Annotated in this window: 99 protein-coding genes and 1 pseudogene (1 of these 100 cut by a window edge); 40 read left to right on the top strand and 60 right to left on the bottom strand. The window is 36.2% G+C overall.

All coding sequences use genetic code 11. The features are described from left to right. Positions 1 to 525 precede the first annotated feature (525 nt). From J3U36_RS06290 to murA, 6 genes and pseudogenes are all read right to left on the bottom strand, one after another. Entirely contained in the window at positions 526 to 1599 is a 1074-nt protein-coding gene (locus J3U36_RS06290; RefSeq protein WP_267379854.1) for an acyltransferase family protein, read from the bottom strand. A gap of 118 nt (positions 1600 to 1717) precedes the next feature. Continuing rightward, positions 1718 to 1981, bottom strand: a pseudogene (locus tag J3U36_RS06285) (GNAT family N-acetyltransferase); the annotation flags it as partial. A 359-nt stretch (positions 1982 to 2340) separates the two neighbouring features. Then, the gene (gene pfkA / locus J3U36_RS06280) at positions 2341 to 3303 is read right to left on the bottom strand and encodes a 6-phosphofructokinase (RefSeq protein WP_220216427.1); all 963 of its coding nucleotides are present in this window, start codon (positions 3301 to 3303) and stop codon (positions 2341 to 2343) included. Positions 3304 to 3390: 87 nt separating this feature from the next. After that, a complete protein-coding gene (locus J3U36_RS06275; RefSeq protein ID WP_267379850.1) occupies positions 3391 to 4296 on the bottom strand; it encodes a cation diffusion facilitator family transporter in 906 nt (301 codons plus the stop codon). An 11-nt stretch (positions 4297 to 4307) separates the two neighbouring features. Then, positions 4308 to 4883, bottom strand: a complete 576-nt coding sequence (locus J3U36_RS06270) for a DJ-1 family glyoxalase III (protein WP_267379847.1) — start codon at positions 4881 to 4883, stop codon at positions 4308 to 4310. Positions 4884 to 4933: 50 nt separating this feature from the next. Beyond that, a complete protein-coding gene (gene murA / locus J3U36_RS06265; RefSeq protein ID WP_267379844.1) occupies positions 4934 to 6193 on the bottom strand; it encodes a UDP-N-acetylglucosamine 1-carboxyvinyltransferase in 1260 nt (419 codons plus the stop codon). A 297-nt stretch (positions 6194 to 6490) separates the two neighbouring features. Here murA and J3U36_RS06260 point away from each other — a divergent pair, with 297 nt between their 5' ends. From J3U36_RS06260 to can, 4 genes are all read left to right on the top strand, one after another. Next, positions 6491 to 6688 (top strand): YbdD/YjiX family protein, encoded by a 198-nt coding sequence (locus J3U36_RS06260; RefSeq protein ID WP_065558673.1) that lies wholly within the window; start codon positions 6491 to 6493, stop codon positions 6686 to 6688. Between the two features lie 16 nt (positions 6689 to 6704). Then, positions 6705 to 7745: a CobW family GTP-binding protein gene (locus tag J3U36_RS06255; protein ID WP_267379841.1), complete on the top strand. Its 1041-nt coding sequence runs from the start codon at positions 6705 to 6707 to the stop codon at positions 7743 to 7745. 378 nt (positions 7746 to 8123) lie between these two features. After that, entirely contained in the window at positions 8124 to 9182 is a 1059-nt protein-coding gene (locus tag J3U36_RS06250; RefSeq protein ID WP_267379838.1) for an FAD-binding protein, read from the top strand. 80 nt (positions 9183 to 9262) lie between these two features. After that, positions 9263 to 9922 (top strand): carbonate dehydratase, encoded by a 660-nt coding sequence (gene can, locus J3U36_RS06245; RefSeq protein WP_065558670.1) that lies wholly within the window; start codon positions 9263 to 9265, stop codon positions 9920 to 9922. Between the two features lie 14 nt (positions 9923 to 9936). Here the strand turns inward: can and nrdG are convergent, their stop codons facing one another. From nrdG to trxA, 5 genes are all read right to left on the bottom strand, one after another. After that, positions 9937 to 10401, bottom strand: a complete 465-nt coding sequence (nrdG, locus tag J3U36_RS06240; RefSeq protein WP_267350452.1) for an anaerobic ribonucleoside-triphosphate reductase-activating protein — start codon at positions 10399 to 10401, stop codon at positions 9937 to 9939. A 17-nt stretch (positions 10402 to 10418) separates the two neighbouring features. Next, positions 10419 to 12554, bottom strand: a complete 2136-nt coding sequence (nrdD, locus tag J3U36_RS06235) for an anaerobic ribonucleoside-triphosphate reductase (RefSeq protein ID WP_267350450.1) — start codon at positions 12552 to 12554, stop codon at positions 10419 to 10421. 378 nt (positions 12555 to 12932) lie between these two features. Continuing rightward, complete coding sequence (gndA, locus tag J3U36_RS06230) at positions 12933 to 14348, bottom strand: NADP-dependent phosphogluconate dehydrogenase (protein ID WP_267379834.1); 1416 nt, start codon at positions 14346 to 14348, stop codon at positions 12933 to 12935. 179 nt (positions 14349 to 14527) lie between these two features. Further along, positions 14528 to 15790, bottom strand: a complete 1263-nt coding sequence (gene rho, locus J3U36_RS06225; protein WP_025314498.1) for a transcription termination factor Rho — start codon at positions 15788 to 15790, stop codon at positions 14528 to 14530. A 389-nt stretch (positions 15791 to 16179) separates the two neighbouring features. Then, positions 16180 to 16506 (bottom strand): thioredoxin TrxA, encoded by a 327-nt coding sequence (gene trxA, locus J3U36_RS06220; RefSeq protein WP_267350445.1) that lies wholly within the window; start codon positions 16504 to 16506, stop codon positions 16180 to 16182. A 154-nt stretch (positions 16507 to 16660) separates the two neighbouring features. On the opposite strand from trxA, the gene rhlB reads away from it, so the two are divergent. Beyond that, entirely contained in the window at positions 16661 to 17890 is a 1230-nt protein-coding gene (rhlB, locus tag J3U36_RS06215) for an ATP-dependent RNA helicase RhlB (RefSeq protein WP_267350474.1), read from the top strand. A 122-nt stretch (positions 17891 to 18012) separates the two neighbouring features. Here rhlB and J3U36_RS06210 read toward each other — a convergent pair whose 3' ends face one another. Beyond that, positions 18013 to 18627 carry a TfoX/Sxy family protein gene (locus J3U36_RS06210; protein ID WP_267350444.1) on the bottom strand — a complete coding sequence of 205 codons (615 nt, stop codon included), beginning with the start codon at positions 18625 to 18627 and terminating at the stop codon, positions 18013 to 18015. Positions 18628 to 18969: 342 nt separating this feature from the next. On the opposite strand from J3U36_RS06210, the gene J3U36_RS06205 reads away from it, so the two are divergent. Beyond that, positions 18970 to 19593 carry a hypothetical protein gene (locus tag J3U36_RS06205; protein WP_267350443.1) on the top strand — a complete coding sequence of 208 codons (624 nt, stop codon included), beginning with the start codon at positions 18970 to 18972 and terminating at the stop codon, positions 19591 to 19593. 11 nt (positions 19594 to 19604) lie between these two features. Here the strand turns inward: J3U36_RS06205 and glnB are convergent, their stop codons facing one another. Together glnB and J3U36_RS06195 are read right to left on the bottom strand one after the other, a co-directional pair. Next, the gene (gene glnB, locus J3U36_RS06200; protein WP_065558663.1) at positions 19605 to 19943 is read right to left on the bottom strand and encodes a nitrogen regulatory protein P-II; all 339 of its coding nucleotides are present in this window, start codon (positions 19941 to 19943) and stop codon (positions 19605 to 19607) included. Between the two features lie 23 nt (positions 19944 to 19966). After that, positions 19967 to 21568 carry an NAD+ synthase gene (locus tag J3U36_RS06195; RefSeq protein WP_267379829.1) on the bottom strand — a complete coding sequence of 534 codons (1602 nt, stop codon included), beginning with the start codon at positions 21566 to 21568 and terminating at the stop codon, positions 19967 to 19969. Positions 21569 to 21688: 120 nt separating this feature from the next. On the opposite strand from J3U36_RS06195, the gene aroB reads away from it, so the two are divergent. Together aroB and J3U36_RS06185 are read left to right on the top strand one after the other, a co-directional pair. Continuing rightward, positions 21689 to 22768 carry a 3-dehydroquinate synthase gene (gene aroB, locus J3U36_RS06190; protein ID WP_267379826.1) on the top strand — a complete coding sequence of 360 codons (1080 nt, stop codon included), beginning with the start codon at positions 21689 to 21691 and terminating at the stop codon, positions 22766 to 22768. Positions 22769 to 23238: 470 nt separating this feature from the next. Next, the gene (locus tag J3U36_RS06185; RefSeq protein WP_267379824.1) at positions 23239 to 24324 is read left to right on the top strand and encodes a 3-deoxy-7-phosphoheptulonate synthase; all 1086 of its coding nucleotides are present in this window, start codon (positions 23239 to 23241) and stop codon (positions 24322 to 24324) included. 51 nt (positions 24325 to 24375) lie between these two features. Here the strand turns inward: J3U36_RS06185 and purL are convergent, their stop codons facing one another. Then, positions 24376 to 28278 (bottom strand): phosphoribosylformylglycinamidine synthase, encoded by a 3903-nt coding sequence (gene purL / locus J3U36_RS06180; RefSeq protein WP_267379821.1) that lies wholly within the window; start codon positions 28276 to 28278, stop codon positions 24376 to 24378. 228 nt (positions 28279 to 28506) lie between these two features. Here purL and J3U36_RS06175 point away from each other — a divergent pair, with 228 nt between their 5' ends. Together J3U36_RS06175 and J3U36_RS06170 are read left to right on the top strand one after the other, a co-directional pair. Continuing rightward, positions 28507 to 31209: a DUF2339 domain-containing protein gene (locus tag J3U36_RS06175; RefSeq protein ID WP_267379818.1), complete on the top strand. Its 2703-nt coding sequence runs from the start codon at positions 28507 to 28509 to the stop codon at positions 31207 to 31209. A 240-nt stretch (positions 31210 to 31449) separates the two neighbouring features. Beyond that, positions 31450 to 31968, top strand: coding sequence for an endonuclease V (locus J3U36_RS06170; RefSeq protein WP_267379815.1), 519 nt, complete (start codon positions 31450 to 31452; stop codon positions 31966 to 31968). A 50-nt stretch (positions 31969 to 32018) separates the two neighbouring features. Here the strand turns inward: J3U36_RS06170 and glnS are convergent, their stop codons facing one another. From glnS to J3U36_RS06155, 3 genes are all read right to left on the bottom strand, one after another. Then, positions 32019 to 33695, bottom strand: coding sequence for a glutamine--tRNA ligase (gene glnS / locus J3U36_RS06165; protein WP_267379812.1), 1677 nt, complete (start codon positions 33693 to 33695; stop codon positions 32019 to 32021). 168 nt (positions 33696 to 33863) lie between these two features. Next, on the bottom strand, positions 33864 to 35207 hold the full coding sequence (locus tag J3U36_RS06160; RefSeq protein ID WP_267379809.1) for an ATP-binding protein: 1344 nt from the start codon (positions 35205 to 35207) through the stop codon (positions 33864 to 33866). Beyond that, the gene (locus J3U36_RS06155; protein WP_267350428.1) at positions 35204 to 35932 is read right to left on the bottom strand and encodes a winged helix-turn-helix domain-containing protein; all 729 of its coding nucleotides are present in this window, start codon (positions 35930 to 35932) and stop codon (positions 35204 to 35206) included. Before J3U36_RS06155 ends, J3U36_RS06160 begins: the two co-directional genes overlap by 4 nt. Positions 35933 to 36091: 159 nt before the next feature. Between J3U36_RS06155 and J3U36_RS06150 the strand changes: the two genes are divergently transcribed. From J3U36_RS06150 to J3U36_RS06135, 4 genes are read left to right on the top strand one after another with little or no spacing between them, the layout of a single operon-like run. Further along, complete coding sequence (locus J3U36_RS06150) at positions 36092 to 36820, top strand: MtnX-like HAD-IB family phosphatase (protein WP_081299083.1); 729 nt, start codon at positions 36092 to 36094, stop codon at positions 36818 to 36820. 12 nt (positions 36821 to 36832) lie between these two features. After that, on the top strand, positions 36833 to 37666 hold the full coding sequence (locus tag J3U36_RS06145; RefSeq protein ID WP_267379805.1) for an alpha/beta hydrolase: 834 nt from the start codon (positions 36833 to 36835) through the stop codon (positions 37664 to 37666). Beyond that, positions 37666 to 38022, top strand: a complete 357-nt coding sequence (locus J3U36_RS06140; protein ID WP_065558652.1) for an EamA family transporter — start codon at positions 37666 to 37668, stop codon at positions 38020 to 38022. The genes J3U36_RS06145 and J3U36_RS06140 overlap by 1 nt, the downstream gene beginning before the upstream one ends. Before the next feature lies 1 nt (position 38023). Then, entirely contained in the window at positions 38024 to 38422 is a 399-nt protein-coding gene (locus J3U36_RS06135; RefSeq protein WP_065558651.1) for a DMT family transporter, read from the top strand. 60 nt (positions 38423 to 38482) lie between these two features. Here the strand turns inward: J3U36_RS06135 and J3U36_RS06130 are convergent, their stop codons facing one another. The 3 genes from J3U36_RS06130 to J3U36_RS06120 are packed head-to-tail and all read right to left on the bottom strand — an operon-like array spanning position 38483 to position 41885. Then, on the bottom strand, positions 38483 to 39355 hold the full coding sequence (locus J3U36_RS06130; protein WP_267379801.1) for an arginase family protein: 873 nt from the start codon (positions 39353 to 39355) through the stop codon (positions 38483 to 38485). Continuing rightward, a complete protein-coding gene (locus tag J3U36_RS06125) occupies positions 39352 to 40428 on the bottom strand; it encodes a GNAT family N-acetyltransferase (RefSeq protein WP_267379798.1) in 1077 nt (358 codons plus the stop codon). Before J3U36_RS06125 ends, J3U36_RS06130 begins: the two co-directional genes overlap by 4 nt. 47 nt (positions 40429 to 40475) lie before the next feature. After that, complete coding sequence (locus tag J3U36_RS06120; RefSeq protein WP_143425959.1) at positions 40476 to 41885, bottom strand: aspartate aminotransferase family protein; 1410 nt, start codon at positions 41883 to 41885, stop codon at positions 40476 to 40478. 171 nt (positions 41886 to 42056) lie between these two features. On the opposite strand from J3U36_RS06120, the gene J3U36_RS06115 reads away from it, so the two are divergent. The 7 genes from J3U36_RS06115 to gyrB all read left to right on the top strand — a co-directional run bounded on the left by J3U36_RS06115 (position 42057) and on the right by gyrB (position 51313). Beyond that, positions 42057 to 42806 carry a MipA/OmpV family protein gene (locus tag J3U36_RS06115; protein WP_267379795.1) on the top strand — a complete coding sequence of 250 codons (750 nt, stop codon included), beginning with the start codon at positions 42057 to 42059 and terminating at the stop codon, positions 42804 to 42806. Between the two features lie 105 nt (positions 42807 to 42911). After that, the gene (locus J3U36_RS06110; protein ID WP_267350418.1) at positions 42912 to 43820 is read left to right on the top strand and encodes a recombination-associated protein RdgC; all 909 of its coding nucleotides are present in this window, start codon (positions 42912 to 42914) and stop codon (positions 43818 to 43820) included. Between the two features lie 191 nt (positions 43821 to 44011). Continuing rightward, complete coding sequence (gene ompA / locus J3U36_RS06105; protein WP_267350416.1) at positions 44012 to 45109, top strand: porin OmpA; 1098 nt, start codon at positions 44012 to 44014, stop codon at positions 45107 to 45109. A 152-nt stretch (positions 45110 to 45261) separates the two neighbouring features. After that, a complete protein-coding gene (gene dnaA / locus J3U36_RS06100) occupies positions 45262 to 46620 on the top strand; it encodes a chromosomal replication initiator protein DnaA (protein WP_267350415.1) in 1359 nt (452 codons plus the stop codon). Positions 46621 to 46636: 16 nt separating this feature from the next. Further along, complete coding sequence (dnaN, locus tag J3U36_RS06095) at positions 46637 to 47740, top strand: DNA polymerase III subunit beta (RefSeq protein WP_267350413.1); 1104 nt, start codon at positions 46637 to 46639, stop codon at positions 47738 to 47740. Between the two features lie 44 nt (positions 47741 to 47784). Beyond that, positions 47785 to 48858 carry a DNA replication/repair protein RecF gene (gene recF / locus J3U36_RS06090; RefSeq protein WP_220216397.1) on the top strand — a complete coding sequence of 358 codons (1074 nt, stop codon included), beginning with the start codon at positions 47785 to 47787 and terminating at the stop codon, positions 48856 to 48858. A gap of 43 nt (positions 48859 to 48901) precedes the next feature. Beyond that, a complete protein-coding gene (gyrB, locus tag J3U36_RS06085; RefSeq protein WP_267350409.1) occupies positions 48902 to 51313 on the top strand; it encodes a DNA topoisomerase (ATP-hydrolyzing) subunit B in 2412 nt (803 codons plus the stop codon). Positions 51314 to 51416: 103 nt separating this feature from the next. On the opposite strand, the gene J3U36_RS06080 is transcribed toward gyrB, so the two are convergent. The 13 genes from J3U36_RS06080 to gss all read right to left on the bottom strand — a co-directional run bounded on the left by J3U36_RS06080 (position 51417) and on the right by gss (position 71341). After that, positions 51417 to 52889 (bottom strand): VWA domain-containing protein, encoded by a 1473-nt coding sequence (locus tag J3U36_RS06080; RefSeq protein ID WP_267379789.1) that lies wholly within the window; start codon positions 52887 to 52889, stop codon positions 51417 to 51419. Between the two features lie 104 nt (positions 52890 to 52993). Then, positions 52994 to 54307 (bottom strand): vWA domain-containing protein, encoded by a 1314-nt coding sequence (locus tag J3U36_RS06075; protein ID WP_267379786.1) that lies wholly within the window; start codon positions 54305 to 54307, stop codon positions 52994 to 52996. 65 nt (positions 54308 to 54372) lie between these two features. Next, entirely contained in the window at positions 54373 to 54858 is a 486-nt protein-coding gene (locus J3U36_RS06070; protein ID WP_267358827.1) for a hypothetical protein, read from the bottom strand. Next, the gene (locus tag J3U36_RS06065; protein WP_267350403.1) at positions 54858 to 55544 is read right to left on the bottom strand and encodes a hypothetical protein; all 687 of its coding nucleotides are present in this window, start codon (positions 55542 to 55544) and stop codon (positions 54858 to 54860) included. The genes J3U36_RS06070 and J3U36_RS06065 overlap by 1 nt, the downstream gene beginning before the upstream one ends. Next, positions 55544 to 57151 carry an SUMF1/EgtB/PvdO family nonheme iron enzyme gene (locus J3U36_RS06060; protein WP_267379782.1) on the bottom strand — a complete coding sequence of 536 codons (1608 nt, stop codon included), beginning with the start codon at positions 57149 to 57151 and terminating at the stop codon, positions 55544 to 55546. The genes J3U36_RS06065 and J3U36_RS06060 overlap by 1 nt, the downstream gene beginning before the upstream one ends. Beyond that, a complete protein-coding gene (locus tag J3U36_RS06055) occupies positions 57108 to 58331 on the bottom strand; it encodes an ABC transporter permease (protein ID WP_267379780.1) in 1224 nt (407 codons plus the stop codon). Before J3U36_RS06055 ends, J3U36_RS06060 begins: the two co-directional genes overlap by 44 nt. A 3-nt stretch (positions 58332 to 58334) precedes the next feature. Continuing rightward, positions 58335 to 59051 (bottom strand): ABC transporter ATP-binding protein, encoded by a 717-nt coding sequence (locus tag J3U36_RS06050; protein ID WP_267379778.1) that lies wholly within the window; start codon positions 59049 to 59051, stop codon positions 58335 to 58337. 4 nt (positions 59052 to 59055) lie between these two features. Beyond that, positions 59056 to 61029 carry a vWA domain-containing protein gene (locus J3U36_RS06045; RefSeq protein ID WP_267379776.1) on the bottom strand — a complete coding sequence of 658 codons (1974 nt, stop codon included), beginning with the start codon at positions 61027 to 61029 and terminating at the stop codon, positions 59056 to 59058. Positions 61030 to 61041: 12 nt separating this feature from the next. Beyond that, complete coding sequence (locus tag J3U36_RS06040; RefSeq protein WP_267379773.1) at positions 61042 to 62082, bottom strand: hypothetical protein; 1041 nt, start codon at positions 62080 to 62082, stop codon at positions 61042 to 61044. A 42-nt stretch (positions 62083 to 62124) separates the two neighbouring features. Further along, on the bottom strand, positions 62125 to 64812 hold the full coding sequence (locus J3U36_RS06035) for a putative virulence factor (protein WP_267379770.1): 2688 nt from the start codon (positions 64810 to 64812) through the stop codon (positions 62125 to 62127). Continuing rightward, entirely contained in the window at positions 64809 to 67835 is a 3027-nt protein-coding gene (locus J3U36_RS06030) for a virulence factor SrfB (RefSeq protein WP_267379767.1), read from the bottom strand. Before J3U36_RS06030 ends, J3U36_RS06035 begins: the two co-directional genes overlap by 4 nt. Before the next feature lie 8 nt (positions 67836 to 67843). Continuing rightward, the gene (locus tag J3U36_RS06025) at positions 67844 to 69316 is read right to left on the bottom strand and encodes an SrfA family protein (protein WP_267379764.1); all 1473 of its coding nucleotides are present in this window, start codon (positions 69314 to 69316) and stop codon (positions 67844 to 67846) included. A gap of 150 nt (positions 69317 to 69466) precedes the next feature. Continuing rightward, positions 69467 to 71341, bottom strand: a complete 1875-nt coding sequence (gss, locus tag J3U36_RS06020; RefSeq protein WP_267358845.1) for a bifunctional glutathionylspermidine amidase/synthase — start codon at positions 71339 to 71341, stop codon at positions 69467 to 69469. A gap of 198 nt (positions 71342 to 71539) precedes the next feature. Between gss and ybeD the strand changes: the two genes are divergently transcribed. Beyond that, positions 71540 to 71809, top strand: coding sequence for a DUF493 family protein YbeD (gene ybeD, locus J3U36_RS06015; RefSeq protein WP_065558632.1), 270 nt, complete (start codon positions 71540 to 71542; stop codon positions 71807 to 71809). Positions 71810 to 71872: 63 nt separating this feature from the next. Then, positions 71873 to 73150, top strand: coding sequence for a bifunctional O-acetylhomoserine aminocarboxypropyltransferase/cysteine synthase (locus J3U36_RS06010; RefSeq protein WP_267379759.1), 1278 nt, complete (start codon positions 71873 to 71875; stop codon positions 73148 to 73150). A gap of 56 nt (positions 73151 to 73206) precedes the next feature. Here the strand turns inward: J3U36_RS06010 and adk are convergent, their stop codons facing one another. From adk to putP, 11 genes are all read right to left on the bottom strand, one after another. Continuing rightward, positions 73207 to 73851, bottom strand: a complete 645-nt coding sequence (adk, locus tag J3U36_RS06005) for an adenylate kinase (protein ID WP_220216391.1) — start codon at positions 73849 to 73851, stop codon at positions 73207 to 73209. A gap of 37 nt (positions 73852 to 73888) precedes the next feature. Next, positions 73889 to 74140: a zinc-ribbon domain-containing protein gene (locus tag J3U36_RS06000; protein WP_081299075.1), complete on the bottom strand. Its 252-nt coding sequence runs from the start codon at positions 74138 to 74140 to the stop codon at positions 73889 to 73891. 3 nt (positions 74141 to 74143) lie between these two features. Then, complete coding sequence (gene der, locus J3U36_RS05995; protein ID WP_267379755.1) at positions 74144 to 75613, bottom strand: ribosome biogenesis GTPase Der; 1470 nt, start codon at positions 75611 to 75613, stop codon at positions 74144 to 74146. Between the two features lie 9 nt (positions 75614 to 75622). Next, positions 75623 to 76804: an outer membrane protein assembly factor BamB gene (bamB, locus tag J3U36_RS05990; protein ID WP_267379753.1), complete on the bottom strand. Its 1182-nt coding sequence runs from the start codon at positions 76802 to 76804 to the stop codon at positions 75623 to 75625. Positions 76805 to 76830: 26 nt separating this feature from the next. Further along, entirely contained in the window at positions 76831 to 77553 is a 723-nt protein-coding gene (locus J3U36_RS05985; protein ID WP_267379751.1) for a YfgM family protein, read from the bottom strand. A gap of 24 nt (positions 77554 to 77577) precedes the next feature. Further along, on the bottom strand, positions 77578 to 78855 hold the full coding sequence (gene hisS, locus J3U36_RS05980; protein ID WP_267379749.1) for a histidine--tRNA ligase: 1278 nt from the start codon (positions 78853 to 78855) through the stop codon (positions 77578 to 77580). 24 nt (positions 78856 to 78879) lie between these two features. Then, entirely contained in the window at positions 78880 to 79989 is a 1110-nt protein-coding gene (gene ispG, locus J3U36_RS05975; protein WP_267350370.1) for a flavodoxin-dependent (E)-4-hydroxy-3-methylbut-2-enyl-diphosphate synthase, read from the bottom strand. A gap of 86 nt (positions 79990 to 80075) precedes the next feature. After that, positions 80076 to 80519 (bottom strand): helix-turn-helix domain-containing protein, encoded by a 444-nt coding sequence (locus J3U36_RS05970; RefSeq protein ID WP_267379746.1) that lies wholly within the window; start codon positions 80517 to 80519, stop codon positions 80076 to 80078. Between the two features lie 67 nt (positions 80520 to 80586). After that, positions 80587 to 81453 (bottom strand): pyridoxal kinase PdxY, encoded by an 867-nt coding sequence (gene pdxY / locus J3U36_RS05965; RefSeq protein WP_267379743.1) that lies wholly within the window; start codon positions 81451 to 81453, stop codon positions 80587 to 80589. A 3-nt stretch (positions 81454 to 81456) separates the two neighbouring features. After that, positions 81457 to 82728 carry a tyrosine--tRNA ligase gene (gene tyrS / locus J3U36_RS05960; protein ID WP_267379740.1) on the bottom strand — a complete coding sequence of 424 codons (1272 nt, stop codon included), beginning with the start codon at positions 82726 to 82728 and terminating at the stop codon, positions 81457 to 81459. Between the two features lie 68 nt (positions 82729 to 82796). Continuing rightward, entirely contained in the window at positions 82797 to 84284 is a 1488-nt protein-coding gene (gene putP / locus J3U36_RS05955) for a sodium/proline symporter PutP (protein WP_065558621.1), read from the bottom strand. Between the two features lie 272 nt (positions 84285 to 84556). On the opposite strand from putP, the gene nth reads away from it, so the two are divergent. From nth to J3U36_RS05940, 3 genes are read left to right on the top strand one after another with little or no spacing between them, the layout of a single operon-like run. Then, entirely contained in the window at positions 84557 to 85195 is a 639-nt protein-coding gene (gene nth / locus J3U36_RS05950) for an endonuclease III (RefSeq protein ID WP_220216381.1), read from the top strand. Positions 85196 to 85201: 6 nt separating this feature from the next. Then, positions 85202 to 85732 carry an endonuclease SmrB gene (gene smrB, locus J3U36_RS05945; RefSeq protein ID WP_220216380.1) on the top strand — a complete coding sequence of 177 codons (531 nt, stop codon included), beginning with the start codon at positions 85202 to 85204 and terminating at the stop codon, positions 85730 to 85732. 32 nt (positions 85733 to 85764) lie between these two features. Then, entirely contained in the window at positions 85765 to 86133 is a 369-nt protein-coding gene (locus tag J3U36_RS05940; RefSeq protein WP_267379736.1) for a hypothetical protein, read from the top strand. Between the two features lie 324 nt (positions 86134 to 86457). Here J3U36_RS05940 and cgtA read toward each other — a convergent pair whose 3' ends face one another. The 4 genes from cgtA to rplU form a co-directional block, all read right to left on the bottom strand. After that, a complete protein-coding gene (gene cgtA / locus J3U36_RS05935) occupies positions 86458 to 87627 on the bottom strand; it encodes an Obg family GTPase CgtA (protein WP_220216378.1) in 1170 nt (389 codons plus the stop codon). Further along, positions 87627 to 88592, bottom strand: coding sequence for a DMT family transporter (locus J3U36_RS05930; RefSeq protein WP_267379733.1), 966 nt, complete (start codon positions 88590 to 88592; stop codon positions 87627 to 87629). Before J3U36_RS05930 ends, cgtA begins: the two co-directional genes overlap by 1 nt. 84 nt (positions 88593 to 88676) lie before the next feature. Beyond that, positions 88677 to 88937: a 50S ribosomal protein L27 gene (gene rpmA / locus J3U36_RS05925; RefSeq protein ID WP_025314437.1), complete on the bottom strand. Its 261-nt coding sequence runs from the start codon at positions 88935 to 88937 to the stop codon at positions 88677 to 88679. Between the two features lie 15 nt (positions 88938 to 88952). Continuing rightward, on the bottom strand, positions 88953 to 89261 hold the full coding sequence (gene rplU / locus J3U36_RS05920) for a 50S ribosomal protein L21 (protein WP_025314436.1): 309 nt from the start codon (positions 89259 to 89261) through the stop codon (positions 88953 to 88955). 216 nt (positions 89262 to 89477) lie between these two features. Here rplU and narX point away from each other — a divergent pair, with 216 nt between their 5' ends. Both narX and narL read left to right on the top strand, forming a co-directional pair. Continuing rightward, positions 89478 to 91301, top strand: coding sequence for a nitrate/nitrite two-component system sensor histidine kinase NarX (narX, locus tag J3U36_RS05915; protein ID WP_267379730.1), 1824 nt, complete (start codon positions 89478 to 89480; stop codon positions 91299 to 91301). A gap of 3 nt (positions 91302 to 91304) precedes the next feature. Beyond that, entirely contained in the window at positions 91305 to 91958 is a 654-nt protein-coding gene (gene narL / locus J3U36_RS05910) for a two-component system response regulator NarL (protein ID WP_220216375.1), read from the top strand. A gap of 149 nt (positions 91959 to 92107) precedes the next feature. Here narL and cysG read toward each other — a convergent pair whose 3' ends face one another. The 4 genes from cysG to nirB are packed head-to-tail and all read right to left on the bottom strand — an operon-like array spanning position 92108 to position 97174. After that, positions 92108 to 93481: a siroheme synthase CysG gene (cysG, locus tag J3U36_RS05905; RefSeq protein WP_267379726.1), complete on the bottom strand. Its 1374-nt coding sequence runs from the start codon at positions 93479 to 93481 to the stop codon at positions 92108 to 92110. Between the two features lie 37 nt (positions 93482 to 93518). After that, positions 93519 to 94286, bottom strand: coding sequence for a nitrite transporter NirC (nirC, locus tag J3U36_RS05900; protein WP_267350355.1), 768 nt, complete (start codon positions 94284 to 94286; stop codon positions 93519 to 93521). A 25-nt stretch (positions 94287 to 94311) separates the two neighbouring features. Next, the gene (nirD, locus tag J3U36_RS05895; RefSeq protein WP_220216372.1) at positions 94312 to 94647 is read right to left on the bottom strand and encodes a nitrite reductase small subunit NirD; all 336 of its coding nucleotides are present in this window, start codon (positions 94645 to 94647) and stop codon (positions 94312 to 94314) included. Position 94648: 1 nt separating this feature from the next. Further along, complete coding sequence (gene nirB, locus J3U36_RS05890; protein WP_267379723.1) at positions 94649 to 97174, bottom strand: nitrite reductase large subunit NirB; 2526 nt, start codon at positions 97172 to 97174, stop codon at positions 94649 to 94651. Between the two features lie 287 nt (positions 97175 to 97461). Between nirB and J3U36_RS05885 the strand changes: the two genes are divergently transcribed. The 11 genes from J3U36_RS05885 (at position 97462) to agp (ending at position 107895) form a co-directional block, all read left to right on the top strand. Next, positions 97462 to 97959: a MarR family winged helix-turn-helix transcriptional regulator gene (locus J3U36_RS05885; RefSeq protein WP_220216370.1), complete on the top strand. Its 498-nt coding sequence runs from the start codon at positions 97462 to 97464 to the stop codon at positions 97957 to 97959. A 78-nt stretch (positions 97960 to 98037) separates the two neighbouring features. Then, the gene (locus J3U36_RS05880; RefSeq protein ID WP_267379721.1) at positions 98038 to 99150 is read left to right on the top strand and encodes an HlyD family secretion protein; all 1113 of its coding nucleotides are present in this window, start codon (positions 98038 to 98040) and stop codon (positions 99148 to 99150) included. Next, positions 99150 to 100322 (top strand): ABC transporter permease, encoded by a 1173-nt coding sequence (locus tag J3U36_RS05875; protein ID WP_267379718.1) that lies wholly within the window; start codon positions 99150 to 99152, stop codon positions 100320 to 100322. Before J3U36_RS05880 ends, J3U36_RS05875 begins: the two co-directional genes overlap by 1 nt. A 419-nt stretch (positions 100323 to 100741) precedes the next feature. Then, a complete protein-coding gene (agaR, locus tag J3U36_RS05870) occupies positions 100742 to 101512 on the top strand; it encodes a transcriptional repressor AgaR (protein ID WP_416379835.1) in 771 nt (256 codons plus the stop codon). Between the two features lie 48 nt (positions 101513 to 101560). Continuing rightward, complete coding sequence (locus J3U36_RS05865; RefSeq protein WP_267379711.1) at positions 101561 to 102727, top strand: SIS domain-containing protein; 1167 nt, start codon at positions 101561 to 101563, stop codon at positions 102725 to 102727. Between the two features lie 43 nt (positions 102728 to 102770). Continuing rightward, the gene (gene agaV, locus J3U36_RS05860; protein WP_220216365.1) at positions 102771 to 103262 is read left to right on the top strand and encodes a PTS N-acetylgalactosamine transporter subunit IIB; all 492 of its coding nucleotides are present in this window, start codon (positions 102771 to 102773) and stop codon (positions 103260 to 103262) included. 15 nt (positions 103263 to 103277) lie between these two features. Next, the gene (gene agaW / locus J3U36_RS05855) at positions 103278 to 104060 is read left to right on the top strand and encodes a PTS N-acetylgalactosamine transporter subunit IIC (protein ID WP_267379709.1); all 783 of its coding nucleotides are present in this window, start codon (positions 103278 to 103280) and stop codon (positions 104058 to 104060) included. Next, positions 104050 to 104946 (top strand): PTS system mannose/fructose/sorbose family transporter subunit IID, encoded by an 897-nt coding sequence (locus J3U36_RS05850; protein WP_267379706.1) that lies wholly within the window; start codon positions 104050 to 104052, stop codon positions 104944 to 104946. The genes agaW and J3U36_RS05850 overlap by 11 nt, the downstream gene beginning before the upstream one ends. 9 nt (positions 104947 to 104955) lie before the next feature. Then, a complete protein-coding gene (agaF, locus tag J3U36_RS05845) occupies positions 104956 to 105393 on the top strand; it encodes a PTS galactosamine/N-acetylgalactosamine transporter subunit IIA (protein ID WP_220216362.1) in 438 nt (145 codons plus the stop codon). Further along, the gene (nagA, locus tag J3U36_RS05840) at positions 105383 to 106558 is read left to right on the top strand and encodes an N-acetylglucosamine-6-phosphate deacetylase (protein WP_267379703.1); all 1176 of its coding nucleotides are present in this window, start codon (positions 105383 to 105385) and stop codon (positions 106556 to 106558) included. The genes agaF and nagA overlap by 11 nt, the downstream gene beginning before the upstream one ends. 77 nt (positions 106559 to 106635) lie before the next feature. Beyond that, on the top strand, positions 106636 to 107895 hold the full coding sequence (agp, locus tag J3U36_RS05835) for a bifunctional glucose-1-phosphatase/inositol phosphatase (RefSeq protein WP_267379700.1): 1260 nt from the start codon (positions 106636 to 106638) through the stop codon (positions 107893 to 107895). Positions 107896 to 108140: 245 nt separating this feature from the next. On the opposite strand, the gene J3U36_RS05830 is transcribed toward agp, so the two are convergent. The 7 genes from J3U36_RS05830 to gatA all read right to left on the bottom strand — a co-directional run bounded on the left by J3U36_RS05830 (position 108141) and on the right by gatA (position 114281). Continuing rightward, complete coding sequence (locus tag J3U36_RS05830) at positions 108141 to 108995, bottom strand: tagatose bisphosphate family class II aldolase (RefSeq protein ID WP_267379697.1); 855 nt, start codon at positions 108993 to 108995, stop codon at positions 108141 to 108143. A 27-nt stretch (positions 108996 to 109022) separates the two neighbouring features. Then, positions 109023 to 109961, bottom strand: a complete 939-nt coding sequence (locus tag J3U36_RS05825) for a hexose kinase (RefSeq protein WP_267379694.1) — start codon at positions 109959 to 109961, stop codon at positions 109023 to 109025. Between the two features lie 176 nt (positions 109962 to 110137). Continuing rightward, the gene (locus J3U36_RS05820) at positions 110138 to 110911 is read right to left on the bottom strand and encodes a DeoR/GlpR family DNA-binding transcription regulator (RefSeq protein WP_267379691.1); all 774 of its coding nucleotides are present in this window, start codon (positions 110909 to 110911) and stop codon (positions 110138 to 110140) included. A 92-nt stretch (positions 110912 to 111003) separates the two neighbouring features. Beyond that, on the bottom strand, positions 111004 to 112047 hold the full coding sequence (locus J3U36_RS05815; RefSeq protein WP_267379689.1) for an alcohol dehydrogenase catalytic domain-containing protein: 1044 nt from the start codon (positions 112045 to 112047) through the stop codon (positions 111004 to 111006). A 122-nt stretch (positions 112048 to 112169) separates the two neighbouring features. Next, complete coding sequence (locus tag J3U36_RS05810; RefSeq protein ID WP_220216355.1) at positions 112170 to 113522, bottom strand: PTS galactitol transporter subunit IIC; 1353 nt, start codon at positions 113520 to 113522, stop codon at positions 112170 to 112172. A 4-nt stretch (positions 113523 to 113526) separates the two neighbouring features. Further along, positions 113527 to 113811 carry a PTS galactitol transporter subunit IIB gene (gene gatB / locus J3U36_RS05805; RefSeq protein WP_220216354.1) on the bottom strand — a complete coding sequence of 95 codons (285 nt, stop codon included), beginning with the start codon at positions 113809 to 113811 and terminating at the stop codon, positions 113527 to 113529. Positions 113812 to 113831: 20 nt separating this feature from the next. Further along, positions 113832 to 114281 carry a PTS galactitol transporter subunit IIA gene (gatA, locus tag J3U36_RS05800; protein ID WP_267358887.1) on the bottom strand — a complete coding sequence of 150 codons (450 nt, stop codon included), beginning with the start codon at positions 114279 to 114281 and terminating at the stop codon, positions 113832 to 113834. A 317-nt stretch (positions 114282 to 114598) separates the two neighbouring features. Here gatA and J3U36_RS05795 point away from each other — a divergent pair, with 317 nt between their 5' ends. Next, a protein-coding gene (locus tag J3U36_RS05795; RefSeq protein ID WP_416379834.1) for a gluconokinase, GntK/IdnK-type crosses the window boundary here: on the top strand, positions 114599 to 114722 show its beginning. 371 nt of this gene lie beyond the right edge of the window; 124 of the gene's 495 nt are visible here — the first part of the coding sequence; it begins with the start codon at positions 114599 to 114601; its stop codon lies off the right edge, out of view.

Genomic DNA, 114722 nt, shown 5'->3' with positions numbered 1-114722 from the left:
AATTTTTTGAGTCCGTAGACTTTATTCTTTCGTCTCGCAAGTGCCCACACAGATTGTCTGTTTCTTCTTTTTAAAGAGCTGACAGTATTTTTTGCTTTCGCTTTTACTGTCTCAAGGGCTGCGTATACTACGCTACACCTTTTTATTCGTCAAGATCTTTTTTCAAAATTTTTGATCCTGCTCACTAACCTCTTGTTCCGCCTGCTTTCGCTGACGCCGTGTCAGTGGATGCGCATTATAGAGCCTTAAAAAAATCATGCAAGCAATTATTTCAAATTTTTGTGCGTTTGTTTCATATTTATTCAAAGCTATTTACGATAAATTTTTGACATAAAACAAACCAAACTGATAAGGTCTTGCAAAAACAATTTGCTAGATAATTATCATTACATTTCTATTCATTCACCTTACCATAGCAACAATAATTACTTTACTTAATCCTTCTTGTTAAAAAAACTGTTGTGGCAATCATTTTTATTTTTTTATACCCATAATTTTTGTATGCAAGCTTAATTAAAGTTAACGTTAGCGAATACTACCTATGACATAAACTGATTTATCTTTTAATATAAATTTTATTATACAAGCAACTAGCACACTGAACGCCAATGTGAATATTAATAAACAAACTGCAACAATTGCAGCTAATTCACCATTTTCTGTTTTAAGAATACTGCCCAGTTGTGAAACTTGAATTAATTTTAAAAGCTCAATAATGATTATTTGATGAATAAAATAAATTGGAAAACTTATATTAGCCATAAATGAGAAAAATTTATAAACCATCCCGTCATTCGTTTTGTGATTCAATCTATCTAAAAAATAGAGTGCTAACATAAAAAGGATAATTTTTTGCAACGTATCAAGCCAAAGTTTTTCGACTCCAAGATTATCAACATAACGCCCAACAAAAGTGACAAAAAAGCACAACCCTAAAAAAGCCATAATCAGATATAAGTTATTTTTAATTGCTTTGATGATTGTTTCATAATGTTGTCTAGTCATCATTCCGATTAAATAGACAGGACCATAATGTAATAAATTTAGTAAGGGTTTGGTAAAGTCAGGTTTTGTGAACATAACAACCCAAAACATACATATCAGACCGGCAACAATCAAATTCTTTTGTGATAACTTATAAAACAGAGGCGCCATGATATAAATAATGATAATCATTGGGATGAACCAGAGCGGTAATAACTGCGAACCGGTTAGCATCATGATAGAAATCTGACTCATAACACTCGTTTGCGTAACAGAAAAAAACGGCAATTGTGATAATTGTTGATAATGAAAAAAAAGAAAACAAAATATAGATACAGAGATATAAGGACAGACAACCGTTTTAAATTTGGATAAATAATATGTTTTTGTATTATATTTGTAAGTTAAATGTTGAAACAGAAATCCTGCAATTAACACAAAAAAAGTTGTGAAATTAAAGGCAAATAAATTTAAAAACGAGTAAAGATAACTATTTTCAATTAAGGTTTTATTATTGATAAATACACCTAAGCAATGACTGAAGACAATCATCATAATTGCAACGCCACGTAATACGTGGATGGAGTGAATTTTTTGAGCTTTTACAGTTGTCATTTTTAATAGTAATGATAGAAAATATATAATTCTCTATACTGTATCATATAATTAAACGACAATAATAAGTATTTATAAAAACGAAGATAAACAGTTATCAAAGAAATGTTAGATTGTATTAATGTTCTCTATTTAATTTCTTTGCAGCAAACGAACAGATAGGAATGATTTCTCGATGTTCTTCAGTTAATTTTTTGACAGTAAGATCGAGTAATTTATCAGCCAAACCATGACCACGATAACTTGAATCCACAAAAGTGTGATTAATTGTCGCTTTGTCTTGACCAATACGAGAAAATGTCATTTCTGCTATTTCTTTATCATTATCAAGAATATAAAATCTTTCTGGGTCTTCTTTATAGATAAGTGACATACGCTTCTCCTTACATTCGGGATAATAAGTATAGAGTGTAAAATTATTTGTTTATGATGTTACCAACTTATTTATATTAAGGAATTTTATTTAGATTTTGCAGTTATTCTTTTCGGAGTTAACGACCTCTTCGTTAACATGATTTTTATCGATTATTTATGGATAATATTAACTTTGTTGAATTTATATTGAAATTTTTTAAATCATATAAATTTAAAAAGTAGAACGGTATTAACTTGATCCATTAACACATCATTTTATATTTCATAGGTGAACTTTTGATATAAACGTAATATTCCCATTATATTCAATTATTCACCTTCATTTGATTTACCATTTGTTGATATTTTTAAAGATTACTGTACATTCTAAAATAGACGTTTAGCAACATTATATAATTCCATATCAAACGGACGTTTCATTGTATTAATTGCTTCTATGATGTCGTGATGAACTAGTTTACCATTTTGTACACCTACACAGCGTCCAGCATGACCTTGTAGCAACAACTCGACAGCGAAAGCCCCCATACGAGAACCTAAAATACGATCGTAAGGAACCGGTGAACCACCTCGTTGAACATGACCAAGCACAGTAGCTCGAGTTTCATGATGTACAGCAGCTTCAATATCAGCTGCAAGCTGATTAACATCACACATATGCTCAGTAACAGTTACAATAGCATGTTTTTTACCCTTAGCAAAACCGAGTTTAATTTCTTCAATTAAGTCTTCTTTAGTATAAGAAACTTCAGGGATAATCATGAATTCACAACCGCCAGCCACAGCTGCATTTAACGTTAAATCACCACAATCACGTCCCATAATCTCAATCACTGAAATACGATGATGAGAAGAACAAGTATCACGCAATCTATCGATAGCTTCGACGGCGGTGCTAAGTGCAGTAAAATAGCCAATTGTATAATCCGTGCCACGAATGTCATTATCAATTGTGCCGGGTAAACCAATACAAGGGAATCCTTCTTCAGTTAATCGCATTGCTCCCATATAAGAACCGTCACCGCCAATGACTACTAATGCATCGATTTGGTGTTTTTGGAGATTCGCTATTGCTTTTTTTCTCACCTCTTTATCTTTAAATTCAGGAAATCTCGCTGAACCTAAAAATGTACCACCTCGTGTAATAATATCTGACACACTAGCACGATCTAATTGAGTAATTCGATCTTCACAAAGCCCTAAATAACCATCATGAATACCAAAAACATCCAATCCTTCCGTTAATGCCGTTCTAACCACACCACGAATCGCAGCATTCATCCCTGGTGCATCACCACCACTGGTTAAGATACCAATTTTTTTTATCATACAACATAACTCCAAATAATAATTAACTTTTAACTATTATAGAGTTTTAACAGATATCTAACAATAGAATATAAAAGCTATTTTTGGTTATAATTTATCACTCATTTTTTCAGCAGGAACAACCGATATAGGATCTTGATGAATAATGACTGTGGCAGGCGCAAATTCATTAGCAAGATGTTTTTCAACCGCATCGGTTATGGCATGCGCTTTTACTAATGGCATGTTATCATCAAGTTCAATGTGTAATTGAATAAATTTTACAGGCCCAGCTTGTCTGGTTTTTAAATCATGAAAACCATGTACTTGTGGAAATGATGCCACAATTTCTGCTATTTTTTGGTTGTCACTATCAGGCAATGCGCGATCAAGCAGATCTTGAATAGCGTTGTAGGCAATATGGTAAGCATTATAGCAAATGAATAAAGCGATAAAAAAAGCAAATACAGCATCTGCATAAGTAATGCCATACCAACTTAAACAGAGTGCGATTACTACTGCGACATTCATAAACATATCCGAAGAGTAATGTAGCATGTCTGCTTTCACTGCTTTGCTTTGCGTAGTTTTTATCACATATCGTTGATATAACACTAAGAAACAAGTAATGACTGTCGAAATGACAGACACGATGATACCAAATAATGGAACCTCAAGTGCTGTAGGATGAACAATTGATTTAATGCTGGAAAGAAGCAAAATTGTCGCTGATCCAATAATAAACGTACTCTGTGCTAAAGCAGCAAGTGATTCTGCTTTACCATGACCAAAAGTATGATCATCATCAGCAGGTTTTAGTGCATATCTCACAAGAAAGAAATTTAGACCGGATGCGATTAAATCTATACTTGAATCAAGCAGTGAAGCAAATAAACTAATTGACCCCGTGAACCAACAAGTAATTAATTTGATAGTAATTAAGAAAATAGAAATTAAGACGGCACTTAATGTCGCTTTTTTAACTAATTTTTCATACAAATGTGAATTTGACATTTGATACCTATTTATTGATAGGATTCAATTCCTGATGGTAGTACTAACTGTTCAGCAACTTCAGCCGCTTTATTTTTACCTAATAAAGCATCAATAATTTTTAAAGCAAAATCAATTGAAGTCGCAGGACCTTGGCTAGTAATGATTTTATATTGTTCGTCAAAGTATACTCTTTCGGCTTTCCAATGTTTAAATGCATCTTTAGTTGTTGGATAACCGGTCATAAAAGCATGAGGGAATAAATGATGATATTGTAAAACCATTGCAGGTGATGCACAAATGGCCGCAACAATATTACCTGATTGATGTGTTTGTTTTAATTTTTCGATTAACTCAGGACAATCACGAAAATTTTCCGCACCTTTTAAACCACCCGGTAAGATAACCACATCAAAATCAGTGTGTTTAATTTCGGAAAATACTTTTTGTGCAAGGATAGTTACCCCACGAGAACACGCAACTTCACGTGAATGAGAAATACTTGCAGTGATAACTTTTATACCTGCACGGGTCAATAAGTCAATAGTGGTAACGGCCTCAGTTTCTTCACAACCTTCAGATAAGAATACTAATGCTTGTTTAGTCATTATTGTTCTCCTTTTAACATATCAACCGTTATCACAAAGACTTGATAGGATTAATTTACTTTAATCCTTTCAATTTTAGCGCCTAATTTTCTCAATTTATCTTCTATATTATCATAACCACGGTCGATATGGTAAATACGATCAACAATAGTTGAACCTTCAGCGATACAGCCCGCAAGAACTAAACTTGCTGAAGCGCGTAAATCAGTTGCCATGACTTGCGTTCCACTTAGTTTTTCAACACCGTGCGTAATTAATGTATTACCTTCAATTTCAGCTCTGGCACCCATACGCACAAGCTCAGGTACATGCATAAATCGATTTTCGAAAATCGTTTCTTTAATAATTCCCGTTCCTTGTGCAACCATATTTAATAGAGAAAATTGAGCTTGCATATCTGTTGGAAAGCCAGGATGTGGTGCGGTATGTATATTGACCGCCTTAGCACGTTTACCTTCCATATCCAAACATATCCAATCTTTGCCGGTTTCAATTTTTGCACCAGCTTCTTTCAACTTAGCAATGACGGCATCAAGTAGCGTTGGATCGGTTTTACGACATGTAATTTTACCTTTGGATATTGCCGCTGCAACAAGGAAAGTACCAGTTTCAATTCGGTCTGAAACAATCTCGTGTACGCCACCGCCTAAACGCTCAACACCTTCAATCTCGATACGAACAGTTCCTGCACCCGTAATTTTTGCCCCTAACATATTTAAAAATTTGGCTGTATCAACTATTTCTGGTTCACAAGCTGCATTTTCAATAATCGTTTTACCCTCTGCTAAGGTGGCAGCAGACATAATAGTGACGGTAGCGCCAACACTTACTTTATCCATTACAATATGAGCACCTTTTAATCGTCCTTCAACCGAAGCCTTAACGTAGCCCTCATCTAAGGTAATTGTTGCGCCTAATTGTTGTAGGCCAGTGATATGTAAATCAACAGGTCTGGCGCCAATAGCACAACCACCCGGTAACGAAACTTGCCCTTGTCCAAAGCGCGCAACCAACGGCCCTAAAGCCCAAATTGATGCACGCATTGTTTTAACAAGTTCATAAGGAGCACAATAGTTATCGAGATGACGCGCATCAAGATGAATCGAACCATTACGTTGACATTTGACACCTAACTGACTTAATAATTCTAAAGTCGTATCAATATCTTTCAATTTAGGCACATTTTGAAGTTCAACTGGTTTTTCAGCTAAAATCGCTGCAAATAAAATTGGAAGCGCTGCATTTTTAGCGCCAGAAATAACGACTTCGCCATTAAGTGAGGTTGGACCTGTAACGTGAAACTTTTCCATTGTTAACTCTTATGTTTGATAAATTGGCAAATATTATAAAAGTTATTTGCTAATAGATAAATGAATTTTATAAGATATCCAAAAAAACCAACCTTATCATTATTTTCAAAAGGGATTTGTTAAAAACTTTCCCATATTGTTTATGAATTGATAAAATCCCTGCTAAACAATGATTGACTCAAATAAACAAGCACCTTATAGTTAAGTACTGTTATTTAGAGTAATCACCATTAAATTTGTCATGTTTAGCGTGATATTATTACTTAACAAAAAACAATTTTATTTAAGAGAAAACACATGTTTGATTCACTCGCAAAAGCTGGTAAGTACCTTGGACAAGCCGCTAAGTTAATGGTTGGTATTCCCGATTATGATACTTATGTTCAACATATGAAGTTGACCCATCCAGAACAAACGCCAATGACTTATGAAGAGTTTTTTAAAGAACGCCAAGAAGCACGTTATTCAGGCAAAGGTGGGTTTAAATGTTGTTAACAATTAAGAATATGTCATGACTGAGCAAATTAATTCTTCTTTACTTCCTGTCACGATATTAACAGGTTTTCTTGGTGCAGGAAAAACAACACTAATTAATTATTTATTAGAAAATAACCGCAACGAAAAAACAATTATTATCGAAAATGAATACGGGCCGGTAAATATTGACAGTAATTTGCTTAATGTCAGCACGGATATTCAAATTGTCGAAATTACTAATGGTTGTATTTGTTGTACCATTCAAGGCGAACTAACTGAGGCACTACATCAACTGCACGCTAAACGCATCGCAGGTGAATTACAGTTCGATCGTCTTATTATTGAAACGACAGGCCTTGCTGATCCTGCGCCAATCATACAAACATTTTTTATTGATGAATTGATTCGGGAAACGATTCAATTAGATGCAATAGTCACTTTAGTCGATGCTAAACACATACTAACACATCTTGATGATCATCGAGTCGCCCTTTCACAGATCGGTTTTGCAGATCGCATTATTTTAACAAAAACAGATTGTGTTGATGAAGAACAAAAAAATCACGTTATAAACCGACTTCACCATATTAATCATAAGGCAATGATAATTGAAGCGGTTAATGGTCAACTTCCAAAATCCGCATGGCTAGATATTCACGCATTCGATTTGAGTGATGAACTCACCATTAATCGAGGCTTGTTTGTCATTGACACAAGCCCAAAACACCAATCAGGCTTTAAACTCATTCCGTTAAAAAAATCTCATTCACTTAAAAATGATGAAATCTGTTCCTATCTTTTCGAAGCAAAACAACTTAATTTAAAAAAGATAGGTTCATTTATGGAACAACTTGTTGAGCAATATGGTAATGACATGTTGCGTTATAAAGGTGTACTGGCTATCAAAGGGAATGCTCAACGTTTAATAGTGCAAGGCGTTCATAAAGTAGTCGGATTTGATTATGGTTCGCCTTGGCAAAATGAACAAGAGAAAGAGTCGAAGTTAATCGTTATCAGTCGCCCCTTACCTTTTGACGAGTTGAATCAGGCATTTTTAAAAACCATGGAAATATAATCGTTAACTTGCATTCAATAGGTTATTACATCAATTTATTCCGTTATTAAAAAATTATCTGGTTTTCACTCTTCTTTATTGCCATTTAATGGCGGTTAAATTTTATTGACTTTTATATAATAAAAATCCATTTTTTCAATTAATCGGGGACTTTTTTAATTTATTTGTTCCCTCTAATCAAAGCAAAAAAATATAACTTGCTTTCAACATAAATTTTTAGATTAGCTGAACTGAACTAGCTTTTTTACAAAAAGGTCTATTTACCGATCATTTGAAGACAAATCATATATCCTAAACAGCATACATAATGGTAATATTAAATCCAAATATGATAACATAGACCCAATTTATTATTTATAGGATAACTGACTTAATAGTATGGATTATGATATCGCAATTGTCGGTCTTGGACCTGCAGGCAGTACCTTAGCACGTTTACTTAGCCCATCATTTAAAATTATTGCATTTGATAAAAAACATCAATCCGGTAATGCAGGTTTTCATAAACCTTGTGGTGGATTACTAGCAAATGATGCACAAAAATCATTTATTCGGCAAAAACTGAATTTGCCTACTGATATTTTGTCTGATCCGCAAATTTTCAGCGTAAAAACTTATGATCTACAGACTAATCTTATTCGTAATTATCAACGTACTTATGTTAGTTTCGATCGGCATAAATTCGATTTATGGTTGAAATCACTGATTCCACCCTCTGTTGAAGTGCATCACAATGCATTATGTAAAGAAGTAATGCGTATTATAGAAGGTTATCAAATTACTTATCTTGATGAAAATAACATAGAGCATAAAATCACAACTCGTTATGTTGTTGGCGCAGATGGCGCAAATTCACTAGTCAGACGAATGCGCTATCCTTCCCATTCAATAAGACAGTATGTTGCTATACAACAATGGTTTGCAGAAAAGCATCCCCATCCTTTTTATTCTTGTATTTTTGATAATCAATCAACCAATTGTTATGCTTGGAGCATTTCAAAAGACGGGTCATTTATTTTTGGTGGCGCATTTCCTAAAAAAACAGCCAATCAACATTTTGAAAATCTGAAAAAAAAATTAACTCAGCAAGGATTTATTTTCGGAGAACCTCATAAGACAGAAAAATGCTTAGTGATTTATCCAAACCGCTTTCGTGATTTTTATACAGGAAACGAGAACATTTTTTTAATCGGTGAAGCAGCAGGATTTATTAGTGCCAGTTCTTTAGAGGGCATTAGTTATGCGCTTGATAGCGCCGAGATTTTAAGTAAGATCTTAAATAGCACTGATCCCGATCCAAATAAACGATATTATTTTAAAACTTTGCCGTTACGATTAAAGCTATACAGTAAAATAGTCAAAGCCAAAATATTAACTACCCCTTTTTGGCGTAAATTAATCATGAAAAGTAAAATTCAGCATATAAATATGGAATAAATTATATTAGACTGCATACTGTTAATTAAATAATAAATTAGTTTAATCATATCGATGAAATAAATTAGGAAATAATTATTATGTTTGACGTAAACGATTTAATTCGTTTTAATCACGAATGGTCAGAAAAGATTGAGCAGGAAGACCCTGAATTTTTTAAACAACTTGCAGTTAAACAAAACCCTAAATTTTTATGGATCGGCTGTTCGGATAGCCGTGTTCCAGCAGAAAAACTGATCAAACTCAAACCAGGAGAGATGTTTGTCCATAGAAATGTCGGTAATCAAGTAATTCACACAGATCTTAACTGTTTATCGGTCGTGCAATATGCTGTTGATGTGCTAAAAATTGAAGATATTATCGTTTGTGGTCATTTAGACTGTGGGGGCATTCGAGCTGCAGTCGAAAATCCAGATCTCGGTTTAATCAATAATTGGTTGTTACATATTCGTGACCTATGGTTTCGAAATAGTTCACTACTTGGTAAATTTGCGCCAGAACTTCGCATGGATATATTATGCGAATTAAATGTTATTGAACAGGTTTATAATTTAGGTCATTCAACCATTATTCAGTCAGCATGGCAACGCGGTCAAAAAGTCAATTTGCATGGTTGGGTGTATGGCATTGATAATGGTAAGATTACCGATTTGCATATTACTTCATCAAGTAGCGAAAATCTTGAAATTAATTATCGGGAAGCGATTTCTTATCTTTTAAATTTACACAAAGATCAATAATTATTGGCTAAAATTTATTTGAAGCGGTAGATAATTTGATTACTGCTTCCTCGCCATAATAACTTTGGATCGGCTTGTTCTTGAACAAATTTGCCATCAATTAAGACATCAATATACGGGATAACAGCCTGTTGTTCGGGTGTTAACTCATCAAGTTTATAGCCTGTCCAAAGCCAAATATCTTTGTTATCACATTCTGTTTTTACACGTTTGACCAATTTTAAAATTGTTGGCACATTTTGAGGATGCAAAGGATCACCGCCAGAAAGCGATAATCCTTGACGTTTTATTTCTGTATCTTGTAAATCTTTGATGATTTGATCTTCTATTGACTGTGTAAATGGTAAACCCGAATCTAATGACCATGTACTTTTATTGTAGCAGCCACGACATTGATGAACGCAGCCAGCAACAAAAAGCGTACATCGAGTACCTTCACCATTTACAACATCAACAGGATAGTAACGATGATAGTTCATAAATAGGTAATAATTTTTTAACCAATTTGCCCATTATCCAAATGTTTAACACGACGTTTAACTTCTTCTTGTTTACCTGCATTAAATGGACGTGCATCGGGACTACCTAAATACCCACAAACACGACGAGTTACTGAGACTTTAGCCGAATCATGATTACCACAACTTGGGCAAACAAACCCTTTGCTGGTACATGAAAATTCACCGGTATAACCACATTCATAGCATTCATCAATTGGCGTATTAGTACCATAGTAAGGTACTCGAGAATAGCTATAATCCCAAACATCTTCTAACGCTTTAACATTGTTAATCATATTTGGATATTCACCGTAACAGATAAACCCACCATTTGCCACCGCAGGATATGCTTTTTCAAACTCAATTTTTTCGTACGGATTGACCTTTTTCTCAACGTCTAAATGGAAACTATTGGTATAGTAACCTTTATCTGTCACTCCTGGTATAACACCAAATTCAGCTGTATCAAGACGGCAAAAACGGTCACATAAGTTTTCACTTGGTGTACTGTACAAACTAAATCCGTAACCGGTTTCCTCTTTCCATTGCTCAACCGCTTTACGTAAATGTTCAACAATAGCTACACCTTTTTCTCGTAAAATTTCGCTATCAAAAGGATGTGTTTGATTGCCATATAACGCATTTAAAGTTTCATGAAGTCCAATATAACCAAGCGAAATTGAAGCTCGACCATTTTTGAAAATTTCAGATACACTATCGTCTTCTTTTAGCCTTACGCCACATGCCCCTTCCATATATAAAATTGGCGCAACACGTGCTTTAACACCATCCAGACGGGCAATACGTGTCATCAGTGCTTTTTTACAAAGCGTTAAACGTTTATCTAAAAGTTCCCAAAAGCTTGCTTCATTACCTTTTGCTTCAATGGCAATACGTGGCAAGTTTAAACTAATCACACCTAAATTATTACGACCGTCATGAAGTTGTTCACCGTCTTCTTCATAAACACCTAAGAAGCTTCGACATCCCATAGGTGTTTTGAATGAACCAGTCACTTCAACAACTTTATCGTAGTTTAAAATATCAGGGTACATGCGTTTACTTGCACACTCTAATGCAAGTTGTTTAATATCGTAATTTTTGTCATCAGGTTGACGATTAATACCATCTTTAATAGCAAAAACAAGTTTAGGGAAAACTGCGGTTTTGTGATTTTTACCTAAACCTTTAATTCGTACTTTTAAAATGGATTCTTGAATTAAACGTGATTCCCAACTGGTACCTAAACCAAAGCCAAACGTTACAAAAGGGGTTTGACCATTAGCGGTGTGTAAGGTGTTGACTTCATATTCAAGCGATTGAAACGCATCATAACACTCTTTTTGTGTTCGACTTTCTGCATAAGCTTCAGGATTAGGAATATGCCATTCTTCAGCAATCTGTTTATGTTTTTGATAACTGATGGTTACAAATTTCGCTAATATTTCATCAATGCGATTGATTGTTGTTCCACCATAGATATGACTTGCAACTTGAGCAATTATTTGTGCGGTGACCGCAGTGGCAGTTGCAATAGATTTTGGTGGTTCAATTTCAGCGTTTCCCATTTTAAAACCATTGGTTAACATTCCATCTAAATCAATTAACATGCAGTTAAACATTGGAAAGAAAGGCGCATAATCTAAATCATGATAATGGATTTCACCAATATCATGAGCACGAGAAACATCTTTTGGTAACAAATACTGTTTGGCATAATGCTTTGCCACAATGCCTGCCAGTAAATCACGCTGAGTTGGAATCACTTTACTATCTTTATTGGCATTTTCGTTCAAAATAGCCACATTACTTTGTTCTATTAGCCCACGAATATCTTGATTTAAACGACTACGTTCTTCCCGAGCACGATCACGGTCGTGACGATATTCGATATAAGTTCTCGCTAATTTTTTATAAGGGCCTGACATTAATTGATTTTCAACAGCATTTTGAATTTCGTTGATATCAACGCTTTCGCGTTCGCTCATCTGGTTGGTCACCATACGAGCAACGTCAGCACAATAATCCGGGTCATTAACATTCGCTGCAACCGCAGCTTTAACTATAGCATCTTTAATTCGAGTCTCATTGAATGCAGTTTGACAACCATCGCGTTTGATAACTACAGGCATATATACTCCTCAATATTCATTAATAATTAGCGCTGGGGCAAGGTTTAGTTCACATATTAATATTCATTGTAATTATTAAGAATTATTCGTTTCTCGTAAGAATATTAAGTGTTTTTTGAGATAGACAGAGATTTTCACATAGCTTAAATAATACTATATATAGTAGATATATTGAGATTATACACCATATATTGTGTTTTTCTAGATAATTTACTAAATTAAATTACTTGACACGCTTCAAGCCAAGTACGACAAGTCTTTTGATATGTAAAGCCTAAAGATAAGAAAGGTTGTTTTGCAAAGAAATTTCAAGCGCAAAGAAAAAGTGCAAGACTCACTTGCACTTTATTTTGTCAAACAGGAGTGATTTTTTATATTTTATGACTCATTATTCAACCAATCAGTGTGGAAAACACCTTCTTTGTCGATACGTTTATAAGTATGAGCACCAAAATAATCTCGTTGTGCTTGAATTAGATTAGCTGGTAATACTGCTGAACGATAGCTATCATAATATGCTATAGCGGCAGATAATGTCGGCACAGCAATCCCTTGTTGTACAGCTAAAGACACAACATCACGCAGTGATTGTTGATAAGCTTCAACGGTTTGCGTAAAGTATGGAGCGAGTAATAAATTATCAATCTCGTTATTCGCCGCATAGGCATCAGTGATTTTTTGTAAGAACTGAGCACGAATAATACAACCTGCTCTAAAGATTTTCGCAATTTCACCATAATTCAAGTTCCATTGATATTGATGAGAAGCGGCTTTTAATTGAGCGAAACCTTGAGCATAAGAGATAATTTTACCCATATAAAGTGCTTTACGGATTTTTTCAATTAACGCTTGTTTATCTCCCGAATAAGCAACCTGCTTCGGTCCGCTTAAAACTTTAGATGCCACAACACGTTGCTCTTTAATTGCTGAAAGGTAGCGTGCAAATACTGACTCAGTAATTAATGATAAGGGTTCACCTAAATCTAAAGCACTTTGACTAGTCCATTTACCCGTTCCTTTATTACCCGCTGCATCAAGAATCACATCCACTAAATAATTACCGTCTTTATCTTTATGTTTAAAGATATCAGCCGTAATTTCGATGAGATAACTATCTAATTCACCTTTGTTCCATTCAGTAAAAACTTGAGCAAGCTCATCATTATTTAAACCTACTGCGTGTTTTAATAAAGAATAACTTTCAGCAATTAATTGCATGTCGCCATATTCAATACCGTTATGAGCCATTTTGACGTAATGACCTGCCCCATCTGGTCCGATATAGGTGACACAAGGCTCGCCATTTACTTTAGCGGCAATTTTTTCCAAGATTGGGGCAACTAATTCGTATGCTTCTTTTTGACCGCCTGGCATAATCGAAGGGCCTTTTAGTGCACCTTCTTCACCACCAGAAACACCAGCACCAATAAAGTTAAATCCTTCTTCAGAGAGTGTTTTATTACGGCGAATCGTATCTTCAAAATAAGCATTACCACCATCAATGATTATATCGCCTTTATCGAGTAAAGGACGTAACTCATCAATCACCGCATCAGTTCCTTTACCAGCTTGAACCATAATTAATATACGACGTGGTTTTTCCAAAGAATTAACAAAATCTTCAATCGTAAAGTAAGGAACCAATTGTTTATCGGAATGCTCTGCGACAACTTGCTCTGTTTTATCTTTAGAACGGTTGTAAATAGCAACAGAAAACCCACGACTTTCAATATTGAGCGCAAGGTTACGCCCCATGACCGCCATTCCAATAACACCGATTTGTTGTTTAGACATGATTTGGCTCCTTTATTTAATCTTATATAACCTTTCTAATAAGGTTTTTTAACAACATCCAAAACTTTAAATAAGTTTTATAAAATAAAATTATGCTATATTTGCCACAAAAAAAGCCGTATCAGCATAGAATACGGCATTTTTATAACTTTACTGGTTTAACATTTCTACCATAAAAATCATGAGCGTTTCATCATTTCAAAAAACTCGTCATTCGTTTTAGTCATGGCAAGTTTATCAATTAAAAACTCCATTGCATCGATTTCACCCATAGGGTTAAGAATCTTGCGTAAGATCCACATTTTTTGTAGTTCATCTGGTGAAGTCATTAAATCTTCTTTACGCGTACCTGAACGGTTAAAATCAATAGCCGGGAAGACACGACGCTCAGCAATTTTACGAGATAAATGCACTTCCATATTACCCGTACCTTTAAACTCTTCGTAAATGACTTCGTCCATTTTTGACCCCGTGTCAATCAACGCCGTTGCAATAATCGTTAAACTCCCACCCTCTTCGACATTACGAGCAGCACCAAAAAAGCGTTTTGGACGATGTAACGCATTGGCATCTACACCACCGGTTAATACTTTACCGGATGACGGAACTACTGTGTTATAAGCTCGAGCTAAACGCGTAATGGAGTCTAACAAAATAATGACATCTTTTTTATGTTCAACTAAGCGTTTTGCTCGCTCAATAACCATTTCAGCAACTTGAACATGTCTTGCTGCTGGTTCGTCAAAGGTTGATGCTACCACTTCACCCTTAACTAAACGTTGCATTTCGGTAACTTCTTCTGGACGTTCATCAATCATCAATACGACCAGTTCACACTCAGGGTGATTGACTGCTAAGCTTTGAGCAATATTTTGCAACAACATTGTTTTACCCGCTTTCGGCGGAGCAACGATTAAACCACGTTGACCTTTACCAATTGGCGAAGCTAAATCAAGTACTCTGGCGGTGATATCTTCAGTTGATCCATTCCCACGTTCCATACGTAAACGAGAATTAGGATGAAGTGGAGTTAAGTTTTCGAAAAGAATTTTATTGCGGGCATCTTCAGGCTTGTCGTGATTGACTTCATTCACTTTTAACAAAGCAAAATAACGCTCACCTTCCTTAGGCGGTCTGATTTTTCCTGCTATGGTATCACCAGTCCTTAAATTGAATCGTCTAATTTGACTTGGTGAGACATAAATATCATCCGGCCCCGCTAAATAAGAGCTATCAGCTGAGCGTAAAAATCCGAATCCATCTTGCAAAATTTCAAGCACACCATCACCAAAAATATCTTCACCGCTTTTGGCATGTTGTTTAAGGATTGCAAAGATAATGTCTTGTTTTCTAAGACGGGCAAGATTTTCTAGCCCCATTGTTTTTTCACCAAGCGCTACTAGCTCGGAAACAGATGTGTTTTTTAATTCAGTTAAATTCATAATTTTAAAAATTCTTGAGGATAAAATTGATATGTTTGCAATTAATGTTATTTTTGTATATTCGTTTCATTTACTTATAAAAAAATTCTCTCTCTGACAATACACAAATTCAATCTGTTATGAAGCTTTTAATGATAATTTAATATCTGAATATAGAATTTTCACCACTTTATCAAGAAAAACAATGAATTGTAGAAAGGGGTCTTCGTAAGAGCTAGCAATTTACACTAAAAACAGTAATATGTCTATAATAAATTCAGTTTGTTTTAATAAATTTGTAAATATTATTATTACAATAAGTAAATGAGTAAAAGAGTAATACGCAATTTAATTACTCTTTTTATGCTTTAGGTACTAAAATTAATTTATTCGAAAAATCTAAAACAACATTAAAGTTGTTCATCAATGAAACTTTTAAGTTGAGCTTTAGACAATACACCAACTTGAGTTGCAACCACTTGACCATTTTTAAAAATCAATAGTGTTGGGATGCCTCTAATACCAAATTTCGGTGCAATATTTGGGTTTTCTTGCACATCTAATTTTGCAATCACAATTTTATCACTATATTCTTGGGCAACTTCTTCTAAAATTGGGGCTAACATTTTACACGGCCCACACCATTCAGCCCAAAAATCAACCAATACAGGTTTTGTTGCTTCTTTGATTGTATTATCAAAAGTAGTTTCAGAAAGAGAAACAATATTATTGCTCATTTATTTTCTCCAAATATAGAATTACATGGTTTTATATTAGGATATTTTCGTTTTCTTCGCTAGTAATTATTATAATAGGGTATAATTATTAGTGATGACCGTAAGTTTAATATGTTATAATCCCACTATTCCGATAATTAAACTTAAAACCACAATGATTCAATCTTATCTAACAAAAACAACATTTAATCAATTTCCGCTTCATCCATTAGTGATTAAAGCACTTGAGAAAAAAGGGTTTGTTTATTGTACTCCAATTCAAGAACAAGCTTTACCCTTTACAACAAAAGGAATTGATATCGCCGGTCAAGGACAAACTGGAACAGGCAAAACAATGGCGTTTTTGGCATCAACATTTAACTACTTGTTGAATCATCAACCCTTGCCAGATCATAAAGCGAATCAACCTAGGGCTATCATTATTGCCCCAACGCGTGAATTAGTTGTGCAAATTTATCATGATGCAGAGTTATTATCTAAAGAAACCGGGCTAAAATTAGGATTAGCCTATGGTGGTGATGGCTATGATAAACAATTAAAAATGTTATCCGCAGGTGTAGATATTTTAATTGCAACAACAGGTCGCTTAATTGATTATGCTAAACAAAAATATATCAATTTAGAATCAATTCAAGTTGTGGTTCTAGACGAAGCAGATCGTATGTTTGATCTCGGTTTTATTCGAGATGTACGTTGGATTTTTAAACATATGACACCACCCGAAAAACGCTTAACGATGTTATTTTCTGCAACATTAACACATAATGTGCGTGAACTTGCTTTTGAGCATATGAATAATCCTCAATATGTTGAAGTGGAACCAGAACAGAAAATCGGGCATCGTATTAAAGAAGAACTATTTTTCCCTTCCAATGAAGATAAATTAGCTTTATTGCAAACACTTATTGAAGAAGAATGGCCTGAGCGTTGTATCATATTTGCGAATACTAAAATTGCATGTGAAAAAATCTGGCGTCATTTAGTTGCTGATGGTCATCGAGTTGGGTTATTAACGGGTGATATTGCTCAGAAAAAACGTTTATCCATTTTGGAACAATTCACGCGAGGTGATATTGATATTCTCGTTGCAACAGATGTTGCAGCACGGGGATTACATATTCCGAATGTAACACATGTTTTTAACTATGATCTCCCTGATGATTGCGATGATTACCGTCACCGTATTGGTCGTACTGGACGAGCAGGTGCTGAAGGTAATTCAATTTCTTTAGCTTGTGAACGATACTCACAAAATTTGCCAGCCATTGAAAAAGCCATTGCGCATGCAATCCCTGTTAGTCAATATGATCCTTCGGCCTTGTTGACTGACTTACCAGCGCCAAAAGCGTTTAGACGTCCACCTAGAAGAAGATCATCTTCATAACTGATCTTTTGATCATCATAAATATAGTTATCTAAAATTATCATTAAACAGGAATGCCTTTTAGATAACTATAGTGATTATTTTATTTGTGCAATTAACACCCAAAAATGACGATTGAAATGTTAGTCTTTTTTTCGTTGCTTTAAAAAAGCTTGATATGCAGTCTCTATTGCATTTTTAGTCGTTTTTGATAATGATGCAACATGGCATCGATGTAATGAACCATATAAGACAAAAAGAATATTTTTAGAGATTTCAGCTTTTTTAGACTTAATTTTATGATAGGTTTCTAAATAACCTATTTTACGATAAGTCTCGACATCTTTAATTCCAACACTACACAATAATCGTTCTAATGACAATGTCATATTGGGTAGCTCTTTTATTCGATTCGTTTTTATTTCGTTTTTTTCATGTTTTTCTTGTTTAGCATATTCAATTGCCATTTTAGCCAATGAATGTAGTTTTGGCAGATCATTGAGCCACTCATCCTTAACTTTATAATAATCAAGTAATTTGGTTAAAACACCTGATGATAACGTTAGCGGTTGCATACCTTGTTCAATAAAGAATGAACGGTATGATGTATGTCCTCTTAAATAAAAATCCGTTTGACTTATCCATCCAAACATTGTTGTATCGCTACTAATGCTGAACCCACCAAAAAAGGTTTTAATTGAAATGCCACTAAAGCCAGAGAATTTTGTTAATATTTGATTTGCAAAGGTTGAACTCATATTTTATTTCCATTTTTTTACTTAATTCTGTACTAAATCACTTAACCAACTTAATTATCAAATCAAAACTATCGTATTTTACTCAATACTCCAACTAATTTTCGTATCCATTAATCAATATTGCGATCTGTCTTCCATAATTAGACAAAAGTTATTAATTATCGAAAGATTTATTGTTATTACTGACAAATATCAAAAAAAGTGTTGCAATTGTAAATTTTAGGTGTATTTCGCCCCAGAATTCCAAAAGAAAAGTAGCTTAAAGATTGTTATTCTGACTTAATAATTATACAATCTGTTCCAGTAGATTTTATTAAATTCATTTTGTCTTTATCCATTATCATGATTAAAAAAATTTTTGGTTTATTTTCTCTATTTTTTTCGTTTGTGGCATCTGCTGATCGACAACCACTAATAGATTCGTTCGTCCTGTGTAATCCAAATTTTTTCAATACTGTTTATAGCAATAAAGATGAGTTAAAACGTTTTACCAATGTCCAAATTTTTGACGGTAATCTGGCTTATATTCCTGTCACTAATCGATTTGATACGGGTAAAAATTTTATGTATTTTTCGCTGCCTATCAAATACAAAAATTTAACCATAAAAGGTTACTATGACAGTGCAATGGATTTAGGTAAAATTGGCAAATATTATTTTTGGGGATTCATCATTGATAATGATATTAATCAGATCAAAAATACATTAAATTATCTCAACTGGAAAAACATGGAAGATAACCAGCTTTATATTGCCAATCCTAAAATTCGGAGCCTCAATGATGATAATCAAGTTTGGCATACTAATACAGGTACTGTTGTTGGTGTGAAAACGATTCCTGCACCAAATACGATTGAAAAATTGCTATTACTTGAGAAAAACGGCAGTATGACTTTACTTATGTGTTCGATTCAAGGCGCCGTCACATCTGAACTGCTTAGGCGAGAACGCCCTGATATCCAGTAACATTTGATGAATTAAATTGCTAACTCGTCCATTTCACCCGTTCGAATACGTATTACCTGTTCTACGTTATACACAAAAATCTTACCGTCCCCAATTTTTCCTGTTTGTGCGGTTTTCATAATTGTTTCAATACACATTTCCAAAATATCATCAGGAACTATCAGTTCAATTTTTACTTTGGGTAAAAAATCCACCATATATTCAGCACCACGATAAAGCTCGGTATGTCCTTTTTGGCGACCAAAACCTTTAACTTCGGTCACCGTCATACCAGTAATACCTTGATCAGCAAGCGCCTCTCGAATGTCATCTAATTTAAAGGGTTTGATAATCGCTTCAATTTTTTTCATCTCTATTTGCCTTTTATTCGATATTACCAATTCTTAAATCCAAAAGCAGAAGTAATCGGATAGCGTCTGCCTTTACCAAAGTTACGTGCCGTAATTTTAGGCCCAACTGCTGATTGGCGTCGTTTATATTCATTAATATCAACTAATTTTATGACTCGTCTTACTGTTGATTCATCATAGCCTTGCTCAACCAGTTCTGCAACGGAAAGATCCTGCTCAACATAGCCTTTTAAAATACCATCTAAAATATCATAAGGAGGTAAACTATCTTCATCTTTCTGATCAGGTGCAAGTTCGGCAGAAGGCGGACGAGTAATGACACGTTCTGGAATAACATAAGATCGTGTATTTCGATATTTGGATAATGCAAAAACCAAGGTTTTAGGAACATCTTTAAGTACATCAAATCCGCCTGCCATGTCCCCATAAAGCGTGGCATAACCGACCGACATTTCACTTTTATTACCCGTTGTTAACACCAGTCTGCGACGTTTATTAGACAGTGCCATTAAAATGACACCCCGACAACGGGCTTGTAAATTCTCTTCAGTGGTATCTTTTTGTGTACCGGCAAACATTGGACTTAAAGACGACATAAAAGCATCAAACATTGGTTCTATTGATACAATATCAAATTCTACACCTAAAATTTCGGCTTCTTCTTTAGCATCAGCGATACTGATATCAGCAGTATATCGAAACGGCATCATTACCGCTTGTACTTTATCTTTACCTAACGCATCAACCGCAATGGCGAGTGTTAAAGCAGAATCAATCCCTCCTGAAAGCCCTAATACTGCGCCTTGAAAACCATTTTTCGTAATATAATCACGTGTCGCAAGCACTAACGCATCATAAACAGAAGCTAAATCATGATTCTGACGAATTTCCAATGCTGGATGATCGAGACCAAATTCAAAATGAGTAATTTGTTCTTCAAAATGATTAAGTTGACAAACAATCTCACCTTTTTCATTGCAAACAAACGAACCGCCGTCAAAGATTAACTCATCTTGCCCTCCAATTTGATTAACATAAACAATCGGTAGTTGTGTTCGTGTAGCATGATCTTGGATCAATGTTTGACGATTTTTCTGTTTTTGATAATCATAAGGAGAAGCATTTATTGTGATCACCAAATCAACTTTTTGTTCACTAAGCTGATCGATAGGGGCATTTTGCCAAAGATCTTCGCAAATCAATAAACCTAATTTTTTTCCTTTAAAATTTACAATACCGCTCTGATTACCGGCTGTAAAATAACGCTTTTCATCAAAGACATCATAGTTTGGCAACAGCTGCTTATGATAACAAGCCAACAGTTTCCCTTCCGAAAAAAATGAAAGTGAATTATAGATTTCTCCATTTTGCCAGCATGGATGACCGACTATAACAGCACACTGCTTGCTTACATCTTGAATAGACAATAACGCTTTTTGGCAACGAGCTTTAAAATCGGAGCGGAAAATAAGATCCTCTGGTGGATAACCACATAAAGCCAGTTCAGAGAATATAATCAGGTCGTGGCATGAATGGCACTTGATCAGTTCAATAATCTGCTCAGTATTGCCTTCTATATCACCCACACGCCAATTTTTTTGTGCTAAAACAATAGATATAGCCATATAAAATTTAATTTCATAAAACAAAATTGCCGATAAGTTTAAATGATTCTATGTTGCACTGCCACATTTTTATCGCTAACATGCAACATTAACTCGACTTGAACTTGTTTGGAAATAATTATGCAAAAAATTCTAAATGTGGCACTAGCAAAACGTAGCTATCCCATCACTATTGGTGAAAATCTTCTTAATGAATTTGAACATTTTAAACTTCAAGCAGGTCAACGGGTAATGATTGCAACAAATGAAACGATTGCACCACTTTATTTGCAAAATCTAATCGACATGCTTAAAACGCATGGCATTGAAACGGATTGTGTTATTGTTCCTGACGGTGAACAATACAAAACGATGGAAACATGGAACAAGATGTTAACGGCGTTACTTGCCAATAACCATACCCGTAATTCAATCCTGATTGCATTAGGTGGTGGCGTGATTGGTGATGTAGCAGGATTTGCAGCTTCAGCTTATCAACGTGGTATTAAATTCATCCAAGTACCCACGACGTTACTTTCCCAAGTTGATTCATCGGTAGGCGGTAAAACCGCGATTAATCACCCATTGGGCAAAAATATGATCGGCGCATTTTATCAGCCGCAAGCAGTTGTCATTGATCTTCATTGTCTAAAAACGCTACCACAGCGTGAACTTTCGGCAGGTTTAGCAGAAGTGATTAAGTATGGCATTATTTTAGATAGTGATTTTTTTAATTGGTTAGAGCTGCATATTAATGATTTACTCAATTTAGATGTAAATGCACTAAGTTACTGTATTTATCGCTGCTGTGAGCTTAAAGCCCAAGTGGTAGCCGCAGATGAAACTGAGCAAGATATGCGAGCAATACTAAACCTTGGTCATACATATGGACATGCGATCGAAGCCGAACTCGGCTATGGCAATTGGTTACATGGTGAAGCTGTCAGTGTGGGAATGGTCATGGCTGCGCATACTGCATCCATACTGGGTAAACTTTCAGTGACAGAAGTCGATCGCATTAAAAATTTACTCATAAAAGCCAATCTACCCGTTGTTAGACCAACACAAATGTCGATTGAATCTTATATACCACACATGCTCCGTGACAAAAAAGTTTTATCAGGCAAACTGAGATTAGTGATTCCAACCCAGATTGGTCATGCTGAAATGATTGATGGAATTGATAAAAATGTAGTCATACAATCGATAGCGCGAACTTAAATTGAACTAATTCACTAATAGTGACGTTTTTATCGTTATCAATCCAAGTACGGATAATATTGAGCGATTAAGTCACTATCAGGTTTTATTAGCGTCTATTTATAAAAATGAGATTTATTACCGAATATGTTCCCTCTTAAAATTTATTAATATAAATGAAATATCACTCCCTTCCTGCAATTATTCAAACCATTAACAGCAGGTTTTAAAGCCTGTGTCATTACACGTATATCGATTAATCTATATAGATTGTAAAAAATTAATTACAGTTAAAATAATATTATCGATCTATTCATTGTAATCTATAAAAAACAGATAATTTATAGATACAACACATAAAACAATCTTTATTATTTAAGATTTAAAAAATTTGGTTTACTACATTGTATTTTTGTGTTTACATATTGTCCGTTTATGTAATAAATATTTTACATATAAAATATTTAAATGACTCTCATAAGGAATGCAAAATGTTAAAAGATACACTCAATAATGTCCGAATTCGAGATGAGCACATGTTAATTACCCCTGAAGAAATAAAAGCGCTTTACCCTTTATCACCTGAGTTAGAAACCCAAATTGCATCATCACGTCAAACCATAGTTGATATTTTAGAACGCCGAGATCACCGCTTATTAATTGTATGCGGCCCTTGCTCTATACATGATACTGATGCTGCCATTGAATATGCACAAAAGTTAAAAAAACTAGCTGACGAAGTTAAAGATAATCTATTTATTGTTATGCGTGTCTATTTTGAAAAACCAAGAACCACTGTTGGTTGGAAAGGTATGATCAATGATCCGCATATGGATAGTTCGTTCGATATTGAATTTGGTCTAAAAAAAGCACGTAAATTATTGCTTGATATCGTCAAAATTGGGTTACCAATCGCGACCGAAGCACTCGATCCCAACACACCGCAATATATTGGTGATTTAATTAGTTGGGCTGCAATTGGGGCAAGAACAACAGAATCACAAACTCATCGTGAAATGGCATCGGGTCTTTCAATGCCTGTTGGTTTTAAAAATGGGACTGATGGTAGCTTAGATGTCGCTATAAATGCGATGAAATCGGCTTCTATGGCACACCGTTTTGTCGGGATTAATCAGCAAGGACAAGTTACCGTACTTCAAACACTGGGCAATCCAAATGGACATGTCATTTTACGAGGTGGTAAAGCACCTAATTTTGATGCTGAAAATGTTGCACTCTGTGAGATCCAAATGCAAAAAGCAGGCTTACTACCTAATCTTATGATTGATTGCAGCCATGCTAATTCTAATAAAGATTATCGAAATCAACCCATTGTTGCTAACTCAATTATTGACCAAATTGAACAGGGTAATAACGCTATTATTGGCGTGATGATTGAAAGTAATTTAAACGAAGGCAATCAATCTTCTGAGCAACCAAAAGAAAACTTTAAATATGGTGTATCGGTGACGGATGCTTGTATTAATTGGGAAACAACCGATCAGCTGTTACGAAAAATGAATACCCTGTTAGGGAAACCATTACTTAATCGACAAAAACAGTCACCGCAATCATAATTATGCTAGTTTAGATTAAATGCTATCGCCGACAATTTGCCGGCGATTTTTTTAGCCTAGTTGCTTACGTGCATTACGGAAAATACGCATCCAAGGACTATCTTCTCCCCAATTTTCGGGATGCCATGAATTGGTTACCGTTCGAAATACTCGTTCAGGGTGCGGCATCATAATCGTTGCTCGACCATCTTGTGATGTGACAGCAGTTATTCCATTTGGTGAACCGTTGGGATTAGCCGGATATTGCTCGGTCACTTGTCCAAAATGATCGATATAACGAACAGCAATTAAACCTGATGCTTCTAACGCATTTAGATGCGCTTGATCACGCGTTTCGACTTGTCCTTCACCATGTGAAACTGCGATTGGCATATGCGAACCTGCCATATCACTTAATAGTAAAGAAGGGCTTTGTTGAATTTGTACCAAGCTAAAGCGAGCTTCAAAACGTTCCGATACATTACGAACAAAACGAGGCCATAATTCTGCACCAGGAATCAAATCCTTCAAATTTGACATCATTTGACAACCATTACAGACGCCTAATGATAAAGTGTTATCACGTTGAAAGAATGTTTCAAACTCTTGTCGAACTTTTTCGTTAAACAATATTGATTTCGCCCAACCTTCACCTGCACCTAAAACATCACCATAAGAGAAACCACCACAAGCAACCAATGTACTAAATTGACTCAATGATACACGACCTTTTAATAAATCCGTCATATGTACATCAATGGCATCAAACCCCGCTCTGTCAAATGCAGCAGCCATCTCAACATGGGAATTAACGCCCTGTTCACGTAAAATGGCGACTTTGGGTTTAACGCCTTTAACTATATAAGGAGCAGCAATATCATTCTGAGGATCAAAGGTAAGTTTTACATTTAAACCAGGATCACTTTCGTTTTGTTTCGCTTGATGTTCTTGATCTGCACATTGTGGATTATCACGTAGACGTTGCATCTGCCAGGTGGTTTCAGCCCACCATGTTCGTAACGTGGTACGTGATTCACTGTAAACTACAGCTGAGTTGTTGCGAATAATAAATTGTTGCCCCGTCTTTGCTTCACCAAGCACATGAACGGTATGTGACAATCCATATTGATTAAAACATGCCGTGACACTTTCCAGATGCTCGTTTGCCACCTGAATGACAGCACCCAGTTCTTCATTAAACAGGGTGGCAATCATATCGTGACCTAATGCTGCAATATCAACATCAATCCCACAATGACCGGCAAAAGCCATTTCAGCTAATGTGATAATTAATCCGCCATCTGAGCGATCATGGTAAGCAAGTAACGCATCTTGATTGATAAGCGTTTGGATAGCCCGATAAAAAGCTAAAAGCTCTTTAGCATCATGTACATCAGCTGTTTTTTGCCCTAAGTGACGATAAACCTGTGCCAATGCAGTCGCACCCAGTGCTTGATGACCTTTGGAAAGATCAACAAGTAATAAAGTATTATCAACATCAACTCGTAATTGGGGAGTTACTGTTTTACGGATATCTTCAACACGAGCAAAAGCCGAAATGACTAACGATAATGGTGAGGTTACCGATTGTTGTTCACCATTTTGTTGCCATGTGGTTTTCATCGACATGGAGTCTTTACCAACTGGAATGGCCAACCCTAATATTGGGCATAATTCTTCACCAATCGCTTTTACGGCATGATAAAGTCCAGCATCTTCACCTGGGTGGCCTGCTGCAGCCATCCAGTTAGCTGAAAGCTTAATTCGCTTGATATCGCCAATGTTAGTTGCCGCTATATTGGTAATGGCTTCACCCACGGCAAGTCTTGCCGAGGCAGCAAAGTTAAGTAAAGCAACCGGTGCCCGTTCCCCCATTGACATGGCTTCACCATAATAACTATCTAAACTCGCCGTTGTCACAGCACAATCAGCGACCGGTACTTGCCATGGTCCAATCATTTGGTCTCGTGCAACCATACCAGTAACAGTGCGATCACCGATAGTAATTAAAAACGTTTTTTCAGCAACGGTCGGTAAATGTAAAACCCGTTTAACCGCATCATATAAATTGATATCAGCCGTTGAAAAATTATCGCCATGTGCTTGTTGTGTTTTGACTTCTCTTAACATTTTAGGTGTTTTACCCAATAAAACATCTAAAGGTAAATCGATCGGATTATTATTAAAATACTCATCATGTAGTGTCACCGTTTTATCAAACGTAGCTTCACCAATTACCGCATACGGTGCGCGTTCACGTTGACAAAGTTCATCAAATACATCAAGACTATCTGGGTGAATGGCGAGAACATAACGTTCTTGTGATTCATTACACCAAATCTCTAGCGGTGACATTCCGGGTTCATCACTTAAAATTTTCCGTAATTCAAATTGACCACCACAGCCACCATCACTGACCAGCTCTGGCATCGCATTTGATAGACCACCAGCCCCTACATCGTGAATAAATAAAATAGGATTATTTTTGCCAAGTTGCCAACACCGATCGATGACTTCCTGACAACGACGCTCCATTTCGGGATTATCACGCTGCACTGACGCAAAATCTAAATCTGCATCAGATTGTCCCGATGTCATTGATGATGCCGCACCTCCTCCTAAACCAATATTCATTGCCGGCCCACCTAACACAATTAACTTAGAACCAGCAGGAAACTCACCTTTTTGAATATGTTCTCGACGAATATTGCCCATGCCTCCAGCAAGCATTATTGGTTTATGATAACCACGAAGCTCATAACCATTATGGCTATTAACGTATTCTTCATAGGTACGAAAATACCCCAATAGCGCAGGGCGACCAAACTCATTATTAAATGCAGCACCACCTAATGGGCCATCGAGCATAATATCTAACGCACTGACAATTCGGTCAGGTTTACCAAAATCGTGTTCCCACGGTTGCTCAAAATGGGGGATACGCAAATTGGAAACCGAAAACCCAACTAGACCCGCTTTGGGTTTTGCGCCTCGTCCGGTTGCGCCTTCATCACGAATTTCCCCCCCACTACCCGTTGCTGCGCCTGGCCAAGGTGATATCGCTGTGGGATGATTATGTGTTTCAACCTTCATCAAGATATCAGCATATTCCTGATGATAACCGTAAGTTTGATTATCGCTATCAGCAAAAAAACGTCCAACTTGAGAGCCATCCATCACCGCCGCATTATCTTTATATGCAGAAGAAACATAATCGGGTGTCTTTTCATAAGTATTTTTAATCATTTTAAACAGCGATTTAGGCTGTTTTTCACCATCTATAACCCAATCGGCATTAAAAATTTTGTGTCGACAATGTTCTGAATTTGCTTGGGCAAACATATAAAGCTCGACATCCGTTGGATTACGATTGAGTTTTTGGAAGTTTTCAATTAAATAATCTATTTCATCTGACGCTAACGCTAAGCCTAATTTAATATTTGCTGCTTCTAATGCCTTACGCCCCTGACCTAACAAATCAATAGTAGTCACAGGAACAGGTTGTTCGACTTTAAATAACTGTTCTGCTTGTTCCAGACAAATCAAAACTGTTTCCATCATTCGATCATGAATGAATGCCAAAAAATCATTTTTTTGTATATCAGTCAACGGTGAACTCGTTTGAATATAATAAGCAATGCCTCGCTCAATGCGTTGAATTTGTCGTAAACCACAATTATGCGCTATATCGGTGGCTTTTGATGACCATGGTGAAATTGTCCCTATTCTTGGTATAACTAAAAAAAGCGTTTTGTTTGATTTGTTCGAAATAGTGATTTGAGCCGATTTCGGCCCGTATTGTAATAATTTCTCAAGGGTTAGCTGCTGGGCAGAAGTTAATTCACCTTTCAAATCAATAAAATGCAAATATTGTGCTTCAACACTCATAATAGGGATAGATTGTTCAGAACAAGCAGAGAGAAGTTTATGAATACGAAATGCAGATACAGCAGAAGAACCAGCTAAAATTTTCATGCTAATTACTCTTTTTAAGCCAAAAACAGGTAAAAAATAGAGCAATAGTATAAAAGAAAGTAAACAATGTGGCTATCTTTAAAACATTTATTGTGTTGTAATTCACCTTGTTATTTGTTATCGATTACATATAATATACCGTAACTAATAAAAAAATATCTCAGAAATATAAGAAATATGATAAGCACATTTACAATACTATTGATTTTCGTTCTACTGATTTCAATAGTGATAATAATCAGTTTATGTTTAAATTCAACCTTAGACAATTTACAATCTCAAATTAATGAGCTAACAAAAAAAATTCAACGTTATGAATTAACAGAAAACAATACTAAGTCGGTAGAATCTGATCTTGTTCATGCCAACCTCAAAGCCACTATTGAACAGGATGTAAAAATCGCTGAAAAAAAACCTGAATATGTTGAGCAATCAGAAAACACCAATGATTTACAACAACTAACCAATATTCAACCGGTAACGTCAATCCAAACATCACAACATCAACCATGGGAAAGCTCGCCATCAAAAAATCAATCAACCAAACAAGGCAAAAACCCCAGTGTTTACAATTCGTTTTTTACCTGGCTTTTTCAAGGCAATTTGATAGCTAAAGTTGGCATTATTATCCTATTTTTTGGTCTTTCATATTTATTTAAGCATAGTATTGAAAATCAATTAATCTTACCTAATGTTCGTATTTTTGGTGCACTGATCTTAGGTTTAGTATTATTTGTGTTTGGTTGGTATTTACGCACAAAAAAACGGATATATGCCCTAATATTACAAGGCGGTTCTGTAGGTATTTTATATTTAACTATATTTGCAGCCTGTAAACTTTATGCACTTATTCCATTCTTAGTTGCTATTATTTTATTAATCACCCTTTGTTCAGTGAGCGTTTTATTCGCTGTTTTACAACGCGCAATGAGTTTGGCAATTATTGCCAGTATTGGTGGCTATTTAGCCCCGATATTGTTATCAACAAATTCAGATAATCACATTACATTATTCAGTTATTATTCCGTCATTTCGAGTGCAATTTTAGTAATTAGTATTTGGCAATCATGGCGAATACTTAACTTAATAGGATTTGTATTTACTTTTGTAATTACCGCATCATGGGGAATAATTAATTTTCGCCCAGAATTCTATACTGAATGCCAGTTTTTTATCATCGTTAACATGATAACCTATGGCATTTTAGCTACCTCATTAGCAGGTCATAAAACTAATAAAAAAAATCATCCACATATTATTGATATTATTTTATTTTTTGGCACCCCTATAACTGCCTTTATGTTGCAATATGCTATTATGCGACAATGGTCGCTTGGACCGACATTTTCTTCGTTAGGATTTGGAATATTCTATTTAACAATATTTTTTATCACGTTACATTATAATCGATTTACATCAAGAACAAGTTCATTGTTTGGTATTGCAATAGGACTCTCTTTTATTACATTAGCGATTGCTCTTTGGTTTAATCTTGAATGGACAGTATTAATTTGGTTGTTTGAAGGCACTGCATTAAGTTGGGTAATGCTCAATAACAGACAGTTCAAATTTGCCATGCTAGGGGCATTCATTAATACATTTAGTTTGCTATACTTTTGTTATAATTTGCCTAATTTAGTCTTTACCGTCACAGAAAATATATTCTTTTTAGGATTGATTAGCCTGATTTTACTGATTAATGCTCTTATTTGGCACTATTACTGTAATCAAAATAATTGGGGTAACATTTTCAAAATCGTATTTTTTGTATTGGCTAGCCACGCTTGGGTAATCTGGATTCTATATAGCATTACAAGAATTGACCAAATAGCACATAAACTACCAATTTTACTTTTAGCTTTCCTAATTGCTACATGGGTCTGGTATTACATCGGTCAAAAACTAAAATGGACTATGCTCAAATTTGCTGTTTTACTGCTCTGGCCGATCATGTTATTTTTACGATTAATCAATGAAAAATTCTTATTTGATACTAATTTATTGACGACTAACTGGAACATGGTTTGGGCAATCGCCTTTTTGAGTTGCTATTTTTATTTGTATATTATCAAAGACAGATTAATTAAGGCTCAAAATTATTTTTATTTAATCCTGCATATTAGTTTGTTTTTGATGACTTTAGATTGGTTATTCTTTGAAATTAAGAATAGTTTAAGTTTATTACCACTAAGCTTAGAGACTATTCAATACTGTACATTATTCTTCCTGGATAGCGGTATTGTATTATTATTTTATCTTCTTGTTAAAAAAAGATTATTAACTCATTTTGCGATTAGTAAAACTTATTGGTTAATAGGTTTAGCCCCTATCATAATTTATTTATTTGTGAAATTATTCATATTTATCTTTTATAGTGGTCAAATAATCAATTGGCCTTATATACCAATATTTAATCCGCTTGAATTGAGTGCAATTTTTGCCTTACTCATGATTCGAATTTGGATAAAATTCAGCGCTTATTTCATACAATTTGATGATCAGAAAATTAGTCTGTCTAACATTAATCAAAAATTGCCTAATTTTGCTACCATACTATTAATTGTCATGGCTTGTTTATGGACCAACAGTATGATTTTGAGATGCTTAAGTCAATGGCTTGATATACCTTGGTCGTTTTATCAATTATGGAATTCCAAAATCATTCAAGCAACAATTTCACTTATATGGACGCTTGTTGCCGTTGTCTTAGTCACTATTGGTCATCGTTATCAACAACGTATTACATGGTTTACAGGAGTAACACTCCAAACTATTGTCGTAATCAAGTTAATTTTGATTGATAGCATTGAACTTGAGGGATTATTGAAAGCATTTGCATTTATTGCTATAGCAATACTGATGCTAATCATCGGTTATTTAGCACCATTACCGCCAAAAATAAAGGTTGAAAATAATGAGGCTAATAAATAGTAAATTACATATTTCACATAGGGTTAACTAACCCTATGTGTTAGATTATTATTTTTATTTATGGCTATTTCTTATTATGAATATAAAATAAAGTATAAAAATTAAGTTATTTATAATGATTAAAAAACAAAATTTAATCAAATTAATCGCTTCAATTATTAAAAATACTGATTTGTTTAATAAATTAATCTCAGTATATTGACTTAATGATTAATCAGTTTTATCGAAACGGAATTTAATATGATACTTGCAATTGATGTTTACTATATCGATACTCGAGCAAAAACAGTGGGTGTGTTATTTAATCATTGGTGCGATTCAAAATCTGATATTCAAAGCTTAATTACTGACTATCAAGATAATGTTGCACCTTATCAATCTGGTCAATTTTATCAACGTGAATTACCTTGCATTTTATCCCTGCTCAATAAAGTTGATCTTAATAAAATTTCAACAATTATCATTGATGGTTATGTGCATTTAAATGAAGGTAAAATAGGTTTGGGTGGGCATTTATATAATGCTTTAAATAAAAAAGTACCTATTATCGGCGTGGCTAAAAAACCTTTTGCAGGCAATAGTGACTATTTAATGGAAGTTGTCCGAGGTCATAGTAAACACCCGCTTTATGTAACCTCAGTTGGTGTAGCACTAACGAGTGCTGCTAAAAACATACAATCAATGGCCGGTAAATACCGAATGCCAGATATTCTCAGCTATTTAGATCAACAAACAAAATTGTTTAAAATCGGTGAGTAATCACATTTAAAAAGTGATTTGCCGACATCATGTCGGCAAATCTGGTTAATTTAAGCTTCGTTCCAACTATCTCTTAACCCAACCGTTCGGTTGAATACTAAATTGTCATTGGTTGCATATTTACTATCTAAACAGAAGTATCCTTCACGTTCAAATTGATAAGCATGTCCAACTTCAGCATTTTGTAAACTTGGCTCAACAAAACCCTGTTTAACAATTAAAGAGCTTGGGTTAATGGTTGATAAAAAGTCGTCTGCTGCCCCAGGATTAGGCGTATTAAATAAACGATCATAAAGGCGAATTTCTGCTGGTTTAGCAAATTTGGCTGAAACCCAATGAATAACGCCTTTAATTTTGCGTCCATCTTCCGGATTTTTATTTAAAGTGGCAGGGTCATAACTACAATAAATCGTTTGAATATTGCCTTGTGAATCCTTTTCAATCCGATCAGCACGAATGACATAAGCATTTCGTAAGCGCACTTCTTTACCCAATACTAAACGTTTGTAATTTTTGTTAGCTTCTTCTCTAAAATCAGCACGATCGATATACAGCTCACGAGTGAATGGCACTTCACGATGACCAAGTTCAGGACGATTTGGGTGATTAGGCACGTTGAGAACTTCATCAATTGTTTCAGAATAGTTTTCAATTACCACTTTAACAGGATCAAGAACAGCCATCGCTCGCGGCGCGTTTTCGTTAAGATCTTCACGGATACAAAATTCAAGCGTACTCATCTCTACCGTGTTTTCTTGTTTCGTCACACCAATTCGACGGCAAAATTCTCGAATTGAAGCAGGCGTATAACCTCGACGACGGAGACCCGAAATAGTTGGCATCCGAGGATCATTCCAACCATCAACAATTTTTTCTGATACGAGTAAATTTAATTTCCGTTTAGAGGTAATAGCATACTCTAAATTTAATCGAGAAAACTCATATTGATGTGGGCGAGCTTCAATCGTTATGTTATCTAATACCCAGTCATATAAACGACGATTGTCTTGAAATTCAAGCGTACAGAGTGAGTGAGTAATATTTTCAATCGCATCAGATATACAGTGGGTAAAATCGTACATTGGATAAATACACCATTTATTGCCTGTTTGGTGATGTTCTGCAAATTTAATACGATATAACACCGGGTCACGCATAACAATGAAAGGTGAAGCCATATCAATTTTTGCTCTTAAACATGCTTTACCTTCAGCAAATTTACCTTCTTTCATTTGAATAAATAATGCTAAATTTTCATCAATGCTACGATCACGATAAGGACTATTTTTACCCGGTTCTTTCAACGTGCCACGATATTCACGAATTTCATCAGGCGAAAGCTCATCAACATAGGCTAATCCTTTATTGATTAACTCAATCGCATATTCATATAATCGGTCAAAATAATCAGATGAGTAACAAATTTCACCATCCCACTCAAACCCTAACCAACGAACATCTTCTTTTATCGATTCAACATATTCGACATCTTCTTTAACAGGATTAGTATCATCAAAACGTAAATTACATTTACCTTGATAATCCTGAGCAATCCCAAAATTTAAGCAAATTGATTTGGCATGACCAATATGCAAATAACCATTTGGTTCTGGAGGAAAACGTGTATGCGTCGTTTTATATTTTCCTGCTGCAAGATCAGCATCGATAATTTGACGTATAAAGTTAGTTGGACGTGTCTCTGTCTCGGTCGGTAGTGAACCGCTCATAAAAACCTCTGATTGTTGTTAACTAATACAAACTTTTAACTATTAGTTTGGTTACTTATCTCATTTGACTTGAGAATATAACAAATTTTTTGTTTTTCTGAAATGAAAAAACAGCATGATTTGAATTGATATGCTTTTCTGTTTTCTAAAAACGAATTCCCAATAAAATTATTCTTCACCAGACTTTATTGAAACAACAAATCTTGCACCGCCTAAAGGGCTAGTGACAACAAATGCTTTCCCATTATGAAACTCTGCCATTAATTTTACATAAGCTAATCCAAGACCATATCCACCTGTTGAACGAGTTCGACTGGTATCAAGCCTTGCAAAAGGCATAAAAATTTTTTCACGTGCATCAAACGGGATACCGGGACCATCGTCATCAATCTCTATAATAACTCGATTGTTCTGTTTTGTAATATTTAAAACCGCTTTATGCGTTGCATATTTGAACTCATTAAGTAATAAATTCTTAACAATGGTTTCAACCAGATTAGTATCAATAAGCGCTTTTACGTCTTGACTGTGACAAACTAACTCAAATCCTTTAGGTTTGAATAATTCGAGTGATTGACAAACTTTTTCCGCCCACTGCTTGAGTGATACCGACGTTAAATTTAACTCAATATTACTTTGCTGCATTTTAAAGTAACTTAAACTGGCATTAATGAGCGTTTCAAGTTCATTAATATCATCGCTCATTCCTTTTTGCAGCAATAACTTTTCTTGTACATCATCACATTCTTCAAGCATACTGAGCTCAAAACGCATACGAGCCAGTGGCGTACGAAGTTCATGCGCCATTGCATGCGAAATGGTTTGATTAGTGCTAACTAAATGCTCAATATGTGTTCCCATATTATTTAACACATTTGCTAACGGTTTAAATAACCAGCCTTTAACATTTTCAGTGCGCGCTTTAAGGTTTCCTTGACCAAGCTGTTCGGCTGTCTGTCTAATGCTAACCAAATCCTTCCAAACAGCACTAAACGCAAAATAGATTAAAATAAAAAAGACAATTGCACTAAAAAGCGCCCAAATAACGAGAAAAACACTTAAAGACATCGTGTTTGATTCTAGAATATCCCGCATCATAATAGGGCCTAACTGAAGAAGATGCCCCTCTTTTAAATCAATATAGACCACTTCTTTGTCACCATCATAGGCAAATCCAAGTTCTGCTAGCTCTTTATTGATGGAATGGGGTAACGAAGTATGACTCGGTAAAACTTCAATTGGATACCCAAAATAGGGTTGCAGTTCATCAACCACTTCTTGCAGAGGACGATCTTTATTCTCATTAATTTGCATTCGAATCAGATTAACCGTACCTCGTTGTGATTCACGAAAGACAATGTGGTCATCAGGGATATCCGTTAATGAAGAAGGCAAAGAATCAAAAACGAGTAATGCACCATAGGCAATAATACATTGTAGCGAAAGTAAGATAACCAGATAAAACACAATCCGACGATTAAAAAACAGCGGTTTTGCTAATAATTGTCTCAATGATTATCCCCTTCTCTCATAAATAGATAACCCTTCCCACGAACCGTTTTAATGCGTGAAGGGTTATCAGGATCATCAAGTAACTTGCGTCGTAATCGAGAAATACGAGCATCGATAGAACGATCCGTTCCATCAAAATCTATACCTCGAACTTGAGAAAAAATATCATCACGAGATAAAATTTTACCTGCATTATTCGCCAACAACCAAAGTAGATCGAACTCTGCTGTGGTGAGATCGATTTCTTGACCTTCAAGTAATACTTTTCGATTTTCATCATCGATAATCAGATTATCAAAAATCAACGTTTTATTATTCGTTGCCGTGACGGGATCTTTATTTACTTCTTTCTCGGATTCAATTTGCTTTCGTCTTAATAAAGCTCGAATGCGTGCCAATAATAACCTTGGCTCGACTGGTTTTGCCAGATAGTCATCTGCTCCTAATTCCAAACCGACAATTTCGTCAATATTATCTTCGCTAGCCGTCATGATAAGAATATAATTTGTAAACCATGTCCGTATATCTCGACAGATATCAAAACCAGATTTTTCGGGAAGCATCACATCTAAAATAACCAAATCGGGATTTATTTCTTGAATTTTTTCTTCTGCACCTTCACCACTATTATGCCAATCAACAAGATATCCTTGGCGAACCAGATAAACTTTTATTAAATTAGCTAACCTTTGATCATCTTCAATGATTAAAATACGTTCACTCATCTTAGGTTCTCATTACCGTAAATTGTGCTAAAAGAATCCTTATTATACAGACAATTTTAACTTCGTTACAAAATATATACAAAGAGCCTACAATGTTCAAAGCGACTCTGTGAGAAAATTTGCGCCAATATATATAAATAGACTATTTTTATTTCAAATATGAATACTTTTTCATCAATTACTAGTCATCTATATACACCATCTTATACACAACATCAAACTCCTATTGTTTTGTGTGACTTCGATGGCACCATAAGTGTCAAAGATGTGACAGATACATTGCTGAGTCATTTTGGTCAAGATGGTTGTGATGAGCTTGAAGAGTTATGGGTTAACGGTAAAATTGGCTCCCAAGAGTGCATGAGTAAACAAATTGCCTTAATGGATGCCAGTTTAGATGAACTCAATCACGTTTTATCACAAATCGAAATTGATTCAACGTTTAAATCATTCATTGATTATACTGAACAGAATAATATCCCAGTTCATATTGTGAGTGATGGGTTAGATTACGCAATTCAATTTGTTTTAAAACGACACGGTATAACACATATCCCGATATATGCCAATAAATTAATGCATGATAATGGGCGTAGTTGGCGTCTTGAGTTTCCTTATGCGAATAAAAACTGTATTAAACAAAGTGGAAATTGCAAATGTAATCATGTTAAAAAACAACAATTCTTTCCACAAATACTGTATGTAGGTGATGGCACATCCGATTATTGTGTATCTCATAATGTGGATTTTGTATTTGCAAAAGACAAATTGATTCAATATTGTGAAACCAACAAGATTGAACACTGTGCTATTCAACGTTTTGCCGATGTCACGACAGCACTGAAAAAGACTCAAGATGCTCTTATCCCTGTCATGATGGTAAAATAATTAGGAATAATAATGAGTACAATTGAAGATTTATCTTATTTTTTACCGGGTAACAAAAATGGTGTACTTTTGATACATGGCTTAACAGGTACACCCAACGAAATGCGTATTTTAGCTAATGGTTTACATAAAGCCGGATTTACCGTGTATGCTATACAATTAGCGGGTCACTGTGGTACTGAAGAGGATCTTTGTAAAACCACTTGGCAAGATTGGTATCAAAGTGTAAAAGATGGTGCTGATTTTTTAGCAAAACATGTTGATAATGTTTTTGTTGCCGGTTTATCCATGGGCGCACTCCTTGCGCTTAAACTTGCATCAGATAGACCAGAGCAAATTAAAGGTGTGGGTGTTTTAGCACCAACTTTTTATTATGATGGTTGGAGCATGCCATTTTGGGCTAAAAAATTCTTTTTCTTGCTGGTGTATTTGAAAAAACTGGGGCTTTTCCAAAAGGTTTCTTTCATCGAAAAGCCACCTTATGGGCTTAAAGATGAGCGGATCCGAGCCGTTGTATCGGAAAGTATGCTGAGTGGTGATGCGGCATCTGCCGGACTTGCTGGAAATCCTTTTCCTGCACTGGCCGAAATGCAATTGTTAGCTAAAAACGTTCGCCAAGCACTACCTAAGGTGACTTCACCGTGTTTGATTATGCATTCCGGTCATGATGACATAGCTGATATTGAAACCAACGCTAAATTAGTTGAGAAACACGTTTCAGGATCAAAAAAATTAGTGGTACTTAATGATAGTTATCATTTAATTACAATTGATAGCCAACGTCGTGAAGTCATTAAAGAGTGCGCATCATTTTTCAATGACATAGCAGAAGGAACCAACACATAATGTCGCTATTAGTGATTATACTTTGGGTTAGTAATATCTGTTTTGATACATTAGGGCAAGTTGCTTTTAAATACGCAGCAACCGCCCCTAATAATCGAGATGGCTGGTATTACTGGGTTGATTTGGCTAAAAATCATTGGATCTGGATTGGTATAATTTCTTACGTTGCAGAATTTTTATTATGGTTAGCATTTTTAACATTGGTTCCGCTTTCTCAAGGGGTGTTGCTGGCATCATTTAATATCATCACCATTATGTTAGTTGGCCGAGTGCTTTTCAAAGAACTATTAACTGTTTACCGACTCATTGGTATGTTACTCATTACTGCTGGCGTAATCTTTGTAGGGATGTCTTAATATGGCTAGATTCTATTTAATCGGTTTTACGGTATTACTTTTTTTCGATACTATTGCACAATGTAGCTTTAAATTAACTGCCATCCATGCCGAACCACTAGCAATGAGTGTTGATTGGTTAGTCAGGGTATTTACTAATCCATGGATATACATCTCTATCGCTGGTTATATTTTAACTTTTTTTACTTGGATGACTTTATTAAAAAAAGCCCCTGTTGGGCCAGCTTTTGCTGCCTCTCACTTTGAAGTTGTCACGGTTATGATAGCTTCGATATGGCTGTTTCATGAACCAATCACATTATATAAGTTAATTGGCACCATTCTTATTGTATCAGGTATCTTATTTTTAGCTTTAGCGGAAAGCCAATTGGCTAAGCAAAACGCTGATAATCATCAATAAAAGTTAATTCAAACTGTAGTTGATTTCTTAAATAATCAGCTACAGCTTCTAAACTTGTCATTATACTGATAAAGCTTTTAATAATGTTAAATTAAGCTGATGTTGTGCTTGTTGCCAATTGTGTAAGTTATCTGCCTCAATAGTGGGTTGTTTATCTAATGAACTCAGCAACCATTTGAACCAATTAGAGGGTTGCCATATTGACAATTCACCAGTGATATCACTTGCCACAATACGTTGCTTTAACGAAGTAATGGTATCAAGCAGATGATAAGTTTGTAATTGACCTTGATCCCAATTAGTGTGAATGACCTTTTCACTTAATACATCTTTATCTATCGATAAATACACAGGTTCGGCGCTATGGTATTGTTCGGATAAGAAACTAGCAATCAGATCATCTGGAGTAGAAAAATGGCGAAAAGCTTGCCCCAAACCTATTTTTTTTGCCCACGATACATTGACATCCAAACTCCAATACGTCAGTTTTTTCTGAAAAAGGGGTTTCCATCTATTTTCCCAAAAATGGGAAAGTCCAATATCATGAGATGTGATACCTAACACATGAACATGACTGACAAAAGGTAAACTTGCCACATAGCTAACCCATGAACCACAATGAATACCAAATAAATAGCGCATATTATCAGGATGATTATCAAACACAATTACTTGGATTGGATTATCGGCGGAATAGTGTTTAGCCAACCGTTCAATAAGCAGCAATGAAATATGGTGATAATCACCACTTCCCATAAAGACTGTACCATAATGTTCAGGTAAGGATTGCTGTAATTCAGCTTTAAATTGGCAGAATTTTTTTTCAGAGCAACCAAAGCGAATCGTATCTTGCCACTGAGTTACATCAATTATTTTAGCATTATTAATCTCGCCTACACTCTGATCGAAATTGAGTATAATAGGATATGTCATGCTACTTTCTCCTTGTCACTTTCAAAATGACCAATCAATTTGCTTAAAATAAATCTTAATAATGGATTACGGATGTAAACCAAATGTTTGGTTAAAGTAAATTGCGCACCTAACGATCGTTTAACCTCAGGATCTGTCCAACCCGCAATATAGTGACTAAATCCTTGCTCAATGGCATATTCCAGATTGAAAAACCAACTAACAAAATAAAGATTAAAGTCACGAGCTTGAGGATAAACCAAGCCAATATATTTATCGACCAACATATTATTTACGACAAAGCAGATATTGTAGCCAATTAGTTCATTATCGTGATAATAGGTAAAAATGCGTGCTTGGATAGATTTACTTTGCAGCAATTGAATAAAAAACGGTTTGGTCAGTAAATCAAAATGAACCTCACTCTGTTGATACACATTGAGGTAAAGTTGGTAATAATGATCTAACACCTCATCATCAAAAAAGCACTCATCACCACTATGCAAAACCTTAATCTCTAATTTTTCGCGAGCTTTTAATTTACGTCTAAAATTCTTGCGACGGCTGGACGAAAATCGTGAAAACACATCATTTAAATCACTAAAATCAATCGGTAACCAAGCTAATGCTTGTCCTTCAACTTCAATAAATCCTCTTGTTTTTAATGCCGAAATAAGCTGGTTTGAATAATGATTGTCTTGTTCGCTAAGTAAAGGCGAGGATAAAGGCAAATCTTTGACAATAACAAAAGGAGACTTTTTTGTATATGCGGTTTTAATGTTATCCGCTAACTGTTCTGCTTCTACCAGATCGGTCAATAGAGCATATTCAGAAACGGTTGTTCCTATAAAACAAGTTTTCGGCTGTAACCAATGTCGCCATTTTTTAAAAAAAGGGAGTTTTTGGATCTTATGCTTAAAATCATCATCAGCAGTAGTTAATAAATCAAACTTTGCAGCAAAAGCAGGCACACTATTTTCACTCAGCCACGCCGTAAAATCTTGCGGTGGATAAGTCAAAAAATTGTCGACTAATTCATTTGGTTCTAGCTGATTGATGTATTTCATAAATATATTTAAACGATTGGCTATCATGTGCAGTCCCGCCAACATGAGTTGACGGGAAGGTTAGAAATTAACAATTAAAGTTCTTTTTTCGCTCGGGTAATTAACTGATCAAGTAGTTCGATACCTTGATCAATCTCTTGACGAGTAATATGTAGCGATGGAGCAAAAGTGATCACGTTTTTATAATAACCACCGATATCAAGCACCAAGCCCATTTTATTACCTTTCCAATCAAGATCACCTGACATACCGATATCCACCATTTTATCTACTAACGCTTTGTTAGCGGTAAAACCATCTTCGGTACAGATTTCGGCACGAAGCGCAAGACCTAAACCATCAACTTCACCAATCTCTTTATGTTTCTTCTCAAGTGTTTTTAAACCTTCAAGGAAGTAAGCACCGCTTTCCATAACCATGGTTTCGTAATCAGTTTCTGACGTCATTTTTAACACTTCAAGACCAACTGCTGTACCTAATGGGTTGGAAGCAAACGTTGAATGCGTTGAGCCGACAGGGAACACCTCAGGATTTATCAACTCTTCACGTGCCCATAAACCACCTAGTGGATTAAGACCATTGGTTAACGCTTTAGCAAATACAACCACATCAGGCTTAACATCAAAATGCTCAATTGACCAAAGTTTACCTGTACGATAAAAGCCCATTTGGATTTCATCAACAACCAATAAAATTCCATATTGATCTAATACTTTTTTCAAACCTTTAAAGTAGTTACGAGGAGGAACAATATAACCACCTGTAGCTTGTAATGGTTCTGCATAAAATGCAGCATATTCAGCTTGTCCTACTTTTGGATCCCATACACCGTGGTATTCAGTTTCAAATAGACGTGCAAACTCAGCAACTAAGTGTTCACCATACTCCTCTGCGGTCATGCCTTTTGGACGACGGAACGGATATGGGAAAGGAACAAACATAGCACGATCACCGAAATGACCATAACGACGACGGTAACGATAACTAGAAGTAATTGAAGATGCGCCAAGTGTACGACCATGATAACCACCTTGGAACGCAAACATTAATGACTTACCACCAGTAGCATTACGTACTACTTTTAAAGAATCTTCAATACATTGTGATCCACCAACGTTAAAATGAACTCGTCCTTGGTAACCAAAACGCTGTTCCATACCTTGTGCAATGGTTTTAGCTAATTCAATTTTGGTTGGATGCAAATATTGGCTAGCGCATTGTGGTAAAGTATCAATTTGCTTTTTGAGTACGTTGTTTAATCGCTCATTAGCATAGCCAAAATTACATGCTGAATACCACATTTGTAAATCAAGGAAAGCTTTACCTTCTTTATCATACATGTAGCTACCTTCGCAACCATCAAAAATCTTTGGTGGTTCAACATAATGAACAGTATCACCAAATGAGCAATATTTAGCTTCATCAGCTAATAATGTTGCATCGTCAGGACGACTATTAATCATTTCTAAAGTTGGTTTACTCATAATTATCTCACTAATCCATATTCAAACACGATAAAATGTGGCATTATTATTCAAGAAAATTGTTTGTTACAATGTACAATTACTGTATAGATTGTGTGACGATAGTATCAAACTCAGCGAAATAATTTTCTGCTAGAGGATAGCATTGTTACCCAAATGGATATAAACCCTATGAAAAAATCACACTGCATAATTCCTATATTAGCGTTATCTGCATTAGGATTTGGTGAAACCGCATTAGCAGATCCTACTTTTATCGGTGTTGGTGGCGGTTGGTCATATTCACCTTACAAAGGTTATAGTTCCAGTTACTATCCAGTTCCCCATATCGATTACGATAATGATACATTTTTTATCGATGATCTATCGGCTGGCGTGTATGTTTTTAATAACGATAATCAAAGTTTATCTATCGGTGCTCGTTATCTTGATAATGAATTCAAACCACACGACTCAAATAATCGCCAATTAAAACGGCTTGATAGCCGTCATGCAACATTATTAGCAGAAATTGAGTACTCTATTGATACCAATTGGGGCAGTTTTTCAAGCAGCATTGGAGCAGACATGCTAAATAAAAGTAATAGCATCTTAGTCAATGCCGATTACAGCGTACCATTTATGCTAGGTAATTTAATTATTGTTCCAACAATAGGTATCAACTGGGCAAATAACAAACACAATAATTATTACTATGGGATATCACATAAAGAATCTTCTCGTTCTGGTTTACGCTATTATCATGCTAACGGATCTTTCACACCCTATATCGAAATAGGTACACAATATGCATTAACCGAACATCTTAATCTGTTCGGTGGCATGCATGTCGACAAATTAACCGGTGATGCAGCTAATAGCCCAATGGTTAACAAAAGCACTGTAACCTCATTTTATATGGGAGTCTCTTATAAATTTTAATTTCAATACTTTTTATTTACCCCATACAATATAGATAAACGATTTAATCAAATTAATCCTGATACAGTTTGGATATCATTAAAATAAATTTAGGAAATCAAAATTATGCTTTGGTTTAAAAATGCCATTATTTACCAACTTAATAATGACACTTTACTTGACAAAAACGCTATTGAAAAAGCTATCAAATCGGTACCTTTTACCCCATGTGGAAATATAGATACCATGAAAATGGGTTGGGTTTCACCTTATAATGATAATTATCACGATGATTTTATTGTTGATATGCAAGGTCACCTTTTATTACGTATAAAAAAAGAAACAAAACTTTTACCGGCTCCTGTTATCAAACAAGCTCTACTTGAAAAAATTGATAAACAAGAACAAGCACTGAGTAGAAAGTTAACTAAAAATGAAAAGGCAACGTTAAAAGATGAAGTCATGATCGACCTTATGCCTAGAGCATTTAGCAAATACAATCATTATTGGTTATGGATAGACACCATAAATAAACGTATTATTCTTGATACCAGCAGTTTTAAGCAAGCAGAAGATATTTTGGCTATTCTACGTAAGGAATTGGGAGTTCTTGCATTAACACCGCTCTCCATTGAAAAACCAGTTGAGCAAATCATGACAACTTGGGTCAAAGAAAAACTGAACTTTGCACCTTTTATATTAGGTGATCAAGCCGAATTAAAAGATCCACTTGAAGGAAACGGGATTATTAGCTGCAAAAATCAAGATATCACCAGTGATGAAATGATGATACATTTTGATTCGGGAAAATGGATAACAAAAGTGAAAATTATCGACGAAAGAGGTGTGAATTTTATCGTCAATAATGATTTAACATTGAAGCGAATAAAATTTGATTCGAGTGTTTTAGATGAAAATGAGGATATTGGCGCTGATGAATTTGATAAAAAATTAGAAGCCGATTTTTTCATCATGGCGAACTTATTATCAACAACAATCAATGACTTTTATATCGTCATCAATAAAATTACTTAAAAGATTGTGTAAACTTTTTTTACATAAAGTGTCATTAATTATAGATCTGCGTATAATATATGCTATAATTGAAATCAAATTATGTGCATCATAATTAAAAACAATAAGTAATCGATCCTTTATTTAAAGTAAAATTTAATTAAAAGGAAAGCAAACAACGTCTATAACAACATTCAAGTTGAGGCAACAAAATGAAAAAAACAACATTAGCTCTAGCAATCGCAGTTGCGAGCTTAACAGCTACTGCGGCAAATGCAGCATATGAAGACAACACTTTTTACGTTGGTGGTAAATTAGGCTGGTCAGAACTTTATAGTTTAGATCAAAGTAAAGTACGTGCATTTAGTCGTGATGTTAAAATCAGCACAACTGACAAAAGTAATGTTGCTGGTGGTGCATTCCTTGGCTTCCAAGCTAACCCATATTTAGCATTCGAATTAGGTTATGATTGGTTAGGTTCTGCTAAATATAAAAGATCTTACCACAATGCAGGTAAAACTTATGACGTAGGTCATAGTAAAGTTTCTGCTCAAGGTGTTTCTTTAACTGGTAAATTAAGCTATCCATTATCTTTCATCTCTGATGATTTAGATGTTTATGGTCGTGCAGGTGCAATGATCACTATCGCTAAATGGAAAAACGGTGGATACGTTAAAGAAAGTTATGGCAAAGGCGGAACAAAAACTGACGTTTCTCCAGTTTATGCATTAGGTTTAGACTACCGTTTTGCAGAAGACTTCTCTACTCGTTTAGAGTATCAATATGTTAACCATATCCATACTAAAACTGACGCATCTCCAGATGCAGGAACTTTAAGCTTAGGTATCACTTACCGTTTAGGTTCTCCAGCTGTTGAAGCTCCAGTTGTTGTTAAAACTTCTGAACGAGTTTACGATTTAAACGCTGACGTTCTATTTGCCTATGCAAAAGCTGACTTAAAAGAAAAAGGTCGTGAAGAGTTAGATAGATTATTACAAGATCTTATCAAACTTAGCCCTACTCAAACTGCGATCGTAGTAATTGGTCATACTGACCGTATCGGTTCAGAAAACTATAACCAAAAACTTTCAGAACAACGCGCTCAATCTGTGATGAAATACTTAGTATCTAAAGGTGTTCCATCTGAGATCATCAGTGCTCGTGGTGTAGGTAAATCTCAACCAGTAACTGGCAGCGAATGTAATGGCAAACGTGGCGCTACATTAAAAGCATGTTTAGCACCAGATCGTCGTGTACAAATCGAAGTGAAAGCAACTAACCTTCAACAAGTTAGAGAAACAACTCACTAATTTTCGATTTCCAAAACAATAAAAACCCGGTTAATCCGGGTTTTTTTATTGCTAATAAGTTAGTGAATAAACATTAAAACTCTATAAATTATCCACAAAAAAGATTATAATTAACGATGTGCTGTTAATAATAAAAATTAAAGGAGTGATTTGTGCCTACCGCTATCTGGCAAGAATGTCTTTCTCAACTACAAGAAGAACTTCCTACAACGGAATTCAATTTATGGATTCGCCCATTGCAAGCGGAAATGATTGATAACAAACTCTATATTTATGCACCAAACAGATTTGTATTAGATTGGGTAAAAAATAAATACCTTAACAACATATCTCAATTGATCAATACACTTTTCAATGATGATTCCCTAAAGCTATACCTTGAGGTGGGATCAACATTGTCAATGGAAAAAAAAACTAAAAATAATCAGCCTAAAACGGACGTAATGCCGGCTTGGAAAACAACCAAAGAAAGTAATAATAATCATACCTATCACTCGGGAATAAACCATAAACATACATTTAATAGCTTTGTTGAAGGTAAATCCAACCAACTCGCAGTAGCTGCTGCCAAACAGGTTGCTCAAAATCCAGGAAAAGCTTATAACCCACTATTTTTATACGGCTCTACAGGTTTAGGTAAGACCCATTTATTACATGCTGTAGGCAATCAAATCATGGAAGTCAAAAGTAATGCCAAAGTAGTCTATATGCATTCGGAACGATTTGTTCAAGATATGGTAAAGGCACTGCAAAATAATGCGATAGAAGAGTTCAAAATTTACTATCGTTCTGTTGATGCATTACTGATTGATGATATCCAATTCTTTGCCAATAAAGAGCGATCACAAGAAGAATTCTTCCATACCTTTAATTCATTATTAGAAGGTAACCAACAAATTATTTTAACTTCAGACCGTTATCCCAAAGAAATTGATGGCGTTGAAGATCGCTTAAAATCACGTTTTGGCTGGGGCTTAACGATTGCGATTGAACCACCAGAACTTGAAACACGAGTCGCAATTTTGATGAAAAAAGCCGAAGAAAATAATATAAAATTACCTGAAGAAGTCGCTTTTTTTATTGCTAAACGATTACGTTCTAATGTGCGAGAACTAGAAGGCGCATTAAATCGGGTAATTGCCAATGCAAATTTCACGGGCAAATCCATTACGATTGATTTTGTTAAAGATGCTCTGAAAGATTTACTTGCCTTACAAGAAAAATTAATTACTATTGATAATATCCAAAAAACGGTTGCAGAGTATTATAAAATTAAAGTATCGGATCTACTTTCCAAACGTCGTTCCCGTTCTGTTGCAAGACCGCGGCAAGTTGCCATGGCATTAGCAAAAGAATTAACAAATAAAAGTCTTCCTGAAATTGGTGATGGCTTTGGCGGAAGAGATCATACGACTGTATTACATGCATGCAGAAAGATCGCTGAATTAAAAGAAGAAAGCAATGATATTAAAGAGGATTATTCCAATTTAATTCGAACATTATCAACTTAATAAAAGAATCAACATTATGAAATTTATTATTGATCGAGAAAAACTTATCAAACCATTGCAACTTGTTAGTGCGCCTTTAAGCAGTCGCCCAACGCTACCAATTTTAGGCAATTTATTGTTACAAGTAAGTGATAGTACACTATCCATGACGGGAACCGATCTTGAAATAGAGATGATTGCTCATATCCCGCTTACGGAAGCAAACGAACCCGGTGCAACCACAGTCCCAGCGAGAAAGTTTCTTGATATTTGTCGAAATTTACCCAACAATGCTCAGATTTCAATAACTGTTGATGATAATCGATTGATGATTCAATCTGGTCGAAGTAAATTTTCCTTATCTACACTACCTGCCAGTGATTTTCCTAACTTAGAAAACTGGCAAAGCGATGTCGAACTTTCTGTACCACAAAAAACAATCAAACGTCTTATCGATGCCGTCCAGTTTTCGATGGCTAACCAAGATGTAAGATACTACCTTAATGGTATGTTATTTGAAATCGAAGATGGACTTTTAAAATCTGTTGCAACCGATGGACATCGACTTGCTCTTTGTTCGCAACCGATTGGTCAAAATATTGCAACGTCTTGTTCTGTAATTTTACCAAGAAAAGGCGTTATTGAACTGGCAAAATTGGTGAGTGATAATGACGACATTATCAATATCCAAATTGGTAATAATAATTTACGAGTTAATCTTGGCGATTTTACCTTCACCTCTAAACTGATTGACGGCAGATTCCCAGATTACAAACGAGTATTACCACGTAATCCTGATAAACCATTAGAAGTTTCGTGCGAAGAGTTTAGAAATTCGTTATCACGTGTCGCCATTTTATCCAATGAAAAATTTCGCGGTATCCGGCTTCATGTTCACAACAACCAATTAAAAATTACAGCAAATAACCCAGAACAAGAAGAAGCAGAAGAAGTGGTTGATGTAAAATATTCTTCAGCAGAACTTGAAATTGGCTTTAATGTGACCTATTTATTAGATATATTAAATACGTTGAAGTGCGATAGCGTACAACTACTTTTAACTGATGCCACATCAAGTGTACAAATTGAAGACATTAATGATCAGTCAGCCATTTATGTTGTGATGCCAATGCGCTTATAATCAAATTTAACCTTTCCGGCTTAGGCCGGAATAACTTAGCTTATATGATTCTTTCACAGATCAAAATCCATCATTTTCGTAATATATCTTATACCGAGCTGTGTTTATCCCCCCATTTCAACTTTATTGTTGGTGATAATGGTAGTGGTAAAACTAGCTTACTTGAAGCTATTTATATGCTAGGTCATGGACGAGCATTTAGACATATACAGTCCAATCGTATTATTCAGCATGAACAATCTGAATTAACGTTATTTAGCCAAATTGAATCATCTAATCAACAGACCCGAACCATTGGATTAGTCAAAGCACGTAATAATGATAATAGAATTAAAATTGATGGTGATGAAGGATTTCGATTAACCGATCTTGCTAAACTCTTACCCATTCAATTAATTACACCAGAAGGATTTGATTTACTTATTGGTGGGCCTAAATATCGACGAGCTTTTATTGATTGGGGGTGTTTTCATCATTATCCTGAGTTTATCCATTTATGGAACAATTTAAAGCGGTTATTTAAGCAACGTAATGCCTTATTAAAACAATCCACGAGTTATAATCAACTGTTACCTTGGGATAAAGAGCTGGCTCCCATTGCTGAAAAAATAAGTCAAATTCGCTCGGAGTATTCACAGCATATTTTTCCCGAAATCATACAAACCTGCCATGACTTTTTGCCTGAATATCTGCTTAATTGTCAATATTATCAAGGGTGGGAACAAAACATTAATTATAGCGACATATTACACAAACAGTATGAACGAGATAGATTACTCAACTATACTTCATTAGGCCCACATAAAGCCGATATCCGTTTGCGTATCGACAATATACCTGTTGAAGATTTCTTATCACGGGGACAATTAAAACTATTGATGTGTGCACTACGTCTTGCGCAAGGTGAATATTATTCAAAACAAAGCGCACAACCTTGTGTCTATTTAATTGATGATTTTGCGTCAGAATTAGATCATCATAAACGAGCATTATTAGCTAAACGGTTAAAAATGGCGAATTCACAAGTGTTTATCACAGCGGTTAGCCAAGACCAAGTAACCCATATGATTGACGAAAATGATAAGATTTTTCACATAAAATCTGGTATAATTTCCTAAATATACAGAATGATATAAATAAATCAAACAAGTCGAGAGATCCATGTCAAATTCTTATGATTCTTCTAGCATTAAAGTACTTAAAGGACTTGATGCTGTCCGAAAACGTCCAGGTATGTATATTGGTGACACTGATGATGGAACAGGACTTCACCATATGGTTTTTGAAGTTGTTGATAATGCCATTGACGAAGCATTAGCTGGCTATTGTCATCACATTGAAGTGATCATTCACCCTGATAATTCAGTCTCAGTACGAGATGATGGTCGTGGTATTCCAACCGGTATCCATGAAGAAGAAGGAGTTTCAGCAGCTGAAGTCATTATGACGGTATTACATGCTGGCGGAAAATTTGATGATAATTCATATAAAGTATCTGGTGGTTTACATGGTGTGGGTGTTTCCGTCGTTAATGCCCTATCTGATAAATTAGAATTGGTCATTTATCGTGAAGGAAAAATTCACCAACAAGTTTACCATTTAGGTGTCCCTCAAGAGCCGTTAAAAATCATTGGCGAGACTAGTGAGTCGGGTACTTATGTGCGTTTTTGGCCAAGCCCAGAAACCTTTACTAATATTGAATTTGTTTATGAAGTTTTAGCTAAACGCTTACGTGAGCTATCATTCTTAAATTCAGGTGTTTCAATCAGATTGCTTGATGAACGTACCGGTAAAAGCGAACATTACCACTACGAAGGTGGGATACAAGCTTTTGTTGAATACTTGAATAAAAATAAAAACCCGATTCATCCAAAAATCTTTTACTTCAGTACGGAAAAAGACGGTATAGGTGTTGAAATCGCTTTACAGTGGAACGACGGTTACCAAGAAAATATTTATTGTTTCACCAATAATATTCCTCAACGAGACGGCGGTACCCATTTAGCCGGTTTTCGTGGAGCAATGACCCGTACCCTAAACAATTATATGGAAGCGGAAGGATACAGCAAAAAAGCGAAAATTAGTGCGACCGGTGATGATGCTCGTGAAGGACTCATCGCGGTTGTATCGGTCAAAGTACCTGATCCAAAATTCTCATCTCAAACTAAAGATAAGCTAGTTTCGTCAGAAGTAAAATCGGCTGTTGAATCGGTAATGGGTGAAAAATTAGCGGAATATCTGCTTGAAAACCCATCTGATGCAAAAATCGTGGTAGGTAAAATTATTGATGCAGCAAGAGCACGTGAAGCCGCTCGTAAAGCGCGTGAAATGACACGGCGTAAAGGTGCATTAGATTTAGGTGGCTTGCCGGGTAAACTGGCTGATTGCCAAGAAAAAGACCCTGCTCTATCTGAACTTTACTTAGTGGAAGGGGACTCTGCGGGCGGTTCTGCAAAACAGGGACGAAACCGCAAAAACCAAGCCATTTTACCGCTCAAAGGTAAAATCTTGAATGTAGAGAAAGCTCGCTTTGATAAAATGCTTTCTTCACAAGAAGTTGCTACATTGATTACAGCATTGGGTTGTGGAATTGGTCGTGATGAATACAACCCAGATAAAATGCGATATCACAGCATTATTATCATGACCGATGCTGACGTCGACGGCTCACATATTCGAACATTGCTATTAACCTTTTTCTATCGTCAAATGCCCGAAATTATCGAACGTGGTTATGTTTATATTGCGCAACCACCACTCTATAAAGTGAAAAAAGGGAAACAAGAACAATACATCAAAGATGATGAAGCGATGACGCAATTCCAAATAGCATTAGCGCTTGAAGATGCTTCATTGCATGTTAACGATCATGCGCCGGCACTGGCTGGCGAAGCCTTAGAAAGATTGATTGCTGAGTATCAAAAAGTTGAAAAGCTCATCGCGAAAATGGAACGCCGTTACCCTAAAGCATTACTGTCTGAACTGGTTTACCATGATGTATTAGATGAAAATATACTTAAAGATAAGCAATTAGTCGAAAATTGGGCAAAAACCATTGTCGACAATTTATCGAATAAAGAACAACATGGTAGTAGTTACCGTTATTCAGCTGAATATAATGAAAAAACACAACTTTATGTACCTGTCATCAAAGTGAGAACGCATGGAGTAGATAATAACTATGCATTAGATCAGGTATTTATTCACAGTAATGAGTATCGTAACATTTGTCATTTGGGTAAACAGTTAAGAGAACTCTTAGAAGAGAGTGCTTATATCCAAAGAGGAGAACGAAAACAACCGGTTAGTTCTTTTGAAGAAGCCGTTGATTGGTTAATTAAAGAATCACGCCGTGGTCTGACTATCCAACGTTATAAAGGGTTGGGTGAAATGAATCCAGAACAATTATGGGAAACCACAATGGATCCAACCAGTCGTCGAATGTTACAAGTGACCATTAAAGATGCTATTGAAGCGGATCAACTATTTACCACACTAATGGGGGATGAAGTTGAACCTCGTCGATTATTTATCGAAGAAAATGCTCTTAAAGCAGCTAACTTAGATTTTTAATTAGCTCAAATTGGAATAAAAAACCAGACTCAAAATAGTCTGGTTTTTTTATTAATACTCACCGCTAAAATAGCCTACGATGAATATTCATCTGTCATATTCTTTATTGGCATACAGGGCGATTAATTTTCATATCTGAAACGGCTTTATTCATCTGTTTAATCATATCTTTTGGTGTCTGAGCTATATATACCTTGCCCCCTGTCGCATTTGCAACACAATCAATCTTATGTTCACCAGCAATATCGACAATATTGATTTTTAAACGAGGTTTTGAGACTGAAATATGATGAGCTAATGTACAGATATTTTTATGAGTACAGGTATCTTCACCGTCACTGATAATTAAAATATAATCATCTCGTTTTACCCCATCAAGCATATTACTGGCTTTTTCTAATCCATTATAAAGTGGTGTTCCCCCACCACCAGCAGCGGTTGGCGTCAGTTTATTAATTTTATTTTTCAATGTTCCACGATTTTTATAACTATAAAAAGGTGAAACCTCGGCCGATGGACAGCCCGTTAGGGTCACTAGTGAAATATTGATATTTTGTTGTATTTTATCAATGCTAGTTAAAGCAACCTTTTTGCTACTTGATAAACGGCTTGGTAATCGAGTCATACGTTTTTCGTAGTTTAGCTTGTCTTGTTCCGACATATAGCGTGGAAAACCATAACCCAAATACTGAAAATACTGTTCAACCTCAGCGGGTGACTCTGCTAATGTCACTATCATCGACAACGAATTATCAAATACCATCACCATTTTAGAAGGATTGGGATTACTGACCAATTCTTCTTTGGTAATACAATTAGCAGGATTTTTAACTTTTGGTTTAGGCTTTTCTTCAGGTTCCGGTTTTTTCTCTTCAACCACTGTTTCTGTGTGCTCAACAGGTTGGGGATCCGGCTTAACTTCTGGATCAGGTTGGATAGGAACATCAACTGGCTCTAATTGAGGTTTTTTCTCTTCATCAGCAGGTATTATTACTGGTGCTGAAACATGACTCGTTTCAGCCACACTATCTTTATTAAATGGATAAAAGACATACCAAAGCCCACCAATTAATGCCAATATTAGCAATGCTAAAAGGAATATAGACCACCAACGCCAAGCCGATTTGGTTGGAAGCTTGGGTTCGGATACTTTAGGCGGTAAAACAGGATCTTCAAACGTATGAACAATAACAGGTTCATCATTAATGACAAAAATCGAATTACCTAAACTTTTAATTCTTGGTATCCAAGATGAAATCAGTGTTTGTTGTTCAGGGGTTAACGACATCAATTTAACGGTATTTTCAATATCTATAATACGTGTTTGTAACGTTGTCGTTACCGTTTGTCGATATAGTTCATTATTAATATCGCTTAATAATATGGGTTGTCCTTCCAGATTGGTAGACCATGCAATGTAATGATCATCTTCTATCAATTTTGGAATGGCGAAGACAGAAAAAGTCCGCTCAGTCAGATGTGATTTTAATAACGATAGTAATGAATTATATTGTTCTAATAAATTGATTTTTTGTGAATCACTGCTATCAAAACAATGCCGTGTTATTCGCTGCATGATAAATTAACTTCCTTACAGATCATTCTAATTTTACCTCAGCTTCAACATGAACATCCAAATATTAAAGATCATCACTGAATAATATCCTATTCGAATGCTACTTATTCACACAAAGGTTTACTGATATTCATATCAGAAACCGCTTTATTCATCTGTTCAACAAGCTCGGTGACATTGTTAGCAATATAGACCTTTCCACCCGTTTTATCCGCTAAACAATCAATCTTATGCTGTCCCACAATGTCCACTATATTTATTTTTAAACGTGGTTGTTGGTTGGCAATTTCATTGGCTAAAGTACAAATATTATCTTCCGAACAATTATCGTCACCATCACTGATAATTAAAATATAATCATCATGATTTACGCCATCAAGCATTGAACTGGCTTGCTTTACACCACTATATAACGGAGTAGCACTATCGTATTCTAATGGTGTTAAACGATTAATTTCATTCTTCAATTTTTCTCTATTATCAAAATGATAAAATGCAGATACCTTTGCGACAGGACAACTATTTAACGTGACAAGAGCAATATTGATATTAGGTTGTATTTTATCAATACTGGATAACGCAACTTGCTTACTACTCGATAGTCGATTCGGTAATCGGGTCATTCTTTCTTCATATTGCTTGGCTTCTTCGAAAGTAAGACGATCAATCCCATTTGACAAATATTTTTCAATTTCTGCTTGAGGTTCAGTAAGCGTTAAATACATCGAAGCGGAGTTATCAAATATCATCACCATTTTAGAGGTTTGCTCGTTTTTTTGGATTTCTTCCTGTGAAATACAGCTAATTACTTCAGAAGTGGAATTGTTTGAGGTCGTTGGTGGTAATAGTTCAGCAATAGGTACGGGGGCTTTATCTATTGTATATAAATAATATAGATATCCAAGTAACCCGACAAAAGCAAGTGCTAAGGTCAAAAACCACCACCTACGCCAAAATGATTTTGTTGTCTTGACAGGAAGGGCTGGAGCCACTTCATTAGTCAGGATTGGCTCATCAAAATGATGAACAATCACAGGTTCATTATTAATGACATAAATCACATTACCTAAACTTCTCATTCTCGGTAACCAAGCCGAAATCAGAGTTTGTTGATCTTCCGTTAATGATTTGATTTTGATAGTATTTTCAATATCATTTAAACGTGTTTGAAGTGTTTTTTCAATCTGCTTTTTATCTGCTTCATTAATAATATCTTCAATGGCAACGGGTTGACCTTCAAGATGCGTATACCAACCAAGATAATGATCGCCTTCAATTAATCTCGGTATTGCTAAAATCGAAAAACTACGTTCGCTAACATTAGGCTTTAACAATTGTAAAACTGAATTATATTGATCAAATAACGAGATTTTATCTAAATCATTAGGATCAAATAACATTCTGGTTATACGTTGCATTGCTAATTTGTTTCCTTATGTTAAACATCGCTTTTGCTAACTATTGATATAATGAATACGCAAATTTAGATATTCAAAGCTTTCTGTAATTGTTGAAGTTTTTTATTTAATTTATCTAACTCAACTTTCTTTTCAATTTCTGATGAATTTGAATTATTCACTTGCTTAAGTTGTTTTTCAATATCATCGACTTGTGCTTGCAAGTCTGCGCGATCTTTCGCTTTTTCTTTAATTTCGTTGGTTAAACTCGTTAAATCATCTTTCAATTTTTGTTGTTGTGCTTGCTTTTGCTTAATACTTAAGGCAGTGTCATTTTTCTGTCTTTCTATATTGGCATAGATCGCTTTAAATTGTTGATTTGCCTTTTTTTCATCTTCTAAAATTTGCTGTTTTTGATCAATTCGGGCTTGATAGTTGCCAGAATAATGACAACTTATCTTATCAAAAAAACCGATATTCGTATTCGTTGGATCACACTGTTCGGTTGTGGTTGAACAGCCCATTAACAACAAAATAGGGCTGAATAATATAAGGTATCTTTTTTTCATCATTAGCTCACCTGTACTGCTGAACGTTGTTGACTTACCACATTAATTTGTTTTTCAAGTAATGCTATCTGTTTATGAAGCTGATTAATTTGTTTATCTAATTTTGACATATTAATCCCTGATTGTTTTTCCCTTGCTGAAAGCATAACCCAATCACTTTCAATGCCTTTCATACGATCTAATTTGTCAGTTAAGTAAGCAATATTTGCATCGATTTGCTTCAACTCATTTTTAATCTGTCTTTTACTCAACGTTTTATTTTCAATCTGACTATTTAACACTTTTAAAGTTGCTAAATTTTTATCCAATACGGCTTGCGCATTTTGAGTGACAGCTTGTACTTCCATATTATTTTGCTGAATATCATAAATATAAGCATCAATGCGCATTTCTTCATCTGCATACTCAGCACGCTTAGAATCAAGATAATAATTAGCGCCCATTAATACACCACACCCTACCGCTGCTGTAGCCAGACAAACACCCGGTTTTCCGCCAACTAAAATACAGCTAAGACCAGAAAATCCTGCACCAACGACACACGATTGCCAGGCTGATTTACTAAAAAATTGAGATGTATTACTATTGGTTAATGCAGGATCAACGTCTTTAGTTCTCCACCCTGATGATTGACATCCAGTTAAGACAACAGATAAACATAATGTTATTATGACAACTATTTTTTTCATTATTTCCTTCCTTTAATTTCATTGCAGGTTTGTAACCAAACTGATTGTTCTATTTTACCCGATACAATGTATTGATTGATATGTTTTAAATAGAGCTTTAAATAATCGCTCATATTTGCCTTTCCACTACTTTGTAAAATAAATTGTGTTGCTTTAGCTTGTTCATTAATTGTGTTTTTTTCGTAATTTGATGCAGTGCTAACAATAGTATCAGCATAATATTTTAATATAAAATTGCGTGCATTTCTTGAATCAATGACAACTTGATTTAAATTATTTAACTTTGTTTTAGAACACATATCTGTACTCTCTAGCTCACTTGAGTCACTTGCATCACAAATTTCATTAATCATTGTATTATATAAATTATTATTATATTCATATTTATCATTAAGATCAGAGACATTCGCACATAAAAAAGCCCCCAATTGTAAGGCAGATTGAATGGAACGATCTCGCTGCTCATCCCGTGACTGGTTCGCACTTCGTAAAAGTAGATTAAGTTGATTTAACTCTTTTTTAGTTTTTTCATCTTCAACTTGTTTAGTAATTTTTTCCAGTTCATTCACCACATTGTTATCATTTGACGATTCGACTTCATTACCAAGTTCGTTCCACTGTTTTTCTAATTCTTTAATCGAAACTTTAGAGTGCATAACTTCAGTGGTATACACTAAACGAAATCCAACATCTTTGCTTTGATAAGCACCTTTATTATCATAGTAAGGCTTTTCACTACGAAAGGCAGTTGTTATTGAAGATTCAGGAGTCAAATAACTACCGCCCCGAATAATCATGCCTCCTGGTTGTCCATGATAACGATCTAATTTATTCATTCTAAATGAATCAAACATCATTTCACTGGCATTACCTAAAATATCATAAAGATCCAGTGGATTAGGAGCTAAGCGACCAATAAGTTGTAATTTTCCATTGGCTGACTTTGCCCCTGAAAACCAGGCATAGTTTTCCAAACCACTCGTAATAGGAAAAACTGTCTCGCGAAATTCAGATTCAGTGACTTTCATGCCACCCCGTGCAGCGTACTCCCATTCGGTATTCGTTGGCAAACGTACATAGCCTTTTGGCAACACTTTTAATTGAGATTGGTTTTCCAGTAACCATTGGTTATATTTATTACTAAATGCAATAGCATCAAACCAACTAATATTAGTCACAGGGAAAATCAAACTCACTTTAGCCGTTGGACAAGTATTATTCATCACCGCTTGATATTGTAGTGCTGTAATTTCATATTTACCGATTAAATAATACCTTTCTTCGTTTTCATTAGAAAAGCTACCAGAAATATAATTAGGTGTTGCGTATTCAGCAAAACCTAACTCTTTTTGATTACTGCCTAAAATTACTTTTACATCCTCAAGTGGTTTATTGGTAGGCGTAAATACCCTTTTCATCACCAAACGCCCATCACAAGGCATCGGCAAAATCACATCATCACTGGCAGGTTTAGGATTATAAAACTTACTATCCCAAGGCTCAGCATAACTGCATAAAGGGATAAAACTTAAGATTAGTCCCCAATAATGCCATTTTTTATGATTATACTTCGCGCAAGCTTTCTGCTGGCTGAATCTTAACAGCACGTCGACCTCCTACCGTTACTACAATAGCTGATATCAATAAAGTAAGTAAAAATGCGATAATAAAATGATAAAATTGTAATTGGCTAACTACTGGATGTGAAACTAAATTTTTACCTAACACAAAATTAAAGGCATAGTTGCCAAATAAAAAAAGTAGGCAAGAAATGATAAATGCCAAACAACTTAGCATCATGGCTTGAGTCATTAAATAAAGCATAATCCCTTTTGATTTAAATCCAAGTAATCGCATCAAAGCGATATCTTTGCGTTTACGTTCAATATTAGATAGAAATGATCCTGTAAAAGATAAAATACACCCTAATACAGCTGTTATTGCAATGACACTAAATATAAAATTGAGAACCCGATCTATCGCTTGCATATTTTCTATCGCATTAGCTTGAGTACGTGTTTCAATATTTTGTTGACGTAGTTTATAAGACAAAGGCGCTACATCATCAAGTGACCTTGCATAAATACGTGCTCTGGCAAATGAGTTATGTTCTGGTGGATTAACAAGCCCTGTGGTTGATTGAAAAATATTTATTTGATAACCGTCATAAAAATGTTCCATATCAATTAAAAGCGCTAAAGACACAAATGCGGCAGCCCGACCATAATAAATTTCGGGAATCACTCCGATGATCTCTAACTCGACTATACCTTTTTCCAGTTTGCCATCGAGTTGCCTTGTCACGACCATTTTTACTTTATCACCAACCTTTGCCTGCATTTTTTCTGCGGCTAAAGCGGATATTAAAATCTGTTGTTCATGATGCAAGAGCGGTAAACTTTGGGTTATAGGATCACCTTTAGCTGTCGGAATAATTTCAGCATTATTAACAAAATGACGATTATCTTTCATTAAATCAGCTTGAGTATTAAGGGAACGTGTCAACGGAATCACAAACGCAGTTTCAGGTTGTTGGGCAATCCATTCAAACATTGAATGATCTAACTGTAAATTACCCACAATTTTAACTTCTAAATTTTGCGGATCATTAAGTAACTGCTGGCGAAGCTGTGAAACAACACCATATTTTAAGCTAAAGAGTAGCAACAGTGGGGTAATTACCGAGATCACCGATGCAATAATACAAAATGAAACCTTCTTGTCGTACCATAAATCCGACAAAGATAACCGAGTAATAAGCCGCCATTTCGATAATAATGTGATCATCGCTTATACCTCATCTTGTAAGGGTAAAAATTCGGATGAATGGGAAGAGGTAATTTGAGACGTTAAAGTAAATAATCCTTTATCAGCAATACGTTGCCAATCATGGGTCACAATCAAGGAAGCAATATTATCCTGCTGAGCTTGCTCAATAATTAAATCAAATAATAAATTGGCATTATAAGGATCAAGCGCTGAAGTTGGTTCATCAGCCAGTAATAGTGCAGGTTTATGGATAATTGAACGAATAAAAGAAGCTCGCTGTCTTTCACCAATCGAGAGTTGTTTAGGATATTTACTTAACAAGTGTGAGATACTCAACTTTTGTACTAAATAATCAAATCGTTGTTTATCCACCTTTTTTTGTAACACATTTACTGAAAGCAAAATATTATCATGCACCGTTAAAAAAGGGAGTAATCCGCCTGTTTGCAACATAAAGCCCAAATAATTTGCGCGCATATCCGCTAACTTATCCAGTTTATCGTGTTGGATTAGTTGAGCAATATCAACGTCACCATTACCCATAGTAAGATTGTAGCAACCAATATGGTCAGGCTTTAGGATCATACCTATCATTTCAAGTAATGTGCTTTTACCCGAACCGCTATCACCTCGAATAATAACCACCTCACCCGCTTTAACGGTCAGCGCTGGAAGGTTAACACTAAAAAAAGATTTACCAGTTGAGCGCGTGATTGCAAGTTTTTTTATCGTTAGCATCTGTTTACGGTAACATCTCTAAAGGAATAGGATAAACATTTTCACGAGGATCACTACCTTCCGCTAATGAAATCCAACGATCAACATCCGCATTACATTTCTGATAATAACGAATTTTACTATTTAAATTACGAATAAATTTTTCTTGCTCAAGACCACTCATACTTTTCCACGTCTCTTGATCCAACCCGGTTACATCGCTTTTATAAGGGATATTATCCAAATATTCCCCAAGTAACCCCAAATCGGCAATTTTTGTGACTGCGTTCGATTTTAATTTACTTGGGTCTTGCCCCATAGCAGCAGCAACCGATCGTAGCTGCGAAAACATATCATCGGCAGAAATTAATCCATCATTTGCTGCATTGGCGATTTTACTAACAATATCGCTTAAATCACTTAATTGAGATTTAGTTAATAAGATTCGAGGTTCAGCTGTTGGAATAGTGGGTTTAATAAAATCTTTATCAGCAATCCACGCTTTGAAGACCGAAGGCGCTTTAGACCCATTAGTTTCACCTAAATAAGCCAACTGCATAGCTTTACCCAGTAATAATGCATCATTCAACATATCGGCATTACCATCTTTAGCATTAATCGCATTACCTATTGACGCTTCACCTTTATAAGCAAGTTTCACTTGCTCGGCTAAGGCTTTGGCTAAAGAGTCAACTTTTTGACCAAACTCATTCACATTACCGGCATTAACAGGGTAGTAAAGTGATTTATGAATAAAATCATTGTACGTTAAATCAGAATACTGCGTCGCAGCAATTTGGTGATCTTTTTCGCCACTTGCCGTTTTTAAATGTAATGCATAAATCGCAACCCCTTTATGCTGTGCTTCAAGCCTTAATTGCGCAGCATCCATACCGGTGCTAGAAAGTTTATCATCCCCCGGAATTGCACTTGCATCCGTAATAAGAATCATATAACGCGCACCAAAACTGTTCCAATTAATATCATTCAACGCTTGTGCAACCCCCGCAAATGAATCTTCGGCAAAATAAGCCGTTGATACCGAGGCTTGTTTAAGTGATGCACTGAGTTTTTTAAAATCTTCACGATTTTTTACTTGGTTTGGATCGGCAAAAACTTTTGTCACAAATTCAAGTTTATCGGATGCGGTTAAACTTGATCGAAACGACACCAAGCCAAATTTAACTTGATCTTGTAACTTCTCTTTTTCAATATGCTGATAAACGCGTTCAACGGCCTCTTTGGTTCTTGAAATATACGGATCCATGGAAATCGTTGAGTCTATCACAAACACAATTGCAGCTTTAAAAGGTGCGACTTGATTAGTACTATCATCTATTTTTTGAGTGGTAGTGGATGACTTAACGTTCTGAGTTGTTGCCACTAATTTATCTTGTTTACTGACAGAGGCGACTTCTAATATACGCTCATAAAACCCTTGTCCATTCATGACCTCTTCACCTTGTAAAATAGGTAATAAATAGAAGTTATTTTTAAAATCAACAAATTCCGCCGGCTCTTGAGCGATGACTTTTGGCGAAGTTTGGTTAACGTTTAATGCCTCACGAATGGGTTTTAATAATGTTTCTGGATGTTCAGAATCAACAATTGCCGTGAGTGAATCTTTATCTTTAAAAAATAGCAAAGGATCACGTTCAACCGGATTAGTAAAAACCAAGGTCATTTGCATATTCCATTCAATTGCGCATGAGCCATTAATCCAACCTACCGTTTTTCCATAGGAATCAGGCCCAACACTTAACCATTCTTGGTTATTTTGATTTTTACGTTCATAAACATAATAGCGAGAAAATGCAGGAACTTGCTGTCCTGTAACCTCGCTAATATCTTTTTTTAACTCACACGTTGGCGTACTTAGTACGCGTTGATACAGTGTTGTTTTACCTTGCTGTTTAAGCGGTTCATTGGCAAAACTTATCAAGGGTAAACAAGTTAAGCTCAATACAAACATAATTTTTGAGATAGCTAAATTTTCCATTTTTGTTCCTACCTACTTTTGTAGCTCAGCTAACCGTGCTTTTACGTCTTTATTATCGGGATCATTATTCAATGCGGTTTCGTACCAATAAATAGCCGTTTCTTTATCAGCTTCAAAACAGCTATTAGCTTGATAATACTTTTCGTCATATTCTTTGGCATACAAAATGGCAATGGTTGAATTTACTTGTGATTGATTAGCATATAATCGCTGAGCAATATTACATTTTTTTGCATTTTTAGCATCATTGATCAACTGAATAATCATTGGAGTCAGTGGCTTAGTTTGCAAACATTTTTGAATAAAAGTGAGATCATCATCTCCTACTTGACTTAAACTACATTGACCTAACATAGCCGGTTCAGCGTCTTTAGCTTGTTGATTTTGGAAGAATAGAAAATACCAAATTGCGATACCCATAACAATTAACAGTAAAATAGCAATGATCAAGCCGAATATTAAACCTGATTTTCTTTTTTGTTTAATCGGTTGTGTCAACGTCTCTTCCGTTACAGTTTCAGATGTGGGTACGGATGTAACGACTTCCTCAACGACGGGTTCAACAGGTTCTTCGATAATTTGTTCTTCGATTTCAGGCTCGTAAATGGTTTGTGTTTCGCCATCCATTTTTTCGTCATCGGGGATTACATCTACACACTCCTCAGGTTCAAGATGCGTATCAGACATAGTAGTAACCGTGTTTAATGCAGCTGACGTCATCACACCATCAGCTATGTTAATGACGCCTCGGTCACTGTAATTTTCGTTTTGCTTATCACGAATCTGTACCAAAAATCGTGCAGTACTTTCTTGAGTTAATAACGAATCAACCAGCCATTCACCAACAAGCCCGGTTAATTGTTCATGTTCGACAGTCATATCAGCCAACGTATGCCAACTTTTTTCTGGACTCCATTGATTTAATCCAGACAAATAATAACTATCCTGATTACGTTGAATCAATATTTCAATATCAGCACTACCATTCCATTTATATGCCAAAAATTTAGCTATACCCGGTTTATAACCATTTAATTCGATTCTTAATGCCATAATGTCCTCTATCCTGTCACTTCACTTTGTTATTGCATTAATTTACAAGAAATCATCCAATTTAATTTGTGATTGTTTAAAACATGCCAAAATCTCACCCAGACGACTATTTTGTTCCTGACTTATTTCCCGTCCGGCATGATGTCCGACATTTTCTTGTGCAAGCGTAGCAAAAGCTATAAACCAATCAAATATCGCAAATTGAGAATAATTTTTAGTATTATTATCCAATTTTGGCAACTGGTGAGATGATTGCATAACAAACTCATTTAACGGTGATGCAAATATACGCTTGCCATGATTAACACGACTCATTGGAATGTTATCCACCTGACCTTCAATAAAACCTAACCACGCAATATAATCAGATAATTGAGTATGAATTGTACTTATCTGTCTTGATTCAAGATCATCACGTTTACTGCCAGTATTTTCGTTATTTAAGATTTTTTCAGTTAAATTTTGTTCAATCTTCAAACGATTGGCACCTGTAATAAGCTCTTCAACAATAAAAGATAATGATTTTTGGCTTAAACCAAAAAACTGTAAAATATGCTGATCCAGCACGATATTTCTTAAGTGCTCTAACCAAGTTGTAAAAACACTCTTAGCAAATTTAGATTCAGTCGGTAAAGTCACTGCTGGCTTACTGGTTAAATTGCTATTTATGTCCGAAAAAAGGTCAAATTCAGTATTAAAGCCAAAATCATTGGATAAATTGCCGACTAAATTATCATCATTATCTTTAGCTATCTGGTTTTCTACATGGTTGGAATGATACAAAGCTCGAATTGTTTGATCCGGCAATTCTAAAGTTTTGAGTAATTCACCTAATAACAATGCTTTACCCTGCAACTCTTTCACCACATCTGCGATAACGTGTTTTTTCTTACCAAGTTCTTCATCACTACCAGCTTGGTACCACGTATCAAAACGCATATTTGTGATGTAATCAATTTTTTCATTTAATTGCTCAACAATACGTTGTTGTTTTACTTCAGTAATCGCTACTTTTTCTAAATATTGACTAATTCGACCTATACCGCCATCGTTAAGTTTAAGCATGGCATCCCACGCTTCATTTGGTTGAGATACATACTCTTGAACATCAACATTATCGATAAAAGTCTTTTTTAATACGTCCATTTTAGTCTGATAATTCTCATTATGAGACAGTTCTTGGCGTGTAGCAGGATCGACATTTAAAAACGGTACATCAAAACCAGGTTTACGAACCAAATAAACATTGTTGAATTTCTGATTATTTGACCAATTCATTAGCCAATCATAACTTCCAAAACGTTCTAAAATAGTTTGTTGTAATAATCCACCTTTACCCCAACTATTTTTAAGATTATCTTCCGACAAGGTCAACGATGTACATATCCGTTTATCAAACATGGTAATCGCCCATAACAAGCCAACTTCTTTGGTTGCTCGCTTTTCAGGTGTTTCACCTTGTGTTTTACCGATCCACCGTTCAAGCACCGGCCCAACATCATTCACATCAGATTGCTTATCAGAAGGTGTACAAACCACTAATACATTCATCTCTTGGCTATCGGTATACTTTTCAAATAAGTAGGCAACTTTACCCCGTAATAATAGTTGAGAAATGGGATTACCTTCTTTAACATCTGAAATCGAGATTAAATTCAAGCGTCCTCGATATCCCGGAAAATCAAGCAAATCAACTTTTTCAAATGTTGAAACTCGCGTTTTGTTCACTAATGGAAAGATTAATTCCGCTGTTAAAAAAGCCAGTTGCGCCAAAGATAAATCCGTTGGTTCACCGTTAATAGGCGTTATCGTAACCGATGAATCTTTATCGGTATTTAATCGCTCTAAGATGTCTACATTCATAATACTGTCAATTTGCGATTTAGTACCATTTTGCTCTTTAATCAAAACAGTTAACGGCGCATACACAGTTTCAGCATGATGTAAACGGGATAACGTATTAGCAAGCTGAATATAGATTGTTGTTAGCTCTGCAATTCCACCCCATAATACCGCAAACAGCTCGCCTCGTTCAGAAACAGATAGATAAGGAAGTAAATGTACTGCTTTTTCCCAATATCCCCCTTTTAAACCTTCTAAAGCGTTGCCGAAATTTTCAGACAAATAATCGTAAAGTTCAACGATATCATCTTCCGATATACCGCCGACATAACTGGTTTGTTTTTTATTTTCCAACCGTTGGATTAACTTATTTAATTGTGAAAATTCAATTTTATTAGAGACTTTTTGCTGGTCAAAATCTTTAAAAAAAGCATTAATTAATATTTTGACAATTTCTATCTCTCTAAACAATTTTAACTCTAACGGATAGTTGGCAATTCCACCCTTAGCGGTTCGACTAAAACGCGTGACTAAACCTGTCGCTTCTTTACCACTTCCTACCGGATTGACATGATCGATAAAATCTAAAATTTGGTTATCGACAACCGTTTCAAGTTTGCCATTATCCCCTGCGGCAAGTGCCGAAATCAGGTATGATTTTCCCGCTTGAGAAAGTCCAAAAAAACCGACCGCAACCGATTTGGTAGAGACCTCACCTAATCGTTTAGCGCTATTACGCAAACGGCGTAAATCAAGAATTAAATTATCTGCTTCACTATTTAAACGTTTGGATGAATGACGTGTTTGATTAATCCATTCAATTGCTTCTGCTGATGCATGGTAAACGTGTTCCCAAGATTTAGGCAGTTGTTCATTTATGTTATTCATCGTTTTATCATTCCACTATCAAGCCAATATTGGGTACTGATCAAACCGGAGTTAACCATTGTATTTAAACTCAGTTTAACATCTTGGTTTTTATTGCAAGCTCGTCCATCAGATGCTTTTATGTCTTTAATATAAAAATTCTCGACCATTTTTTGCCTATTTTTAATACCTAAGGTCACTTCAAGTACCACGCCTTGAGCACTTAAACGCCGAGCAACATCGCCGTTTTCAATGGTCAAAATATAGATCGGAGAAGCCGGCCAGCGATCAACTTCAAGTTGTTTAAAACCTAGCCTTGTTGTACCTCGTATTTCAAAAGACAGATCAGGAAAATCATAATCAGGATCATCTAAATTTATATCTCGGTAATAGACATTTTCATTTTTAATCATGTTTAAATTATCCAACAATCCAATGTATTTGACTGTTGAATAAAGATCCATATTTGTTGATCTAAAATAGAAGTTAGGTAGCCTTAAATTCTTACTTAAGAAGCAAAGCATAGCGCCTACAGCAGCGGTGGTTTTAGGATCATCAATGCGTTCTTGTTTATGGAATGGATACCATCCGCCCGTATAATAACCATGGAGTGGCAAGATTCGCCCTGCAGGGATAGATAAACGAGATCGAAAATAACTTTGAATACCCGGTAAGCGTGAAGGGCGTCCAGTTAATAACAGCACATCACATTGATAACAACTGATGATTTCGGACAATGCGTCAAACGTTTTACAAATATTGTAATAATCACCACGTATAAACAGGTAATGAATTCGTTTGAGATTAATCTCAATATTCAAATTAAGCACTGAAAAGTCAGGATTATTTAATGCACGCTTGATTGGCTCATTAATAAAATTCAGCACACTATCAGTCATAACATGATGCTCTAATAATTCTTTAAAACTTGCGCTAAATACCTGCTGTTCACTATGTAAAGGATCGTAAAGCTCATACTCTTTCAAGATCCGCAAACCTATCGGCGTAAACAGTTGTAATGTCAGTTGTTGACGTAAAACCGCATCTTGAATAGAAAGTTGTTGTGAACCAATAATCGTTGACAAGATTGGGCTTGGATCAGCAAGTCCTGCCTGCTTTAAGCCGTTGGTTAACGAGGTTAAAACAATATCTTGAATAATATCAAGTAAAATATCATCACCCGCTACTTTAAAACCATCACGAAAACGCTGACTTGGAACAATATAGGCATTACTACTGTTTTGTTGCCCGTTTGCACCATAATCTAAATGGTAATCGTTGATGACTAAATCGGTTGTACCCCCACCGATATCCACCGTCGCAATGGTAACTTTTTGCTTATTGGTTTTGTCAGGTCGAACAATTGAAGCAATAAATTCTTCACTACGTCCGTTAAAATTATTTTGTGTTTCATTGAAAAGATAAACAACTTGACCACAGGTTGCTTCATCCCATTGAATATAAACTTCCGGTATGTTTGGCCAAATATGTTTAAGTTCTTCCGGATGAGTAAAATCAATATTATCATCCGAATTATCCCAACCTAAACTTTTCCAAACAAGTCCAATAGCTTGATACACACAACTTTTAAATATCGCTTGTTCGGGTTTTGGCATAGCGGGCGGAATCGTTAAGATAATTGAACGTAAATTACGTGGCGTTTTAGCATGTTCAAGTTTATTACGTTGCGCAACGCTATTAATCTGCATCAAAGCATGCATCAATACTTCGCATAACATAAACGTCATGAGCGAACTACGTGAATATTTAGGGTGGAATACCGGTATTTTACGATCATATTCTTCTTGAATATTGTTATTAAGAATATGTAGGGCTTCACCATATTCATTAATTAAATTTGAAAAAGGCTCTGCCGTTGCAAAAGGTTCATGATCGCTTTTTACATAATAAGAGTTAAAACGCCAACCTTGTTCGTACTTATCTTGATCCCATAAATAACGTTTTGGACTTGAAAGCCCGGTTGCACCTTCGTTGCCTTCACGGCGACTAGCTAAGCGGCTTGCTTCTTTACCGACACGAACAATACTAGGCCAACGGAAGGTATCTCGTCGACCACTCTGTAGCGAAAAGTGTTCTTTACCAAAAAAGGTTTGTGCAAATTCAACTCGACTTTCAAATGGTTCGTTATAGATATATTCAGGTCTGGTTAGATCGCGTATCTCCAATTCATAGCGATGATTAAGACTGTCTTTATCTTGAACATGATCTTCAATCAAAATGCCACAAGTTCGTGAATTACCCACATCTAAAATCATATCGACAGGAATCGATTTCACAATATCATTTTTATTGTTAGAAACAATTTTAATGGTTGGTAGATTTAATGTTTCACCGAGCAAATTAATGATATTAAGATAGTGCCCATAATAAGCCTTATTATTCATTTCTTGCTGGATATCATCCTTATGCATCTTTAAGCGTTCAGGTTGCTGCGCTAATTCTTCAAACAGATCGATTAACCAACTGGAAATCCATTTGAGTTCTAAAAACCATGACACATGATCAGAGCGGTGCGCCAGACTAAAAATCGCACCTGTCATTACGTCATTTTCAGTTGGAGCAAGATAAGCAACATCATCCAAATTAGCAAAGATTTTAGTGTCAAACGCAAATGTTATACGATGCGTATTACCATCGGGATCTTCACCTTGAGGAATACTGACAATTCTTACTCTGCTCCAGTTATGAGGACCTTTATCAAATCGTTCTGGAGGAATCGACCGTAAAACAGGAATCGGTAACCAAACACCGTCATACAATTTTAGGGATTGATCGACACTAATTTCTTGTGTGGGGGTAACCGCAAAAGTGGGGTTGTCAGGACTAAAAAATTGACCATTTTCGACATCTTCTAGTAATCGAATCAATGCACCACTTTCGGACGGATCAATAAAGCACCCATTCGCTTTATTGCGCCATTGGCTATCTTTCCAATCTATTTTAAGTGCAAAATCAAGAAACTGAATACCACTGTTCATGATAAGAGTCACTTCTTGACCATAATTGCGTAATTCTGGAAGCATATACTACCCTATTGTTTTTTCATCGTTAACGGGAACGATGTACCATTATTATAATTTCCCTTACAATCAGTTTGATTGTTACTGTTTGTTGAGCACTCTATTTTCGGTAATTGATATTTTGTATTATCGCTACAAAGCGCTTCAGTATTACTCTTTATACTTAAATTTGAGTTTTGAAAACCACTACCAACTTTACCGACACATTTCACACCATCACTACGTATTACCGTAACTTCACCATTTCCTTGATCAAAACTGTAGTTTAAACGTAATGGTTTACCCGTTGATTTATCTTGGATTCCACCACCTACTGTCCATTGTCCATTAAGAAAATCCATAGAACCTTGCTTAATTGCATCTGGTGGTACACTTAAATTTTGGGATTGTGTAGCGTTATTGGTATCCATAGCTGCTGTGTTTTGATTCTGGTTTTCATTCTGATTAGTGTTATCAACATCAGAAGTCGTACCTGCATTATCAGGCGTTATGTCATGAATTGGCGGATTATCATCACCTGCACCATGACTATCGACAGGTAATGTGGTAGGCGTGTTGAGCGTATCAGTCACATCAATGTTACCTTCTGTAACAGTTGTACCAATTACGTCATTACGATTGTCAGTATTCAACACCGAATCATGATTTATGTTAGTACCCACCGGTCTATGAATAACATTCACATCACGGATAGGATTCTCACCTTTTTTATCTTCTGGTTTTTTGTCCCGATCAGTCTCAACCGGTACATTCACCGCATTATCGACTGACAATGGCGGTGTAATTGATGATTCAGGGTGATAAAAGCACCCTCGTAATAAAAACAGTAGTAATAATAACAATAATAGTGGCAACAGCATTAATAACCACACCCACCAACGTTTCCACCAAGGACGTTTAGACGTTATCGGGGGGTCAATTTGTTCAGTAACATAAGGTGCTGTGCTTTCTGATTGTTCTAAACATTTGAAAGGTGATTGGGTTAGTTGAGTTTGTGGATTAATAAATCCCCAAAAAGTAATAACAGGCTTGCCATTAACGATATAAATATATTCATTGCTTGGAAACCTAATCGCCATAAGATTTGGTTCTTGGCTGTCCTCACGGTGATTAGGATCATAAATTAGGCGACTAAATAGCAATTGATCGCCTTCAAGGTTTGGATTATTAGCTAATTGTTTGCCTAGCTCAACTACCTTTTGTTCAAATACTGCCAACAATTGAAGCGCTGATTGTTGTTCTGATTCGCTGGCAGATGACCAAGGCACAATATCATATTGAGCCGAATCAAAAGGAATATACCAATCAACCCTATTTCCTTGATCATTACGTTGTGGAATGGCTAAATAGTCGGCATATTGTTTACCTATTTTTACTCTGAACATTTCACGAATTTGGGTTGCCACTAAGTAAGCAGCTTTACCGTCATGCCCAAGCATTTTAAAATCTTTAATATCACCAGTTCTAAGTAGTGTATTTGCCATACTGACCTTTCCATTCCATTATCATATGATATTTTTGTAATCTTTTAATTCTAACAGAAAAAACCAGCTGTTGTAATTGGTATCTATAGGATAAGTTAAGATTTTTTTACTTTATTTTTTACATACTGCAAAATTACCTTACCATAATCGTCATTTTAAAAACATATCATCAGTCAATACTCGTAATGGTTGCATATCACTATCTCCCCGAATGACTAAGGATGGATCAGAACGTAAACACGTTCCCCCATAATGTCCGCCGACAGTGAAAGTACAGATTTGCAAATAACGATCATCGACTTTCGGTAAACACCACAATTCTTGATAGATGTTTTCTTGTTTAGCAAATTTACCGACAGTTTTCCCCAAAATGGTTTCTTTGCTGCTGACTAATTGAATATCACTCCCACGACGCCCTGCAATCGGCTTAACGGCATACCCCTTTTTCTCTAAACTTGTATTAAGTTCGAATGTAGACTCTAATAAATAACGATGATTAGGAAATAAAGACCACAGCACCGGTAAAATCGCTTTATTGCTTGGAATAACTGTCCATAAAGGTTCAAATACAGTGACTTCGGGACGTAAAAGAACGTCTATCAACCTTACCGCATTTTCTGGATGCCAAGTCCGGATTGGTAATCCGGCTATTTGGGCTTCACTTTCTTGACGAAGTTGTTCTAATACGGTTTCCCATGCCCATGTTTTCCAGACACAGGTTACTTGACGATCTTCATCATCAACTAACCGACCGCGTTTATCCCATTTTAAGCCGCTCAAACCTCGTAAAATTTTGCTCTTAAATCCTGCTTGTGTTAGGGCTTTTTGCATAAATAAAGCATGATAATTTTCTTCATTATCATTATCTTGCATAATATGGATAAAAGCTTGTGCATCGCTATGCTTCCAACAACTCGCTAATGCGTTAAGCAACCCAGCACTAGGGTTTACGCCAACATTTAGCCCAGCTTGTATTGCCCAATTTTGTAGTATCTGTCCAGCTTCAGTATGACACGATGCCGAATCAGCATTATATTCATAAACTTTAAAGCCTCGTTCATCCATGCAAAAGTCTAGCCGACCGGTTATCATTTGATAACGTCGTTGTTGCCATGACAGACGTAAGCGAGGCCATAAAATTTCTGGGATATTAAAATTCATCAGCAAGTTATCATCTTTTAGTACTCTATCGGTTGCATGTAAATACATAAGATGTAACTCATTGGTCGCTCGAATAAGTTCTTGCTCGGCACTTTCAGAAATAGTGAAATATCGGTAGTGATCATCATGACTAATTGCATGCCCTGCCGCTTGGATATAAGCATTTTCTAAACTATCTTGCTCATTAAGCCAGTTAATATCAAATTGACCTTGATTTTCAATATGTTGACTATGAATAGCCAGTAAAGGCGCCGGTACGGTTGGTTGTGGTAGACTATATTGTGTATTTTCGGTTTGAATCATCCAACCTAATATGGTGGTATCGTCAAACGTATCATGTAACAAATAACCATTGTCGGTGACCGTCATCCTTAATTCACGAGTCCAATGTTGACCAATTGGTAATCGGGTATGAATAACATTTTGTTCAGCTATCCGAACTTTATCTTCAAAGACTTCGGTAATAATAGCAACATGGCCAGTTCTATCGAAAACACCACCATCATCCCAAATAAGTAATGCGCCAGCTTCGGGTTTTTTCTTACCACCATTAGCAAAAGCTTGTAAAGGCAATATCGCTTCATTGATAACTTGTCTTAAGACACGAAGTGAAAAAATTTCATGAGCCATGCCGACATCAGTAAACACAATACCATAATTAAGAAATAAAAAACGCCTTGCAAATTCAACGCATTGCCATTTATATCCCATATATTCATGCCCGGAATAACTTCGAAAAGAGGCATCATCAGGGTATTGAGTTGGGTCTAATGTCTCATAATCAGAAGAGTAAATGGCAACGCCACCTGGGGCATAACCTAACAATGTACCAAAAGGTTCTCTATCATCGGAGTGTGCTAACATATTTTTCAACCTTTTTTATAATTTATAGGATAATGCTAACTAAGCTGTGATAAAATTAATCTATCATAGATCAATTTGAATACTTTAAGAAGCGAAGTTTATGCTTGATCACTTGAAGAACATCAAAGCGCCTATATATGACTGTTATTCCTGGTAGTAATACCCCAAACATACCGATTACGTGAGAAACATAAAATTATGCAACAGAAAACAAATTTAAAAGAATTATTAGATTTTCCTTGTTCTTTTACTTATAAAGTCATGGGAGAAGCTAAACCAGAACTGGTTGATAAAGTCGTGTCCGTTATCCAACGTCACGCACCGGGTGATTACAGTCCGTCAATCAAACCTAGCAGTAAAGGGAATTATCATTCTGTGTCGATTACTATCAATGCAACACACATTGATCAGATTGAAAATTTATATAAAGAATTAGGTGAAATAGATATTGTAAGAATGGTTTTATAACACTTTACTTTTTCATCAATTTTTGTACAAAATAGAGCCTTGTTATTCCGACGAGGCTCAATCATGAAACCAGAAACCATTGCACTTCACACAGGTTATACCCCTGAACCCACTACTCATGCTGTTGCTGTTCCCATTTATCAAACAACCTCTTATGCTTTTGATGATACACAACATGGCGCAGATTTATTTGATTTAAAAGTCGCTGGCAATATTTATACCCGTATAACTAACCCAACTAACGCCGTACTCGAAGCTCGAGTCGCTGCGCTTGAAGGTGGTATTGGTGCTTTAGCTGTTGCATCGGGCATGGCGGCTATCACTTATGCTATTCAAGCAATTACCTTTTCTGGCGAAAATATTGTTTCTGTTTCGCAATTATATGGCGGAACTTATAATTTATTTGCCCATACCTTACCTAATTTTGGTATTATAACCAAGTTTGCTCCTCATAACGATTTAGTGGCTATAGAACAGCAAATTGATGAAAAAACCAAGGCCATATATTGCGAAAGTATTGGCAATCCTGCAGGTAATATTGTTGATTTAAGACAACTTGCCGACATCGCACATCGACATGGTATTCCGTTAATTGTCGACAATACCGTTGCCAGTCCTGCACTTTGCCGACCATTTGAATTTGGTGCCGATATTGTCGTGCATTCATTAACTAAATATATTGGTGGACATGGTAATAGTCTTGGAGGAATCATCGTTGATTCAGGACGGTTTCCATGGAAAAAATATGCGGATAGATATCCAATGCTTAATCAACCAGATCCATCTTATCATGATGTCTCTTATACGGATACCTTTGGTGATGCGGCTTACATTGCACGTTGTCGAGTAATCCCTTTACGCAATATGGGCGCTGCACTATCGCCATTTAATACTTTTTTGATACTACAAGGGCTTGAAACCCTTTCTTTGCGCATGGAACGCCACTGTCAAAATGCACTCAACGTTGCAAATTATCTAATCTCACACCCACAAGTTGAATGGGTTAACTATGCTGGTCTTAGCAATCATCCTGAACATGATTTAGCGGTAAAACAGATGGATAATCATTTACCTGCTGGCATTTTATCGTTTGGTATTAAAGGTGGAAAATCTGCAGGTGCTAAATTTATTGATGCACTAAAATTAATTATTCGTCTGGTCAATATAGGCGATACACGCTCATTAGCTTGTCACCCTGCATCAACTACGCATAGGCAACTTAATAATGAAGAACTGAAAAAGGCAGGAGTAAGTCAAGAAATGATTCGTTTGTCTATTGGGATAGAACATATTGATGATATTATTTCTGATTTAGCACAGGCATTAAAAGCGACACTATAATCAAATTCAAAAAGCCAGATAACAAATGTATAACTGGCTTTTTAGCAATCGATTAATTAATCTAAGATTTTAACAAGTTCGTTTGTCACATCAGATACAGATTGGGTACCATCAATGCGGTAGTATTTTGCACGACCTTCTTTCGCTTCATGTTGATAGTAATCAATTAAAGGTTTAGTTAATTGATGATATTCAACAAGGCGTTTACGGACAATCTCTTCATGATCATCTTTGCGAGTTGTTAAAGGTTCACCCGTAATATCGTCAACATTTTCTACTTTAGGTGGATTATGACGGACATGATAAACTCGACCTGATGGCGCATGAATTCGGCGTCCACTCATTCGATCAATAATAACAGAATCAGGCACATCAAATTCAAGTATATAGTCAACATTAATACCTGCTGATTTCATAGCATCAGCTTGGGGTACAGTTCGAGGGAATCCGTCTAATAAAAACCCATTTGCACAATCATCTTGTGCAATACGTTCTTTCACTAATGCAATCACAAGTTCATCGGTAACAAGTTTACCGGCATCCATTAATTCTTTAGCCTGTTGACCAAGTGGCGTACCAGCTTTCACTGCTGCACGTAACATATCGCCGGTTGAAATTTGAGGAATACCATATTTTTTCATAATGAATTGTGCTTGAGTTCCTTTTCCCGCACCTGGTGCACCTAATAAAATAATACGCATGAAATAACCTCTTATGGTTTTTATATAGATAGATTTTCTATTCTGGTAAATATTGAAATATCACTTTACTGCTGGAGATTAATCCATCAGTTTGACAAATATAATTTATGGCACCACAGCCTTTGATCATTTGAGCAGGTTGATGACAAGTGGGGCATATATAGTGTTCGACAAAATGTTGTTTACAGTGAGCACAAACGTAATGCTGGGCAGACATAACATCCATTTTATGATGACATTTAGGGCACAAGCCTTCTTGACTTTGCCCTGCTATATTTTTTTTTGACATAAACTATTTACGACCTCTAACGTGTTTCATCAATCGACGTCGTTTACGTTGTTGTGATGCCGTTAAACTATTTTTTCGACCTTCAAAAGGATTCGCCCCTTCTTTAAATTGAATTCGAATCGGCGTTCCCATAATTTTTAATGAGCGTCTAAAATAGTTCATTAAATATCGTTTATAAGAATCGGGAAGATCTTCAACTTGATTTCCGTGAACAACCACAATAGGTGGATTGTAGCCTCCGGCATGGGCATATTTGAGTTTTACTCGACGTCCACGAACGAGAGGTGGTTGGTGATCGTCTTGTGCCATTTGCATAATTTTGGTTAATAATGCAGTATTTACCCGACGGGTTGCACATTCATAAGCTTCTTGAATTGAATCGAATAAATTACCCACACCACTACCATGTAAAGCCGAAATAAAATGCAAACGGGCAAAATCAATAAAATCAAGTCGGTCATCTAGTGTTGCTTTAACTTGCTCTTTGATGTCTTGTGATAACCCATCCCATTTATTGACGGCAATAACAAGTGAACGCCCACTATTGATGATAAAGCCGAGTAATGATAAATCCTGATCTGAGATACCTTCTCTGGCATCAATCACCAATATGACAACATTTGCATCTTCAATCGCTTGTAATGTTTTAATCACTGAAAACTTTTCGACGGTTTGCGTTACCTTACCACGTTTACGCACCCCTGCTGTATCAATTAAAACATATTCTCGTTCGTCACGAGTCATTGGGATATAGATACTATCTCGAGTTGTACCTGGCATATCATAGACCACAACCCGTTCTTCACCTAAAATTCGGTTGGTTAGTGTTGACTTACCTACATTCGGACGCCCGACAATAGCCACTTTAATCGGTTGATTAATCAGTGATTCAACATCATCTTCGTCAACATCGTCATAAGATTCTGATAAATCTGGTGGCAATTGGTCTTCATTAGAGTCATCTTCATCGTGATCTTTAAATTGGAAAATAGGTTCCAACGCCGTTTCAATCAAAGAACTGACACCACGCCCATGACTTGCCGCTATGGGGTGGATATCGCCTAAACCTAATGAGTAAAAATCTGAGATAGCCGTATCAGCATCAATACCATCAATTTTATTGGCAACTAAAAAAGTGGCCTTTTGACGAGAACGCAAGTGTTTAGCTATCGCATGATCTGCCGGCATAGCACCCGCTCTTGCATCGACTAAAAACAGAACAATATCGGCTTCTTCGATAGCTTGTAAGGATTGGTCAGCCATAAAGCTTTCAACCCCTTCTTCGGTGCCATCAATACCACCCGTATCAATTACTATGTATTCATGGCCCTTGATTTCAGCTCGTCCATACTTACGATCACGGGTTAATCCAGGAAAATCTGCGACTAACGCATCACGTGTTCTTGTTAACCGATTAAATAAAGTTGATTTTCCAACATTTGGACGACCAACTAGTGCTACAACAGGTACCATGTTTATTCTCTAATTACTTAAATTTTTTGTGAAAGCGTAAATATCACCATTTTTGACTTGAACAATCAGTTTATTGTCAACCACCAATGGTTTAGCGATTATTCCGCTACTACTTACTTCTATTTTATTTACAAGTTCACCTGTTTCAGCATTTAACCAATACAGGTAACCTTCAAAATCACCAAATACGACATAATCTTGATAAATGACTGGATCAGTCAATTGGCGGTGTGTAAAACTTGATTGCGTCCAAAGTACGCCACCTTCCGTTTTTGATAATGATTGAATATTATCATCTTGATCTACTACGTATAATCGATTTTTATCAACCGCAAAACTGTGTGTTGAACCTATTTTTTTACGCCATATGACTTCACCATTACTTAAATCCAGTGCAGCAACATAACCATTAAATCCAACAGAATAGACAGTATTTCCTTCAACTACAGGGGTTGAATCAACATCATTTAATTTTGCAATTTCTGTTGAACCAGTCGGTTGTGAAATACGTTGTTGCCAAATTAATTGACCATCATTAATGTAGTAAGCATTTACTCGACCATTATCATCACCAAAGATAGCTGCACCATGGGCAATGACTGGTGTTGAGTTACCTCTTAATGATAATGCCGGAACTTCAAAAGTCACTTCCCAAAGTTCGTCACCAGTTTCACGATTAAGCCCTTGTAATATACCATTAGCGGTATGAACCACTAATTTATCATCAGACGATACAGGGCGAGCAAGGACTTCTCCTTTAACTGATTTTTCCCAGACGACTTTTCCGTTTTGACGATCTAAAGCATAAACAACAGCACGTTCACTGCCAACATAAACATAATTTTCATCGGCACTTACACCACCAGAAAAGAGCGCTGTTTTACTACTGAAAAGTGTACTTTTAGATAAATCGACATTCCACAATGTATTACCCGTCGTTAAATCAACTGCTTTTACCTCTCCACTTCGGCTCGCTGCATAAATAACATTATCATAACTAGCAGGACCTAATAATGAATAAATACGAGTATTTCCTGCAGTACTGTTACGCCATAATTGGTGAATAGTAAATTGGTTACTGACTATAGGAGAAGGTGAAACTTGAATAACTTCTTCTTCTCCTCCAAATATCGAGCATCCAGCAAGTGAAAACATAAAAACACTGGTTAAAAAACATTTAGATAACTTCATTGTATAGACCCTTATAGCAGGATAAATTAATTTTTATTTTCTTCCGTTTCAGTCTTTGACTGATCCTCTTGCTCTGCTTTTTCTTCAGCAGTTTGTTTATCTTGTTCAACTGTTTGTTTAGCTTGTAAATATTCAGCTTGATTTAGTTTAATTTTAATATTTGGCTCTGAACTTATCATTGCCGCTGATTTTAGCGCAATTTTATAAGCATCTATCGCCTCAGCATAACGAGACATTTTGGTTAATATATCGCCCCGTATTTCGTTAATCACTGGTTCCCAAGCTTCATTGTTAACTTTATCTAACGTTGCTAAACTTTCTTGGTATTGGTTTTGTTGATACTGCACACGTGCAATACGAATATTAATAACGGATTTTACCGGTTCCGCTTTTGTTTTAGATAAAGCATCAGTCAATAATGCTTGAGCACCTGCATAATCTTTTGTTACTTCGATATAAAATTTAGCCGCAAAAAGATCAGCAAAAACGTTATAAACGCTATCACCCTCTTTTGCAAAAGCAACTAAATCATTTACGGATTCCGGTTTTGTCTGATCTAACTGTTTTACAAGTTGCTCATAACGATCTGACATTTGTTCCAATTTTTTAACTTGATTTGATTGATAGTAATTCCAACCATAATAAGCCAATAATCCGATGACAATAACGGCAACAATAATTTTCCACGTTTTCGCAAGAAACTCTTTTAAAGCCCACATTTGTTCTTCACTTGACGATTGATAACTCACGCTTATCTCCTATTTCCTTTAGATTTATATCATTGCCAAACAAATTTGAACAATATCGCTTTGCGCGACTTCAGTTTGTTCACCTGTTTGTAAATTTTTGATAGTTACCGTTTGGTTCGCTAACTCGTTTTCACCAACAATAACCGCTATTTTAGCACCTAATTTATCTGCTTTGGCAAATTGTTTCTTAAAATTAGACGTTCCATAATTAGTCACAATTCGTTTATCAGGTAAACCGTCACGTAATAATTCAGCAACACATTGTGCTACTGAAATCGTGTTTTCATCTCCCGAGGAGATCATATAAATATCAATCGAATTATCTCGATTTAATGAAGGATTGACAGCTTGAACAAGTAAAACTAATCGTTCAAGTCCCATAGCAAAACCAACAGCTGGCGTTGATTGACCACCTAACTGGCTCACTAATCCATCATAACGCCCCCCACCACAAACAGTACCTTGAGCACCTAAGCTACTTGTTACCCATTCAAATACTGTACGATTGTAATAGTCTAATCCTCTTACTAATCTTTGATTAATATTGTATTTTATTCCTGCTTTATCCAGTAAACGACACAGGCCTTCAAAATGTTCTTTCGATTCCGCATCCAAATAATCAAATAGTTTTGGCGCTTGATTAAGTAATTCTTGTACGACTGGATTTTTCGAATCGAGTACACGTAATGGATTAGTATACATTCTACGTAAGCAGTCTTCATCCAATTTATCTTTATGTTGTTCAAGAAAATCAACGAGTGCTTGACGATAGTTCGCTCTAACTTCAAGTGAGCCAATTGAATTTAATTCTAACGAAGTGTGATCCTGTATACCCAGTGCTTTCCAGAATCTTGCGGTTAATAAAATCAGTTCAGCATCAATATTAGGTCCTTCAAGCCCAAAAACTTCAACCCCAAATTGATGAAATTGGCGATAGCGACCTTTTTGCGGTTTTTCGTAACGAAATGCAGGCCCTAAATACCATAGACGTTGTTCTTGATTATAAAAAAGCCCATGCTCAATGCCCGCACGAACACAACCCGCAGTAATTTCGGGACGTAAAGTGATACTTTCATCATTACGGTCATTAAAAGTATACATCTCTTTTTCGACAATATCCGTCACTTCACCGACGGCTCTTTTAAATAGCGCAGTATCTTCAACAATGGGGGTTCTTATCTCATTATAGCCATAGCTATTTAGAACACCTTTAACAATTTTTTCAATTTGTTGCCAACTCGCACTATCTGTTGGGAGTAAGTCATTCATTCCCCGTATAGATTGGATTTTTTTCTCTGTCATTTATGTATTCGCTATCTAATAAAATTATAGTTCAGTTGCTGCAATTCTGTTTTTTAGTATTGATGCTTTAGCTCGAATTTTTGCTTCCAGTTCATCGATCATCTGTTCGTTATCAATACGACCAATACGTACACCATCTTCATAAAAGCCACTTTTATTATGACCGCCAGCAACACCCATCGTTGAAGCCAAAGCTTCACCTGGCCCATTAACAACACAACCAATAATCGATACATCCATTGGTGTAATGATATCTTCTAAACGTTGTTCTAACGTATTGACTGTATTAATGACATCAAACTCTTGTCTTGAACAGGTCGGACAAGCAATAAAGTTGATACCACGAGATCGAATTCTCAATGATTTTAATATATCAAAACCGACTTTAACTTCTTCAGTAGGATCAGCGGCTAAAGAGACACGCAATGTATCACCAATACCTTCAGATAATAACAAACCTAAACCTATTGCCGACTTAATTGCACCACTGCGAACACCACCAGCTTCAGTGATCCCCAAATGTAGGGGTTGTTTTATCTGTTTAGCTAAAAGTCGATAGGCATCCACCGCTGTAAATACATCTGACGCTTTCACACTCACTTTAAATTGGTCGAAATTAAGCCTATCCAAAATATCAACATGACGCATCGCTGATTCTACAATTGCTTGTGGCGTAGGTTCGCCATATTTTTCTTGAATATCTTTTTCAAGTGATCCGGAATTAACCCCAATTCTTATTGGAATATTTTTATCTTTAGCACAATCAACAACTGCTCGAATTCTTGATTCATTACCGATATTTCCCGGATTAATTCTTAAACAATCCACGCCATATTCTGCTACTTTCAAAGCAATACGATAATCAAAGTGAATATCTGCAATAAGTGGCACTTTCGCTTGTTGTTTAATCAATTTAAACGCTTCTGCCGCATCCATTGTTGGAATCGACACACGTACAATATCGACACCTACTCGTTCAAGTGCTTGAATCTGAGCAACTGTTTTTTCAACATCCGTCGTACGGGTATTCGTCATGGATTGAACGGCAATGGGCGCACCACCTCCAATAGGTACACTGCCGACATAAATTCGGGTAGATTCTCGTCTGATTATCGGTGAATCCTGATGACTCATAACACGCCTAATGATATAACAAAATAACTAGCTTGTGATCTTAACAAGATTTGCATCAAATGTCTGTATACGAGTAAGAAAATTTGCTAACTGTTAACGTGATTCGATGATGATGGCGAAATGTAATGACTCACTTCTACATAATTATTTTTACTTTCTTTATTAAAATAATAAATAGTTACACCAACTATACAAATCACTACAAATAAGCTAAAAAATAAAATCCGCTTTCCTCTTTTTCTAGGTTCAAGGGCTGGAATGAGTTGCTTTATTTTTGTTTCGGATGCATTTTGCTTTGACATTTTTTCTAGATAAGGTTGATACTCGTCCTCGGATAAACCTACAATTTCAGCGTAAGAACGAATATAACCTTTAACAAAGACAAGAGGGGCATGAACTCGCTGATCATTTTCAATTTCTTCGACCACTGCCTTTCGAACATGGATCTTATTGGCAATATCTTCTTGAGTTAATCCCATATTATTACGTAAATTGGAAAGCATCTTACCCAAAGAAATATTGTCTTCCATCATCCCCTCATTTTTGTTAAGAATTAAAAATAAATTAAATTGGATCCATTTTTACATATTTTTAAAATTAATCAATTCTTTTCGCATTAAACCATTGTGAAGGTTTTGCAATTTCATCTTGAGCGGCAACTAATTGAAGCTCATATTCATTGAGTTTTAAGGTTTCAAGCATAACAGCATAAACCGCAGAAGTGGTATGTTCTAACGCCTCAACCAGCGATTTACCAAGCAAAATATTCGCTAAAAACAATCCACTCGTCATATCGCCTACACCAACAGGCTGTCTCACGCCAAAGTCAACTAAAGGGCGCTCAATGTGCCATGCTTCATGTTCTGTAACGAGTAACATTTCAAAACGATCTTTACGATACCCCGCACGACTTAAATGTTTAACTAAAATCGCTTTAGGCCCTTTTTTACAAAGTGCTTTACATGCAAATACCGCTTCTTCAACGTTATTAATTGGCTGTTTTCCATTTAACTCTTCTAGCTCCAAAATATTAGGCGCCATCATATCTGCTATCGGTAATGCAGTATTACACAAAAATTCAGATACGCCTGGCGCAACAAAACAACCTTTTTCAGGATGCCCCATAACAGGATCACAAAGATAAATTGCATTAGGATTTACAGCTTTTACTTTCTTTACTATTTCGGTTATAGCACTACCTTGTTCAGGGGATCCCATATAACCACTTAATAGTGCGTCACATCGTTTAAGTTCACCGATGGCATTAATGCCATCGGCGATATCAGTTAAATGCGATGCTGGCATTACCGTGCCTGTCCATTGACGATATTGCGTATGATTTGAAAATTGCACAGTATTTAAAGGCCATACATTTACTCCCACACGACGCATAGGGAATACAGCAGCACTATTACCTGCATGACCAAATACAACATGTGACTGAATAGATAGTATATTTTTCATAAATTAACTCCAAATTAGTAAGCAGTAATATTTCTTACCTCGACGAAGTAATGTATAACGTCCAAAAAGCTTATCTTCTTGTGAAAAATGATAATCTGTTGTCGCGTTACGTTCACCATTAACTGAAATCGCATTAGATTCAATCATTGTTCTGGCTTGGCCTCTTGACGGTGCAAACTGTGCATTAACGATCGCTTGTTGCAAATCAATATCGCCCTCAACCGTAATCGTTGGCATACCGTCTTGCGCCAATTGTTCAAAATCGGCTTGAGATAGATCGGCTAATTTTCCTGAGAATAAACTTTCAGTGATCCGTTTGGCTGCCATTAAGCCTTCTTCACCATGGACTAAGCGTGTGACCTCTTCAGCAAGAACATATTGTGCTCTTGGTGCCACACCGCTATTTTTATCTTCTTCTTCAAGTGCATCAATTTCATTTAATGACATGAAAGTAAAGAATTTTAAGAAACGATAAACATCAGCATCAGCGGTATTAATCCAGAATTGATAGAATTTATATGGACTGGTCTTTTTAGGGTCAAGCCAAACCGCACCGCTTTCCGTTTTACCGAATTTTGTACCGTCAGATTTGGTAATTAAAGGAACCGTTAAACCATAAACTTGTTTTTGATGTAATCGACGAGTTAAATCAATACCGGCAGTAATATTACCCCATTGATCTGATCCCCCAATTTGTAACACCACATTATGATCTTTATTTAAACAAGCAAAATCATAAGATTGTAATAAACTGTAAGAAAACTCAGTAAATGAAATCCCAGCTTCATCACGATCAATACGTTGTTTGACTGATTCTTTGTTAATCATGGCGTTAACTGAAAAATATTTACCAATGTCACGTAAAAAAGTTAATACATTCATGCCACCAAACCAATCATAGTTATTAGCGACAATCGCTGCATTTGTACCACAATTAAAATCTAAGAATGGAGAAACTTGTTGTTTAATTTTTTCGCTCCACTCAACAACAGTCTCTTGAGTATTTAATTTACGTTCAACGGCTTTAAAACTCGGGTCACCAATTAAACCTGTTGCGCCGCCAACAAGCGCAATCGGTTTATGACCGGCTAACTGAAAGCGTTTTAAACAAAGTAATGGTACCAAATGACCTAGATGCAAACTATCAGCCGTGGGATCAAAACCACAATAAAGCGCTATGGGATTTTGTTCAATTAGTTCCATGAGTGCTTTTTCATCTGTCAGTTGAGCAATCAATCCTCGCTCTTGCAGTTGTTTGATCACATTTTTTGTCATGTTATTTTACCTATAAAAATTTTATTACGTTGAAATTTGACTTTGGATAACTCTATTTTTATTGAAATCTATTCTACTTTATTATGATAACGTTTATAAGCTTGTTTAAAATGATCTTCCACTATTTCATTCGGTTTTTTATCACATAAACTAAAGATTACTATCGCTAAAGACGCAAATAAGAAACCCGGAATAAGTGAATAAAGATTAAACCAATTAAAATTAATCCAAAGCAATACTGTTGCCGCTCCTGTAATCATACCTGCTAGAGCGCCATTGCGTGTCATGCGAGACCAAAATACAGAAAACACAATAATGGGGCCAAAGGCAGCACCAAACCCTGCCCATGCATGACTAACTAAATCTAAGACACTATTATTAGGGTTAATTGCTAATAAAATGGCGATGACCGATACCAGTAAAACCATAATTCGTCCAACCCAAACAAGTTCACGTTGTTTTGCTTTCGGTCTAAAAAAGGCACGATAAAAATCTTCCGTTAATGCGCTTGAACAGACAAGTAACTGACAACTTAACGTGCTCATCACCGCAGCCAAAATCGCCGCTAATAAAACACCAGCAACCCATGGATTAAACAATAATTTGGATAACTCGATAAAAATACGTTCATGTTTACCGTTATTAATGAGATCTGAAAACTCTGGATGATTGGCAAAGAAAGCAATACCAAAAAATCCTACCGTAATTGCTCCACCTAAACATAAAATCATCCAAGTCATACTAATTCGACGCGCATTTTTCATCACATCATGTGAGTCAGCCGCCATAAAGCGAGCTAAAATATGCGGTTGCCCAAAATAGCCAAGCCCCCAGCCAAGCAATGAAATAATAGCGATAAAATCCATGTGAGCAAAGATGTTGGTATAATCAGGATTGAGCGATTCAATATTTGCTAAGGCATCGGTAAAACCACCTGCGTTCACCATAACCATAACGGGAGTTAAGATAAGTGCAAACATCATCAAACTCGCTTGAATAGTATCCGTCCAACTGACCGCTAAAAAACCACCTATAAAAGTATAAGCGATTGTTGCGCCAGCACCGGCTAACATTGCCCAACCATAACTCATTCCAAAGGTACTTTCAAAAAGTTTTGCCCCCGCAACAACGCCTGATGCACAATAAATCGTAAAAAAGATAAGAATGATTACCGCTGAAATAATACGCAGCAAAGCGCTTTTATCATCAAATCGGCGAGCAAAATAGTCGGGTAAGGTCAGGGAATTATGATTAATTTCAGTAAAAACACGTAACCGCCCAGCAATCAGTAACCAGTTTAAGTAAGCCCCAATTATCAAACCAATTGCAATCCAACTTTGCGAAATACCGAATAAAAAAACAGCCCCTGGCAGCCCCATTAATAACCAACCACTCATGTCCGAAGCACCAGCCGAAAGCGCAGTGACAACACTACCAATACGGCGCCCCCCCAAAATATAATCACCAAAGTTTTGCGTTGATCGAAAGGCAAAAAAACCGATCGCAATCATTCCTAAAATGTATATAGCAAAGGTGACAATCATTGGTAAGGACATATTTCTAAAAAACCTTGTTGATGAAATTAAAAAATAGTGGAGTAGCTTATCATAAAAACCACATGCTAAAAAGCAGGCGATGAATGAATATAACTAAGCTGACAATCCGTCACGCTAAAATTTTTCAGATAGGTCATTGAGATTGTTATTTTGCCGTAATTTTAATTATCGTCGTATAAAGTGACTTTTAGCTAAAAATTAAATTTAACCTACAATATTTATACAAATAAAGTATATAATATCAGGCATGTTATTTATATTTATCATACTCTGTGAAACAATCAACTCGTATTCAAATTTTAGAAAGATTAAAAGATCACATTAAAGATCCAACAACAGAACTTGTTTATCAAACACCTTTCGAATTGCTCATTGCTGTTGTTCTTTCTGCACAAGCAACCGATGTGAGTGTAAACAAAGCGACCAAACCTTTATTTGCAATTGCCAATACAGCGGAACAAATCTTAGCGCTTGGGGTTGATAAGCTCAAAAGTTATATCCGTACCATTGGCTTATACAATAGTAAAGCAGATAATATTATCAAAACCTGTCAGATTTTAGTTGAGAAATATCAAGGTCAAGTGCCAGAAAATTTTGATGCATTAATCGCATTACCCGGTGTAGGCAGAAAAACAGCAAATGTAGTGTTAAATACGGCTTTTGGTTGGCCAACGATTGCAGTTGATACTCATATTTTTCGTGTCAGCAATCGCACTGGCTTTGCACCCGGAAAAACCGTTGAGGCAGTGGAAGAAAAATTATTGAAAGTGGTACCCAAAGAGTACAAAATAAATTGTCACCACTGGTTAATTTTGCATGGACGTTATACTTGTATCGCCAGAAAACCTCGATGCGGGGCTTGTGTGATTGAAGATTTATGTGAATTCAAACAAAAAGTTTACCCAGAGTAATTATCAATGACTGAAAAATTTAAATTAACTCAAGAAGAGATAAACTTATTCAAAAGTAGCATTGGCAACACCCAAAAACTTGCACAAGATACCGTTGTTCATAAACCCTTAAAACGGTCTCAAAAAGCCATTGCGATTGAAAAACGACAACATGAAAAAAATCATGCTGAGTTTTATTTTTCGGATGATTATCAACCGCTCTTACAAGACGATCCCATTCGTTATAGTCGTGACAACGCCGATCCTTATGAGATTAAAAAATTACGTCGTGGATTTTATGAACCTGAATTTTTTTTAGATCTACATGGATTAACACAGCAAGAAGCGAAAAAAGAAATAGCATCGCTTATTACTGCTTGCTTAAGCGAAAACGCACATTGTGCTTGTATCATGTATGGACATGGTAAAAACATCTTAAAAAAACAGACACCAATGTGGTTAGCCCAGCATCCTAATATCATTTGTTTTCATCAAGCACCGAAAGAATTTGGCGGCAGTGCAGCATTACTTATTTTATTTGATACAATTAATAACTAAAAATAAATGTTAAACACATAAGGAATAACAACTTGAAATTATTAAAGAAAATAAAACATGTTTATCTATTTCTAATACTTGCCATCTTTATTACTGCATGTAACGAACTTGATACAATTCCACCCGAAAAAAGTAACTATATTGGCACATGGCAAGGTGAATATATGGTGATAAGTATAACTAAAGACGCCAGAGTTATTTACAACTATAAAAAAGATGGGGTAACTAAAAGCGTTGAAGGGCCGATACAAGAATTTATTGGCGATGATTTTAAAGTAGGGGTTTTAGGTTTAAATTCTTTATTCAAAGTAAGTACGCCTCCTTATTTTGAGGACGGTCAATGGAAAATGGTCATTGATGATCAATCAGTTATCAAAACATCGTTTTTTAAATCACTTTAAAATAAAAAAGCCAGCATAGTTGCGCTAGGCTGGCAAACATTGGAAGCAATGTGAGCAATGTCATACTTTTTCAGAAGTCTTGCGACGCTCTAATCAAGTACATCTTAATGATAATAATTCTCATTATTAAAAGCAAGCGTTTTTTTTGACTTTTTTCAAAAAACAAAAGAAAAATGTAAACCACCATTTTTTTTAATATGAAATCATTGTGTTAGCGTGAGAATAATAGAGAGAAATACAGGGCTATGTCACCCTGTATTTTCGTAATGCTGATTTTTTAGTTGATAATTTGAAGTGATAAGTTTAACTTATTTTAGGTTATTACTATTTTTGATAGATGAATTCAACCCCTTCTTCGTCACTCTCATCCCAATCATCAAAATCATCGTCGTCATCATCAAAAGCCTCATCCATAGCTTGTTGGTGATAATCATCCCACATAAATTCAACTTTTTCTGGTGATGTTTCTTCTTGCTCTTCTTCACGTGGATGAGCATTCATATAATCCATCAGATCCCAACATAAAGCTTTTACCCCTTCATGATTGACCGCTGAAATAACATAATATTTGTCATCCCAATCCAATGCTTTAGCGATTTCGGCAGCACGTTTAGCACTTTCTTCTTCACCTAAAACATCCATTTTGTTGAATACCAACCAACGAGGTTTATTGGCAAGTTTTTCACTATATTGATGAAGTTCTTGAATAATGACTTTCGCATTTTCAATAGGATCAGATTCATCAATTGGTGCAATATCAATTAAATGCACTAAAACTCGACAACGTTCAAGATGTTTTAAAAAACGAATACCCAGACCAGCACCGTCCGCAGCACCTTCAATTAATCCCGGAATATCCGCAACAACAAAACTTTGCTCATTATCCATTCTTACCACGCCTAAACTTGGCACTAAAGTCGTAAACGGATAATCAGCGACTTTCGGTTTAGCTGCTGAAACTGATCGAATAAATGTGGATTTACCGGCATTAGGTAAACCAAGCATACCAACGTCAGCAAGTAGCAATAATTCTAACAGTACATCACGTTTTTCACCGGGCGTACCATCGGTTTTTTGCCTTGGAGCCCGATTCACTGAAGATTTAAATCGTGCATTACCCAAGCCATGAAAACCACCTTTTGCAACTAATACTTTTTGTTGATGATGCGTTAAATCACCGATAATTTCACCCGTATATTTGTCTGTGATTCGAGTTCCAACGGGCACTTTTACGGTAATATCTTTGCCTCTTTTACCGGTACAATCTGAACCTTGTCCATTTTGCCCACGCTCTGCCCGATAATTTTTTTCAAATTGGAAATCAACCAAAGTATTGAGATTTTCATCGGCAATAAAATAGACATCACCACCGTCACCACCGTCACCACCGTCAGGGCCACCTTTGGGAATGTATTTTTCTCGACGAAAACCTACGCAACCATTGCCACCATCACCGGCTTCGACTCGGATTGAAGCTTCATCTACAAATTTCATTATTCTTCCTCTTTCTTCTGGTTAATTAGCCAGCCTTTTCTTGGATGCCATAAATAGTGCCCAATTGTGGCAAACATCGCACCAGCAACGACTGATACTGCGCCAATATAACCTAAAATATTTAAATACTGCATAGCAAATTTTTCTGGCCAAATTATGGCAAATAAATCTGAAAAAATTAATGCAAACAACGGTGATAATGTGGTAATTGCACTAACTTGTGCAGCTTGCCAACGTTCCATTGCCATAACTAATGCGCCATAAGCAATAATGGTATTTAAACCACAAAAGATAATGGCAAATAACTGCGTTGCATCGGCATGAGCGATTTTTGTTGGCGATGCCAATGGCCATAAAAATACCGTACAAATAAGATAAATTAGCCAAAGTAACTGTTCTGCACGTAATTTACGTAATAACACTTTTTGTGCCAATGCATAAGCTGCCCATGAAATTGAAGCAAGTAAAGCAAGCCAAACACCAATGCCATAAGTCGATATATTAGCAAATAGAACGGTAATATTTTTATTAAAAAATAGTCCTAATCCAATTAACAATACCGAAATACCCATTATTTGCGTTGGTCTTAATCGCTCTTTAAAAACAAACGCACTTGAAATCATAAAAATTACAATACCCATTTGACCTACAACTTGAGCCGTTGTCGCAGAAAGATACTGAACAGAACTTGCAAATAACGCAAAATTACCAAGTAACCCAAATCCGGCAATCATTAATAAGATAAAACGTCGACGTTTTTTAAACATCGCTAAATTAGGAAATTGTTTTTTATAAGCTAACCATATCGTAATACCGACGGCAGAAATTGCCAATCGAGACCACGCTAACGTTAATGGGTCAATAACCACCAATGCATATTTCATTGCAATCGGCACTAGCCCCCACATAACCGCTGTTAACATGGCTAAGGCAAAACCTAATTTAACATTTTGCTGTTTTATCATATTAACTAATATTATATGAATTCAAGAAATGAAAAAAGCCCCACAATAGCTGTGAGGCTTCCATAAACGTTAAACCGCTTTTTATTAGCTGTTAGCAATTACACTAACATAACGACGGTTTTTAGGTCCTTTAACTTCAAATTTTACTTGTCCGTCAATTAAAGCAAATAAGGTATGGTCACGACCACAACCTACATTAGTGCCTGGGTGGAATTGAGTTCCACGTTGACGTACTAAAATATTACCAGCAAGAACTTCTTGAGAACCATAACGTTTAACACCTAAACGTTTACTCTGGGAATCACGACCATTACGTGATGAACCACCAGCCTTCTTATGTGCCATTGTTCGATACTCCTATTAAGCGATTGCAGTGATCTTCACATCAGTGAACCACTGACGGTGACCTTGTTGTTTACGATAGTGTTTACGACGACGGAATTTAACAATTTTCACTTTATCGCCACGACCGTGCTCAACAATTTCTGCTTTAATTGTTGCACCTTCAACAAACGGAGCACCAACTTTGATGTCTTCACCATTTGCTACCATTAAAACTTTATCGAAAACAACTTCTGCACCTGTTTCGACTTCAATTTTTTCCAAGCGAACGACTTGTCCTTCGCTGACTCGGTGTTGTTTACCACCACTTTGGAAAACTGCGTACATACTTAACTCCGCAATAAAAAGCAGACTATTCCTGATTTAGCATATATGTCTGCATTGATTAATCTTATAGGGCGTGAATTTTACGCAAAATTTATCCTTGTTGCAAGCAGTCTTTACTAAAAGATCGCAAAAAGTTACAAAAAAGATCAGCAAGATATCGTTTTAGCGTTACAATACGGATAAATCATTATTTCTTAGTTAATTTATTGTAATTCTATGCTGAGTACTAAAACAACCAATAATAAAACTCGCTATCATGCTTCAATTATTAATCGTTTGTCGCTATTAATGTGTTTTTTAGGCACCATTGCGTTAATTGCGTTATCGCTATCTATTCAAGTCGCTAATGATACCAAAGGTAGCGCTTATATGATTAATCAATTAGGGCTAATTCGTATGAAAAGTTATCAACTTTTATCAATGGTTCCCCTTAATAAACACGATAATGGCCGTTTAAATATTTTTAGTGAAATAACGTCGTCAAAGCAACAATTAGCCCTTTTTGAACGTTATGATTTAATAGATGAATTCAATGAGTTACATAATAAATGGCGTACCGAAATTGCGATAAAAATTGCACAAGCCAAAAACATCGATGAGATAAAAACGGATATCGATCAATTTGTTATCAAAACCAATTATTTAGTACATAAGATCGATCAGAAGACCGAAAACCAGATTCATTATATTTCTCGTCTGCAACAATTATTTATTATCATTATTGTGGTCTTTCTTATTGCTCAGATTTACTATTTACGTCGTTATCTTCTTGCTCCATGGCGCAAACTGATTAATATGGCTCAGGCTATTTCAAAACACAATTTTAGTGAACGTTTTCCGTTACGTTCCAGAAAAAATGAATTCGATTTGTTAGGGTTAGCGTTAAATAACATGTCTGATCAAATCGAATCTCAATATTTAATCCTTGAAGAACGGGTGGCTGAAAAAACGGCTGAATTGCAACAAACCAATAACATCATCTCATTTCAATATCACGCCACCAAACAGCTCCATACATCAAAGCCATTATGTGAACGTTTTTTAATGATTTTACGTCAATTAGAAGAACTTGTACCACTCACTCAATTTCAAATCCGATTTTATGAATCGGAAAACCCTGAACATTACCAACAAATTAGTTATGACAATGAGCAGAAATTACCTTTCTGCCAAAATCCGCATTGCTGTGCTTGTTTAACCGAATCAAAACATTCTCAACAACATGGATTTCAACGTTATTGGTATCTTCAAGACAATGGCGAAAAATATGGCATATTATTTGCCATTCAACCGACAGATGTTACCCTTAGCGACGAGCAGGAAAACTTAATAACAGGACTTATCGAGCAGATGTCCACGGCAATGATGCTCGATCGACAAATAGAGCAACAAAAGCAGTATTTATTAATGAAAGAGCGATCAGCAATGGCAAGAGAGTTGCATGATTCAATTGCGCAATCATTATCCTGTTTAAAAATACATCTTAGCTGTCTACAAATGCAATCTGATTTGACATCACAAAGTAGTATTGATCTATTAGCAACAATGCGAAAAGAGGTCAATATCACCTATTCCCAGTTACGTGAATTAATTACCTCTTTTCGTTTGCGGCTCAATCAAACAGGTTTTTATGCTAGCTTAATGGAGATGATTGAAGAGTTTAATCAAAAACTAAAATTTAACATTCAACTTGAATATCAATTACCGCTCAATATCATTAAAAGCAAACATGCTTTTCATTTATTACAATTTATTCGAGAAGCGCTAAACAATGTGTACAAACACGCACAAGCATCACACGTTATCATTGCGTTAACCATTGATGATAACCAGATTATCACAGTCAGTGTTAGCGATAATGGTATTGGTTTTCAAACTGATGTTAAGCAGGATAATCATTATGGTATGGTGATTATGCGAGACAGAGCAGAAATCCTAAATGGTAATCTAACAATTAATACTGAGCCACAAAAAGGCACGCAAGTTATGGTAATATTTAAAGCCAATAAGACCATTCCATTTACGATAATAGAAGAGTAACCCATGGACCAGATAAAAAGTTCGATACTACTTATTGACGATCACCCTATGCTTAGAAATGGTGTAAAACAATTAATCAATACCGTTAGCCATTTTGAAGTGATTGGTGAAACGGGGTCTGGAACGGAAGGGATAAAACTCGCTGAAAAGCTCGATCCCGATATGATCTTACTGGATATCAATATTCAAAATGTTAGTGGGTTAGAAATACTACGCTATTTACGGGAAAAAAATATCTCCAGTCGCATCATTATGTTCACGGTATCGGATGCCAAAGAAGATATCATTACCGCACTCAAAAGTGGAGCGGATGGTTACCTGTTAAAGGATATGGAGCCAGAAGATTTTATTAAAGCGCTAAAAGATATTGCCGAAGGTAAAATCATTATGGATGAAGCAATTTCGCATATTATTCTTCACTATATGCGACACAGCGGCGAACCAACAACCAAACAAATTCACGATATAAACTTATTAACGCCTCGAGAACATGAAATATTTAATCTGCTAGTGCAAGGACTTTCGAATAAACGCATTGCCAAAGATCTGGATATTGTTGAAAGTACCGTAAAAGTGCATGTAAAAAGTATCTTTAAAAAATTAAATTTTAAATCACGCATGGAAATGACCGTATGGTATTTACAGAGCAAAGAGTAATGCATTAATTAAAGATAATTGATTATACTTAACTCGATCGAAAAGTTTAAAAGCTGTCATCCCTTAAATTATGATGATATAAGGCAGTATACGTTTAGATAACAGGCAAGACCATTATGCTGTAAAGTAATAGACTTGCCTGTTTAAAATTAATGATTTGAAAACCAATTAAGTTTTTCTCGTAATGCAACAACAGGCCCGATGATAATCAAACTTGGACTACATGCTTGCAAAGCGATTTTAGCTAACTCACCAAGCAAACCTGTTACCACTTTTTGTTTGGTACTGGTACCTTCCTCAACAATGGCGACTGGCGTATTAGCATCCATACCGTGTTTGATTAATTGTTGACTAATATTTTCAGCTTGAGACAGCCCCATATAGAACACTAAGGTCTGCTTTTCAGCCGCTAAACTTTGCCAATCAAGATGACTACCATCTTTCAAATGCCCGGTAATTAAACGAATACTATGTGCATAATCTCGATGTGTTAAAGGGATACCACTGTATGCAGAACACCCCGATGCAGCAGTGATTCCCGGTACAACTGAAAATGGAATATCAGCATTATACAACGTTTCCAGCTCTTCGCCCCCTCGCCCAAAAATAAACGGATCGCCCCCTTTTAGACGGACAACTCGTAACCCTTTTTGCGCTTGTTCTAACAAAATTTGATTAATCTGTTCCTGTGGCACGCAGTGATACCCTGCCCGTTTGCCAACAAATATACGCTGAGCATCCCGCCTGACAAGATTCATAATTTCATCCGAAACCAATCGATCATACACAATAATATCGGCTTGTTGGATTTGCTGTAATCCTTTCAAAGTCAGTAAGCCTGCATCACCGGGACCTGCGCCCACTAAAACCACTTCACCACGATGATCCAGTGATAAATTAAATAACTCATTGGTTAGTGTTTCAACTTGTTCAGAATCATTATTGGCAATGGCTTGTGCCAATCTATCATGAGTAAAAAGCTTTTCCCAAAATCGACGGCGTTCTGTGAGCGTTTTATAGGTTTGCTTAGCTTTATTTCGTAAATAACCCGCATATTGCGCTAATTTACCTAAGTGCTGAGGCAATATTGATTCTAGTTTTTCTCGTAATAGACGAGCTAAAACCGGCGCATGCCCTGCTGATGACACTGCAACCATAATTGGTGAACGATCAATAATCGAAGGCATAATAAAACTAGCATCTTTCGGCGAATCGACAACATTGCAAAAGATACGGCGATTTTCAGCCTCGAGACTGACGGTTTGATTGGTTTTAGGACAATCGGTCGCTGCAATGACTAACCATTTATTATCAAGCAGTTGTTCATTAAATTCTCCTTGCTGTAATATCAACTGGTTTTGCGCTTGCCAACATAAAAATTGCTCATTAAATTCAAGTGCGTTAACCGTTAACTTTGCACCTGCTTCGAGTAATAGCCGAGCTTTTCGTTCAGCGATTTCACCACCCCCGACTAACAGACAATCCCGATTTTCTAACTTACAAAATAGTGGAAAATAATCCATAAAACCTCAATATATATCCTTTTTAATTCAGCCAAGATTATGGTCGTTCAGTTTTTGGTGTCGAATACCAGTATCCCAAGCCCATAAAAACAACGCCAGAAACAAGGTTACCTAACGATACCCAAAGTAAATTATGACCAATTCCACATAGGGTATAAGCATCACTATGATGACCAAACCATGAAAGTGAAAATAACGTCATATTCGCCACCGAATGCTCATAACCACAGGCAATAAATGCTAGCAAACACCACCAAATCGCAATAAATTTAGCTGAACCTTCAACACGATTTGCCATCCAAATAGCTAAACAAACTAGCCAGTTACATAAAATACCACGAAAAAACAGCGCACTAGCCGATGCGGTCGTTTTGGCTAATGCGGCACTATGCACTAAACTGGTATCGGTTGATAATAATGGGGTAGCAGCATAAAAATATAAAGCAGCGACAAAAATAGACCCCAATAAATTGGCTAACCACGTTTGAGGTAATACTAGCCACATCTGTGTATGCGTAATTTTCTTACATTTTACGCCAAACGTTAAAAACATTGTGTGACCAGTAAAAAGCTCAGACCCGGCAATCACAACTAACGTTAAGGCAATACCAAATGTCGCCCCCATGACTAAAGGTCTTAACGACGGATCAAGTAAATTACCTAAAGTGAAGATCAAAATAATACCAAGACCAACATAAGCGCCGGCCATAGCAGAACTTAACCAAAACCCTATCGGATTAGTTTTGGCTAAACGTACAATACGTGCTGCATTGGCAGCACATTTATTAATTGTATCGGTATACATAACTATCTAAACCTTCAAAATTGTTTTAACTCGATGATTTAACTTCAACAAAACCATCTGTATTGACTCTTACTTCATAATGCGCAATTGAATAGTCGGCATCATCAATGCAATAACCATCTTTTAAACGAAAACGCTGTTTTTTTAATGGGCTTGCAACATACAAGTCATTTTCATGCTGTCCAATAATACCTCGAGATAAGACACTGGCTTGTGCAAATGGATCGATATTACTGATTGCATAAATTTCATCGGAATTATAAGGACGAAATACTGCAACATGTTCATGACCGACAAGTGCACACACGCCTGTTTCCGGTAAAATGTCATCGAGTTGACAAACTGTTATCCATTGACTCATATTATTGCTCTCCTAACATTGCTTGACGTTCTTCGGCTGTCGCAGGTCGATGCTGATCACGTTCAGGAATAAATTTGACATTTTCATCACGCAAATTACTGTTAATAAAGTGAGTAAATCGTTGTTGGTTTTCAGTATGTTCAACCGTTTCTTTCCACTCACACACCACCAATTTACGCAGACGAGTCATTTCACTTTCCAGCTCATCATTAATACCTAACTTATTGTCGATAATTACACTACGCAAATAGTCAATCCCGCCTTCCAGATTTTCAAGCCATACCGAAGTGCGTTGTAATTTATCAGCGGTACGGATATAAAACATAATAAAGCGATCAAGATATTGAATTAATGTCTGTCTATCGAGATCAGCAGCAAGCAAATCAGCATGACGAGGTTTCATGCCGCCATTACCACATACGTAAAGATTCCAACCTTTTTCTGTTGCAATAACGCCAATATCTTTACCTTGTGCTTCCGCACATTCACGTGTACAACCCGATACACCTAATTTGAATTTATGTGGAGCCCGAATCCCTTTATAACGATTTTCCAGTTCAACACCCAGACCGACACTATCCCCAACACCAAAACGACACCACGTACTCCCCACACAGGTTTTAGCCATTCGTAAGGCTTTTGCATACGCATAACCACTCTCAAAGCCGGCATCAATTAACTCTTTCCAAATAGCGGGTAGATCATCTTTTTGCGCACCGAAAAGACCGATACGTTGTGAGCCAGTAATTTTTGAATAAAGTTGATATTTTTTAGCAATTTGCCCCACCGCAATCAAGCCTTCTGGCGTAATTTCACCTCCGGCACTACGCGGAATAACCGAATATGTTCCATTTTTTTGGATATTACCAAGAAAGATATCGTTACTATCTTGCAACGGAACTAAATCTTGTTTGAGAATATAATCGTTCCAACATGAAGCTAATAAAGAGGCGATCGTCGGTTTACACACCTCACATCCATAACCCGTACCATGTTTTTTGATCACTTCATTAAATGAAGTTAATCCTTCAACACGAATTAAATGATATAATTCTTGGCGTGAATATTTAAAATGTTCACATAAAGCATGGCTGACTTCGATACCTTGTTTAGCTAATTCTGAGTTTAAGAGCTGAGTCACCAATGGAATACAACCACCACAACCTGTACCGGCTTTGGTTTCTGCCTTAATTGCCGCTACAGTATGACAACCTGCGTGAATCGCATTAATGATTTTTGCTTTTGTCACATCGAAACATGAGCAAATTTGTGCAGTATCCGGTAAAGCTTCGACGCCCATTGTGGGTTTAGCCCCAGCATGAGCTGGTAAAATTAAGGTGTCCGGATGCTCAGGAAGATCCATCTCATTTAACATCAATTGTAATAAATTACTGTAATCAGCCGTATCACCCACCAATACAGCACCTAATAATTTTTTATTATCTGACGAAACGACCAATTTTTTATAAACCGGTACATTTTCATCTAAATACACATAGCTACGGCTAGCGGGTGTTTTTCCTTTGGCATCCCCTATACTACCGACATCAACGCCCATTAACTTTAATTTAGCGCTCATATCAGCGCCTTCAAATTGCATTGGCTCACCCATTAAGTGCGCTAAGGCAACTTGTGCCATCTTATAGCCCGGAGCAACCAAACCAAATACTTTACCTTGCCAACACGCACACTCACCAATAGCGTAAATATCAGGATCAGATGTCTGACAATGGTTATTCACCACAATGCCACCACGTTGACCAATCTCAAGTTGACATGCTTTAGCAAGTTGATCATTCGGGCGAATACCTGTTGAAAATACGATAAAATCAACTTCCAGCGACGAACCATCAGCAAATTGCATCTTCTTACCTAACGGCGTATGAATAATTTCTTGGGTATTTTTACTGGTATGAACTCCAACGCCCATCTCTTCAATTTTTCGGCGTAACTGATCACCCCCCATGGCATCAAGTTGTTCAGCCATCAATACTGGCGCAAATTCGACGACATGCGTTTGTATTCCTAAGTTTTTCAGCGCACCGGCAGCTTCAAGCCCTAACAACCCCCCACCGACAACAGCACCTGATTTACACTGTTTTGCGCATTCACGAATGGCATCAAGATCTTCAATGGTTCGGTAAACATAACAATCTGCACCATCTGAACCTTTAATAGGTGGTACCCACGCATAAGATCCGGTAGCAATAATCAATTTATCATAGTGAACAATTCGCCCTGTGTGTGAGTGAATTTCTTTACGTTGACGATTAATCAATATTGCTCGCTCATTCAGTAATACTTGAATGTTATTTTCTTCATATAGCCCTTCACGAACTAAAGAAAGCGCTTCAGCAGTGTGGTCAGAAAAATAGGAAGAAAGGTGAACACGGTCATATGCAAGGCGAGGTTCTTCACAAAAGATGGTAATATTGAACAGATCAGACTGCATTTTATCGATAACTTCTTCAATAAAACGATGTCCAACCATCCCATTACCGATGATAACGAGATTGGTTTTACTCATAATAAAGCTCCAATTTTATTTTAATTCAATTATTTAATTTATAGCTGTGCTCCATTTTATGTTACTTTGCTCAGATTATAATTATCCTCAAGGATTACCACTTTAGTAGTAATAAGGATAACTATTTTTAAAACAAAGCATTATAAAATATTTAACGTCAATTAAATTTAGGATCCCTACCCTGATAGGCTTTAACCTATAATATCCAATCACCCTTGGTTAAATAATGTTGCTAATCAAAATTTAAATAGTATAATTAGCCGACTAAATAAATTGAGTAATGATAATTGAATTACAAGTCAAGAAAGCTTCCGTCTCGTGAAACGTTAGCACGAGCACAAAGATTTAATGATGATATTGTTGATGTTTCAGGCGTTGATCTGGTCTTAAGCTTGATCACTACGGCTGACTTAATCCGTTCAAACATTTACGCACAACTGACTAAAGATTATGATGTTTCGGAAGGTAAGTTTGCATTATTAATGTCACTCTTTTCGGAAGGTGAAACCTGTGCCAGTGATTTGGCATTACGCATAGGTGTTACCCCTGCTACCGTGTCAGTTATGGTTAAGCGAATGCTAGCTGCAACTCCACCATTAATCACCATGTCTAAAAGTGGTGAAGATGGTCGCTCTCGACTTATCTCATTGACTGAAGTTGGCGAAAAATTAATTCAAGAAGCATTACCCAATCACCTAAAATCGATTCGTGCTTTTGCCGAAGTTTTAAACTCGCAAGAACAAGAGTCTTTAATATTGATGTTACGTAAACTTTTACGAAAATAACTGACTTTAAGCTTACTTAAAGTCTATTTTATTTATCTAAATACTTAGCTGACTAATTAAATGGAAAATAAGCTATATATGAAAAAAAATATCAAAATCCCTGTTATATTTTTGGTTATCCTAACAGTTGCCTCTTTTTTAATCTTTTTAGGTTCTCGAAATGATGCCGTCACCGTGGCTAAAAGCATTAAATCTGGCGTATTAACCGCAGATGAGATTAATATTGCCTTTCAAAATGTGAGCGGAAAAGTCATCAAACGATTTGTCGAAGAATCACAATTTGTAAAAAAAGGGGATCCGTTAATGCAATTAGAAGATGTCGATACTAAGTTAGCTATCGATCGTCTACAAGCGCAGGTTGACAGCCAAAAAGCGGCAGTTGCTCAAGAACAAGCTGCCATTGCGATCACCGAAAACGAAACAAATTTATCCGAATTATCCACTTGGCGTAAAATTGAAGAAGTGAAAGCAAATTTAGAAGCCGCTAAATCAGCTCAAAATTTAGCTCAAATGGAGTTTGATCGTCAAACCCAATTACGTAAAACAGGGGGAAACTCGCAATCGCAACTTGATACCGCCCGTAATGCCTTTACGGTTGCGAAAATGCAAGTTGTTCAGATTCAAAGCCAATTATCCACCTTAATGATTGGTGCAACACCTGAACAAATTAATCAATTTGAGCAAACTCGAAATGCAACAGGTATGACAATACAATCTGTTACTATTGCCCGACAAAAACTTCAAAATCGACAAAATCAGTTAGCTCAGCTCCAAGCACAACTTGCACAAGGTGAAGCTGACTTAAAACAGCTACATATCAATTATCAACGATTAACATTAACGGCTCCTGAAGATGGCAAAGTATTAAAAATCATGTTTGAAGATGGTGAATTAGCTCCGACAGGCGCACCAGCAGTGTTATTAGAGACCGATCGTAAATACATTGATATTTATGTAAACGAAAAAATGGTTAATGACTACCAACCTGGCACAACGGTTAAAGCCAATGTCATCGCGCTTGATAAAGAGATAAAAGGTAAAGTTCGTTTTGCAACCGCAGCACCTTCTTTTGCGGATTTACGTATGACACGTGAACGTGGTCAAGCTGATTTAACCTCTTATCAGGTCAGAATATATATGGAATCTATTCCAAAACTTTTAACCGGTATGACAATCGAGGTTGATCAATGATGCAAAACATCATTAAATCTATGCTTGAAGAACTTGACGCAATGTTGTCAGGTCACTTCATTCCATATTATAAAGTTGCAATAGGATTAGCAGCCATTGTTGCGCTAATCTTTTCCATTGTGTTAAGTCATGGTGCCGTTTTTGAAGGTAAGATTGCGGTTATTGATCTTGATGGTTCACATTATTCAACGGAATTAATCAGTAAAGTCAATACTTCGCCTTATATCGAAGTATCCGAAGTCATCCGATCACCGGTGAATCCTATCACTTTAGTTTCGCACGATCGCAATTTAGGGGTACTTTATATTCCTAAAGGATTAGAGAAAAGTCTTAAAAAAGGTGACCAAACTGTTCGTTTAGGGTATTTTGCCGATGATACCAATGATGCACAAAATGCCAAAGTGTTACAAAGCTTAAATGAATATATTCCTGAGTTAGGGGCTGAACTTAGCGTTGGTAAAGTGTCTGCATTAGGTTTAGGACATGAAGGGACAGAAGCCACCTTATCGCCAATGCAACTTAAAACGCGCTATATGTTCAATCCAGCTAGCTCTTCCACTATATCGACAATTATCTATTTTGTTTACTTCTTTTCGTCACTGACGTATGGATTAACTTCTTTAATGATTGTCGGTCGTTTAAAAGTCACTGGCATGTGGAATACAGTTTTAGAAAGAGGCTTTGTTGCACTATTAGCAAGAACAGTCCCTTATGCATTATTTTATACGACCGGATTAACATTAATAACCGCCGTATTAGTGATCTTTGGACAATTACGTTTTGATGGTAACTATTTTATTTTTATACCAAGCATTTTCATGACCGGACTTGCATTTGGTTGGTTAGGTTTTTTACTTTCCTGGAAAACCAATAATCCAGGTGAAGGTGCAAGCAAAATGATTTTCTTAGTGCCACCAGGATTTATTATGGGTGGATCAACCATGGCGGTCGGGATTATGCCACTTTGGACTTACTATGTTAGTCATGCATTTCCTTTAGTCTGGCTATTTCGATTCTTCCGAGATATCGCCATGCGAGGACGTTCACTGATTGATATGCTATCTACCTATGGCATTTTCATTATTTATTTAACTGTCATTGCGTTTGTGGTGATGATCGTTTTTGAACGAACGCAAAAATCCATTGCACAACCCAAAACCGACCTAAGCTAAATCGTTAATAAAGTTATTGAAACTCTCATTGGGTTTCAATAACGACTTTCACTGTATTAAACTTTGGACTCAACGTTATTTCTTTTTATTGATAAAATTTCTAAATATCTTGGTCAAATTATCCAATTTGTGATCTTCATCACTTCATTAAACGAAATACACGTTATTTTTTTGATGATTTAAGTATTTTTCATTATCCATTCAAGTTTGCTAATTAACTGAATAACAATACAATATTTTTTTAAGTTATTATTACTCCCCTTACCCTTTCTTTCACTTCCTTTCAAATGAAAAGGTTTTCACGTTTTTACAACCAAAATTGGTTTTGTGACTCACCTATCATTTTTCGATCCTTTGCATATGTTTAAATTGAATAACAGAATGAAAGCAAAACAAGTAATTATGTTATGAATGATTTAATAATGAATACATTGCAACGTCGAGAAAAAATTATTTATTTACTCGGTAAAGAAAATACCGTTTCAGTCAATAAATTAAGTAAACTTTTTAAAGTTTCAACTGTCACCATTCGTAATGATCTTCGCCATTTAGAACAAAAAGGTTGTATATTGCGTTCCTATGGCGGTGCTATGCTAAATAAAGCTTTCGCTTTTGATAGACCTTTACAAGATAAAAGTCGTATTAACTCTACCATTAAAAATAAGATTGCCCAAAAAGCGGCAGAAATGGTTAAAGATGGTGATCGCATTATTCTCGATTCAGGGTCAACAACTGCAGCCATGGTGCCTTATCTGCGTGAAAAACAAAATCTCATTGTTTTTACCAATGCAATTAATATTGCCTACGATTTATCAATCAATACTGACATTGAAGTCATCATTGCTGGCGGTAATATTCGAAAAAAAGCCTTTTCTATTTCGGGACCAACCGTAGAACAACAACTTAAAATGTATCATTTTAATAAACTTTTTTTAGGTGTTGATGGCTTTGACCTTAGCGCAGGTATCACAACACCCAATTTTGGCGAAGCATCGGTTAATCGAGTCATGTGTCAAGTTTCAGGTCAAATCATTGCGATAACGGATTCAAGTAAATTTGGACGTAAAAGCTTTTGTATGATTGAAAAAATCAATCCTATTGAAACGCTGATTACAGATTCAAACATTCCAAAAGAATATTTAACGCAATTACACACATTAGGCATTAATGTGGTTATTGCCAATCTATAAACTTTTCTCTTTTTTTATTTTTATGACTTAACAAACAGGATCACAATTATGCAACAATACTTAAATTATTCGAAAGAGTGGTTAGAACAACACGGCGCAATTCATACGGCTAAAGAAATTTGTCAACAACCTAAAATTTGGCGTGATTTGCTTCAATTACTTTCCCAAAAACAACCTCAAATAGAAACCTTTCTAACCCCTTTACTTGCTGATCCGAATTTAGTTATTATCCTTACCGGTGCGGGATCTTCCGCTTTTGGCGGTGTCGCCCTTGCACCATGGCTAAGAGAACAGACTAAACGCAATGTTTATGCTTATGGCACTACTGAAATTGTTGCTGATCCATTACAATATCTATCTGCCCATAAAAAAACATTAATTGTCTCGTTTGCTCGTTCTGGCAACAGCCCTGAAAGCGTTGCAACCGTAAAATTAGCCGATCAAATCGTTTCAGATTGCTATCACCTATTGTTAACCTGTAATCCCAATTGTGCATTAACCGATTATGCTAACCAAAAAAATAATGCTCAGCGTATATTTCAATTAGTCCTGCCAGAAGGAACGCATGATCTTGGGTTTGCGATGACATCGAGTATTAGTAGCATGATATTAGCCACACTGCTGCTTTTAGGCGGTATCGATACTCATGATGCAAATGATGCAGTCATGAAAATTGCCACTATTTGTGAGCAACAACTTTTAAATTGGCAAACCATCACAAAACAATTAGCCCAAAAAAATCATGAACGAGTAATTTATGTTGGTAGTAGTTGCTTCACTGGCACCGCTCAAGAAGCCGCATTAAAAATTTTAGAACTCACTGCCGGTAAAATTGCAACCCGATTTGATTCAATATTAGGTTTACGCCATGGCCCTAAATTTATGATTAATGAAAAAAGTCTAGTGGTATGTTTCTTTTCTAACGATGCTTATATCCACCAATACGATATCGATTTATTTAATGAGTTAGAACACGATCGTATCGCAACAGATGTACTTGCTTTGAGCGGTCAGCAGAGCACGCATAAACAAATATTGTCGGTTGATTGTCATCTTTCCGATTGTTGGTTGATTTTTCCTTACTTAGTTTTTGCTCAAATGTTAGCGTTTGAAAAATCACTGAGTGTTGGATTAACCCCTGACAATCCTTGTCCTACCGGTGAAGTGAATCGAGTTGTAAAAGGTGTGACCATTTATCCATTTCATCAAATTTAAGTCATCAATCCGATTAAACCTTTAAATAAAAGGATATAAAAATATGAGTACTCCCAATATTCTTATGACACGTATTGATAACCGCTTAGTTCATGGTCAAGTCGGTGTGACTTGGGTGAATGCGCTTGGCGCTAATCTTTTATTAGTTGCCAATGACAGCGCTGCGCAAGATCCGGTACAACAAAATCTGATGGATATGGTTATTGCAGAAGGAATTCAAACGCGTTATTTCACCTTGCAAAAAACTATCGACATTATTGGCAAAGCAGCTGAACGTCAAAAAATCTTTATTGTTTGTAAAACACCTCAAGATGTTCTAACTCTAGTTAAGGGTGGCGTACCCATTAAATTTGTCAATGTTGGTAATATGCACTTTTCTGAAGGGAAAAAACAGATCCATAAAACGGTATCCGTTGATGACAATGATATCGCTGCTTTTAAAGAGCTGGAAAAGTTAGGCGTCACTTGCGAAGTTCGCCGTGTACCGGACGAATCTGGCGAAAAAATAGCAGATTTACTCAATCTATCATCATAGCAAGAGGGGCAAATTATGTTAATGGATGCTTTATTGATAGGACTACTGGCCGGTATTGCTGGCGTAGACTTATTTGACGGACTTACGCATTTACACAGACCAATCGTAATTGGACCGTTAGTTGGGTTGATTTTGGGTGATGTAAAAACAGGTTTATATGTGGGTGGTTCATTAGAACTGGTCTGGATGGGCATGGTTCCACTCGCCGGCGCACAACCTCCAAATGTTGTTATAGGCGGCGTGATTGGTACCAGTTTTGCAATTTTAACACACACCGAGCCTAAAGTTGCCATTGGGATAGCGGTTCCCTTTGCCATAGCGGTACAAGGTTGTATTACCCTTTTATTTACATTCTATTCGCCAATGATGCACAAATGTGATCGCTATGTTGATCAGCTCAATTTTAAAGGTATTGAGTGGGTGAACTATCTGGGGATGATAATTCTATTTTGTTTCTATTTCATTGTCGCATTTTTACCTATCTATTTTGGTGCTGATGCAGCAACCGCGTTAGTTGAAAAATCACCTAAATGGTTATTAGATGGGCTTAGTGTCGCGGGCGGAATGATGCCAGCAATTGGTTTTGCAATGCTAATGAAGATTATGATGAAGAAAACGTATGTTGCTTACTTTATTTTAGGTTTTCTGGGGGTGACCTATCTTAATTTACCTATTTTAGCAATTGCGTTAGGTGCTTTAGCCATTGCAATGATTGATTTTTATAATTATAGCCGTGATAACAATGACAGTAACAAGTCTATAAGCGCAACTTCAGTGGAGGTAGAAGATGGAATTTAATGATGATCATGACAAAAAAATGGCAGATAAAGAAGAAAAACGTATGGCACAAGCACTCGCCACAAGTAAAGTTTCCGCAGATACGTTTACCGACCAAAGCCAAGATGTCACACTAACTAAAGGTGATATAAACCGAATGGCGTTTCGCTCATTGGCGTTGCAAGCATCATTTAATTACGAACGGATGCAAGCTGGCGGTTGGCTTTTTACCGTATTACCTGCATTGCGTAAAATTCATAAAAATAAGGATGATCTAAAAAATTCTATGCACATGCATATGGAATTTATCAATGTTCATCCTTTCGATGCGACCTTTTTATCTGGATTAGTCTTAGCCATGGAAAAAGGAAAAGAAAACATATCGACTATTCGGGCGGTAAAAGTTGCCTTAATGGGGCCATTAGGCGGAATCGGTGATGCGCTATTTTGGCTCACCTTATTACCAATCTGCGCAGGGATTGGCGCCTCATTAGCTTTAGAAGGAAGTCTGTTTGGTCCGATCATTTTTTTGTTAATGTTCAATTTAGTCCATTTCGGTCTACGTTTTGGACTTGCTCATTACGGTTATCATGCTGGCACCAGTGCGTTACCTTTATTAAAATCCCATACTAAGCGTATTTCACACGCGGCCTCCATTGTCGGTATGACCGTCATTGGTGCACTGGTTGCCTCTTACGTGCATTTTTCAACGCCGTTAGAAATTAATGCGGGTCAAGCGCATATTGCGTTACAAGCGGATGTGCTCGATAAACTTATGCCGAATTTGTTACCACTTGGATTTACATTAACTATTTATTACTTGATGAAACATAACTTTTCACCCGTTAAATTAATTGGGTTAACGGTGATTATTGGTGTGGTCGGCAAATTAGTGGGAATTTTATAGAGGAAATTTATGTTAGGCGTAATATTAACAGGTCATGGTAGCTTTGCTACCGGACTTTTTGAAGCAGCAACACAAATCATTGGTGAACAAACACAATTTAATGCCGTTAATTTTCCTGATGGCATGAGTAGCGAACAATTAGCAGAACAGTTAAATACGGCATTAAAACAGTGTGATCGTGGTCAAGGTGTGATATGTTTGACAGATATTGTTGGTGGTTCGCCTTTTCGACTAGCCGCCATGTTGAGTTATCAATATAATAATATTGAAGTGATAAGTGGGACTAATCTGCCATTATTACTTGAAATATTATTACAGCGAGAGGATCTGGACTTAGCAACAATTCGTCAAGAAACCATTGAAAATGGGCAAAGAGCGATAACGAGCTTATGGCACGAGCACCAAAAAAAATCACCTAAAAATGAGGAGTGTTCTGATGGAATTTAAGCAAATCCACGCCAAACAAGTGTTAACACTGGTTGGCTGGCTTAATAATGTCATTGTCACCATTCAAAACGGAATCATCACGGATATCACACCGAGTGATAAACCGTGTCCTAATCAAATCAAACTATTACCAGCACTGATTGATACGCATATTCATGGTGTCATGGGCGCCGATACCATGGATGCGACCCATGAATCACTCAATACCATGAGCAATTTTTTAGCCCAACATGGGGTAGGTGCTTTTTTGGCAACGACGGTGACAGAAAGCCATGACAAAATCGAAGCCGCATTACGACAAGTTAAAAACAGCATTCAGCAAGGCGTAACAGGCGCAACTTTGTTAGGTTCTTATCTGGAAGGCCCTTTTTTTAATGCTATTCATAAAGGTGCCCACCCAGAAGCATTACTGCAAGCCCCCGATCGCACTACAATTGAAAAATGGCTAACCTTAGCCGAAGGAACATTAAAGTGTATCGCTTTAGCGCCCGAGTATCCCAATGCTTTAGCCATTATCAAATGGTTACGTCATCAAAATATTCGGGTCATGATTGGGCATACTAATGCAGATTATCAAACAACAAAAGCTGCACTTTTAGCAGGCGCAAGTGGCGTAGTGCATTGCTATAATGGCATGTCAGGATTACATCATCGTAACCCAGGTGTAGTGGGTGCAGCTCTCAGCATAGATCACTGCCAAACCGAAATCATTGTTGATGGTCACCATGTACACCCTGCCGCAGTTGCAATTGCCCATAAGTGTTGTGGTGAAAATTTACTTTTAATCACCGATGCTATGCGCGCAACGGGTATGCCTAATGGTGACTATTATTTAGGTCAGTTGCGAGTGCATATGAAAGATAATGTTGTTCGCACCGATGATGGAAACTTGGCAGGTAGCACATTAACTCTTGATTGTGCAGTTAATAATTTGGCAAACTTTACTAATACTTCTTTTGATAAGGCTTGGCTACATGGTAGTTATTACCCAGCCAAAGCATTAGGCATAGACAACACATTGGGTAGCATTGCGCCAGATAAAATCGCTAATTTGGTTGTTCTTAACGAACAAAATCAATTGATTGCAACTTTAGTCAAAGGCAATATCGTTTATCAATCTAATCAATTCAACGAACAATATATCACTCACCCAAAACAAGTTTAATAAATATGGAAAATGCCTGAATAATAACTCATCATTAATAGCAATTGAGTTTTGATTTAAGCAAATTAGGAGATCAGATGAAAAAGATAATATTAAAGGGAATCATAGCATTAACAACTGTTTTATCTTTCAATGTACCAGCTATCGAAACAGTGAACGATTTTACATTAGAACAAGTTGTTGTTTTTAGTCGCCATGGTTTGCGAGCACCATTAGCTAGCCCTAATAGTACGTTGGGTAAAGTCACGCCCAATCAATGGCCGCAATGGGATACGCCTGCGAGTTATTTAACGACTCGTGGTGGAGCATTAGAAAGCTATTTTGGTCACTATTTCAGTGAATGGTTAGTCGATAACAAATTATTAAATCAAGATCGTTGTCCAAACGACCAAGATGTTTATATTTATACCAATAGTTTGCAACGCACAATTGCCACCGGACAGTTTTTTGCAGTTGGTGCTTTTCCGGGTTGTCTTGTGCCGATTATCCATAAAGAAAAACTTGGCAGCATGGATCCGCTATTTTTCCCTGTCATTGATGATAATAGTTCAGCCTTTAAACAAGCTGCAATTAATTCAATTAACCAAACTGCCGATACCAAAGGCATTGAAGGGCTGAATGAAAAACTGGGTAAAGCATATCAAGACATGTCGACTATCCTAAATTACCCTAATTCAACCAATTGTATTACACATAAACAGTGTGATTTTGCACATTTACCCACCGAGCTTATTATTGAAAAAGGCAAGGAACCTGGCATAACAGGCGCACTTCGCACGGGAACATCCATTGCTGATGCTTTTATATTACAATATTATGAAGGATCGCCTTTACATGATATTGCTTGGGGGCAGATAAAGGATAAACAACAATTCGAACAATTAGTTGCGATCAAAGAGCACTACAATAGCGTTTTATTTGGATCGCCCGTTGTGGCAAAACAAGTGTCAGCAAAATTAGTTAATTATATCAATCACGCTTTTTCAGAGAATGAAGTACATCCTAAATTTACGCTGTTAGTGGGACATGATTCCAATGTAGCCTCTCTACTTTCAACAATTAAAATTAAGCATTACACGTTACCAGAGCAGTTTGAAACCACCCCTATTGGTGGGAAAATTGTCTTTCAAAAATGGCGTAATAATCACAATGGCGAAGCACTGATGAAAATTGAATATTTTTATCAATCCACCGACCAGATCCGTGACTTAGTACAATTAAACCGTCAAAACCCACCGCATAAAGTCGTATTAGAAATGGAAAATTGTCCTATTAATGCTAATGGATTTTGTTCATTTTCAACTTTTAAACAAGTGCTGAATCATCTCATCCAATAACATTAATTTTATCGATCGTGTGCTTAAAAAGTCACTTAAGCACACTCTATCTAATTCTAAAACCTAACGATGTATTTTGGAGTTAACCGTGAATCACTCATTTCGTAAAAATAAAATGAGTTCACCATTATAACTATAAAATCACTTTTTAGTGACAATACATACCCCCATTATTAACTGACAGTAAGTGACTGCCAGTGTAATAAATTAACGCTCATTTCAAGTTAATTACCCATACTTTTCTATTATAATTTTCCTGCACTTCCACAAATGCGAATTTTTTCTTCCACAATTTTCGCCATAGCTAATTTAGCTGGTTGCATATAATGTCTTGGATCGTTAGCATCTGGGTGATGATTAAAATCTAGCTTTAACGCATCTGAAAAAGCAATTTTTAATTCTGTTGCCACATTCACTTTACAAATGCCTAAGGAAATCGATTTTTTTACCATCACTTCAGGGATACCCGATGCGCCATGTAATACCAGTGGAATATCAACTTTATCGCGTATTTTGGCTAACCGTCCAAAATCAAGTTTAGGTTCACCTTTATAGAGCCCATGAGCTGAACCAATGGCAACAGCCAGCGAATCGATACCTGTGCGCTCGACATACGCTTTGGCGGCATCCGGATCTGTAAATGCACTCTCTTTATCTTCAACAATTAAATCATCTTCTTGCCCACCAAGCCTACCTAATTCGGCTTCAACACTTGCATTATATTGATGACTAAATTCAACCATTTTTTTCACAATTTCAATATTTTCTTCATAGGGATGATGTGAAGCATCAATCATAATCGAGCGAATACCCGCCTCAATTTTTTCTTTAATATCACTGATGTTTTCGTGGTGATCCAAATGTAACGCAAATGGAAAGCGCAGCATTTGTGCTGCGGTTTTGCAAATATTAATTAAGTAGGGTGTGCCTGCATATTGATAAGTTGACGGTGTTGCTGCGAGTATAACCGGTGATTCCATTTTTTTAGCTGTATCAACCACAACTTGAATGGTTTCCAGATTGTGTATATTAAACGCAGGTACGGCATATTTTTCACGTTGGGCTTTTTTTAACATCTCTTGACTAGAAATAAGATACATAAGTCACTCCTAATTAACCTTATATTTTTAGATAATTTTTGTAATTTTCACTTGTTGATAATAGTGGTCGTAATGACGCATATTCACAAACCCTGTCTGTGATTCCATGGCATTGAGCATTCCCATCGTCATAGCTCGAGCTAACATCACTTCAATCGATTCATTTTCATGCAAGCTGACTGCCAGCCCAGCTAAAGTAATATCTCCTGAACCCACCGGATTAATGACCTTAATTTGGGGAATTGAAGCTTGATAATATTGATGATGGCAACGCGCAAACGCTCCATTTTTCCCTAATGAGATAACAATAATCGGAATGTCACTTAATAACGGATGGTTGAGTACTTGGATTAATGAATGGGTATCATCCGCATCAATCTTCATCTCAATGATTTGTTGTAATTCTTCTTTATTTGGCTTGATTAAATAAGGTTTGTGTTTTGAAATCAGTGTTGCATAGAGCATTTTGCCTGATGAATCTAACAACACCGGAATTTGACGTTTTTCAGCTTGTTCAATTAATTTAACATAAAAATCGATGGGAAAACCTTGAGGCAATGACCCCGATATTGTAATGATTTTGGCTTGCTCAAGCATGGTTTCATAATGGTTCAGAAATTGTTCAACATCATTACTGTCCAACTCTGGGCCTGACTCTAAAATTTCGGTTTGATTGCCTTCATGCAAAATAGCAATGCAGTTTCTTGACTCCTGTTTAATTATATAAAAGCAATAAGCAATGTTATCTTTGTCTAACTGCTTTTTAATGTATTCACCAGTTGTTCCACCAATAATGCCAGAGGCTAAAACAGGTATACCAGAAAATTTTATACCTCGGGTCACGTTAAGCCCTTTACCGCCAGCTGTCTTTTTTACATTCGATACCCGATTAATATCATCAATAATTAATTTATTTAAGGGGTATGCGATATCCACTGAAGGATTCATTGTAATCGTTAATATCATATTCTCACCTACATGTTAATGCTTTGTGAGAAATAACCATTGAGCAACCGTAATCTTTAAACTAACACCTATTTTCAACTGGTTAAAAAACGATTCAAACCATATTGATGAAAATAGCATTTTTCGATCCACTCAATTATCTTAAAAAAGTAGTACACCATGACCAGAACAATATCTTAAACCGCTATTAAATTGACGCCTTGCTGCTCAAATTCTTGTCGACACTTATTATCAATACCCGAATCAGTTATGATAGTGTCTAATTTATTGAGCGGTAACACGATGTTGATTCCATTGCGTCCAAATTTAGATGAATCTAAAACTGCGACGACTTTTTTAGCGGCATTCGCCATAATACTACTAATGGTGTAACCTTCATTAAACGTTGTTATTCCTCGTTTTGCATCGATTCCATCTGCGCCGACAAATAAAATATCAGCAGAGATGCCGTCTAACGATTGCTCAGCAATTTTTCCATGAAAAGAGCGCGTCTTGTGTCTGAGTGTTCCACCACATATAAATAACATAATGTCACTATTGTCGGAGAGAATAAAAGCAGAGGTAAGACTATTGGTAATGACAGTGATATGCTTTAATTTAACCAGTTCTTCAGCTATCAACATCGTGGTGCTACCACTATCTAAAATAATAATATCGCCTTCTTTAACATGTTTAACTGCTTCAATTGCAATGCGTTTTTTAGCTTCAATAAATCGCTGATAACGTTCTTCTAATTGCAATTCTTTAAATGATTTGATGTCATCATTGTCAATAATTTTGGTTGCACCACCATGAAATCGGCTTAGCACGCCTTGTTTTTCTAATAATCTAAGGTCTGTTCTAATGGTCACTTCAGAAACACCATACTGTTCTGACAGATCACTGACCAATACCGTACCTTTCATATTAAGAATATCTATAATTTGTTGGCGTCTTTCACTTGCGTTCATAATATTTCCTTTTTCGAAATCTTTTCAGCAGTGTATAACAAACAAAATCAAAAGATAAGTTTTCATTTTCAATGATTGACGTTAATCAATAGTTAATTGCAGTTGAGCAATATTTTTCCATTCATGGCTCGCCCATTTAAACTGGTAACTTGCTCAATAAACGAATCAAAATCACCGATACCGGCAACCAGTTCATCCAGTTTTATTTTTCCTTCCACAAAAAATTGGCTTACCAGTTGCCACTCTTTGCCTGGCCATGGCGCAGAATAATTCATCCAACTACCTAAAATTTGTAGTTCTTTTCGTAGAATTAAACTAAATATTTTTTCTGAAAGCGTCAGATCATTATGTAAAGTGCCAACCAAACCAATTTGAGCTCGTGGGCCAGCAATCTCAATGGCGAGTTTAACGGTAATCGGTGATCCAGCCGTTTCTAATACCAACTGATCAAACCGATTGATTGATAATGCTTGATAAATTTCATCTGCTGTAAGGTCTTTTGAGTTATAGACCTGATCTGCGCCTAAGCGTTTAGCTAGCAGAAGGCGATCGTCATTAACATCAAGAACAGTTACCGTTTTTGCATCCATTGCTTTTGCGCATTGCATAGCAAGCAATCCAATTGTACCGCCGCCTACAATGACCACGTTTTTATCTTGGCAACCACCAGCTAATAAAATGGCATGCATTCCCACTGTCATTGGTTCGAAAAAAGCCCCTTGAAGTGGTGTAACGCCTTTTGGCAATTTAAAGGCATTTTTTTTATTTAATAAAATGTACTCAGCAAATCCCCCCGTTATTCTTGAGCCAACAAAGGTATAGTGCTTACAAAGTGAGTAATAATGTTTTTTACACTCATCACAAGCAAAACATGGCAATAAAGGGGCACATGAGATTAAATCACCTATTTCAAATTCGGTCACACCGCTACCTAATTCTGTCACAACACCACTAAATTCATGCCCCAGTGTAATAGGGTAAAAATGTGCGCCATGATGAAATATTCGAGGTATATCCGAGCCACACAATCCCGAATAAGCGACTTTAACTAAAATCTGATCCGGTGAGATTATTTGGGGTACTGGAATATCCTTTATAGATAACGTACCTCCTTCATTGACTAGAATGACTTTCATTTTATGTTCCTTTTTAAATAATCAATTTTGTTAATGCATGCTTTCACTGACATTTCAGTGAAAGCATAGGAATCAACTTCATTTCAATAACTTATTGCTTAGTGTTTATCGCCTCTATTTACTTAATTTTGCCCAGTTGCACCTTGATATTTTCGAGCTCGTTTCCATGTTAAAAATAGGCAGAAAAGATAGAAAATCCCAATAGCGATAAATCCAATAGGTTGTTTCAAATTGACTAGTTGAACCATGATATAAGTAATAGGCGATCCACCTTGATCCATAGCACCGACTGAAATACCGGTATCGGAATTGATCGTACCTGCATTGAGGGCTAATTGGGTCGTAAGCGGAATCATTTGTGTAGCAATCCATAGCGTGATAGCAATGATGATGGAACCAGAAAGAATAATTCTAAATAAATTACCTTGGTGAATCGCTACCCCCATCGCAATGAAGAAGCCAATCGTTGCCAAATCCCCAAAGGGTAAGACCTCATTACCCGGTAATATAATGGCGATAAAAATACTTAAAGGAATAAAAATTAAACTAGCCGAAACAACGGTTGAATGTCCTAATAATAGAGCAGGATCTAAACCAATAAGAAAATCTTGCCCACCAAATTTAGATTGTAAATGTTTACGTGCCTGTTTAGATATTGGTGTTAAGCCATCCATAATCGGTTTAATTACGCGTGGCATCAATAACATTACTGCGGCTGTTTGAATAGCAAGTTGTAATGTCTCTTTAACGCCATATCCGGCTAATATTCCTAACAAGATCCCCATAAATAATCCAACAGTGACCGGTTCGCCAAACGCGCCAAATCTTTTTTGCATGTCAACGGCGTTAAAGTTAATCTTATTAATAACAGGTATTTTCTCAATCACAGCATCAACAAATACCGCAATTGGTCCACAATAAGCAGATGTGCCATGCGGAACAGCAATGCCTTCAAGTTCAAAAAACTCTTTAGTATCTTTGGCAAACCAATCCCCTAGCTTATAAGCAATAATGGCATGGACAATCACACCAGCGATACCTAACCAGTAGGATCCAGATGCGATATAAACCAGTGCACCAGTAAAGGTCATATGCCAAATATTCCAAATATCAACATTAACAACTCGAGTGAGTTTAGAAACCAACATCACAATATTGACGGCTATAGCAATGGGAATTGCAACTAAAGCAATTTGTGATGCCCATGTCATCGGCGCAGCGCCGGGCCAACCAACATCAATAACATTCAAACTGATATCAAATCTTTCTGCCATGGCTTTTGCTGCTGGTCCAACTGAACTTGTGAGCAACCCCACAACCAAACCGATTCCAACAAAACCGATGCCTATATGAATACCAGCTTTTAAGGCATCACCCACTTTCATTCTTAACACTAACGAAAAGAGAATAATCACAATCGGCAACATGACTGAAGGGCCAAGATCCAAAATGTACTGCATAATTTCGGTAAACATATACTTATCCTTTTAGAATCGACAATATTTTATCTTTTAGCTGATCAATCCCTACCCCCGAAACAAAAGGCATACCGTGTACAATCGGGATATCACCAAAAGTTTGATCCATTCTGGCTGTAGTACAGATCAAATCGACATCATCAATAAAAGTATTAATTTCATTAATACGACACTGAACAAGATCTAACTTAATATTATTTTCTTTGCAGAGTTCTTTTATCTCTTCTGCAGCCAAAGTTGATGTTGCAACTGCACCACCACACGCAACAATAATCTTTTTTTTCATAATGCCTCCTAAACAACTTTCTAATTAAATATCACGTTATTAAATCGCTCAGCTATCTGATCTTGCTGTGCGTTTAATAAGAAGTGATAGAACTCTTTATCTTGTAAATTTGAAAATAATGCTTTTAAAAGCGTGAGTTGATCTTCTGGTGAAGTCACGACCAGTGAAATGATTAATGAAACTTCTACAATACTGTCTTCATCTGCTCGATTAAACGCAACAGGTGATAGTGTTCGAACAATAAAGATAGCCGGCGATATAGCATGCTCTGCTTCACAATGAGGAATGGCAACCGCATAACCATCAAGCGCAATACCCGTTGGAAATGTTTTTTCCCTTTCTATCAATGCTTCTAAATGACTTTTTTTGACAATCCCTTTTTGTTGTAGTTGTTCACTAATATAAGTAAGCGCTTCTTGTTCATTGTTAAATCGAAGATCATCTTCGATAAAGAGCTGACATTTGTTCATCTTTGATCACCCTTATTGCCTTTCTTCATTTTTTTAATAAAACTTTCGAAATCAAAAGTTATAATGAAAGATTATTTTCTTTCGAAATTAAAAGCAAATGACAATTATTATTTTTGTGATCGAAATCTATTTTTTAAGTAAAATTTGAAATTGATTGTGATAAATTTATGATTGGGCATAATATAGTTCATGATCTTCATCACAAAAGCGCGTTCTCGATATTGAAAATATCATTAAAATACTCAGAATATTATTGATAAAAAACGGAAAGGTAAGAGGTCTTTGTGTCACAAAAAACTCAACAGGTATTTGTATTAATGGGGGTATCAGGAAGTGGTAAATCAGCTGTTGCCAAACATGTGGCTTATGATCTTGATGCCGCTTTTTTAGATGGTGATTATTTACATCCTAAAGCCAATATTTTAAAAATGCGCAGTGGTA

The sequence above is a fragment of the Gilliamella sp. B3817 genome (genome assembly GCF_026536705.1).
GTDB classification, from domain to species: domain Bacteria; phylum Pseudomonadota; class Gammaproteobacteria; order Enterobacterales; family Orbaceae; genus Gilliamella; species Gilliamella apicola_I.
Note: the sequence above shows the minus strand (reverse complement) of the source record. Positions and strands in the feature narration are given on the sequence as shown.

Coding starts and splice junctions, on each gene's coding strand:
- J3U36_RS06290 (WP_267379854.1), bottom strand. CDS start 1,599: ATGACAACTGTAAAAGCTCAAAAAATTCACTCCATCCACGTATTACGT.
- pfkA (WP_220216427.1), bottom strand. CDS start 3,303: ATGATAAAAAAAATTGGTATCTTAACCAGTGGTGGTGATGCACCAGGG.
- J3U36_RS06275 (WP_267379850.1), bottom strand. CDS start 4,296: ATGTCAAATTCACATTTGTATGAAAAATTAGTTAAAAAAGCGACATTA.
- J3U36_RS06270 (WP_267379847.1), bottom strand. CDS start 4,883: ATGACTAAACAAGCATTAGTATTCTTATCTGAAGGTTGTGAAGAAACT.
- murA (WP_267379844.1), bottom strand. CDS start 6,193: ATGGAAAAGTTTCACGTTACAGGTCCAACCTCACTTAATGGCGAAGTC.
- J3U36_RS06260 (WP_065558673.1), top strand. CDS start 6,491: ATGTTTGATTCACTCGCAAAAGCTGGTAAGTACCTTGGACAAGCCGCT.
- J3U36_RS06255 (WP_267379841.1), top strand. CDS start 6,705: ATGACTGAGCAAATTAATTCTTCTTTACTTCCTGTCACGATATTAACA.
- J3U36_RS06250 (WP_267379838.1), top strand. CDS start 8,124: ATGGATTATGATATCGCAATTGTCGGTCTTGGACCTGCAGGCAGTACC.
- can (WP_065558670.1), top strand. CDS start 9,263: ATGTTTGACGTAAACGATTTAATTCGTTTTAATCACGAATGGTCAGAA.
- nrdG (WP_267350452.1), bottom strand. CDS start 10,401: ATGAACTATCATCGTTACTATCCTGTTGATGTTGTAAATGGTGAAGGT.
- nrdD (WP_267350450.1), bottom strand. CDS start 12,554: ATGCCTGTAGTTATCAAACGCGATGGTTGTCAAACTGCATTCAATGAG.
- gndA (WP_267379834.1), bottom strand. CDS start 14,348: ATGTCTAAACAACAAATCGGTGTTATTGGAATGGCGGTCATGGGGCGT.
- rho (WP_025314498.1), bottom strand. CDS start 15,790: ATGAATTTAACTGAATTAAAAAACACATCTGTTTCCGAGCTAGTAGCG.
- trxA (WP_267350445.1), bottom strand. CDS start 16,506: ATGAGCAATAATATTGTTTCTCTTTCTGAAACTACTTTTGATAATACA.
- rhlB (WP_267350474.1), top strand. CDS start 16,661: ATGATTCAATCTTATCTAACAAAAACAACATTTAATCAATTTCCGCTT.
- J3U36_RS06210 (WP_267350444.1), bottom strand. CDS start 18,627: ATGAGTTCAACCTTTGCAAATCAAATATTAACAAAATTCTCTGGCTTT.
- J3U36_RS06205 (WP_267350443.1), top strand. CDS start 18,970: ATGATTAAAAAAATTTTTGGTTTATTTTCTCTATTTTTTTCGTTTGTG.
- glnB (WP_065558663.1), bottom strand. CDS start 19,943: ATGAAAAAAATTGAAGCGATTATCAAACCCTTTAAATTAGATGACATT.
- J3U36_RS06195 (WP_267379829.1), bottom strand. CDS start 21,568: ATGGCTATATCTATTGTTTTAGCACAAAAAAATTGGCGTGTGGGTGAT.
- aroB (WP_267379826.1), top strand. CDS start 21,689: ATGCAAAAAATTCTAAATGTGGCACTAGCAAAACGTAGCTATCCCATC.
- J3U36_RS06185 (WP_267379824.1), top strand. CDS start 23,239: ATGTTAAAAGATACACTCAATAATGTCCGAATTCGAGATGAGCACATG.
- purL (WP_267379821.1), bottom strand. CDS start 28,278: ATGAAAATTTTAGCTGGTTCTTCTGCTGTATCTGCATTTCGTATTCAT.
- J3U36_RS06170 (WP_267379815.1), top strand. CDS start 31,450: ATGATACTTGCAATTGATGTTTACTATATCGATACTCGAGCAAAAACA.
- glnS (WP_267379812.1), bottom strand. CDS start 33,695: ATGAGCGGTTCACTACCGACCGAGACAGAGACACGTCCAACTAACTTT.
- J3U36_RS06155 (WP_267350428.1), bottom strand. CDS start 35,932: ATGAGTGAACGTATTTTAATCATTGAAGATGATCAAAGGTTAGCTAAT.
- J3U36_RS06150 (WP_081299083.1), top strand. CDS start 36,092: ATGAATACTTTTTCATCAATTACTAGTCATCTATATACACCATCTTAT.
- J3U36_RS06145 (WP_267379805.1), top strand. CDS start 36,833: ATGAGTACAATTGAAGATTTATCTTATTTTTTACCGGGTAACAAAAAT.
- J3U36_RS06140 (WP_065558652.1), top strand. CDS start 37,666: ATGTCGCTATTAGTGATTATACTTTGGGTTAGTAATATCTGTTTTGAT.
- J3U36_RS06135 (WP_065558651.1), top strand. CDS start 38,024: ATGGCTAGATTCTATTTAATCGGTTTTACGGTATTACTTTTTTTCGAT.
- J3U36_RS06130 (WP_267379801.1), bottom strand. CDS start 39,355: ATGACATATCCTATTATACTCAATTTCGATCAGAGTGTAGGCGAGATT.
- J3U36_RS06125 (WP_267379798.1), bottom strand. CDS start 40,428: ATGATAGCCAATCGTTTAAATATATTTATGAAATACATCAATCAGCTA.
- J3U36_RS06120 (WP_143425959.1), bottom strand. CDS start 41,885: ATGAGTAAACCAACTTTAGAAATGATTAATAGTCGTCCTGACGATGCA.
- J3U36_RS06115 (WP_267379795.1), top strand. CDS start 42,057: ATGAAAAAATCACACTGCATAATTCCTATATTAGCGTTATCTGCATTA.
- J3U36_RS06110 (WP_267350418.1), top strand. CDS start 42,912: ATGCTTTGGTTTAAAAATGCCATTATTTACCAACTTAATAATGACACT.
- ompA (WP_267350416.1), top strand. CDS start 44,012: ATGAAAAAAACAACATTAGCTCTAGCAATCGCAGTTGCGAGCTTAACA.
- dnaN (WP_267350413.1), top strand. CDS start 46,637: ATGAAATTTATTATTGATCGAGAAAAACTTATCAAACCATTGCAACTT.
- recF (WP_220216397.1), top strand. CDS start 47,785: ATGATTCTTTCACAGATCAAAATCCATCATTTTCGTAATATATCTTAT.
- gyrB (WP_267350409.1), top strand. CDS start 48,902: ATGTCAAATTCTTATGATTCTTCTAGCATTAAAGTACTTAAAGGACTT.
- J3U36_RS06080 (WP_267379789.1), bottom strand. CDS start 52,889: ATGCAGCGAATAACACGGCATTGTTTTGATAGCAGTGATTCACAAAAA.
- J3U36_RS06075 (WP_267379786.1), bottom strand. CDS start 54,307: ATGCAACGTATAACCAGAATGTTATTTGATCCTAATGATTTAGATAAA.
- J3U36_RS06070 (WP_267358827.1), bottom strand. CDS start 54,858: ATGATGAAAAAAAGATACCTTATATTATTCAGCCCTATTTTGTTGTTA.
- J3U36_RS06065 (WP_267350403.1), bottom strand. CDS start 55,544: ATGAAAAAAATAGTTGTCATAATAACATTATGTTTATCTGTTGTCTTA.
- J3U36_RS06055 (WP_267379780.1), bottom strand. CDS start 58,331: ATGATCACATTATTATCGAAATGGCGGCTTATTACTCGGTTATCTTTG.
- J3U36_RS06050 (WP_267379778.1), bottom strand. CDS start 59,051: ATGCTAACGATAAAAAAACTTGCAATCACGCGCTCAACTGGTAAATCT.
- J3U36_RS06045 (WP_267379776.1), bottom strand. CDS start 61,029: ATGGAAAATTTAGCTATCTCAAAAATTATGTTTGTATTGAGCTTAACT.
- J3U36_RS06040 (WP_267379773.1), bottom strand. CDS start 62,082: ATGGCATTAAGAATCGAATTAAATGGTTATAAACCGGGTATAGCTAAA.
- J3U36_RS06035 (WP_267379770.1), bottom strand. CDS start 64,812: ATGAATAACATAAATGAACAACTGCCTAAATCTTGGGAACACGTTTAC.
- J3U36_RS06030 (WP_267379767.1), bottom strand. CDS start 67,835: ATGCTTCCAGAATTACGCAATTATGGTCAAGAAGTGACTCTTATCATG.
- J3U36_RS06025 (WP_267379764.1), bottom strand. CDS start 69,316: ATGGCAAATACACTACTTAGAACTGGTGATATTAAAGATTTTAAAATG.
- gss (WP_267358845.1), bottom strand. CDS start 71,341: ATGTTAGCACACTCCGATGATAGAGAACCTTTTGGTACATTGTTAGGT.
- ybeD (WP_065558632.1), top strand. CDS start 71,540: ATGCAACAGAAAACAAATTTAAAAGAATTATTAGATTTTCCTTGTTCT.
- J3U36_RS06010 (WP_267379759.1), top strand. CDS start 71,873: ATGAAACCAGAAACCATTGCACTTCACACAGGTTATACCCCTGAACCC.
- adk (WP_220216391.1), bottom strand. CDS start 73,851: ATGCGTATTATTTTATTAGGTGCACCAGGTGCGGGAAAAGGAACTCAA.
- J3U36_RS06000 (WP_081299075.1), bottom strand. CDS start 74,140: ATGTCAAAAAAAAATATAGCAGGGCAAAGTCAAGAAGGCTTGTGCCCT.
- der (WP_267379755.1), bottom strand. CDS start 75,613: ATGGTACCTGTTGTAGCACTAGTTGGTCGTCCAAATGTTGGAAAATCA.
- bamB (WP_267379753.1), bottom strand. CDS start 76,804: ATGAAGTTATCTAAATGTTTTTTAACCAGTGTTTTTATGTTTTCACTT.
- hisS (WP_267379749.1), bottom strand. CDS start 78,855: ATGACAGAGAAAAAAATCCAATCTATACGGGGAATGAATGACTTACTC.
- ispG (WP_267350370.1), bottom strand. CDS start 79,989: ATGAGTCATCAGGATTCACCGATAATCAGACGAGAATCTACCCGAATT.
- J3U36_RS05970 (WP_267379746.1), bottom strand. CDS start 80,519: ATGGAAGACAATATTTCTTTGGGTAAGATGCTTTCCAATTTACGTAAT.
- pdxY (WP_267379743.1), bottom strand. CDS start 81,453: ATGAAAAATATACTATCTATTCAGTCACATGTTGTATTTGGTCATGCA.
- tyrS (WP_267379740.1), bottom strand. CDS start 82,728: ATGACAAAAAATGTGATCAAACAACTGCAAGAGCGAGGATTGATTGCT.
- putP (WP_065558621.1), bottom strand. CDS start 84,284: ATGTCCTTACCAATGATTGTCACCTTTGCTATATACATTTTAGGAATG.
- smrB (WP_220216380.1), top strand. CDS start 85,202: ATGACTGAAAAATTTAAATTAACTCAAGAAGAGATAAACTTATTCAAA.
- cgtA (WP_220216378.1), bottom strand. CDS start 87,627: ATGAAATTTGTAGATGAAGCTTCAATCCGAGTCGAAGCCGGTGATGGT.
- J3U36_RS05930 (WP_267379733.1), bottom strand. CDS start 88,592: ATGATAAAACAGCAAAATGTTAAATTAGGTTTTGCCTTAGCCATGTTA.
- rpmA (WP_025314437.1), bottom strand. CDS start 88,937: ATGGCACATAAGAAGGCTGGTGGTTCATCACGTAATGGTCGTGATTCC.
- rplU (WP_025314436.1), bottom strand. CDS start 89,261: ATGTACGCAGTTTTCCAAAGTGGTGGTAAACAACACCGAGTCAGCGAA.
- narX (WP_267379730.1), top strand. CDS start 89,478: ATGCTGAGTACTAAAACAACCAATAATAAAACTCGCTATCATGCTTCA.
- narL (WP_220216375.1), top strand. CDS start 91,305: ATGGACCAGATAAAAAGTTCGATACTACTTATTGACGATCACCCTATG.
- cysG (WP_267379726.1), bottom strand. CDS start 93,481: ATGGATTATTTTCCACTATTTTGTAAGTTAGAAAATCGGGATTGTCTG.
- nirC (WP_267350355.1), bottom strand. CDS start 94,286: ATGTATACCGATACAATTAATAAATGTGCTGCCAATGCAGCACGTATT.
- nirD (WP_220216372.1), bottom strand. CDS start 94,647: ATGAGTCAATGGATAACAGTTTGTCAACTCGATGACATTTTACCGGAA.
- nirB (WP_267379723.1), bottom strand. CDS start 97,174: ATGAGTAAAACCAATCTCGTTATCATCGGTAATGGGATGGTTGGACAT.
- J3U36_RS05880 (WP_267379721.1), top strand. CDS start 98,038: ATGAAAAAAAATATCAAAATCCCTGTTATATTTTTGGTTATCCTAACA.
- J3U36_RS05875 (WP_267379718.1), top strand. CDS start 99,150: ATGCAAAACATCATTAAATCTATGCTTGAAGAACTTGACGCAATGTTG.
- J3U36_RS05865 (WP_267379711.1), top strand. CDS start 101,561: ATGCAACAATACTTAAATTATTCGAAAGAGTGGTTAGAACAACACGGC.
- agaV (WP_220216365.1), top strand. CDS start 102,771: ATGAGTACTCCCAATATTCTTATGACACGTATTGATAACCGCTTAGTT.
- agaW (WP_267379709.1), top strand. CDS start 103,278: ATGTTAATGGATGCTTTATTGATAGGACTACTGGCCGGTATTGCTGGC.
- J3U36_RS05850 (WP_267379706.1), top strand. CDS start 104,050: ATGGAATTTAATGATGATCATGACAAAAAAATGGCAGATAAAGAAGAA.
- agaF (WP_220216362.1), top strand. CDS start 104,956: ATGTTAGGCGTAATATTAACAGGTCATGGTAGCTTTGCTACCGGACTT.
- nagA (WP_267379703.1), top strand. CDS start 105,383: ATGGAATTTAAGCAAATCCACGCCAAACAAGTGTTAACACTGGTTGGC.
- agp (WP_267379700.1), top strand. CDS start 106,636: ATGAAAAAGATAATATTAAAGGGAATCATAGCATTAACAACTGTTTTA.
- J3U36_RS05830 (WP_267379697.1), bottom strand. CDS start 108,995: ATGTATCTTATTTCTAGTCAAGAGATGTTAAAAAAAGCCCAACGTGAA.
- J3U36_RS05825 (WP_267379694.1), bottom strand. CDS start 109,961: ATGATATTAACGATTACAATGAATCCTTCAGTGGATATCGCATACCCC.
- J3U36_RS05820 (WP_267379691.1), bottom strand. CDS start 110,911: ATGAACGCAAGTGAAAGACGCCAACAAATTATAGATATTCTTAATATG.
- J3U36_RS05815 (WP_267379689.1), bottom strand. CDS start 112,047: ATGAAAGTCATTCTAGTCAATGAAGGAGGTACGTTATCTATAAAGGAT.
- J3U36_RS05810 (WP_220216355.1), bottom strand. CDS start 113,522: ATGTTTACCGAAATTATGCAGTACATTTTGGATCTTGGCCCTTCAGTC.
- gatB (WP_220216354.1), bottom strand. CDS start 113,811: ATGAAAAAAAAGATTATTGTTGCGTGTGGTGGTGCAGTTGCAACATCA.
- gatA (WP_267358887.1), bottom strand. CDS start 114,281: ATGAACAAATGTCAGCTCTTTATCGAAGATGATCTTCGATTTAACAAT.